Below are 91,063 nucleotides of genomic sequence, written 5' to 3'. Positions count from 1 at the left end.
GCCCCGCCCCGTCCGACCCGACAAGCCCCGCCCCGTTCCGACCCGACAAGCCCCGCCCCGTTCCGACCCGACAAGCCCCGCCCCGTTCCGACCCGACAAGCCCCGCCCCGTCCGACCCGACAAGCCCGGCCGGTCCCGACCCGACAAGCCCCGCCCCGTCCGACCCGACAAGCCCGGCCGGTCCCGACCCGGCAAGCCGCCCCGTTCCGACCCGACAAGCCCGGCCGGTCCCGACCCGGCAAGCCCCGCCCCGTCTCGCCGCCTCTCGCGCGGCCCGGCACCCGAGTCAGCCGCCGGTGCGGATCCTCGCGCGGATCCGCACCGGCGCGCCGGCGTCCGAACGGGGCGCCCCGCTGGCATCACGACGCGGCTGAGCCCGGCAGCGATCACGCCCTCGCCGTCTCCGCCCCGGGGAGACCGACCTACGGCGCGTGTCCACACGGCCCGGCCCGGGCTCCCGACTGCCTTTCATTCCGCTGACCTGCGAGCTTGCCGTCGATAGTTCGCCGATATATCGTGGGTATGTCGGCGATAGCACACGAAGGGATTCTCATGACCAGGACAGCGGGCACCCACCACATGTTCAACGGCTTCGGCGGCGCACAAGACCCCGGCGACTTCACCAGCCACCACGGCTTCCCCCACCACGACGGCGAGCACCACGCCTTCGACCCCCACGGCCCCGAGCACTTCGCCGGCCACCACGGCGGACCGCCCCGGGGCGGCGGCTTCGGCTTCGCCCACCACGGCCCAGGCCATCCGGGACCCGACCACCCCGGCGCGCACGGAAAGCGCCACCCAGGCATCGGCGGCCCGGGCGAATTCACGCGATCCGGCCTCGGCGCGAGGTTCGGCTTCGGCCATCACGGCCCTGGCGCCCCCGAGCACTTCGGCGGTCACCACGGGCCCGGCCACGACGGCCCCGGCATCCCCGCGCACTTCGGCGGTCACCACGGGCCCGGTCACCACGATCCAGGTCACCACGATCCAGGCCACTTCGGCGGCCCCGGCGAGCCCTTCGGCTTCGCGCCCGACGCGGCGCGCGGGCCGGGCGGGTTCCCGCCGCCTCCGCCGATGCCGCCGGTTCCACCGGGGCCCGGGTTTCCCGGCGGCCCGGGCTTCGGCGGCTTCCCGGGTGGCCCCGGCGGTCCCGGTGGTCCCCGCGCGTGGTTCGGCGACGGTCGCCAGTGGGGTGGCCGCGGCTCCCGCGGCCCGGCGCGGCCCGTGCGCCCGGCGGTGCTCGCCTTGCTGGCCGAGGGCCCGATGCACGGCTACCAGCTCATGCAGGAAATCCGCCGCCGCTCGAACGAGGAGTGGCGTCCGAGCCCCGGCTCGATCTACCCGATCCTGCAGCAGCTGGAGGACGAAGGCCTCGTCCGCTCGGCCGAGGAAGGCGGCCGCCGCGTCGCGCACCTGACCGAGGCGGGGCGCGAGCACGTCGCGGGCCGCGAGGAGGAGTTCGCGGCGCTGTGGGCCTCCCACGCTCCCGAGGACGACCCGGCCGCCGACCGCTTCGCCGCCCTGCACAAGCAACTCGGTGACCTCTGGGCCGCCGCGGGCCAGGTCGCGTACACCGGCACCGACTCCCAGGCCGCCGAAATGCGCAAGATCCTGGCCGACGCGCGCCGCCGCCTCTACGCCCTCCTCGCCGAAGACCAGGACGACCCCGAAGACTGACCAGCGCAACACGGGCGCCGAGTCCACAGTGGACCCGGTGCCCGTCCGTCACGTCGGCACCAGGACCGGGTCACGCTCGACCCGGTCCTGGTCGCCCGCCGCTCGTGGTGACGCCTCGACACCCTTCCACCGACCTGCCCAGTGCCCGAATCCCGGTTCGTTCCGTTGCGCCGAAGCAAATGCCCGGCATCGAAGCACCTCCCGAACCACCCGGGATTCGATGCCGCCGCCGAGACTCCGGCGCCCGTCAGGTCATCCGCCCCGGCGGTGGCTCCGGCTCCCACCCCAGATTCGCCGACACCACATCCGCCGCCGCAACCGTCCGGCGCCCCGCTTCCTCAAGCCGGGAACGGATCCGCGCGTGCGGCGCCGAGATGTTCAGCGCCGCCGTCACCCGTCCCCGGAAGTCCCGCACCGGAGCCGACACACCCGACAGCCCCGGTTCGAACTCCTCCACCACCCGGGCGAACCCCTCCTCCCGGGCGGCCCGGATCGTCGTCCACAACGTGGGCAGCGCCGGATGGCCCGGGAACCGCACGTAGAGCTCGTCAGGCGTGGCGTCGAACAGCAGCACGCGCCCGGCGGACGTGCGGTCGGCCGGCACGCCGCGGCCCTCCCACTCGTGCACGCGGAACGAGTGCCCCGACACCGAAAGCAGCGTCAGCACCTCGCGGTCGCGCAGCACGCACAGGTGGCTCGTCTCCTCGAGGTCCGCCGACAGCGCGTGCATCACGGGCTCCGCGGCGCGCACCAGCCGATCCTCCGCACTGCGCGCGACCAGCGAAAACAGCCGCCGGCCCATGCGGTAGCGGAGAGTGTCGGGATCTCGCTCGATCACGCCCTCCAGCGCCAGCGCCTTGAGCGCGCGCGAGACCTGGCTCTTCTCGCGCCCGGTCAACGCGGCCAGCCGCACCACGCCGAGGCCGCCCGCGCGCTGGGCCTCGGCCGAGGCCAGGGCCTCGAGCAGGTCGAGGTCGCGGCGCAGGCCGTGCCCGGACACCGTCATGGCCGAACCCTAAACCGAGTTGGCCTGAGCGCAACACACGTTGCGATGTCCCGCGCACCCTTGTCGGCCCGCCCGGCGCGCTCGTAGCGTCGAAGCCGATGAAGATCACCGCGATCACCCTCGACCACCTGCGCCTGCCGCTCGACCCCCCGCTGCACGCGGCGTGGGACCCCGAGCCGCGGCGGCACTTCGACGCCACGATCGTGCGCGTCCACACCGACGAAGGCATCACCGGCATCGGCTCCGGCGACACGATGGCGGGCTTCGAGGTCGTGGAGCACCTGTTCGTCGGCACCGATCCGCTGGACATCGTCCGCCACGTCAAAGCCATCGAGACGGCCAACTTCCACGGCGGCCGCTACTGGCCACTCGAAGCCGCGCTCTGGGACGTCATCGGCCAGGTCGCGGGCCTCCCCGTCGCCACGCTCTTCGGGAACTCCGCGCGGTCGCTGCCCGTCTACGCTTCTTCGGCCGAGCTCAAACCGCCGGCCGAACGCGTCGAGGCAGCGCAGCAGGCCCGCGAAGAAGGCTTCCGCGCACTGAAAATCCGCATCGACCGCGACCGCGCCGACGAGGGTGTCGAGACCGTGGCCGCCGTGCGTGGTGCTCTCGGTTCGAATTTTCACATCATGGTGGATCTCAACCAGTCCTGGCGCATGGCCGGCGACACCGCGCCCGCCACCGACCTCGCCGCGACCCGCCGCCTCGTGCGGCGCCTGGCCGAGCTCGAGGTGTTCTGGGTCGAAGAACCCTTGCCCTACGCCGATGTCGAAGGTTTTCGCACCCTGCGTTCGGAAAACCCCGGGCTTCGCATCGCCGCGGGAGAAATGCACCACTCCGTACCCGACCTGCTGTGCTATCTCGAACAGGACGTGCTCGATGTCTACCAAATGGACGCCGTGCTCGCGGTGGGAATGCACCGCGCCCGCACACTCGCCGAGGTGGCGCAGCTGAAGCACCGCGCGTTCACCCCGCACAGCTGGACCAACGGCATCGGCCTGCTCGCGAACCTCGCGCTCGCGGCGGGCGTCGGCGCCGGCCCGTACCTGGAGTTCCCGCACGACCCACCGGGCTGGACTCCGCAGCGACGCGACTTCATGCTGGCCGAACCCCTGACGATCACCCCGGACGGCGAGCTCGCCGTGCCGCAACGGCCGGGGCTCGGCGTCGACCTCGACGAGGAGGCGGTGGACCGGTGGCGTATCTGATCCACGAAGACCGGCCGGCCGCGGCCGGGAAGCTGACCCCCGAGACCGGGCCGTTCGTCGACGGCCGGTCCGGCGGGTTCACGGCGACCGGCGCGGGGCACGACAAGCCGCTGCACTCGCTCGACGCGCACACCGCGGTGAAGACCACCTGGCTCGACCTCTCCTGAGTTGTCGACTTGTCCACCTCTCCCGGGAAAGGGGTACGCGTGGTGCGGACCGAGTTCGGGCCCGGCTTCGTCGAACGGCTGCCGGAGTTCGCCGCCGAGCTGGGCGGGTCGCGGGTCTTCGTGGTGACCGACCGCGGCCTGCGCGCGACCGACATCGTCGGGCGGGTCGAGAAGATCTTCGCCGCGGCCGGCGTGGCGTGTGCCGTACACGAGGACATCGGCCCCAACCCCGCGACGACGGAGCTCGACCGCGGCGCCGCCCGCCTGCGTGAGGACGGGGCCGCGGTCGTGATCGCCCTCGGTGGCGGGTCCGCTCTCGACGCGGCCAAGGGCATCTCGCTGCTGGCCGGCAACCCCGGCTCGCTCGCCGCCGACGCCGACACGCTGTGGTCCGCTTCGGACGGGCTGCCGATCGTCGCCGTGCCGACGACCTCGGGCACCGGCGCGGAGACCAACGGTTTCGGTGTGGTGGAAGACGTCCGCGCCCGCCGGAAGGTCTACATCGGACACGACTCGGTCCGGCCGCGGATCGCCGTGCTCGACCCGGAGCTCACGCTCGGCCTCCCCGCCTCGATCACCGCCGCCACCGGCCTCGACGCCCTCGTCCACGGCGTCGAGTCCCTCGCCTCCCTCGGCGCCGACGCGGTGTCGGCCGCCGACGCCGCCCGCGCCGTCGCCCTCGTCGGCGCCTGGCTCCCGATCGCCTACCGCGACGGCGCCGACCTGGAGGCCCGCTCCCAGCTCATGCTCGGCGCGCACCTCGCGGGCCAGGCCCTGACGCGTTCGGGCCTCGGCCTGGTCCACGGCCTCGGCCACGCCATCACCGCCCGCACCGGCACCCCGCACGGCGTCGCGCTGGCCGCGGTGCTGGAGGAGGTCATGACCTACACGGCCCCCTTCGCGACGACGGCCTACACCACCGTCGCCGACGCCCTCCGCGCCCCCGACGCCATCGACGCCGTCCGCGCGATCTCCGTGGCCCTCGACCTCAAACGCCCGCTGCGCACCTTCGGCCTCACCCGCGCCGACCTGCCCGCGCTGGCCACGGCCGCCCTGGCGGACGCGGTGACGAAAAACGCACCCCGTGCCCCACACCAGGACGAGGTCGAGGCCCTGCTCGCCTCTGTCTACTGAGGACACGCCGGCTGAGACTGCCGATTGCACTGGGTTTCTGCTCGGCGCGTGCCTCGGTCATCCCGCGGCGTGGCCTCACGCGTGCGCGGCCGGGGCGGCTGCGCTGGGCTCTGCCCGGCGACGTGCGCCTCGGGCTCGGCGAGACGCCATGTCTCGCATGTACCGCCAGGCTCCGGCCCAGATTCGCAGCTCTGCGGTGCCGCGCCCAGCTGGTGAGAGCAAGCTCGAATGAGGCCGCGGACTCGCCTGGCCCGAGTCGCCCGGCGACTTGCGTCTCGGTCCTCCTGAGATCGCAGCCTCTCGCGTACGCGGCCGTCCCCTCGGCGGGGCGGGCTGCGCGTCTTGGGTCCCCGCCAAGCAGCCACTGTCTACTGAGGACAAAGCAAACGCCGGACCCCACCCGGAGCCCGGCGTTTCCCCCACACCAACCTCAGTGCTTCAACCCGTGCTCGATCGCCTCCACGATCCGCGGCCGGAGGTCCGCCACGCTGATGATCGCGTCCACGGAGCCGACCTCCACGGCGCGCTGGATGCTGTGCACGCGGTCGAACTCTGCGGCCACCTCGCCCAGCTTCTCGGCGCGCACGGACGACTGCACCTCCGCCAGCTCGGCCGCGCAGGCCGCGCGCTCGGCGCCGCTCAGTTCACTCAGCCGCGCCTGCAGCGAGGAGACCCGCGGGTCGTTCGCCGTACGCGTGGTGACCTCGCCCGAGAAGACCACCGCGGCGGCCGGCGCGCCGCCCAGGACCGAGGCGAAGGAGCCTTCCAGGGCGAGCACCGTCATGTTCGGGTTGAGCGCCTTGGAGAACACCACGAACGCCCCGCCGTGGTAGCGGGAGATGACGGTGAAGACGATCGGGCCGTCGAAGTTGACGACCGCGCGGCCGATCTCGGCGCCGTACTCCAGCTGCAGCTTGCGCATGGACTCCGGGGAGCCGTCGAAGCCCGACAGGTTCGCCAGCACCACCAGCGGGCGGTTGCCGCTGGCCGAGTTGATGGCGCGGGCGACCTTTTTGGACGAACGCGGGAACAGGGTGCCCGCGGTGTAGGTGTCCGGGCCGTCGGTGGGCGGGAAGCCGCGGCGCGGCACCGAGCGCGACTCGATGCCGAGCAGGCACACGGGATGCCCGCCGACGTGGACGTCCTGCACCGCCGCCGTGTCCGCGTCGGCCATGCCAGCCCAGCGCTCCAGCACCGGGTGGTCCTGGTCGGACAGAGCGCGCATCACCGTGCGGATGTCGAACGGCTTCTTCCGGTCCGGGTTGTGCTCGGCCGAGAAGATCTGACCCACCGTGGTGAAGTCGCTGCCGACGATCGCGTGCGGGAAGTCCGACACGTCGCGGCTGACCGGGTCCGACGTCGCCGCGGTGCGCGGGCCGGGTTCACCCGGCACGACGTAGGTGTGGTCGTAGTGCGCCATCAGCACGTCGCGCGCGCCCGCCAGGTTCGGCGCCCAGTACTGCGCCTGGCCGTTCGGGCCCATCACGCGGTCGTAGCCGCCGATGCCGAAGTTGTCCTCGGCCGACACGCCACCGGAGAAGTCGAGCGACTGCTTGCCCGTCAGCACCATCGCGGAGTCGGGCGTCATGACCAGGATGCCCTTGGTGTGCATGAGCATCGTCGCTTCGGCGTTCCAGTACGGCTGGCCGCCGACGGTGATGCCGGAGACGACGATGTTGATCTCCCCGCCGTCCTGCGTGAACTCGACGATCCGCTTGAGCGCCGCCGCGATCCAGTCCATGTTCTCCACCCCGGAGTCCATGGAGATCTTGGCGCCGGACGACAGCGCGAACCACTCGACGGGGACCTGCATCCGCTCGGCCAGGTCGAGCGCGCCGATCACCCGCGCGCACTCCGGCTCCGCCAGCGCGCCGAGCGACTTCGTCGGGTCGCCCAGCAGCACCACCCGCGTGACGCCCTCGGGCACCCGCTCGGTCGGCGTGGAGACGACCCCCGCGACGATCCCGGCCTTGTTGCGCCCCTTCGGCCGCTCGACCGGCACGAGCACCCCGGAGTCGTCGAGGTCGTGTTCGGTGAACGTGCCGCCGCCGGCGAGCAGGTCGGTCAGCTCGTACGGGTACACGGTGTCGCGCCGCGCCGCGCGCAGCACCTTCTGGCGGTAGTCGTCCAGCGGCTGCACCGGATCCTGCGACGGCTCCCCGACGGACAGGCGCACGCCCGAGCCGGCCACGGTGCGGATCGTCACGGCCAGCTCGGTCAGCTCGCCCGTCTCCGGGTTGCGCCGCCGCGCCAGGAACTGGATCTCCTCCAGGCCCGCGCCCGCCGTCGAGGGCAGCACGCGCTGGGCGAGCAGGTTCAGCTCGTCCATGGTGAGGTCGCTCGGCGGCCACACGTAGATGACGATGCGGTTGGTGTCGAAGCGTTTCCGGGCCGGGCGCTGCGCCTGCACGTTGCGGATCGCGTCGAGGCACGCGGCCAGGGTGTCCTCGGCCGCGGGCAGCGACACGAGCCGGCCGTCGGCCTCGCGCAGCGGCGTCAGGTCACGCACCTGCGCCATCGCGACGAGCCGTTCGTCGGCCGGGTTGGCCTTCGCGACGGACTTGAACAGGTACACCTCTTCGTCGGCCGAAGGCAGGCGCGTCAGGTCGAACTCCTGCAGCCGCTCCAGCTGCATGCGCTCAGCGACGCGCGGGTGCAGGCCGCGGATCAGCCGGTCCTCCGCGAAGCCGTCAGCGCCGCGGCGGAAGGTGAAGTGGTGGTGCATCACGGCTCCGCCGCCCCCGGCGACGGTGGTGGTGATGCGCGTGATCGCCTCCGGCAGCGGCTGAGCGGCGATGACCTCGCCGAGCCGCGCGGCCATCGAGTCGGATTCGGGCTGGTCGGCCCACGTCACGTAGATGTCGGCCACGGCGTACGTGCCGGCGTCGCTCGCCAGCTCACCCGCGGCGCGGACGGCGGCGGGCAGCCGCGCGAAGTCGACGGCCGTGGTGACCACCCGCGCGGGCTCGGCGTGCTCCGCGGTGACGAACACACACTCGGCGACCTCGCGCCGTTCGACTTCGGACAGGGTCTTGTTGCCGTAGTAACGCCGGGTGAGAACTTCCAGCAGCGGCGCGGGATCCGTGCCCGGCCGGCCGATGCGCTGGCCGAGCAGCCGCACCAGCGGCTCGGAGCTCGACACCATGCCGGCGATGAGCTCCGCGCGGTCCGCCGCGTCCGGGTTGCGGTCGAGGTACTTGAGGCTCTGGCGGACTTCGGCGTAGACCTCGGCGCGGGCCCGGCGCAGCAGCGGCTGGGCGAACCAGCGGAACACCACACCGCGCGCGAAGTCGCTCACCGCCGGGTGGCGCACCTGCGTCGCGGCGACGAGGTGTTCCAGCGCCAGGCCGGCCTCCTCCCGCAGGTCGCCGGTGGGCGGCGCCTCCGTGAGCCACTGCCGCAGCAGCGCCGTGACGATCGCGACGTCCGACGAAGACCGTTGCTGGGCCAGGAAAATGCGGAAGACCGCTTCCTCCAGCTCCGGCGTGCGCTCCAGGTCGGTCACGCCGTAGTGGCCGAGCACGCGGCGCAGGCGGGCCTGGAACGTCTCGGGCAGCCCGGCGCGCTCCACGTCGAGGCTCTGCAGGTACGCGTGGAAGTACTCGCGGGCGCTGTGCACCGGGCTCGCCGGGCTGACGTCTTCGCCGGCCGGCTTGTTGCGCGTGAGCTCCGACAGGTCGGCGAACACACCCAGCAGCTCCACCTCGTCCGCCAGCGGCCGGGCCGCACCCAGCTCGGCCCGTGCGGCGAGGTAGCCGGCGAGCGTGCGGCGCTGGTCGTGCGGGTCGACGTCGAACCCGAGGAGCAGGCCGCGCAGGTCCTGCAGCCCGCGGGCCGCGCGGTCGGCGGCGGAGGTGGCCGTGGGCTCGGCGGGCAGCTCGATCTCCACGGTCTCGCCGGCGTCGGCGGTTTCCGCCGCCTCATCGTCGTCGGCCAGCGGTTCGAGGCGCATCAGCGCGGCGCCGGTCTCGACCTGGCTGCCGACCGACACGGGCAGCTCCCGCACCCGGGCGCGGAACGGCGCACGCAGCACCGTCTCCATCTTCATGCTCTCCAGCACGAGGATCGGCGCGTTCGCGTCGACCTCGTCACCGACGGCCAGCGGCGTCGCGACGACCAGCGCGGGCGCGGGGGAGCGGACGACACCGCCCTCGTCGCGGCTCACACGGTGGGTGATGCCGTCGACCTCGACCAGGTGGATCGGGCCGTGGGTGGCGGCGACGAGGCGGAACCGCGTGCCGTTCACGGTGATCTGGCCGCTGTGGGAGTCGAAGCGCTCGATCTCGACGTCGGCCGGGTACACGTCGCCGCCGCCGCTGATGCCGACACGGAAACGCTTCGGCCCGATGCGCGCGACGCTCACGCGGTACGCGACGCCGCGCAGCTTCAGGTCGAGCGGACGGCCGCTCTCGAACTGCACCTGCGGGCGCCCGCCGTGCGCGGTCGACAGCAGCCGTACGCGGGCGATCTCTTCCTCGTCCTCGTAGGCCTCGATGGCCGCGGCGGCGAGCGCGATCGCGGAGTGCTTGCTGGTGACCAGGCGGCCTTCGGCGCGGACGCGGTCGATCCAGCCGGTGTCGGCGCTGGCGTCGATCACCTCGGGCTGGTCGAGCAGGTCGAGCACGAAGCTCTTGTTGGTGGCGCCGCCTTCGATGATCACGGTGGTCTCGGACATGGCGCGGCGCAGCCGGGCGAGCGCCTGGTCGCGGTCGCGGCCGTAGGCGATGATCTTGGCGATCATCGAGTCGAAGTCGGCGGGGATCGTGTCGCCTTCGCTCACGCCGGTGTCGACGCGGATGCCGGGGCCGGCCGGCAGCTGCAGCCGCGCGATGTGGCCGGGCGAGGGGGCGAAGTCGCGGTCGGGGTCCTCGGCGTTGAGCCGCGCCTCCACGGCGTGGCCGAGCTCGGCGGGCTGCTCGCCCTCGAGCTTGCCGCCCGACGCGACGTGCAGCTGCAGCCGGACCAGGTCCGTGCCGGTGGTGATCTCCGTGATCGGGTGTTCCACCTGCAGGCGGGTGTTCACCTCGAGGAAGGCGAACAGCTTCTCGCCCGGATGGTAGAGGAACTCGACGGTGCACGCACCGCGGTAGCCGACCTTGACCGCGAGCCGCTCGGCCGAGGACTTCAGCTCGGCCGTCTGCTCCGGAGAGAGGACCGGCGACGCCGACTCCTCGATGATCTTCTGGTTGCGCCGCTGCACCGAGCAGTCGCGCACGCCCAGTGCCCACGCCGTGTCGCCGTCGGAGATCACCTGGACCTCGACGTGACGGGCGCCCGTGACCAGGCGCTCCAGGAACACGATGCCGCTGCCGAACGCGCGCAGCGCTTCCTGGCTGGTGCGCTCGTAGGCGTCGGTGAGCTCGTCGGCCGAGGACACCTTGCGGATGCCGCGCCCGCCGCCGCCCGCGGTGGCCTTGAGCATGAGCGGGTAGCCGATCTTGTCGCCGGCCGCCAGCGCGTCTTCGAGCGTCGCGACCTCGCCGCGGCTCCACGGCGCCACGGGGACGCCGACCTCCTCGGCGATCAGCTTCGCGCCGATCTTGTCACCGAGCCGGCGCATGGCGTCGGCGCTCGGCCCGATGAAGGTGACCCCCACCTTCTCGCACAGCTGGGCGAACGCCGGGTCCTCGGCGACGAAGCCCCACCCGACCCACGCGGCGTCGGCCTTCGTCTCGACCAGCGCCTGCTCCAGCTTGGTGAGATCGAGGTACGGGCGAGCCGAGGCCGGCCCGAGCGAGTAGGCCACGTCGGCCTCCCGCACGAACGTCGCGGACCGGTCCGCGTCCGTGTAGAGGGCGACCGTCTCGATCCGGGTACCGGTCTCCGCGGAAAGATCTCGGACAGCGTGGATCAACCGCATTGCGGCTTCCCCGCGGTTCACGATGGCGACACGACTGAACACCGGACTGAGCCTCCCAAGTACCCACGCGCAGCAGGCGACGTCCGTGTCCGGATCGTCGCCTGTCTTCGCTTACACCCTGCTCCCTTACCGGCGGGTACACCAATGTCGTGCATGGCGCATGCCGGAGCCGCTGCATTGTGGGAACCCGCCAAAAAGTTGCCCAGGCCACACCGCCGGGGACACGTTTCGCGCGAGGTCTGCCACAAACCACCCAGAAACCGTACGGCGTGAGCACTGGGGAAACGGCGAGAGTGCGGAGCGTGGCCGCGGTTGTCGCCGGGACGGTGCGTGATCGTCACCCGGTGTTCAACTTCCGATGTGATTTGACTCCGAATAGTTCGACGCCGTACTATCTTCCGATCGGCGGTCGCATGAGGAGGTCGGGATGAATCAACCGGTGCTGGTCCGGCGTGCCGAGGCCGAGGTGCTGGGCGCCGCGCCCAATCGGACGTGGCTGCTCGCGGACGCCGCCGACACCGGCGGCGTGATGAACGTGGTGCGGACGACGCTGGGGCCGGGTGTGGACGGTCCGCCGCCGCACTTCCACCGCCTGGCGCCGGAGATGTTCTATCTGCTCGAGGGCCGCCTGCGGGTTCTCGTCGGCGAGGACGTGGTGGTCCTGACCGCCGGCGACTACCTGCTGGTGCCTCCGGGTGTCGTGCACGCGTGGGGCACTCCGGCCGGGTCCGGCGCCGACGTGCTGATCGTCAAGGCGCCGGGGGAGAACCGCTTCGGCTACTTCCGCCTGGGCGACCGCATCCGGCGGGGTGCGGCGGATCCCGCGGAGGTCCTGGCCACGCAGGAGGAGTTCGACAACCACTTCACGACGAGTCCCGTGTGGACGCGGTTGCTGGCGGGGGAGCCGGAGCGTGCCGCGGTGGTGGATTTCCCCGGTGGCGTGGCGGAGTGAAGGGCGCCCGCCGGGTGCGTGGTGCGGGCCGGCTCGGTGGTGGCGCCGGCCGGTTTCGACGTGGCCGTGGGCGCTCGTTTCGAGCGACGGGCACCGCTGATCAATCGGCCCGGGTCGTGGACTGCGCGGAGTAGCGCGTTGGCCCGCTCGGGCGAGGCTTTCCGCACATTCGCGTGTCCGGTGGTCCGGTTTCCCTCGTTTTCCACCGGTTGTCCAGTGACTCTTGACACACCTGGCCGCCCCCCTTACCTTCGCTGGTAATCGATTTCTCGAACGGTGGGATCGAGGGGGATGGGCGACGACGGCGTCGCGCTGGTCGAGCTGGCCGGCGTCAGCAAGACCTACGGCGGAGTGCGTGCGGTTCGTTCGGTGGATTTCACCGTGTGGGCGGGGGAGGTGCACGCACTCCTCGGGGAGAACGGGGCGGGCAAGTCCACCCTGATGTTCTTTCCGGAGAGGTGGCCGCCGAGGAGGGGGTGATCCGGATCGGCGGGGTGCCGGTCCGGTTCGCCCGCCCCGCCGACGCGCAGCGGGCCGGCGTCGCGATGATCCACCAGGAGCTCGACCTCGTGCCGGCGCTTTCCGTGGCGGAGAACGTGTTCCTCGGCCGCGAGCCGCACACCCGCTACGGCGTGCCCGATCCCAAGCGGATGGTCCGCGCCACCCGGGCCCTGCTCGAACAGTCCGGTGTGGACCTCGACGCCACCGCGCCCGTCGAACGGTTGCGCACCGGCGAACAGCAATTGGTGACCATCGCGAAAGCGCTGTCGCTGAACGCACGGATCCTGATCATGGACGAACCGACCTCGGCGCTTTCCCCTCGCGAAGTCGAGCGGTTGTTCGCAGTGATCGACCAGTTGCGCACAGCCGGGGTCGCCCTGGTGTACATCTCCCACCGCATGGAAGAAATCGGACGCGTCGCGGATCGGGCGACGGTGCTGCGCAACGGCGAGGTCGTGGCCGAGTTCGCCGCGCGCGAGCTGACGGCGTCGCAGGTCGCCGAGGCGATGGTGGGCCGGCCGGTGCAGCAGATGTTCACGACCGAAACCCGACCGTCCGAAGACGAACACGTTCTGATGGTGGACGAACTCGTGGTCACCCCGAAAGCCGGCCGCCGTGAACCCGCGGGGATCAGCCTGAGTGTCGGCGCCGGAGAGATCGTCGGGGTCGCCGGGCTGCTCGGCTCGGGACGCACCGAGCTTCTCGAGGCCCTCTACGGCGCGTCCCCCGGAACGATCACCGGCGGCCGGATTCAGCTCAACGGCAAGGAATACCGGCCGAGATCCCCGCGAGACGCGCTCCGCAACGGCGTGGCCTTCGTCCCCGAGGACCGGCGGATCTCCGGCCTCTCGCTGGACCATTCGGTCCTCGCCAACACCGTCCTGTCCGTCGTCGATGCCCTCGCCCGCTTCGGCGTGGTCGCCGCCGGCCGAGAGCGCGAAGCCGCGCACAACGCGGCCGCCCAGCTCGGTGTCAAACTCCGCACACTGGCGGACCCGGTCGGCGCGTTGTCCGGAGGCAATCAGCAAAAGGTGGTTCTCGGACGCGCTTTGCTCACAAAACCACAACTGCTGTTACTCGACGAACCAACCCGAGGAGTCGACGTCGGCGCGAAGGCCGAGATCTACCGGATCTTGGGAGAAGTCGCGCAAACGGGGGTGGGGATCCTTCTCGCGTCGTCCGAACCCGCCGAGCTCGTCGGGGTTTGCGACCGCGTCGTGGTGCTGCGCGGCGGCAAGACCGCGCACGAGTTCGACACCGCGCTCGCCGGTGAGGGCGAGCTGCTCGCCGCGTCGATGGGGGACGTCAGGTGACCGGCCGCAGGGTGCTCGTCACGCTGTTCCGGTTCCAGAGCGTCTTCGGGCTCGTCGTGGTGTTCGCCGCCGCGATCGTGTTCTCCCCCTCGAACGACGGCGCCCTCGTTTTCCTGGGCGCGGACAACCTGCTCAACGTCGTGCGCGCCATCTCCGAGATCGGCATCCTCGCCGTCGGCATGACGCTGGTGATCCTCGTCGGCGGCATCGACCTGTCCGTGGGGTCGGTGGTGGGCCTGGCGAGCGTCGGCGTCGCCGAGCTGCTCACCACGAACGACTGGGCACTCCTGCCCGCCGTGTTCGCGATCCTCGCGCTGGGCCTGGGTTTCGGCCTGGTGCAAGGGGTCGCGAGCGCGCGCTTCCGCATCCAGTCGTTCATCGTCACCCTGGCCGGCATGCAGATCGCGCGCGGCCTCGCGCGCATGTGGTCCGGCGGCGAAGGCGTGTCGATCACCTACGGCGACGGTCCCGGCCAGGCGCCGGTCGCGTTCTCGCTGCTGGGGGAGCGGACCTTCAACGGCACCGTGCCGATCCCCGCGCTCATCTTCGTGGTGGTCGCCGCCCTCGCCATGGTGCTGCTGAGGGTGAGCGCCTTCTCCCGGCACATCTACGCGATCGGCGGCAACGAAAAGGCCGCGCGGCTCTCCGGTGTGCCCGTGGTGCGCGTGAAGGTGCTCGTGTTCGGCATCTGCGGGCTGCTCGCCGCGCTCGCCGGCATCGTCCACGCGGGACAGCTCAACTTCGGCGGCCCCAACGACGGCAGCGGCTACGAGCTCAACGCGATCGCTGCCGTGGTCATCGGCGGCACCAGCCTTTCGGGCGGGCGCGGGACCGTGCTCGGCACCGTGGCGGGCGCGCTGCTCGTCGGCGTGCTCGACAACATCCTGCAGCTCAACAACATCGACTCCAACGTGCAGCTGATCGTGGTCGGCGTGGTGATCGTGTTCGCCGCCGGGCTGCAACGGCTGCGCCCGGGCCGCGCGCAGGCCGGGCCGTAGGCACGGTCGCCAGGGAAGGGGAGCTCACATGTCCACCACCACTCGCCGCGGGCTGGCGCTCGCGGTCGCCGGGGTCGCCTCGTGGCCACGGCCTGCGGCACCACGCACGAGAACGCGCCGGGGGCGTCGGCCGGCGCCGGGCCCGCCACGCAGGCGTGCAAGGGGCCGGGCGCCGCGAAGTTCACCATCTGCATGAGCCAGGCGAACCTCGGCGAGCCCTACCGCGTGCGGATGGACGACGACATCCGCAAGGCGGCCGCGTCGATCCCGCAGTTCACGGTCAACTTCGCCGACGCCGCGCAGGACAACTCGAAGCAGGTGGAGCAGGTCAGCACGTTCCTCACGCAGAAGATCGACCTGCTGATCATCAGCCCGAACGAGGCGACGCCGCTCACCAGCGTCGTGAAGAAGGCCTACGACCAGGGCATTCCGGTGCTGGTGCTCGACCGCAAAGTGGACGGTGACGCGTACACGTCGTTCATCGGAGCGGACAATGTGGACATCGGGCGCCAGGCCGGCAGGTACTTCAAGGAGCACCTGCTGCCGCAGGGCGGGAAGATCGTGGAGCTGAAGGGCCTCGCGGGTTCGACGCCGGCGAAGGAACGCGCGGACGGCTTCGACGAGGGCATCGCGGGCTCGGGCATCACGATCGTCGGGACCGCCGACGCCGACTGGCTGCGCGACAAGGGCCAGCAGCAGGCCGACGCGCTGCTCAAGGCCCACCCCGACGCGCAGGCGATCTTCTCCGAGAACGACCCATGGCCGAAGGTGCCCGGCTCGCCGCGCAGAACGCGGGCAAGGCGACGTTGCCGATCGTCGGGATCGACGGGCTGCCCGTGCCCGAGGGCGGCGTCAAGGCGGTGGAGGCCGGGCGGCTCTCGGCCACGTTCATCTACCCGACCGGCGGGGCGGAAGCCGTTGCCGCGGCGAAGAAACTGCTCGTCGACTGCGGGCAGGTCCAGAAGACGCAGACCCTGCAGACGCGGCTGATCACCCAGGACAACGCCGCGCAGGTCTACGCCGAGCTCAACCAAGGCTCATGACGCGCATCGGGGTGATCGCGATCTCCGACGGTCGCGATCACGTGCACCGGCGCAACACCGGGTTCATCCGATCCAAAGTTGACACTTTCGTCGCCGCCCTCACGGCCGCCGGTCACGACGTGATCAGCGGCGGGCTCGTGGCCACCAACACCACGGCGACCGCGGCCGCCCGGTCCGTCGCCGCGGCCGCGGTGGACGTGACGGTGTTCTACTACGCCGTCTGGAGCTTCCCGCACTTCACGATGCTGGCGGCCGACGCGACGCCGACGCCGTTGCTGCTCGTCGCGTCCACCGATCCGGCGGAACCGGGGCTCGTCGGGATGCTCGCGGCGGGCGGCGCCCTGGACCAGATCGGCCGACCGCACATGCGCCTGTGGGGCGCGCCGGACGACCCGGCGCTGATCGACGACGTCGGCGTGCGGGCGCGGGCGGCCGGCGCCGTCGCGTCGCTGCGCGGCTCGACGTTCGGGCGGTTCGGCGGGCGGCCGATGGGGATGCACACGGCCGTCGCGAACACGGACCAGTGGATGCGGCAGTTCGGAGTGGACGTCGAGGAGATCGACCAGTACGAGCTCGTGCTGCGCGCGGAGAAGGCCGACGCCGCCGAGGCCGCGCGCGGGCGCGAGTGGCTGGAGCGGCTCGCGACTGTCCACTACGACGGGGAGAAGCTCACGCCTGCGTTGCTGGAGCGGCAGATCCGCGCGTACCTGGCCGTGCGGGACCTCGCGGTGGAGCGGCACCTGGACTTCTCGGGCATCAAGGCCCAGCCCGAGCTGACGGAGAACTTCGCGACGATGGACGTGGCGGAGGCGCTGCTCAACGACCCGTACGACTGGAACGGGCCCAAGGCCGTCCACATCACCGCGACGGAGTCCGATATGGACGGTGCGCTGACGATGCAGCTGATGCACCGCATCACGGGCACCCCGGTGCTGTTCGCGGACGTCCGGCACCACCACCCCGATCGCGACGTGTGGGATTTGTGCAATTCCGGACAGCACGCGACGTGGTTCGCCGCCCGCAGCGACGATCCGGCGGAGAACCTCGGCCGGGTGCACCTGTACCCGTCGGTGTTCTTCTTCCCCGCAGGGGGCGCCTCCGTGGCGCACTTCGCCGCGCCGGGGCCGATGACCCTCGCGCGCCTCACCCGGCTCGACGGCGCCTACCGGCTCCAGCTCGTCCTGGGCGACTTCGAGTGCTACGACGACGCCACCAACACGGCTCTGGCCGCTCGATCCACACCGGAATGGCCGCACGCGTTCGCCCGCCTCGATGTCGAGGCCCCACTGTTTCTCCGGCGTTTCGGCGCCAACCACATCCACGTCGTCCCGGGTGACCGGCGCCGCGAGCTGCGCGCGGCGGCGGACCTGCTCGGGGTACGCGTGGAGGAATGGACGCGCTGACCGCTTGCGGCCGTGACGTTCGACAGCCAGGGGTGACCACCCGCGGGTGAGACTCCTGCGGGCGGTGCCGGCGGTGGGGTTCGTGCCGGCACCTGCGCCGGAGTTGGCCGAGGCCGTGCCACCGCCGGCGGGCGCGTGCGGACCCTCGGGCGGCGCACGCGCCGTGCCGGCGGTGCCGTGGGCGCAGCGGATGCCGGACCCGGCGGCGGTGTGGCCGCGGCGCGCCGCCGGCGACCCCGCCCGCCGCGAGCCACACTGCGGCTTCGCCGAGCACGCCAGCCGTGCGCCCATCCACGACCACCGCCGCCCTGTAGGCCAGCGCCGTGTCTGTAGTGGGTCGGGGTGCGGTGCGGTGACTGGTGTCAGTGGCATGGCCGCGCCGGCGGTCGATGTGGCCGTGTCCCGTGGCTGGCCGCAGTGCGGCGCGGTGACCAGCATCAGCCGCACGGCCTCGCAGGCAGCCGCCGGGCCTAGCGCCCGCGGGTGCCGGGGAGGCCACAGCGCGGCCGGTGCGCGCTGCGCCGGCCGTGACCGTGGCGGAGAAGTCGTCGTACTCGGGTTTCGGCTGGTCTGTGCCCCTCGGCACAGGGTGAAGCGCACCACCGTCGCGCATGCGCGGGGCGTCCGGCGTGCTCGCCTCCGTCGCGGGGCTGCCGTCGGGGCGGCGCAGCATCCAGCTGCCGTCGTGGGTGTGCTCGTCGGCGAGCGTGTCGTCGGCGCGGCGCACCGGGCCGGGCGGCGGTTCCGCGGCCGGCGAGCGGGCCGGCGGCAGTGTCCGGTCATCGATTGGGGAGGCGCTTCATACCGATGAGTGAGCACATGAGACGTCCGTCTCCACCAAAGGGGTGAAAGATCGGTTGTCGGGCAGCTCGTACTCTTACGGGGCGTTACTCATAGAGGAACATTCACGTTGAGCCGTGAGTTGATTCCACCCAAGAACGAGATGAAGGAGGTACCGCCATGGGCACCGAGCCCCCCGTCGTCCACGCGACGATCGTCTTCGGGCTGCGCACGTTCGGGAGCGTTCCGCTGCCGGTGCGCGCTGACCTCGAGTACGACCCGTCGGACCCGTACGCCATTTCCGTCGGCTACCACGCCGGCCCCGGTGTCGTCCGCTGGCTCTTCGGCCGCGACCTGCTCGCCGACGGCCTCATCGCCCCCGCCGGAGACGGCGACGTGCGAGTGCGCCCGGCCGCCGACGACGCCCGGGTGGTCGTCGAGCTCAACGCCCCCGACGGCTCCGCCGTGCTGGAAGCCCCGGCCGACGAGCTGGCCGACTTCCTCGACCGCACCTACGACGAGGTGCCGGCCGGCGACGAGGCCCTGTGGTTCGACTTCGACCAGGAGCTCGCGAAGCTGGCCCTGCGGGACTGAGGTCCCCGGCGCCATCGGGGACTCAGCTGCGCCGAGGCTCAGGGCAACCGGGTGGTTCGCACCACCGAGCCCACGCACCGGCGGCATCACCGAGACTTCCGCGCCGCCGGGTTCTCAGCCCCGCTGCCCGGCCCACCGGACGGCGGGACCCATCGCCCACCCGGCGGCCACGAACACCGCACCCACCAGCAGCCAGCCGGGCGTGCCCCACCGCACCACCACCGTGCTGAGCAGCGCCGGGCCCGCCATGCGGGCCACGGACGTGCCGGTCCCGAAAAACCCCTGGTACTGGCCCTGCCGTGCGGCGGGCGCCAGGTCGAACCCGATTTCCCAGGTACCGGCCGACTGCAGCATCTCCCCGAGCACCTGCAGCAGCGCCCCGGCCACGAGGACCGCGACGGCCACCGTCGCCGACGAGCCCGATGCCGACAGCGCGAACGCGACGCAGGACGCGGCCAGCAGCACTCCGGAGTGCCGCACCAGCCGCGTCGCCGAGCGCAGGCCAGTCACCCGCGTCGCCACTCGCACCTGTCCCAGCACCACCACGATCGTGTTCAGCACGAACAGGGCCGACACCGTCCACTCGGGAGCGGCGGTCCGCGAGACGATCCACAGTGGAATCGCGACGCTCAGCAACGGCATGCGCAGCAACAGGATCGCGTTCAGCAGCGTGACGAGCGCGTAGGGCCGGTCGCGCAGCACGGCCAGGGCCGGCTTGCCCTTGGGGTGCGGCACCGGCGCGACGGCCGGCATCAGGCGCAGCAGCACCGCGGACACCACGAACGCGGCCGCGTCGAGGGAGAACGCGGCGACGTAAGCCTCGGACGTGTCGGCCAGCAGTGCGAGGCCGCCGAGTCCCGCGCCGACGGCCAGCCCCGCGTTGCCCGCCGACTGCAGGTGTGCGCGGATCCGCGTGCGCTGGTGAGGTTCCGCCACCGCGGCGAGAAGGGCCTGGCGCACGGCGCTGACCCCACACTGGCCGGTGGCGTAACAACATGCCGCGATCGTGAACGACCACGCCGAGCCCGCGACGAGGAACGCCGTGATCGCCAGGCCGGTCGCGAGCGACAACAGCACGGCCGCGCCCCGCGCACCCCGGCGGTCGGCCGCGTGCCCCAGCGGCACGCCGGCGACCGTGCCGACCGCCCAGCCCAGCGTGAGACCGAGCCCCACCTGGCCTGGTGTCAATCCGACAACGCGCGTGAAATACAGCACCGAGCACGTGAGAAAAGCACCATCGCCCAGTGAGGCGGCGAGCTGCGCGCCCGCGAGCAGGCGGCCGGGCCGCGAACCGGTCACGGGAGCGGGGCGCTCGATCGTCGTCATGCGAGAAACGGTAAAAGGACGTTTGGCCCTGCGCCAGATCCAATTCCATTAATCCGGACCGGGCCAATGTAGGGTGCCGGAGGTGGACTTCCACGTGACGCTCGCCGGGCGCGGCGACCTCGGCACGCGCATCTACCGCGAGCTGCGCGACGCGATCCTCGACGGCAGGCTGCGCTCCGGCGAACGCCTCCCACCCACGCGTGAGCTGGCGAAACGCCTTTCGGTCTCCCGCAACACCGTCGCCGTGGCCTACGACCGGCTCACCGCCGACGGGTTCCTCGCCGGCCGCGTCGGCTCCGGCACCTACGTGTCCGCCGAGCTGCCCGCCGGCCGGACGAGACACGCACCCGCCGGTTCGGCCCTGCGGCCCCGAGAGGTGTGGCGGATCCTGCCCCCGCTCGAGCCGGCGGGCGCCGACCCGGAGTACGACTTCCGCGTCGGCATTCCCGACGCGCGGCTGTTCCCCCTGCAGACCTGGCGCCGGCTGGTGTCCGCGGAGCTGCGGGGAACCGGTTTCGCGCACTACGGCGACCCCGCGGGCCACGCCGGGCTGCGGGCGGCGATCGCGCGCCACGTCGGCGTTTCGCGGTCCGTGCGCGCCGACGCCGACGACGTCCTCGTGACACAAGGCGCTCAGCAGGCGCTCGACCTGCTGTGCCGAGTGCTGCTCGAACCCGGCGACCGCGTCGCGATGGAACAACCCGGCTACCGCACGGCGCGGCTGCTGTTCCGTTCGCACGGCGCCGAAATCGTCGGCGTGCCCGTGGACAGCGAGGGGTTGCGGGTCTCGGAGGTGCCCGCGCGTACGCGCCTGGTGTACGTGACACCTTCGCACCAGTTCCCGCTGGGCACGCCGATGTCCCTCGCGCGCCGCACCGCGCTGCTCGACTGGGCCGAGCGCGCCGGCGCGCTCGTGATCGAGGACGACTACGACAGCGAATTCCGCTTCTCCGACCGGCCACTCGAACCGCTGCAGAGCCTCGACCGCGCCGGGTGCGTCGCCTACGTCGGCTCGTTCTCCAAGACGCTGCTTCCCGTGCTGCGCCTGGGTTTCCTGATCGCGCCGCGCTCGTTGCGCGACGCGCTCCGCCACGCCCGCCAGCTGGCCGACTGGCACGGCGACCACCACGCGCAGGCCGCGCTCGCCCGGTTCCTCGACGAGGGCCTGTTCGCGCGCCACATCCGCAAGGCGACCCGGGAATACGCCGCGCGCCACGAGCACATCACGACGCTGCTGCACGAGGAGTTCGCGGGAATGCTGACGCCGGTGCCCTCGGCCGCCGGGCTGCACCTGTGTGCACTGTCCGATGTGGACGTGGTATCCGCGGTGGCGCGGGCGAACGAGGCCGGTGTCGGTGTGCAGACCCTGGCGGGGCTCTGCGGGGACCCCGCGCCGTCCGGGCTGGTCCTCGGGTACGGCGCCGTGGCCCCGGAGAAGATCGCAGCCGGGCTCGCCGTGCTGAGACGCGTGTTCGACGAGGGTTGACCTCACAGCACACCGGCGTACGGTCGGACGTGTTGGCTGTTGTTCAGACACGTGCTCCGGTCAGCGCCCCTGCAGGTTCCTGCGAAGAGGAGCGCTCCATGAACATCCCGTTTTCCGCGGTCTCGGTACCGGCGGAACTCACCGTCACGACCACCGACCACGAGGGCGCCCGAGTACTCACCCCGGTGGGCGACCTCGACGCCGCCACCGCCCACGTTTTCGCCGAAGCACTCGCGGACGCCGCGCAGCTCGGCGGGCCCGTGGTGGCGGATCTCTCCCGCGTCGAATTCCTCGGCTGCGCCGGCATCCGCGCGTTGTTCACCGCGCACGATCGGGCCGCTTCGTTCACCGTGGTGTGTGACGGCGCGCGCAGCGTGCGCCGCTGCCTCGACGTGACCGGCGCGTCCGACACGCTGGCCGTGCACACGACGCTCGCCGAAGCGCTGGCAGCCGCGGTCGCGCCCTGATCGAGTTTCGGGGTCCGGCACCTCGGGTAGGCCGAGATCATGAGTGCTCACACGACGAACGTCCCGGACCTCGAACTGAACAACGGTGTGCGCATCCCGCAGTTCGGGTTCGGTGTGTTCCAGATTCCGGAGGACGACACCGCCGACGCCGTGCGGACTGCGCTCGAGGCGGGTTACCGCCACATCGACACCGCGCAGATGTACCGCAACGAGGCCGGGGTCGGCGAGGGCATCGAGAAGTCGGGCGTGCCTCGTGAAGAAGTCTTCGTCACCACGAAGCTCGCCAACGACGCCCAGGGCCACGACAACGCGATCAACGCGCTCGAAGGCAGCCTGCGCCGGCTCGGCCTCGAATACGTGGACCTGTACCTGATCCACTGGCCGTTGCCGCACCAGGACAAGTACGTGCGCACCTGGGAAGGTTTCGAAGAGCTGCTACGCGCCGGGAAGGCGCGCTCCATCGGCGTGTCGAACTTCCAGGTGGAGCACCTCGAAGAGCTCGCCCGCCGGACCGGCACGGTGCCGGCGGTGAACCAGATCGAGCTGCACCCCGCGTTGCAGCAGACCGAACTGCGCGCCTACCACCGCGCGCACGGCATCGCGACCGAAGCGTGGAGCCCCCTCGCGCAGGCGGCCGTGCTGTCCGACCCGGTGCTGACCGGGCTGGCGGACAAGCACGGCAAGACCACGGCCCAGGTGGTGCTGCGCTGGCACCTGCAGCTGGGCAACATCGTGTTCCCGAAGTCGGCCACGCCCTCGCGCATCCGGGAGAACATCGACGTGTTCGATTTCGAACTCGCCGACGAGGACTTGGAGGCGATCGGCAAGCTCGACGCCGACCACCGCACGGGCCCGCACCCCGACACCTTCCGCGGCTGAACCGCTGCCGCGAGGGTTTTCCTCCGCTGGTCGAGGGGTATTTCTTCGGGAGAGGCCGGAAGGAGTGTGCCGGGATGAGCACAGAAGCGTACGTCTCGTTCCTCGCCATCGGTGTGGTGCTCGTGCTGATCGACGGGCAGGTCATCTACCGCAGCGGACGCGGGTACCTGGAGAGTTCCTACGGTGACCCCGCCGCGGGCGCGTCGATGACCAGGCTGGTGACCGTGCTGTTCCACCTGGTGACGCTGGGGCTGCTGGCGTTGCTGTCCACGATCCCGTTGGGTGACAGCGATCTGCCCGGCGTGGTGGGCCGCGTCGGCGTGCTGCTGCTGGTGCTGGCGATCGTGCACGCCATCACGCTCGCCGTGCTGGGCCGCATCCGCGGCGAGCAGGTGGGCGAGGCCGTGGTGAACCGCAGGATCTCGCGCCGGGAAGCCGAGCAGCGGGGCACGGCGGTGACCACGGCGGTGTCCAGCCAGGAGGCGAGCTACCCGGACGTGAGCCCGCCGCTGGAACATCGTGCGCCGTGAGCGTTCTTCATGCCTCAGACTTTCGTGAACGAACCTGAGGAGTGACCGGATGAACAGACCCGTGGTCGAAATCGAACGCGAGCGCAAGTACGAGGTCGCGCAGGACGCGGTGGTCCCCGAGTTCGTCGGCGGCGGGACGGTGCAGGGCCAGGACGCTCCGGCGGAGGAGCGGCTCGACGCGACGTACTACGACACGGCCGCCTTTTCCCTCGTGCGCGCCGGGATCACCCTGCGCCGGCGGGTGGGCGGGCACGACGCCGGGTGGCATCTGAAGCTGCCCGTCGGACCCGACGAGCGCGAGGAGCTGCAGGTTCCGCTCGGCGCCGACGACGGCAAGGTGCCCGGCGAGCTGAACCGGCTGCTGCGCGCCCACACGCTGGGAAGCAAGCTGTTGCCGATCGCGCACCTGAAGACCGACCGGTTCTCCCACCGGCTCACCGACTCGTCGGGCCAGGTCGTCGCGACGGTGACGGACGACCACGTGACCGGTGAGGTCGGCGGGAAGACGGCGCGGCTGGACCGGTGGCGTGAAATCGAGGTCGAGCTCGCGGGTGACGCCGCGCCGGAGCTGCTCGACGAGCTCGAGAGCACCCTGGTCGACGCGGGTGCCCGGACGTCGCGCTGGCCCTCGAAGCTGCGGCGGCTGATCGGCGACCGCGTGCCCGCCGGGCAGGCGGTGGGCACGCGGCCGGACGCCGGCGAGGTCGTCGGGGCCTACCTGCGCGAGCAGTTCGCGGCGCTGCAACGCGCCGATGTCGGGGTGCGGCGCGACGTCGAGGACTCCGTGCACCAGCTGCGCGTGGCGTCGCGGAAGCTGCGGAGCGCGCTGCGGACGTTTTCGTCCATTGTGGACGACGACCGCATTCCGGGTGTGACGAGCGAGCTGAAGTGGCTGGGCGGCGAGTTGGCCCCGGCGCGCGACGGCGAGGTCGTCGAGGCGCTCGTGCGCGAGTGGGTGGACGGCGCGTCGGCCGAGCTCGTGGTCGGGCCGGTGGACCAGTTCCTGACGCGGCGGTTCTCCCGCGACGCCGTGGACGCGCGCGGGAAGGTGCTGGAGGCACTGCGCGGCAAGCGGTACCTGGCTCTGGTGCAGGAGCTCGACGCGGTGGTGTCGGGTGTGCCGGCCGACGCCGGCCCCGCTAAGAAGGCGCTGCGCAAGCCGGTGCGCAAGGCCGCGCGGAAGCTGCGGAAGGCCGAGAAGGCGGCGCACGGGCTGTCCGGCCGGGAGCTGGAGCACGCGCTGCACGGCGTGCGCAAGAAGGCCAAGGGCGCCCGCTACGCGGCGGACGTGGTGCGGCCGGTCTTCGGCGGCAAGGTGGACGGGTGGCGCAAGAACGTGAAGAACGTGCAGCAGCTGCTGGGCGAACACCAGGACTGGGTGGTGGCGGGCCCGGTCGTGTACCGCCTCGGTATCGACGGCCACGACGAAGGCGTCGGGTTCACGTTCGGCGTGCTGTACGGGACCGGTGGGGCAGTGCGCGCGGAGATGCGGCGGGAGTTCGTGAGCCGGTGGAAGCGGCTCGAAAAGGGGGACGCGCCGAAGTGGCTGTAGATCGCGCTTCGCAGGTGCCGAATGCGGCGGGACCGCACGGCGAAGCTCGAGTGTGACCACGGGCGGTGGCCGGGTGCCGGGGTGACTCGGTACCCGGCCACCACCCGTTCGTGGGTGGGAAATTCCGGGCGTGATTGAACCGCCGGCCCGTGTCGTCCGTGTTGCTGGGTGAGAGCGGCGTGAGGAGGCAACGTGCGGAGTCAGCGGGCAGGCAGTGGGGCCGCGGTGGTCGCGTTCGTGCTGCCGGGCAACGTGGACGACGTCACGGAGCCCAGTGGGGGCAACACCTACGACCGGCGGATGTGCGAGAGCCTGCCGGGCGCGGGGATGCCCGTGCTGCAGGTCGCCGTGCCCGGGTCGTGGCCCGAGCCGGGGCCGACGGGGCGCGCGCGGCTGGCGCGGGCGCTCGCGGCGCTGCCGGACCACACGACCGTGCTGATCGACGGCCTGGTGGCGTGCGGGGTGCCCGACGTGGTGGTGCCGCACGCGCGGCGGCTGCGCCTGGGTGTGCTCGTGCACCTGCCGCTGGCCGACGAGACCGGCCTCGACCCCGTGCACGCCGCCGAGCTCGACGCGTGCGAGCGCGAGACGCTGCGGGTGGTGCGCCAGGTCGTGGCCACCAGCCCGACGGCCGCGCGCACGCTGATCCGCCGCCACGGTCTCGGGCCGTCGACGGTCGCCGTGGTGGAGCCGGGCGTGGACCTGGCGCCGCTGGCGTCGGGGACCGACGGGGTGTCGCGGCTGCTGTGCGTGGCGGCGGTGACCCCGCGCAAGGGCCAGGACGTGCTGGTCGAAGCGCTGGCCCAGGTACCCGACCTCGATCTCGAAGTGGACTTCGTCGGCTCGCTGACGCGCGCGCCGGAGTACGTCGACGAGCTGCGCTGGTCCGTCGACCGCCTCGGGCTCGCCGACCGCGTCACCTTCAGCGGCCCGAAGGCCGGAGCCGAGCTAGACGCGGCATACGACCGCGCCGACCTGGTGCTGCTGCCCTCGCACGCGGAGACCTACGGCATGGTCATCACCGAAGCTCTGGCGCGCGGCATCCCCGTGGTGGCCAGCGACGTCGGCGGGGTGCCCGACGCGCTCGGCCGCTCGTCGGACGGCGCCGTGCCCGGCCTGCTCGTGCCGCCCGGAGCTCCGGACGCCCTCGCTTCCGCATTGCGCAGCTGGGTCACCGACGCCGAGCTGCGCCGCGATCTGCGCACGGCGGCGCTCGGCCGCGGCAGCGCTCTCGAAGAGTGGGACGGCGCGGCCCGCCGGCTCACCGAAGTCCTTTCCCGCTGGCGTTCCATCCCGATCAAGGTGGCTTGATGCGTACGTTCTGGTCGTGGTTCCGAATCCTCGCCGGGTTCGCGATCATCGGGGTGCTGGCGTGGCGCCTCGGCACCGACGCCTTCCTCGACGGCTTGCGCGTGATCGGCCTGGGGCCGGTGCTGGCCGCGCTGGCGATCGGGCTGCTGACCACCGTCGTGAGCGCCTGGCGCTGGCGCGTGGTCGCTTTGCGGCTGGGCCTGCGGCTGCCGCTGCGTCAGGCCGTGGCCGACTACTACCGCGCGCAGTTCCTCAACGGTGTGCTGCCCGCCGGGATCCTCGGCGACGTGCACCGCGCGGTCGAGCACGGCCGGCAGGCCGGCGATGTGGCGCGGGGTGTGCGGGCCGTCGTGCTCGAACGCACAGCCGGACAGGTCGTGGTGGTGGCGGCCGGACTCGCCGTGTTGATTTTCCGACCTGCCGTGTTGCCGGCGTTCGCACACGATGTGCTGACTGTCGCAGGTGCTGGTGTTCTTCTGGTCGCGATCGTGGTGCTCACCGTCGCGTGCAGCACGGGTGACCGCTGGCTGCACAGCGCGTCGAAGTGGCGGCGGGGGTTCGCGCAGTCGATGGCGGACGTTCGCGCCGGGCTGCTCGGGCTGCGCACCTGGCCGCGGGTCACGGCGTTGTCGCTGGTGGCGCTCGCCGGGCACCTCACGCTGTTCGTGGTCGCCGCGCACGCGGCCGGTGCCACCGCCTCGCTGATGACGCTGCTGCCGCTGCTGGTGCTCGCGCTGCTGGCGATGGGGCTGCCCATCAACGTCGGCGGGTTCGGGCCGCGCGAAGGCGTCGCCGCGCTGGCGTTCGCCGCCGCGGGCCTGGGCGCGCAACAGGGGGTGACGGTCGCCGTCGTGTACGGGCTGCTGGGCCTGCTGTCCACGGCCCCCGGCGGGGCGGTCCTGCTGGTCCAGTGGCTCCGCTCGCTGCGGCGCCGGCGGGTCGCACCGACCGCGTTGCCGGCGCGCCCTCCGGCCGCCGCATCGCCCGCACGTACTCCGGCCCCGGCGCCGGCTCGAGTGCCCGCGCAGTCCGCCGCCTGACGCTCACCGGTTCTTCGTGCGGCACCACTGTCCGCTCGCAAGGAAGTGCTCGGCCGGGCGATCTCGGTCAGTCATGGCGATGACCAGTCGAGCCCGGGGCACCTGCCGCAGCTGTGCCGCGACACCTACGCCCGGCTGAACCGCGCGCCCCACTCGTGCACCCGCTCCCGCAGTTCCGGTGGGGTCACCACGTGGAAGTCGGCTCCCACGACGCCGAGGGCGAGGGCGGCCCAGTCCAGCGAGTCGGCGGTCATGAGCACCCGGCAGCGGCCGGGGTCGAGCTCCTCGACCGTCGTCCACTGGCCGATGCGTTCGCGCACGGTGGCCGCCGGGGCCGCCACGACGACCTCCACGCGGTGCGGCCGCGCGATGGTGTCGAGGCCGGCGCGGACGAACTCGGCGGCGTCGGCCGCGGGCAGCTCGCGCGGGCGGAACGGGGCGCCGGTGCCGTGCGGTTCGTCGAGGCGGTCGACGCGGAAGCTGCGCCAGTCGTGCCGGGTGAGGTCGTAGGCGACGAGGTACCAGCGCCGGCCCACCGGCACGAGGCGCAGCGGCTCGACGTGCCGCTCGGTCCGGCGGCCGTCGGCGGCGGTGTAGGAGAAGCGCAGCCGCTCGCTGTCGCGGCAGGCGAGCGCGATGGCCGTGAGCACGCCGGGGTCGACGCTGGGCCCGGGCGTGCCGTTCCAGCCGAGGGGCACGGTCATCGCGCGCAACGCGTCGACGCGCCGCCGCAGCCGAGCCGGCATCACCTGCACCACCTTCGCCAGCACGCGCAGCGACGACTCCGCGATGCCCTCGACCGAACCCTGCGCGGCCGCCTGCAGGCCCACCGCCAGCGCCACAGCCTCCTCGTCGTCGACGACCAGCGGCGGCAGCGTCGCACCCGGCGCGAGCTGGTAACCACCGTCGACGCCGCGCTGCGCCTCGACGGGATACCCCAGCTCACGCAGCCGGTCGACGTCGCGGCGCAGCGTGCGGATCGACACCTCCAGGCGCCCGGCCAGCTCCTGGCCGGGCCAGTACCGGTGCGTCTGCAGCAAGGACAGCAACCGCAGGGTTCGCGAGCTCGTGTTGGCCATGAATCCAGATTCTCTCCTATTGAGGTCACAAAGTGGCCGGAATGGGATTTACCTTAGGTTTAGACGAAGACACCGACGAGAGGACGAAGCCGTGAACGAGACCGTGACGACCGACGTGACCACGGGCGAGCGCGCCGACCTGCTGGCGATGCTGGCGAAGCACCGCCACTTCCTGCGGTTCACGACGCGCGACCTCACCGACGAGCAGGCCCGCATGCGGCCCACGGTCAGCGAGCTGTGTCTGGGCGGCCTCATCAAGCACGTGGCGTCGGTGGAACGCGGCTGGGTGGAGTTCATCGGGCAGGGCCCGGCGGCCATGCCGGACTTCTCGGAGCTGACCGAAGCCGACTTCGCCGAGCGCGCCAACGAGTTCAGCCTGCTGCCCGACGAGACCTTGGAGGGCGTGCTGGCCGCCTACGCCGACGTGGCCGCGCAGACCGACGAGCTCGTCGCCACGCTGCCCGACCTGAGCGCGGCCCAGCCGCTGCCGAAGGCGCCGTGGTTCGAGGAGAACGCGAGCTGGTCGGCGCGGCGCGTGTTCATGCACATCATCGCCGAGACCGCGCAGCACGCCGGCCACGCCGACATCATCCGCGAGGCGCTGGACGGCGCGAAGAGCATGGGCTGAGGCTCAGACGCGCCGATAGTGCACAGCGAAGTCGTGCTTCCAGTCTTCGCCCGGCATCGCCATCTCCCACGCGCCGTCGATGCGGGTGCGGTCCGCGCTGAAGGTGCCGGTGAAGCGCTGGCGGAAGTGCAGGGGTGAGAAGTCGGCGGCTTCGCGCAGCAGCGTCCACACGCCGTCGCGGAAGGTCATCGCGTAGAGGCGGCTGACGCCGCGGGCGTCGTGGTAGTGCTGGGTGAACGTGCCGTCTTCGTGAGCGGCGACGACCGAGAAGCTGTCCGGGGCCTCGGCCAGCGGCACTTCGGTGCGCTGCGTGAGGTAGCGGCCGTCGAGGATCCGCTCGAAGACGGCGCGGGCGACGGGCGGGGGCTGGTCGGCGGGCGCGTGGGGGAACACGACGCCGACCGCCCACTCGCCGAGGAACGGGTCCAGGTCGTCGGTGCTCAAGCGGTGCCTCCAGGGTCAGCCGGTGCGGTCGCCGAAGGATTCCAGGAGCACGCGCAGGGCGTCGGCGAGGGCGGCCTGCGCGGGCGGGTCGAGGGCGTCGAGCACGCGGTGCTCCGTGTCGAGGTGATCGGGCAGCGCGCGGTCGATCAGCGCCCGGCCTTCGACGGTGAGGGCGACGAGAATGCCGCGGCCGTCGGTTTCGCTGCGGCTGCGGGCGATCAGGCCGCGGTCTTCGAGGCGGTCGAGCCGTTGCGTCACGGCACCGGAGGTGACCATGGCCGTGCGCATGAGCTCGGTCGGGGTCAGGCGGTGGGGCGGGTCGCTGCGGCGCAGCGTGGCGAGCACGTCGAACGACGCCGCGTCGAGGCCGTGCTTGGCGAACGTGCGCGCCAGTTCGGTGTCGATCAGGCGCGACACCCGCTTCAGCCGGCCGATCACGGCCATCGGGGACACGTCGAGGTCCGGGCGCTGCGCAGCCCACTGCGCGAGCACGGAGTCCACGTGGTCGGCCATGACGTCAGCCTAATGGGTGACTTAGTCGTGAGGTACGTCAGCGATCTGTCGAAGTTGCTTAGTGGTGAGCTACTTTGGCCGGGTGGCCGACGCCCGGACCAGCGCCGACACCTTTCGCGGCTCTGGTGAGGGGATCCCGGACCGTGAAAAAATCTTGGTGCCCGGTATCGTCCGCGCGGTGGCGGAGGCAGTGGTGCGGCGGCGCGGGTTCGCGGTGGTGCTCCTCGTGCTCGCAGTGGCCGCGACGGCGTGCGCGGCTTCGGACGCGGCGATCGGCCGGCTGGGCGAGGTCGTGCGCACGGCGTCGGGCCCGGTCCGCGGCACGGTGACGCCGGATCACCGCGTGTTCCAAGGGATTCCGTACGCGGCGCCGCCCGTCGGCGAACGCCGCTGGCAGCCGCCGGCCCCGCCCGCGTCCTGGACCGCCGAGCGCGACGCCACGGCGCCCGGCCCGCGCTGCCCGCAGGGCACCACGGCCGGCGCGAGCGAGGACTGCCTGTACCTCAACGTGTGGACGCCGCCCGTTTCCACGGCGAAACGCCCCGTGCTCGTCTGGATCCACGGCGGCGCCTTCCTCGACGGCGGCGGCGACCGCTACGGCGCCACCCGGCTGGCGGTGCGCGGCGGCTCGGTCGTCGTCACGATCAACTACCGCTTGGGAGCACTGGGTTTTCTCGCCGACCCGGCCCTGGGCGCGCAGCCCGGCAACTACGGTTTCCTCGACCAGCAACAGGCCCTGCACTGGGTCCACGACAACATCGCGGCCTTCGGCGGCGACCCCGACGCCGTGACCATCGCCGGCGAGTCCGCGGGCGGCATGTCGGTGTGCGACCACCTCGTCGCTCCGGGCTCTCGCGGCCTCTTCCGCGCGGCGATCGTCCAAAGTGCCCCGTGCCAGGCACAGGCGACCCTGGCGACGGCGGAAAAGTCCAGTGTGGACTATTCGGCGGCCCACGGCTGCGCGGACCGCGCCACGGCCGCCGCCTGCCTGCGCGCGCTGCCGGTGGCGAAGCTGGCCACCGCCCCCGTCTACTACTCGCTGGCCGGCATCGGGATCCCCGGCCCGGTCACCGGCGGCATCGTCCTGCCGGCCGATCCGGTCACGGCCGTCCAGCACGGTTCGGCCGCCCCCGTGCCGGTGCTCATGGGCACGACCCACGACGAGTTCACCTACTTCCTGGCCCAGCAGCTCGCGGCGGGCGCGCCGCCCATCACCCCGGCCGGCTACCCGGCCGCCCTCGCCCGCTACTTCCCCGACGCCGCGGCCGTCGCGGCCGAATACCCGCCGTCCTCCTTCGGTGGCAACGCTTCCCGCGCCTACGCGGCGGCCGTCACGGACTCGTCCTTCTCCTGCGTGGCCGACCAGCTCTCGCGCTCCCTGCCGTCGGTCTGGCGCTACGACTTCACCGACGCCACCTCGCCGGCCGCCACCGGCGTCCCGGCACCGTTCCCGCTCGGCGCGGCGCACACGTCCGAACTGCCGTACCTCTTCGACCTCGACGGCCGCCCGGCCGCCCTGACCCCGGCGCAGAAGTCCCTGTCCGACCAGATGGTCGACGCCTGGGCGGCCTTCGTCCACGGCACCCCGCTGCCGACCTGGCCGGCCGGCTCGGTCGTCTCCCTCGCGGCCGACGGCCTCCACCCGGACCCGGGTTTCGCCGCCGACCACCGCTGCACGTTCTGGCACGCGAACACCCCGTGACCCCCTGACGCACCTGCCCTGCGACGCGCGGATGTTTTCCCGCGTCGTTGCACGTTCGGCCCCGCGCCGCGCTCCTCCTGTCGAACGGCTTGCACAGGGGAGCGAGAGCGATGCCGGGTGAGCGACCGCGCCGCGCTGAGCCGGCTCCCGCCGAGGCAGCGCGAAGTGCTGGCCTGGTACATCGACGGCTACTCGACCGAGGAGATCGCCGTGCTGCTGTCCACGCGGGTGAGCACGGTCCGGTCCAACCTGCGCCACGCGCGCAAGCAGCTCGACGACCTCCACTCGCAACTGCGGGAAACGGAAGGGGGAGACCACAATGGCCGACCAGAGGTACCTGCCCGGCCAGCGCGTCGGCGACCGGTCGTTTCTCGCCCTCGTGTACGGAATCGCGCAGCAGATGGGTGCCGATGTACATCGCGGCGCCCGGCTGGTCGTCGAGCGGCAGGCGCTGGACGAGCGCATGACCGACCTCATGCGGGTCTTGCCCGACCGGCAGCGGGAGATCGTCGTCCTGCGGGTGATCATCGGCCTGTCCGCCGAGGAGACCGCCGAGGCGCTGGGCCTCACCGCGGGCGCGGTCCGCGTGCAGCAGCACCGCGCGCTCACCCGGTTGCGCAAGGTGCTCGACCCCGGCTGAGGCACCATGGCCCCATGACCGTCACCGCCGTGGATCTCGGCCGGGCCCTGGAAAGCGTGGAGAACACCCTCCGGCCCACCGTCGCCCGAGACTGGACCCGCAACGCGGGCGAGCTCGACTGGGACTGCCGCCAGACCGCGGAGCACGTCGGCGACGTCCTCCTGTCCTACGCCGCCCAGGTGGTCAGCCGGCCGCAGGACCACTACGTGCGCTTCCTCGCCAAGGCCGACGAAGGCGCCACACCCGAGGAACTCCTGGAACTCGCCCTCACCGGCGGCCGCCTCCTGCAGGCGGCCGTCAGCGCGAGCAGGCCGGACACCAGGGCTTACCACCCCACCGGCCGGGCCGACCCGGCCGGCTTCGCCGCCATGGGCTGCGCCGAACTCCTGCTGCACGGTGAAGACCTGGCCACCGGACTCGGCACCGAGCTCGACCCGCCCCGCGAAGTCTGCGCGAACGTCGTCGCACGGCTGTTCCCCGACGAGGCGCCGGCGTCCGATCCGTGGGACGGCCTTCGCTGGTGCGCGGGCCGGATCGCGTTGCCGGGCAGGTCACGGCGGGTGGAGTGGAAGTGGCGGGGCGCGCCGCTCGGTGACTGACCGTCCCGGAGTGTGAACGGTGGCTGCCTGTAACAGTGGGATCCGGTAGTCTCGACTACCGAGGTCGAGAGGCGCTGCAACGGACCACGTGAGTCCGCCACGCTCGGCCGGCTCCACCGTGAACCGAAGGGCGCCTCCGTGACTACGACGGAGGTGGCATGACCCAGCAGCGCAGGATTCACGACGTGCGGGACCTGCTCGACCAGCGCATCGCCGTGCTCGACGGCGCATGGGGCACGATGCTGCAGGGCGCCGGTCTGACCCCTGAGGACTACCGTGACGAGTGGCTCGAGGGACACGCCAAGGACGTCACCGGCGACCCGGACCTGCTGAACCTCACCCGGCCCGACGTGATCCTCGACGTCCACCGCCAGTACCTGGCCGCGGGCGCGGACATCACGACCACGAACACCTTCACCGCCACCAGCATCGGTCAGGCCGACTACGGCCTCCAGGACCACGTGCGCGAGATGAACCTGCGCGCGGCCGCCCTGGCGCGCCAGGCCGCCGACGAGTTCGGCGGGCGCTTCGTGGCGGGCTCCATCGGCCCGCTCAACGTCACGCTGTCCCTCTCGCCGCGCGTCGAGGACCCGGCGTTCCGCGCGGTGACCTTCGAGGAGGTCAAGGCGTCCTACGCCGAGCAGATCCAGGCGCTCGCCGACGGCGGCGTCGACCTGCTGCTCATCGAGACGATCTTCGACACCCTCAACGCCAAGGCCGCCATCACGGCCGCACGCGAGGTCGCGCCGCACCTGCCGCTGTGGATCTCCGTGACGATCGTGGACCTGTCGGGCCGCACGTTGTCCGGGCAGACGGTGGAGGCGTTCTGGAACTCCATCGCCCACGCGGAACCGCTGGTCGTGGGCGTGAACTGCTCGCTGGGTGCCGCCGAGATGCGCCCGCACGTGGAGGAGCTGGCGAAGCTCGCGGGCACCTACACCGCGTGCCACCCCAACGCCGGCCTGCCCAACGCGTTCGGCGGCTACGACCAGACACCCGACGAGACCGGCGGCATGCTCGGCGAGTTCGCGGGCGAGGGCATGGTCAACATCGTCGGCGGGTGCTGCGGCACCACGCCCGCGCACATCGCGAAGATCGCCGAAGCCGTGCGGGGCCTGGCGCCGCGCGAGGTGCCCGAGCCGGCGCACCGCTCGCGCTTCAGCGGGCTGGAGCCGTTCACGATCGGCGAGGACACCGGCTTCGTGATGATCGGCGAGCGCACCAACGTCACGGGGTCCGCGAAGTTCCGCCGCCTCATCGAGGGCGACAACCACCAGGCGGCCGTCGACGTCGCGCTGGAGCAGGTGCGCGGCGGCGCCAACCTGCTCGACGTGAACATGGACGCCGACCTGCTCGACTCCGAGCAGGCGATGACCACGTTCCTCAACCTCATCGCCACCGAGCCCGAGGTCGCGCGCATTCCGGTGATGATCGACAGCTCGCGCTGGAGCGTGCTCGAAGCCGGCCTGCGGTGCGTGCAGGGCAAGGGCGTGGTCAACTCCATCAGTCTCAAGGAGGGCGAGGGCCCGTTCCTGGAGCAGGCCCGCCGCATCCGCGACTACGGCGCCGGTGTCGTCGTGATGGCCTTCGACGAGAAGGGCCAGGCCGACACCGCGCAGCGCAAGGTGGACATCTGCGCCCGCGCCTACGACCTGCTCACGCAGCAGGCCGGGTTCGCGGGCGAGGACATCATCTTCGACCCGAACGTGCTGGCCGTCGCCACCGGCATCAGTGAGCACAACGGCTACGCCAAGGCTTTCATCGAGGCCCTGCCGCAGATCAAGGAGCGCTGCCCCGGCGCGCACACGTCCGGCGGCATCTCGAACCTGTCGTTCTCCTTCCGCGGCAACGACGTGGTGCGCGAGGCGATGCACTCGGCGTTCCTGTTCCATGCCGTGCGCGCGGGGCTCGACATGGGCATCGTCAACGCGGGCCAGCTCGCCGTCTACGAGGACATCCCGAAGGACCTGCTGGAGCTCGTCGAGGACGTGCTCTTCGACCGCCGCGAGGACGCGACCGACCGGCTAGTGGAGTTCGCCGAGACGGTGAAGGGCAGCGGTACCAAGCGAACCGTCGACCTGTCGTGGCGCGAAGGGCCGGTCACGGAACGGCTTTCGCACGCGCTCGTGCACGGCATCGTCGACTTCATCGAGGCCGACACCGAAGAGGCGCGTCAGCAGTTCGACCGGCCGCTCGAGGTGATCGAGGGCCCGCTGATGGACGGCATGAAGATCGTCGGCGACCTGTTCGGCTCCGGCAAGATGTTCCTGCCGCAGGTCGTGAAGAGCGCCCGCGTGATGAAGCGGTCGGTGGCCTACCTGGAGCCGTACATGGAGGCGGAGAAGGAGAAGATGCGCCTCGAAGGCCGCATCGACACCTCCCGCGGCCAGGGCAAGGTCGTGCTCGCCACGGTGAAGGGCGACGTGCACGACATCGGCAAGAACATCGTCGGCGTGGTGCTGGGCTGCAACAACTACGAGGTCATCGACCTCGGCGTGATGGTCCCCGCCGCGCAGATCCTCGACACGGCGGTGGCCGAGAGCGCCGACGTGATCGGGCTGTCCGGGCTGATCACGCCCTCGCTCGACGAGATGGTCGGCGTGGCCACGGAAATGCAGCGGCGGGGGCTGAAGCTGCCGCTGCTCATCGGCGGCGCCACTACGTCGAAGCAGCACACGGCCGTGAAGATCGCGCCGGTCTACGACCACACCACGGTGCACGTGCTCGACGCGTCGCGCGTGGTCGGGGTGGTGTCCGACCTGCTCGACACCGATCGCTCCGACGTGCTCGACACGGCCAACCGCGCCGAGCAGCAGCGCCTGCGCGAACAGCACGAGAATCGCCACGCGACGCCGTTGCTCACGGTCGAGCAGGCCCGTGCCAACCGCGAGCAGGTGTCGTTCGACGACGTGCCCGTGCCGGAGTTCACCGGCGTGCGCGTGGTCGAGCCGACGATCGCCGAGCTGCGCGAGATGATCGACTGGCAGTTCCTGTTCCTGGCCTGGGAGCTCAAGGGCAAGTACCCGGCGATCCTCGAGCAGCCCGTCGCGCGCGAGCTCTTCGACGACGCCACGGCGCTGCTCGACGAGATCATCGCCGACGGCTCCTTCACCGCCCGCGGCTCGTACGGCTACTGGCCCGCCCACGCCGAGGGCGACGACATCCTGCTCGACGGCGAGTACGCCGGCCGCGGCTTCCCCATGCTGCGCCAGCAGACCAAGAAGCCCGAAGGCCGCGCCAACCGCTGCCTGGCCGACTACGTCGCACCGTCGGGCGACCACCTCGGCGGTTTCGCCGTGGCCATCCACGGAGCCGAGGAGCTGGCGCACCACTACGAAGCCCAGCACGACGACTACCGCGCCATCATGGTCAAGGCCCTGGCCGACCGCCTGGCCGAGGCGTTCGCCGAGTACATCCACCTGGAGGCCCGCCGCCGCTGGTTCGAGCCCGACGCGCAGCCCGCGCTGGAGGACCTGCACGCCGAACGCTTCCGCGGCATCCGCCCGGCCCTCGGTTACCCGGCGAGCCCCGACCACAGCGAGAAGAAGGACCTCTTCGACCTGCTCGGCGCCCGGGAGCTCGGGATCGGCCTGACCGAGTCGTACGCGATGACCCCGGCCGCCGCCGTGAGCGGCCTGATCTTCGCGCACCCGGAGTCCCGATACTTCACCGTCGGGCGCCTGGGCCGCGACCAGGTCGAGGACTACGCCCGCCGGCGCGGCCTGGACCTGGACGAGGTCGAGCGCTGGCTGCGGCCGAACCTGGCGTACTGAGCCGCCGGACCGGCCGGCGTGGGCTGTACCACGCCGGCCGGGTCCGTTTCCGGTGGACGATCGGGCACAAACCGGGACACATCCACCGTTCCCGCCGGGTCGAAAGGCAGCCCGGACCTGCGCAAAGCCGCTGCGGGAGCTAGGTTCTCCCCGTGCGTGGATTCAGTGCGGTCAGGGTCGGCGCGGTCGCGCTGCTCGTCGTGGTCGCGGCGGGTGCGGTGGTGTTGGCGGCCGGCAACGCGTGGTGGTGGTTCCTCGCCGGGCCGCTGCTGGTCCCGGCGCTGGTCGGGGTGTACGACCTGCTGCAGACGAAGCATTCCGTGCTGCGCAACTACCCCGTGCTCGGCCACGCGCGGTTCCTGCTGGAGGCCATCCGCCCGGAGCTGCAGCAGTACTTCATCGAACGCAACTTCGACGGGCGCCCGTACGACCGCAGCGTGCGCAGCATCGTCTACCAGCGCGCGAAGGGCACCGACGCGGAGGAGCCGTTCGGCACCGAGCGCGACGTGTACGCCGACGGCTACGAGTTCCTCGTGCCCTCCATGGCGCCGGTGAAGCAGGTGGAGACGCCGCCGCGCGTGCGGATCGGCGGGCCGGACTGCACGAAGCCCTATGACATGGCGCTGCTCAACGTCTCCGCGATGAGCTTCGGCAGCCTGTCCGCCAACGCGATCCTGGCGCTCAACAAGGGCGCCGCGCTCGGCGGCTTCGCGCACGACACGGGTGAGGGCGGGCTGTCGGAGTACCACCTGCGCGGCGGGGGAGACCTGATCTGGGAGATCGGCACCGGCTACTTCGGCTGCCGCACCTCCGACGGCGACTTCGACGCCGCCGAGTTCGCCGAGAAGGCGCAGCACGACGCCGTGAAGTGCGTGTCACTCAAGCTTTCCCAGGGCGCGAAGCCCGGGATCGGCGGGGTGCTGCCCGGCTCGAAGGTCAACGCCGAGATCGCCCGGGTGCGCGACGTGCCGATCGGGCAGACCGTGATTTCCCCGCCGTACCACCGTGTTTTCTCCACCCCGCGCGAGCTGGTGCACTTCGTCGCGCGCATGCGCGAGCTCGCCGACGGCAAGCCCACCGGCTTCAAGCTGTGCGTCGGTTCGCGGCGGCAGGTACTGGCTCTGTGCAAGGCGATGGCGGACGAGGAGGTCACGCCGGACTTCATCGTCGTCGACGGTTCCGAGGGCGGCACCGGTGCCGCGCCGCTGGAGTTCGCCGACCACCTCGGCACTCCGCTCACCGAAGGTCTCATCACCGTCCACAACGCACTCGTCGGCACCGGCCTGCGCGACCGCATCCGCCTGGGCGCCAGCGGAAAGGTGGCCACGGGGGCCGATCTGGTGAAGCGCCTGGTGCAGGGAGCCGACTACACCAACGCGGCGCGGGCGATGATGTTCGCCGTCGGGTGCATCCAGTCGCAGCGCTGCCACACCAACAAGTGCCCGGTCGGCGTCGCCACGCAGGACCCGCGGCGCGGGCGCGCGCTCGACGTCGGGGACAAGTCGCAGCGGGTGCAGCGCTACCAGCACTCGACCGTGGCCGGGGCGCTCCAGATCATGGCCGCGATGGGCGTGTCCGACCCGGCCGACCTCGCGCCGCACCAGCTGCGCCGGCGCCTCGACCCGCACGTGGTGCGCTCCTACGCCGAGCTGTACGACTGGCTCGAGCCCGGACAGCTGCTCGCCGAGCCGCCCGAGGAGTGGGCCGTCGACTGGAAGGCCGCGGACCCCGACCGGTTCACCGTGTAGCGAGCCACTCCGGCATGTCCGGCATAGGCCGCGCGCCGCGGCCGGGCTAGGGTGAGCGCAGGTTGAAAAGACAGCCTTCGAGCCCCGGTGTGGATTCGTCCGCGCCAGGGCTCTCCTTCGTGTCGCCGAGACCCCGCGCGCGGGGCGGTGTCGGAGACGGCACGTTTCCCGAAAGGCTGATTGTTCTGTCGAACAGGGATCTGTCGGACCGGTTGTCCGACACCGTGGAGCGGGCCGCTTCTCCGGTGTTCCCCCGGACCGATCCGGCCGCGCCGGGTTCGCGGTTGCGCGTGCTCCTCATCGAGGACGACGACGGCGACGCCCTGATCGTGGAAGAGATGCTGGCCGACGCGTCGGTGCCGGCCACGCTCGCCCGCGCGCGGACGCTCGCCGAGGCGCTCGAAGGCCCCGTCGTGGCCGACTGCATCCTGCTCGACCTGCAGCTGCCCGACGCGATGGGGCTCACCGGCCTCACGCGGCTGCGCCAGCACGCACCCGGCACCGCCGTGGTGGTGCTGACCGGGCAGAACGACGAGACCACCGGGGTCGCCGCCGTCGCCGCGGGTGCCCAGGACTATCTCGGCAAGAACCAGGTCGACGGCCCGCTGCTGGGCAAGGCGCTGCGCTACGCGTGGGAACGCAAACGCACCGAGCAGGTGGAGCAGCAGCTGCTGCAGCAACAGCTGCTGGCCAGCGAGAACTCGCGCCTGGAACGCGGCCTGCTGCCCACCCCGCTGCTCGCCGACCCGCACCTGGAGCTGGCGTCGAAGTACCGCCCGGGCCGCAACGGCTCACTGCTGGGCGGTGACTTCTACGACGCCGTGGAACTCACCGACGGCACCGTGCACCTGGTGATCGGCGACGTCTGCGGACACGGTCCGGACGAGGCCGCCCTCGGCGTCGCGCTGCGCATCGCGTGGCGCGCGCTGGTGCTGGCGGGCATGCCGATGGCCGACGTGCTCGCGACGGTGGAGCGCGTCCTCGTGCACGAGCGGATCCGTCCGCTGTTCGCGACGCTGTGCACCGTCGTCGTCGCTCCCGACCGCCGGTCGGCGCGGATGAGCCTCGCCGGCCACCCGCCCCCGCTGCTGATCGGCCGCGACGGCACCGGCCGCCTGCTGCCCGGCGAGAAGCTGGGCGTGCCGCTCGGGGTCGTCCCGGACGCGCGGTGGGACCCGCTGGACGTCGACCTCGAGCCCGGATGGTCGCTCGTGCTCTACACCGACGGCATCTTCGAGGGCCGCGTCGGCGGCGGAGCGGAGCGCCTCGGCCACGAGGAGATGGCGCGCCTGCTCGTCGAGCTCCTGCGCGAGGCCGGGCCGGACACCGGCCACGGCGTGGTGCTCGACCGGCTCATCACCCGCGTCGAGGAGCTCAACGCCGGCCCGCTCGACGACGACGTCGCCCTCACCATGCTCACGCACCTCGAAGATCGTGAGGGGGCCGCGTAATGAGCCGCTACGTCCGAGCGCAGCCGCACTGGCCGATCCGGCGCTGGGTCTCCGTGGTCGGCCTCGTCGAGGCGGTGCTCCTGCTGGCGGCGGTCGCCGGCGGGGTCCTCGCGGTGGGCAACCTCAACGACGCCCGCACGCGGCTGCTCGACCAGAGCGGCCCGCAGCTGCTGCAGGCCAATGCGCTGTCGCAGGCGCTGCTGAACCAGGAGACCGGCATCCGCGGGTTCCTGCTCACCGGCCAGCGCGACTTCCTCGACCCCTACCTTGCGGGCCGCACGCAACAGGACGCCGCCACGGCCGAGCTGCGCCGCCTCGGCGCCCTGCCCGGAACCCAGGTCGGCGATGACCTCGAGACCGTGCTGCGTGCCGCCGGCGCCTGGCAGGACGCGGTCACGAAGCCGGCGTCGCCCGGCGCCTCGCCCGGAGTCGGTGCGGCCGACGCCGGCAAGGCGCTGTTCGACCGGGTCCGGACCACCCTCGACACGCTCACGGCGGACCTGTCCGCCGCGCGCGACTCCGGCCGGGCCGACCTCAACGGCGCCGCCACCTCGCTCACCGTGCTGCTGCTCGTGATCGCCGGGCTCGTGGTGATCCTGTTCGTCCTGCTGTGGGTCTGGCTGCGCCGCGTGATCACCGTGCCGATCATGCGGCTGGCCGCCGAGGTCCGCGAGGTGTCCGCCACCGGCGACATCCACCGGCCCGTGCGCGGCACCGGCCCGCGCGAGCTCGTGGAGCTGGGCGCCGACGTCGACGCGATGCGCCTGCGGATCGTGAGCGAGGTCAGCGAGCTGGAGCACGCGCACGAGCTGCTCGACACCCGCACCCAGGAGCTCGAACGGTCCAATTCGGACCTCGAGCAGTTCGCCTACGTGGCCTCGCACGACCTGCAGGAGCCGCTGCGCAAGGTGGCGAGCTTCTGCCAGCTGCTCGAACGCCGCTACAAGGGTCAGCTCGACGAACGCGGTGAGCAGTACATCGCCTTCGCCGTCGACGGTGCGAAGCGCATGCAGAACCTCATCAACGACCTGCTCTCCTTCTCCCGCGTGGGCCGTCGCGCGGGAGAGATGACCGTGGTGGACACCGGGAAGCTGCTCGACGAGGCGCTCGGCAACCTCGAGTCCGTGATCGAGGAGACCGGCGCGCGCGTCGAGCGCGGCGAGCTGCCCGAGGTGCGGGGTGAAGGGCCGCTGCTCACCGCCGTGCTGCAGAACCTGGTCAACAACGCGCTGAAGTTCCACGGCGAGGTCCCGCCCGTCGTCCGCGTGAGCGCCGAGCGCCAAGGCGACGAGTGGCAGTTCTCCGTGTCCGACAACGGGATCGGCATCGAGGAGCAGTACGCCGAGCGGATCTTCGTGATCTTCCAGCGGTTGCACAGCAAGTCGGCCTACAGCGGGACCGGGATCGGGCTCGCGATGTGCCGCAAGATCGTGGAGTTCCACGGCGGCCGCATCTGGCTCGACACCGACGTGACCGAAGGCAGCCGCTTCCGCTTCACCCTGCCCGCGCTCGATCCGGCGCCCGAGCCGGAACCGGAGCGGGCCGAGCAGACCGAGCCCCTGATCGAGACCCGAACCGGGAACGAGGACGCATGACCGAAACCATGGCCCCCATCGACATCCTGCTCGTCGAGGACGACCCGGGCGACGTGCTGATGACGCAGGAGGCGTTCGAGCACCACAAGATCCGCAACGCGCTCTACGTGGTGGCCGACGGGGTCGAGGCCCTGCAGTTCCTGCGCCGCGAGGACCAGTACGCCGACGCGCCGCGCCCGGGCCTGATCCTGCTGGACCTCAACCTGCCCCGGAAAGACGGGCGCGAGGTGCTCGCCGAGGTCAAGGCGACGCCGGAGCTGCGCAGCATCCCGGTCGTGGTGCTGACGACGTCGGAGGCGGAGGAGGACATCCTGCGCAGCTACGACCTGCACGCCAACGCGTACGTGACCAAGCCCGTGGACTTCGACCGGTTCGTGGAGGTCGTGCGCCAGATCGACGACTTCTTCGTCACCGTCGTGAAGCTGCCGCGCTGAGCACCGGCAGTGGCGCGCGCGGCGGCGATCCTGCACGATGGGATCTCGTGACGTCTTCTCCCCGGGATGTGCCCGAGACCGGCGACCTGCTGGTCACGGTGCGGTGGCATGAGCGGGCCGCCGTGGTGACCGTCGCGGGCGAGATCGACCTCGTCACCGCGCCCGAACTCGACGAGATCGTGACCGGCGTGGTCGACGAGCGCCCCGAGGCGCTCGTGGTCGACCTGCGCAAGGTCACCTTCCTCAGCTCGGCCGGGCTCCAGGTGCTGGCCGCGGCGCACCAGCGGCTGGGCGAGCGGGGGCTGCGCGTGGTCAGCACGTCGCACGTCACGACGCGGCCGCTCACCAGCACCGGTCTCGACACGTGGATCGGCCTGTTCACCACCGTCGACGAGGCGCTCGCTTCGGGAACGGAGGTCTGAGCGTGGCCCTGCCCGAAGACAACCTGCCCGAGGACACCCAGCCGGGCGGGACGCCGCTGAGCTGTCACGACGTCGTGGCCGAGCCGGGTGCTCTGCGCGCGCTGCGCCACCGGCTCACGGCGTGGGTGCGCGCGGCGGGCGTGCCGGAGGAACGGGCGCAAGACATCGTGCTGGCCAGCTACGAAGCGCTGGCCAACGTCGCCGACCACGCGTACGGCGGCGACGGGAAGGGCCTGCTCGACCTCGAAGCCGTGGTGCGGCCGGACCGCGTGGAGATCGTGATCACCGACCACGGGCACTGGCGCGCGCCGGTCGACGACCCCAACCCCGTGTCGCTGCGCGGCCGCGGGCTCCTGCTGCTGCGGGCCAGCGCCGACCACGCCGACATCACACCCGGCGTGGACGGCACCGTGGTCACCCTCGGATGGAATCTGAGCCCGGTCCGGTCGCACTGACGGGCTCGGCCACGCTCAGGGGTTGACGGGCTGCGGTTCCGCGGGCTGCCCGGCCGCCCGGCGGCGCAGGAGGAACCGTTGCACCTTGCCGCTGGGGTTGCGGGGCAGCTCGGTCACGAACTCGACCCGCCGCGGGTACTTGTACGGCGCCGCAACGGATTTCGCGAAGTCCTGCAGTTGCTTGACCATCGCGGCGTCGCTGTCCGCGCCTTCGCGCAGCACCACGTACGCGGCCACGATCGACCCGCGTGCCTCGTCCGGTGCGGCGACCACCGCGCACTCCAGCACGTCGGGGTGGGCCATGAGGACTTCCTCGACCTCGGGGCCCGCGATGTTGTAGCCCGAGGACACGATCATGTCGTCGCTGCGGGCGCGGTAGTGGAAGTAGCCGTCGGCGTCGCGCACATACGTGTCGCCGGTGAGGTTCCAGCCGTCCTCCACGAACACGGTCTGGCGGTCGTCGGCGAGGTAGCGGCAACCCGTGGGGCCCTGCACGGCGAGCCGGCCGGGCGTGCCGTCGGGCACCGGGTGGCCCTCGGCGTCCACGATCCGCGCGCGGAACCCCGGCACGGCGCGGCCGGTGGAGCCCGGGCGGGTGTCCTCGTCGGCGGCGGAGATGAACACGTGCAGCATCTCCGTACTGCCGATGCCGTCGATGAGCCGGCGGCCGGTGGCCTCGTGGAAGTCGACGGCCACGCTCTCGGGCAGCGCCTCGCCCGCCGAGACCGCGCGGCGCAGGCGGGACAGCGAGGCTCTTCGGTCGGAGGCGAGGATCGCGCGATAGGCCGTAGGGGCGGTGAACAGCACCGTGACACCGTGGGCCGCCGCGAGGTCGGCGAGTTCGAGCGGGGTCGCGCGCTCGACCAGCAGCGTGGCCGCGCCCGCGTGCAGCGGGAACACGAGCAGCCCGCCGAGGCCGAACGTGAAGGCGAGCGGCGGCGTGCCCGTGAACAGGTCGGTCGGCTCGGGCTTCACGAGGTGGCGCGAGAACGTGTCCGCGATGGCGATGAGGTCGCGGTGGAAGTGCATGGTGGCCTTGGGCCGCCCGGTGGTGCCGGAGGTGAAGGCCAGGATCGCCACGTCGTCGGCGGCCGTCTCGACGTCGGCGAACGTCGGGGGCTGCGTCGCGCAGCGGGCCGCGAGGTCGTCGGAGGAGTCGCCGCCGAAGGCGAGCAGCGGCAGAGCGAACGGCAGCAGGTCCTCGGTGTAGCGGTGGTCGGCGAGCGCGAGGGTGGGGGAGGACGCGTCGACGATCTTCGTCAGCTCGTGGGTGCGCAGCATCGGCATCGTGGTCACGGCGACCGCGCCGGCCTTGAGCACACCGAGCCAGCACGCGGCGAGCCACGGCGTGTTCGGCCCGCGCAGCAGCACGCGGTTGCCCGGCACCACGCCGAGGCTCACCAGCGTGCCCGCGATCTGGTTCGCGCGCGCGAGCAGTTCGCCGTAGGTCCACGTGCTCGTCGGCGAAAGCACCGCGGGCCGGTCGGGACCCCATTGCGCGACGGCTCCGTCGAGCAGGCGGGTTGCGGCGTTGAGCCGATCGGGGTAGTGCAGTTCGGGAAGCTCGAAGAGCAGGTGCGGCCACTGGTCGAAGGGAGGCAAGTTGTCCCGGCAGAACGTATCCGAGTGGGCACTGGGCGTGAGCTGCACGGCTGACCTCATTTCCCGTGGCGGCCGTCAGGAGAACGCCACTGTAATACAATTTACGATCGTCAGGAAGGCGCTAGAGCGGCCGAAGGGGGCCGGGCCATGGCTGCGGTCGTGAAACCCGAGGTCGACACGCGCGATCCGGACGAGGCGCGCTCGCGGCTGAGCGACGTCTACTGCCCGCACCGGCTCGACCTCGTCGGCGGCGCGCGCGGGTTCGTCTGCCGGCAGAGCTCGCGCGGATTCGCCAAGGTGCGGCTGTTCGACCTCGTGTACGGCGGGGCCGAGGTGCGAGTGGACCCCGTGCCCTTCGACGACTTCGTGCTCGTCACGCGTCCGCTCAAGGGCCGGTTCGCCGTCCGCTCGACCGCCGAAGGGCTGGTCGGCGCCGGGCCGGGCGCGCTGGTGATGGACGCCTACGGCTCGTACCAGCTGCGGTGGTACGACAGCGCCGAGGTGCTCAACACCGTGCTGGACCGCGACGGGCTCGAACGGATCGCCGCCGAGCTGCGCGGGTGGGACGAGCCGCGGCCGGTCCGGTTCGCGCTCGGCGCCCCCGCGTCGGCCGCGGCCGCGCGCCGGTGGGACACCGCGACCCGGTTGCTGCTGGAGGAAACGCGGTCGGCCGACGGGATGGCCGGCAGCCCGCTGCTCGCCGCCCAGCTCTTCCGGCTCGCGGCGACCGCGCTGCTGGAGGCGTACCCGAGCACGTCCGGCGACCCGGAGGGCGAGCCGGCGGGCCAGGCGTCGCCGGCGGCCGTGCGGCGCGCCGAGGCGTTCATCGAGCTGAACGCTGCCGAGGACATCGGGCTGCTGGAGATCGCGGCCGCCGCGCGGCTGAGCGTGCGCGGGCTGCAGGCCGCGTTCAGCCGAGCGGGGCGCCCGTCGCCGGTGGCGTACCTGCGGGAGACGCGGCTGCGCCGGGCGCACGCCGAACTGCGCGAGCGGTCCCCGGCGGAAACGACGGTGGCGTCCGTCGCGGCGCGGTGGGGCTTCGGCAACGCCGGGCGGTTCAGCGCCGAGCACCGCCGGTTGTTCGGCTGCGGCCCGTCGGAGGCCTTGCGCGGCAACGGATAGCAGCGCCGCGCCTCCACGGGCGGCCGGTTCGCGCACGGCGGGGGACAGTGAACGCACACCGCGTTGACTCCGCGGCGCGTTCCCGAATACTCCGCTGGGAGGTAACCCAGATCACTGCCGGAGGAGGACGCCCGTGCGCGCCGAATCGCTCGCTGCCCACTACGAACCCCTGATCAACGGTGAGTTCCGCTCGATCTCGACCGAGACCTTCCCGGCGGTGGACGCCGCGACCGGCGCGCGGCTCGCGACGATCACCCGCGGCGGCGCGGCCGACGTCGACGCCGCCGTGGCCGCCGCCCGCGCGGCTTTCCCGAAGTGGGCCGCCACCCGGCCCGAGGAGCGGTCGCTGCTGCTGCACCGTCTCGCCGACTGGATCGAGGCCAACGCCGAGCGCCTGGCCGCCATCGACACGATGGACATCGGCCGCACGATCTTCGAAACGCCACTGGACCACCGGATCGCCGTGGGGCAGTACCGGTTCTTCGCCTCGGCCGCCGTCACGCACGACGGGTGGAACCACCCCGTCGCCGGCGGCTGGGCCATCGCGAAGCGCGAGCCGATCGGGGTCGTCGGGCAGATCATCCCGTGGAACGTGCCCGCGATCATGACGGCGTTCAAGCTCGCCCCGGCGCTCGCGGCCGGCAACGCGGTGGTGCTCAAGCCGGACGAGAACGCGTCACTGTCCACTTTGGAGCTGTGCACGAAGCTCGCCGAGCTCTTCCCGCCCGGTGTGGTCAACGTCGTGCCAGGCTACGGCGACGAGGCCGGCGCGGCGCTCACGGCGCACCCGGACGTGGACAAGCTCGCCTTCACCGGCTCCGCGGAGGTCGGCCGGCTCGTCGCGCACGCCGGCGCCGAGCGGCTCGTGCCGGTGTCGCTGGAGCTGGGCGGCAAGAGCCCCAACATCGTGTTCCCCGACATCGAGGACCTCGACCGGGTCATCGACAACGCGACGTTCGCCGCCACCTACTGCAACGGCCAGTCCTGCCTCGCCGGCACCCGGCTGTTCGTGCACGACGACCTGTACGACGACTTCCTCGGCAAGCTCTCCGCGAGCTTCCAGGGTGTGCGCGTCGGCTCCCCGCTCGACCCCGCGACGCGGCTCGGCTGTCTCGTGTCGGAGAAGCAGGGCCGGCGCGTGATGGACTACATCGAGTCCGGCCGCTCCGACTCGTCGCTCGTCACCGGCGGCGGCCGCGCGACGGTGGCCGGCAGCGAGCACGGCTGGTTCATCGAGCCGACCGTGTTCGAGACGGAGAACTCCAGCCGCATCGCGCAGGAGGAGATCTTCGGCCCGGTGCTGTCGGTGATCCGCTGGAAGGACTACGACGCGCTCATCGACCAGGCCAACGACGTCGAGTACGGTCTCGCCGCCGGCGTCTACACCACCAACCTGAAGAACGCGATGCGCACGGCCGACCGCCTCCACGCAGGCTCCGTGTGGGTCAACCAGTACTTCAACCTCGTCGACGGCTCGCCCTTCGGCGGCTACAAGGGCAGCGGCCTGGGCCGGGAGTACTGCAAGGAAACGCTGGACATGTACACGCAGCTCAAGTCGATCGTGCTGGCGGAGGAACTGCCGCCGCCCCTGTTCGGCTGAGGGGTTCCGGCTCAGCCGCGGACGACGGGCCGCCACACGTCGTCGTCCGCGGTGAGGGCCGCTGCGGTTTCGGGCTCGCCGTAGTGCCCCGGCGGCAACTTCCGCCGCGACAGCGCGATCGGGCCCGCGCTTTGCAGCGCCAGGCACAGCACCACGTAACCGATCAGCAGACCGGTGAACGCGGGCGGCTGGCGGCCTTCGCCGAAGACCTCGAACAACACCGGCAGCGTGTACATCGCCGGCGCGGTGGCCTGAACCGCCTCGCGGCGCAGCAGCTCCCCGGCGGCGAGCGAAGCGTCGTCCTCGGCGAGCACGGGCTCGCGCGAGGTGGCGACCACGATCACCCCGGTGCAGATCGCACCCACGGCGAGCAGGCCGAGCCAGCTCCACGCCCACGTCCGAGCTTCGGGCACGGCGGCGAACACGGCCAGCGCCAGGAACGCGCCGCCGGCGAAGGTGGTGGCCGCCGTGGCGCCGAACCAGCCGTCGACCACGCCCTTCGGCCGCGCGACTCCGATGAGCCGGTGGGGCACCGAAGCGGCGAGGTTGCGCTCACGGAGGCGCCGGGCACGCCACCAGCCGACCTGGAGACCGGCGATCACGAAGAAGAGGGTGACGGCCGAGGTCATCTCCCGGCCGTGCACGCCCGGGAGCTCCTGCAGGCTCTGGTATCCCACGGCGCCGCCGACGGCGAGCACGGCGTAGATCGCGACCGTGCGAAGCCACGCGGAGGGCGCCACGGAGTGGGCGCCGATCCGGATGCACAGCAACCGCGTCGGCAGGGACACCGCGACCCCGCGGCGCGCCAGCCACCTGCGGGCGAAATCGATCTCCCGCGCCGACGGTTCGGCGGGCGGTCTTCGGCGGTACGCGAGGAATCCGTTCATGGCCTCACTCCCCCTGAAATCGGCCACCGGAGCCGGAATCGTGACACGACGTGCGAAACGGTGTCAACGACCGGCCCTGGCCGAAGACAGGGGGGGTGCGGCGCGGGGTTCAGTGCGGCAGTTCAGTTCCGCGCGTCGAGGTACTGCGGGTCCGGCGCCGGGACCGGGGTGTCGGGGACACCCGCCAGCAGCGTGCTCATCGCGTGGAAGTACGGCGGGGCCGCGACCGTGCCACCGAACGCGCCGTGGCCGCAGCGGCCGAGGTGCACCGGGGTGCCCGGGCAGATCTCCTCCGGGTGCGGGCCGTCGGCGAACACCATGGACGACACGGCGAAGTTGTCCACCCCGCCGACGAACGCGACGGACTCCGACAGCTGCGTGGTCCCCGTCTTGCCGATGTCCGGACGCGTCCAGCCGGCCGAGTGCGCGGCGGCCGCCGACGTGCCCACCGTGGTGTCCTGCGAAAGCCCGGCCTCCAGGGTGTTGGCGACGCCCGTCGGGATCACCTGCTCGCACCCCTGCTGCTTCACCGGCACAGCCTGGCCGTTGCGGTCGGTCACCGACAGGATCGGGTTGGGCGGGCACCACGTGCCGCCGCTCATCAGCGTCGCCGAGACGTTCGCCATCTCCAGCGGGCTCACCGGGCTGTTGCCGAGGGTGAACGAGAGCAGGTTCTGGAAGTACTGCGACTGCGGCTCGTCGTACTGCGGGTTCTTCGAGCGTGCGTCCGACGGGTCGGTGATCGGCGGGTTGCCCGCGTCGTTGGTCGCGAGCGTGTTGCGCAGCCCCAGCTTGCGCGCCATGTCCAGCACGGCGGGCATGCCGACCTGCGACTCCAGCCCAACGAACGCGACGTTCGGCGACGTCGCCAGGCCGCTGGCGAGCGAGATCGGGTCGGGGTAGCTGGTGCCGTCGTTGCTCACCGAGTAGCACGGCGTGTACTTGTTCGCGTTCGGCGGCGTGAAGCAGTTGCTGAACGGGTTGGGCAGCGGCGTGTTGAGCCCCGCCTTGCCCGCCACCATCGCCGCGGCCGAGGTGAAGATCTTGAACGACGATCCGGCGCCGAACTTGTTGCTCGCGTCGGCCACGATGTTCGTGGACGTCTCACCCTGGGCGGGATCCGTGCCGTAGTTGCGGTTGGCGACCATCGCGAGCACCTGGTGCCCGCTCGCGCCCGGCTGCACCACGGCGAACGTGTTGGCCACGCCGTCCTGCGTCGTCGGCACGTTGGCGTCCACCGCGTCCTTCACGACCTGGCTCACGTGCGGGTCCATCGTGGTCTTCACGACGTAGCCGCCGGTGTCGAGCTGGTCGACCGTGAACCCCGCCTGCTTGAGGTAGTTCACCGCGTACGCGCAGAAGAATCCGGCGTCGGGCGCCGCGCCCAGGCACGTGCTCGACGGCGCGGCCGGGCGCGTGCCGACCACGCCGAGCGGGGTCGCTTTGGCGGTGGCGGCGAAGGAAGCCGGGATGGACTTCGCCGTGACCATGGAGTCGATGACGGTGTTGCGCCGCTTGAGCGCGTTGTCCGGATGCGTATACGGGTTGTAGACGCTCGGGTTGTTCACCATGCCCGCCAGCAAGGCGGCCTGTGGCACGGTCAATTTGTCCGCTGTGGTCCCGAAATACGCTTCCGCGGCCGCGCCGATGCCGTAGACGGTGCCGGTGTACTCGACCACGTTCAGGTAGTCGGCCAGCACATCGTCCTTGGACACCGTCTGGCTGATCTGCACGGCCATCTTGGCCTCGCGCAGCTTGCGCGCCAGCGAGTCTTCGCGGTCCTTCTCCTGCGCCGTCTTGTCGTTGCGGTCGACGACGTTGATGAGGTAGTTCTTCACGTACTGCTGCGTGATCGTCGACGCGCCCTGCAGGTCGCCGCCCGAGCTGTCGTTCACCGCCGCGCGCAGCATGCCCTGCGGGTCCACCCCGCCTTCGGTGTAGAAGCGGCGGTCCTCGATGTCGACGATCGCGGCCTTCATCGCGGGCGAGATCTGCGCCGCGGTGACCGGAATGCGGTACTGCGCGTACAAAGTCGCGATCGTACTGCCATTCCGGTCCGTCACCGTCGTCACGAGTGGCGGGTCCGCGTGTTCCAGATCCGCGGAGATCGCGTCGACGGAGTCACTGACCTGATTGGACAAAACACCCGCGCCGATGGCGACCGGTGCCATCGTGCCCGCGACGAGAACGCCTGCCAGCACGCACAATCCGAGGAACGGGGCTACCCCCTTGCCTTTTCCCACGGTCCCCAACCTACGACCGGGCTCGTGTGAATACGGTGGGTAAAGCGGAACTTGTCATCGAGCCAACCTCCCGAGCAGAGCCGATGCGACGCCGATCGCCAGGGCGGTCGCACCCACTAGGACGCCGAAGTCCAGCCCGAGGTTGGCCGGAGTGCCGATGAGAAGTCCGCGAAGGGCGTCGACCTGGTAGCTCAACGGGTTGATGTGGCTCAGCACCTTCAGCCAGCCGGGCATGAGGTCCACCGGGTAGAGGGCGTTGGACCCGAAGAACAACGGCATCGTGATGGCCTGCCCGATCCCCATCAGCCGGTCGCGTGACAGCACGATGCCGGCGATCACGATCGAGAAGCAGCAGAAGAACGCGGACCCCAGGATCACGATCACGACCATGCCCAGCAGGCGCAGCGGGTTCGTGGTGAGGCCCACACCGAGGATCGCCGAGAGCACCAGAACCATGAGCGCCTGCACGAGCGCGCGCAGCCCGGCCGCGAACGCCTTGCCCGCCACGAGCGCGGCCCGCGGGGTCGGCGTGACGAGCAGCTTCGCGAGCACGCCCGCGTCGCGTTCCCAGATGATCTGGATGCCGTAGAAGATGGAGATGAACAGCGCCGATTGCGCGAGGATGCCGGGCGCGAGGTAGTCGAGGTAGGGGATCGAGCCGGTCGGGATCGCGTGGATCCGCGTGAACGTCTCGCCGAAGATCAGCAGCCACAGCGCGGGCTGGATCGCCCGCGTGATCAGCTCCGACTGGTCGCGGCGCAGCTTCTGCAGCTCCACCAGGCACATCGCGCCGATGCGCGAGAGCAGGATGCGGAGTTGCTCCACCGGTCCCGGGTCAGCCGAGACGGCGGGCGGTGCGGCGAGTGGCGCGGACATTGCGCATCCCTCCTGTTTCGCTCTGCAGCGCGTCGCCGGTCATCGACCGGAACACGTCGTCCAAAGTGGAATCGGGGCCGAGCTCGGCTTCGAGTTCGGCGGGTGTGCCGAGCGCGCGGATCCGGCCGCTGTGCATCAGCGCGACGCGGTCGCAGTACTGCTCGGCCTCGTCCATGTAGTGGGTGGTGACGAGCACGGTCATGCCGGTGCGCGCGCGGATCTCGGTGATGCGGTCCCACACCGCCGAGCGCGCCACCGGGTCGAGGCCCACGGTCGGCTCGTCGAGCACCAGGAGCCGGGGCGAGCTCACCAGCGCCTGCGCGAGCTCGAGGCGGCGGATCATGCCGCCGGAGTAGCCGCCGACGGGCCGTTCGGCCTCGCCGGTCAGGCCCACCAGGTCGAGCGCGCGGTGGACCTCGTCGGCACGGCGGGAGCGGGGGACGTCGAACAGCCGCGCGAACAGCGACACGTTCTCGCGCCCGGTGAGCGCGCCGTCGGCCGAGAGCTGCTGGGGCACGTAGCCGATCAGGCGGCGCACGGCCATGCGGCGGCGCGTGACGTCGACGCCGAACACGGTGATGGCGCCGGCCTCGAGCGGCAGCAGGGTGGTGATCATGCGGATGGTGGTGGTCTTGCCGGCGCCGTTCGGACCGAGCAGGCCGAAGATCTCGCCCGGCACGATCTCCAGGTCGACGCCGTCGACGGCCTTCGTGGTGCCGAACGAGTGGTGCAGGCCGGTGCACCTGACGGCGGGCTCGGGCCCGGCTTCGCGGTCGGTTTCCGTGGCGCTCATGCCTCCTCCTTCAAGACGTCCATCAGCTTCTCCAGCGCGGGCAGGGCCGCGGTGATCGACGCGGTGTCCTCTTCGGACAGCTGCGCGAGCGCGGCCAAGACCAGCCCGGTCCGCGCCTTGCGCCAGATCGCCATGCGCTCGCGCGCGGCCCCGGTCACCTCCAGCTGCGCGGCGCGCCGGTCGGCCGGGTCCACCTCGCGGCGCAGCAGCCCGGCTTCGACGAGGAGGTTCACGAGTGTGCTCACGGAGTTGCCGGCGAGGCTCAGCTCGCGCGCCGCCGCGGCGACGCCGATGCCGGGCAGGCGGTCGACCACCCGCAGCAGCTCGACCTGCGCGCCGGGCAGGGGAGGGCCGGGCACTTCCGCGCGCACTCGCCGCCGCACGACGCGGCGGATGCCCTGCACGGCGGACATCAGCCGCTCGGCGAGGTCGGGAGGTGGGGTCATGTCTTCGACATTAGCTCTGAGTCAGAGTTATTAGCAACGCTGATTGTCTTTTCCGTCTTATTCTTCACCATTTGCGCTCGTCGGTCTTCCTGGTGGTTTCAGGCCGGCCGGCCGAGCACCATCGAGACGCCGAGTGCGGTCATCGTCACGGCGATCAGCCCGTCGAGCACCCGCCAGGCGGCCGGTCGCGCGAACACCCCCGCGAGCCGGCGCGCGCCCAGCCCCAGCGCGCTGAACCAGACGGCGCTGGCCAGTGCCGCGCCGATGCCGAAGACCCAGCGACCGCCGCCCTGGGCGGCCGCGACGGAGCCCAGCAGCAGCACGGTGTCGAGGTAGACGTGGGGGTTGAGCCAGGTCAGCGCCAGGCCGGTGAGCACCGTGCGCCGCGGGGACGAGGGTTCGAGCCCGCTGGTCGTCAGCGCCCCGGGCCTCACCGCGCGCCTCGCGGCGAGGAACCCGTACGTGACCAGGAACGCTCCTCCGACGACCGCGATCGCCGTGATCGCCGCCGGCCAGCGCCGCAGCACCGCACCGATCCCGCTCACCCCCACGGCGATCAGCACGACATCCGACAGCGCGCACACCGCGATCAGCCGCTTGACCGCACCGCCACGCAACCCTTGCTGCAGCACGAACGTGTTCTGCGCCCCGATGGCGACGATGAGCGAAAGGCCGGTACCGAAGCCGGCGGCGAGTGCGGGAACCACGTCGTCGACCGTAAGACGGGGTCTCGAGATTAGGCCAGCTAAAGATTCTTACGTAACATTAGCTGCCGTGATGTCGGATCTCCCGCTCGACCAGGTCCGGACGCTCCTCGCCGTCGTCGACGAGCAGTCCTTCGACCGCGCGGCCGCCGTGCTGCACGTGACGCCGTCGGCGGTCAGCCAGCGCGTGAAGGCGCTCGAACAACGCCTGGGCCGCGTGCTCATCCTGCGCACGAAACCCGTGGGGCTCACCGACTCGGGCCAGGTCGTCGTGCGCTTCGCCCGCCAGCTCACGCGTCTGGAGGAGGACACTCGCGCGGAACTCGGCCTGGTCGGCGCGGCCGGTCCGACGACCCTCCCGATCGCCGTCAACGCCGACTCCCTGGCCACCTGGTTCCTCCCCGCGCTGGCCGCCGTGCCCGACGTGTCCTTCGACCTCCGCAGCGACGACCAGGACCACACCGCCACCCTCCTGCGTGAGGGCCTCGTGATGGCCGCCGTGACGTCGGCGCCCCACCCCGTGCAGGGCTGCACGTCAACGCGCCTGGGCCTCATGCGCTACCGCGCCATGGCTTCCCCCGCGTTCGCTGCCCGGTGGCTCACCGGCCGCCCGCTGGCTTCCGCGCTGGCCGAGGCGCCCGCCGTGCTCTTCGACCGCAAGGACGATCTCCAGGACCGTTTCCTGCGCACCCTCACCCGCCGCTCGTTGCCCTCCGGTGCCCGCCACTACGTCCCCTCCTCGCAGTCCTTCGCGGACGCCGTCGTCGCCGGCCTGGGCTGGGGGATGGTGCCGGAGCTGCAGACGCGGGGGTCCTCGGTGGACTCGCTGGTGGACCTGGCGCCGGACCGGCCGGCGGATGTGCCGTTGTACTGGCAGCAGTGGAAGCTGGACTCGCCCGCCCTGGCCGCGGTGGCGGAGGCGGTCGCCGAGGCAGCGGCCGCCGCGCTGCGGCAGTGACTGTCCTGAATGGACAGCATTGGCTCAGACAACCCCGCCCGAGCAACCCGCACACACCCCGAGGTGGTTGGATCACAACGTGGAGAGCAAGGGAACGAGGACGAGATCGCCCGAGCGGCTGGTCTTCTTCAGCGACGCCGTGGTGGCCATCGCGTTGACGTTGCTCGTGCTGCCGCTCACCGATCTGGTGCCCGAGCTGGCGGCGGAGCACAAGGCCGCCGTCGACGCCGTGCTGGAGCACTGGAACCAGATCTTCAGCTTCGTGCTGAGTTTCGTGGTGATCGCGCGGATGTGGTGGGGCCACCACCGCATCTTCGAGGAAGTCCGCGCCTACAGCGGGGCGCTCGCGCTCACCAACTTCTGCTGGCTCTTCACCATCGCCGTGCTGCCGTTTCCGACGGAGCTCACCGGCCAGTTCGGCACGGACCGCTTCACCACGCTCTTCTACATCGGCACGATCCTGGTCAGCAGTGCGTGCCAGATGGCGCTCGTGCTGATCGTCCGGCGGGACCCGAGCGTCGCGATCCGGGAGGGCGCGGTGTCGGACCGCTGGCTGGCCAACAACGTGCTGTCCGTCGTGGCCCTGGCGATCGCGTTCGTGGTCGGCGCGATCCGGCCGGCGCTGGGGTACTACGCCCTGCTGCTGCTCACCGTCCCGCCGATCATCGCCCGCCGGTTCAGCGGGCGCGACGACGACTGAACCCGCTCACGCCTGCGGCAACGGCCACAGGTCGTCGTTGAGCATCCGCTTGAGGATCTTGCCCGTGGCGTTGCGCGGGAGCTCCGGCACGAAGTACACGTCGCGCGGCACGGCGAAGCGTGCCAGCTTCTGGTGGATGTAGTGCCGCACGTCCTCGGCGTGCATGCGCGCGCCGCGGCGGAGCACGACGTAGGCGGCCAGGCGCTGGCCGAACTCCTCGTCCGGCACGCCCACCACGGCCGCCTCGTAGACGCCGGGCAACGCGACCAGCGCTTCTTCCACCGGGCGCGGGAACACGTTCTCGCCGCCGGACACGATCATCTCGTCGGCGCGGCCGGTCACGAACAGCCGGCCCGCGGCGTCCTGGTAGCCGACGTCCCCGGTGGCCATCAGGTCCTTCGAGCGCGGCACGCTGGAGCCGTTGGTGTAGCCGTCGAAGAGCATGTCGTTGCCGACGAAGATCTGGCCCTCGTCACCGGGCGGCACGGGGCGGCGCTCGTCGTCGAGGATGGCGATGCGGGTGCCCGGCGGGCAGCGGCCGGCGGTGGTCGGCGCGGCGCGCAGGTCGACCGGGTCGGCGATGCTGGCCCAGGAAACCTCGGTGGAGCCGTAGAAGTTGTAGAGGATGTCGCCGAAGGTGTCCATGAACGACGTCACGAACGAGCCGGACATCGCCGAACCGCTGCTGGCCACGATCCGCAGCGACGACAGGTCGTAGCGGCTGCGCACACGCTCGGGCAGCTCGTGGATGCGCTGCAACATGATCGGCACGGCGAACAGCGCGTCGCAGCGGTGCTCGGCGATCATCCGCAGCGTCTGCTCCGCGTCGAACCGGCGGATCAGCGACAGCTCCGCCCGCACGGACATCCCCACCTGCAGCGCGGCCAGGCCCCAGCTGTGGAACAGCGGCGCCGCGACGGCGATCTTGTCCCGCGCCCGCAAGGGAATCCGCGCGAGGATGCTCGCCGCCGTGCTCAGGCCCTTCGGCGTCGGCCGGCGCGCGCCCTTCGGAGTGCCGGTGGTGCCGGAGGTGAGCACCACGATCTGGCCCGGGCGCTTGGCCGGCTTCGGCCGCGCGGTGGAGGCGTCGTGGATGAGCTCGTCGACGGTCCGGTAACCCTGCTCGGCGTCGTCCCAGGTGCTCACGCGGGGGAAATCGCCCTGCACTCCCGCGATCGTCTGCGCGAACTCGTCGTCGGCCAGCACCGCCGCGGGCTGGTGCTCGGTGAGCACGTCCTCCACCGCGGAGGGCGACAGCCCGGTGTTGAGCAGCACCACGTCCACGCCGAGCTTGCTGCAGCCGACGAACGCCTCGACCATCGCCGCGTGGTTGCGGCACATCAGCGCCACGCGCCGGCCCGCCCGCACGTCCAGCTTCGCCAGGGAGTTGGCCAGCTGGTTGCTGCGCTCGTCGATGTCGCGGAACGAGCGGCTGTTGCGCTCGTCGTGCACCGCGATGTCGTCGGCACCGCGCGCGGTCGCCGCGAGGTAGCCGCCGGCGATCGTGGCGCCCCACTGCGACAGCGAGTTGAGCTGCTTCGCGACCTTGTCCGGCCGGCCCGCGACGAGCACGCCCGCGCGCACCAGCGTGTTGGCCGTGCGCAGCGCCGTCGCGCGGTCGTACTCGGGCGGCTCGGCGGCTTCGCCGGACAGCTGCAGCTCGATCCGCCGCGTCAGTTCCTTCAGCATGCCCTTGACGGCCGAGCGCGAGAGCAGGTCGTGGTGTTCGGGCGGCAGCGACGGGAGCATCAGGCGCAGCACGATCTCCGTCGCCCCGCCAGCGAGCGCGCGCAGCTCGAACGAGACCCAGTTGCGCTCGTCGGGCAGCCCGCACCACACCACATGCTCGCCGGGCCGGTACACCACCGCGTGGATGGTGCCTTCCACCAGCGTCTCCCGATCCGGAGCCAGCCTGATCAGGCAGCGCGGGCCGCGGCCACGCAACGGGGCCTCGGTCACCTCGCACCAGCTGATCGCCGGCAGGAATCTCGGGTAGAGCTCGGGGGAGCCGATGATCTGCCACACCGCGTCGGGCGGGTGCCCGACGGTCGAGGTCGCCTCGACCACATCGTCTCGCATTGCGATCCGCCTCACCGCCGCGCGCGTTGCGCTCCCCGGTACGTACCGGACGCGCGTTCAGGTGTCGGGCACGCTACCAGCAATCGGCTCAGCTTCGGTACTCCGAATGACCAGGAATCCGGCGGGACGGGAATTTTCAGACGAGCGCGGCGGGCACGGCAGGAACCGACGAGAGAGCCGAGCCGAGCTCGTGCCCGACCGCGAGCCGGACGTCGTCCCGCAGGCCGGCCAGCTTCGCGACGTCGATGCCGGTGGCGATGCCCTCGCGGTGCAGCAGGTGCACGAGGTCGTCGGTGGCGATGTTGCCCGAGGCCCCGGGCGCGAAGGGGCAGCCGCCGATCCCGCCGAGCGAGGCGTCGAACCGGCGGATGCCGAGCCGCAGGCCCTCCCACGCGTTGGCGGCGGCGAAGCCGTAGGTGTCGTGCAGGTGCAGGCCGAGGGGCACGTCGGGCACGGCGTCGCGCACGGCTTCGATCCCGCGGCGCAGCAGGCTCGGGTTGGCCGCGCCGATGGTGTCGGCGAGGTGCAGCACGCCGGCGCCGAGCTTGGCCAGGCGTTCCGCGGTGGCGGCGGTGCGCGCGGGGTCGGTGTCGCCGTCGAACGGGCAGACGAAGGCCGTCGCGATGGTCGCCTCGATGGCGACGTCGGCGGCGGTGAGGATCTCGGCGCAGTTCTCGAGCCGGGCCAGCGCGCCGTCGGTCGGCACGCCGGCGTTGGCGGTGCTGTGCCCGTCGCTCGCGGAGACCACGAGCCGCACGGAGCGCGCGCCGGCTTCGACGGCCTGCCGGGCGCCGCGCTCGGTGAACACGAGCGTGTGAAGGGTGGCGGGGCTGGTCGCCGGGTCGAGCGCGCGCAGGACCTCGCCGGTGTCGGCCATCTGCGGCACGCGCCGCTTCGAGACGAAGGAGCCGACCTCGAGCGCGCGGAATCCGGCATCGACGAGGCCGCGTGCGAGGCGGAGCTTGTCGGGGGTGGGCACGGTGCGGGCTTCGTCCTGCAGGCCGTCGCGCAGCACGACCTCGGTGATGAGGACCTCGTCCATGGTGGGTCTCCTTTTGTTCTCGGTCTGTGTCGGTCTCTGCGGGGGTCAGATCACGCCGTCGGCGCGCAGGCGGGCGCGGGTCTCGTCGTCGAAGCCGAGTTCGGCCAGCACGTCCTCGGTGTGCTCACCGAGCTCCGGCCCGAGCGTCCGCACGCTGCCCGGGTGCTCGCCGAGCGCGGGGACGACGCCGGGGAAGGTGACCTCGACGTCGTTGCCGTCGATGCGCACGGGTCGGCGCTGGTGCATGCCGCGGGCCTCGAAGTGCGGGTCCTTGGTGATGTCCTCGGCGGTGAGGATGGGGCCGCAGGGCACGTCGGCGGCGCGCAGCGTCGTCTCGGCGGCTTCTTGCGAACGGCCCTGCGCCCAGTCGCCGATGACCTCGTCGAGGCGGGCGGCGTTGGCGACGCGGCCGGCGTTGTCGGCCAGCGCCGGGTCGTCGGCGAGGTCGGGGCGGCCGATGGCGTGGGCGAGGCGGCGGAAGATGGCGTCGCCGTTGCCGCTCACGACGATGTACTTGCCGTCGCCGCAGCGGTAGGTGTTGGACGGCGCGATGCCGGGCAACGCGGAGCCGGCGGGTTCGCGGACCACGCCGAACGCGTCGAAGTCCGGGACCAGCGACTCCATCAGCGAGTAGACGGCTTCGTACAGCGCGACGTCGACGGTCTCGCCCCCGCCGCCCTCGCGTTCGCGGCGCAGCAGGCCCATCAGCGCGCCGATCACGGCGTAGAGACCGGCGACGGAGTCGGCCAGGCTCACGCCGACGCGCGTCGGCGGCCGGTCGGGGTAGCCGGTGAGCGCGCGCAGGCCGCCGACGGCCTCGGCGACGCCGCCGAAGCCGGGCCGGTCGCGGTACGGGCCGGTCTGGCCGTAGCCGGACACGCGCACGAGGACGAGGCCGGGGTTGAGCCGCTTGAGCTCGTCCGGGCCCAGGCCCCAGCGTTCGAGCGTGCCGGGGCGGAAGTTCTCGAGGACGACGTCGGCGTTCGCGATGAGCTTGCGCGCGACGTCCTGGCCGTCGGGGGAGCGCAGGTCGAGGGTGACCGACCGCTTGTTGCGGCCCAGCGCGCGGAAGAGGAGGGAGGTGTCGCCCGCGTGCAGGCGCCAGCGCCGCAGCTCGTCGCCGCTGCCCGGGCGCTCGACCTTCACGACGTCGGCGCCGAAGTCGGCCAGCAGCCTGCCGGCGGTGGGCGCGGCGATGAAGTTGCCCAGTTCGACCACCCGCACCCCGGTGAGAGGGCCTCGGTTGCTCATGATCACGCTCCAACCACATAGTGAGTTGCTAACTCAGAATACGGGTGCGTGTGATGCCGTCAAGACGATCGAGGCTGACTACACTCGGCGAAACAGTCGGGTGGGTCACAGAAGCGGGGCGGCGATGGCGGAAGAGCGGGGCGGCACCGCACCGGTGCTGGTGCTGCGGAAGTTCAAGCAGATCCTCGAGTCGTTCACGATCGAGGAGCCCGAGCTGACCCTGCAGCAGATCACCCGCGCCACCGGCCTGCCTGCGAGCACCTGCCAGCGGCTGGTGCACAACCTCGTGCGCGAAGGCTTCCTCGACCGCTACGACGACACCTACCGGGTCGGGCTCGGCCTCGTGCGCTGGGCCGCGCCGGGCACCTTCGGCCTCGACCTGGTGCGGCTCGTGCGTCCCGTGCTGCACAAGCTGCGCGACGACTCGGGCGAAACGGCCTGCCTGTACGTGCGCGACGGCGCCTTCCGCACGGTGGTGTCGCTGGCCGAGTCGCGCCACCCGGTGATCCGGCTCTTCGTGGTCGGCATGGTGATGCCGCTGCACGCCGGCTCGGCCGGGAAGGTCTTCCTGGCGTGGGACCGGCTGGCGCTGCGCGACGCCGTCGGCCACGGGCTGGCGCGCTTCACCGAGCACACGATCGTCGACATCGACCAGCTCAACCAGCAGCTCGCCCAGGTCCGCGCCGACGGCTACGCCAGCAGCTTCGAGGAACGCGACCTCGGCGCGGCCTCGCTGAGCGCCCCGGTGTTCGGCCTGACGGGCGAGCTCAGCGCCGTGATCGGCATCGGCGCGCCGACGCAGCGCATGACGGCGGTCGACGTGCCACGCCTGGCACCCCTGGTCCTCGCCGCGGCAGCCGCGGCGTCGGAACGGCTCGGCTACCGCGCGGGAATGGCTCGCGACGTCATCGGCTGATAGTCCGGGGCGGTTGCGCGGGGGAGGGCTGGTGGCGTGGTCGGCTGGCGCTGCTGGTGTTCGGGGCTGTGTGGGGGATGGTCGGCGGCGTGGTCGGCTGGTGCTGCTGGTGTTCGGGGCTGTGTGGGGGAGGGCTGGTGGCGTGGTCGGCTGGTGCTGCTGGTGTTCGGGGCTGTGTGGGGGAGGGCTGGTGGCGTGGTCGGCTGGCGCTGCTGGTGTTCGGGGCTGTGTGGGGGATGGTCGGCGGCGTGGTCGGCTGGTGCCGCTGGTGTTCGGGGCTGTGTGGGGGATGGTCGGCGGCGTGGTCAGCTGAAAGTGCCACTCCGCTCTTCCGGCTGAGGTGCATCGGCTGACCTGCGCGGCTTTCGTTCCACCTGGATGAGCTGGCCTGGTCGTGCCCGGTTCACCCTGGTCCGATCCGATCTTCGCTTGGTTCCGCCGTGGACTGGTTCGGCGTTGCCGGCGCCCGCCGTTGCCGGCCCGCCTTCACCTGGGTCCGCGTGGACGTGGTCGACCTCCCCGAAGCGGCCCGCGCCGGCCATGGCTCGTGCGGCCAGGGGCGGTCGTGGTGTCTGATATGGGTTGTTCACCGGGTTCGTTGCGAAGTGAAGATTTCTTGTCGTGCGATCCGCCCGCGCGGCTCGCCACTCTTCGCGCTGGTGAGCGGCCTGCCGGGGCCGGATCTGTCCCGATCAGTGGACCCCGCAGGCTGATCCGCAACGCTCCGCAACCCTTGACGCCCACGCGCACGTCGCCACATCATGGGAGCACGAATCACATAGTGGATCCTGCCTCACGCTTGATCCGCGCGGCCATGACTGTCAAAGGAGACGACGGATGGCGAACCCCCTCGACACGGCGGAGCCGGGGACGGCCGCGGTCGCGGCGCGGCTCGACCGGTTGCCGGTCACCCGCACTCACCGGCGCGCGACGGTCGCCGTCGGGCTCGGCCTGTTCTTCGAGTTCTACGAGGTGTTCCTGACCGGGACGATCAGCGCGGTGCTGGTCAGCGAGTTCAAGCTCAGCAAGGCGGCGCTCCCGCCGCTGCTGGCCTCGACGTTCCTCGGCATGTTCTTCGGCGCGTTGCTGCTCGGCCGGCTGGCCGACCGCTTCGGCCGGCGCGGGGCGTTCCTGCTCAATCTGGCGCTGTACTCGTTCTTCTCGCTGCTCGGCGCGTTCAGCGGCAACGCGATCATGCTGCTGATCACCCGGTTCTTCGCCGGCGTGGGCCTCGGCGCCGAACCGCCACTGGCCGACACCTACCTCACCGACCTGCTGCCCGCCCGCAAGCGCGGCAAGCTGATCGCGTGGGCATACACGCTCGCGTTCTGCGGGGTGCCGGTCGTCGGGTTCCTCGCGAAGGGGCTCACCGAGGGCTCGTTTCTGGGCATCGCCGGCTGGCGCTGGCTGTTCGTGATCGGCGCGCTCGGCGCCGGCGTGGTGTTCCTGCTGCGCCGCGGCCTGCCGGAGTCGCCGCGCTGGCTGCACTCGGTGGGGCGCACGCAGGAGGCGGAGACCGTGATCCGGGGGCTCGAGGCCGAGGCGGGCCAGGCCCCGGCCGCCGAGCCCGTGGCCGCGCCGGCCGAGAAGCCCGTGCGCAAGGCCGCGCCGGTGCGTGACCTGTTCGGGCCGACGTACCGCCGCCGCACGATCATGATGACGCTCTTCCACGTGCTCCAGACCATCGGCTACTACGGCTTCGGCACGATGGTCCCGCTCGTGCTCGCCGCGAAGGGCTACCCGGTTTCGCAGTCGCTGCTGTTCACCGCGCTCACGTTCCTCGGCTACCCGGTGGGCTCGGCGTTGTCGCTGCCGCTCGTGGAACGCTTGGAGCGCAAGCACTTGGTCATCGGCTCGGTGCTCGCGATGGCGGTGTTCGGCCTCGCGTTCGGGCTCGCGAGCTCCATCGCGCTCGCCATCGTCTTCGGGTTCATCTACACGGCGATCAGCAACGTGTTCTCCAACGCGTACCACATCTACCAGGCCGAGATCTTCCCGACGGGCCTGCGTTCCACGGCGTCCAGCGGCACGTACTCGATTTCGCGGCTGGCGAGCGGTGTGATGCCGTTCGTGTTGGTCCCGCTGCTCGACAGCTCGGGCGCGACCACACTGTTCGTGGTGATCGGCGCGGCGCTCGTGCTGGTGGCGCTGGACATCGCGATCCTCGGGCCGCGCACCACGGGCCGCTCGGTGGAGAACGTGGCCGGGGAAGGCTGACCGCTCCGGACATAATGGGCCCCGTGGAAGATCTGGTCGAGGAGTACGGCCCGCGGTGGAAATCCGGGCCGTACGAACGGGGAACCGACGGACCGCGCGTGATCCTGGTCGGCACGGACACATCGCCGACGGGGTTGCGCGCGGCTTCGTATGCGGCGGGTCTGGCCCGGCGCCAGCGGGCGCGGCTGGTGGTCGTGTACGTCGCGGCGCCGTCGATGTGGGCCGGGCTGGCCGCGGCCGCCGTGGTCGACGTCGAGCAGCAGACGTTCACCGAGGAGATCGCGCAGCTGCGGTCCGAGCTGCACGCACGCGCGGACGAGCTCGGGGTGCCCGTGACGTTCGTGGTGCGCCGCGGCGAGGCCTACCCGGAGCTGAAGGAAGCCGCGCTCGAGGTGAGCGCCGACATGGTCGTGGTCGGGGCGTCGGAGCAGGGCGGGCACCGGCTCGTCGGCTCGGTGGGCAACCGCCTGGTGCGCGCGGGGATCTGGCCCGTGGTCGTGGTGCCCTGACCAGCGGACGTTGACAGGTCACAGCGAGTCGGTAAGAATTCTGAACCGGTAAGTTTCCTGAACCGGTCGGAGGACGACAGTGGGCACTCGCGACGACCTGCTCCACAAGGCGCAACCGGTGGCCGCGGCGGCCGCGGAGCACGCCGGGGAAACCGAACGGCTTCGCGCGCTGGCGCCCGAGGTGGTCTCCGCGGCCAAGGCTTCGGGGCTGTTCCGCGCCGGGCTGCCGGCCGCGCTCGGCGGCGCGGAACCTTCGGCGGCGGCGATCCTGCGCGCCGCCGAGCGCGTGGCCGAGGCCGACGCGTCGGCGGGCTGGTGCGTGTCGATCGCGGCCACGAGCAGCCTGCTCGGCGCGTACCTGCCGGAGAAGGGCGGCCTGGAGGTTTTCGGTGACCCCGGCGCCGTGGCCGCCGGCGTCTGGGCGCCGCGAGGCAAGGCGGTGGCCGTGGACGGCGGGGTCACGGTGTCGGGGCGCTGGTCGTTCTGCAGTGGCGTGCCGCACGCGGACTGGATCTTCCTGGGCGTCGTGCTCGACGGGAAGCTCGTGGTCGCCGCGATCCCCACGGCTGAGCTGCACGTCCACGACACCTGGCACACGTCGGGCCTGCGCGGCACCGGCAGCCACGACACGAGCGCCGACGCGGTGTTCGTGCCGGACCACCGGCTCTTGTCCGTTGTGGACGGTCCGCCCGCCGGCGCCGGGCAGCTGCACCGGTTCCCGCTGTTCGGTTTCTTCGCCGCGTCGATCTCCGCCGCCGCCCTGGGCAACGCGCGGGGCGCGATCACGGAGTTCACCGAGCTGGCCACGGCGAAGCACCCCAGCGGTTCCCGCCGCACACTGGCCGAACGCCCGGCCGCGCAGAGCGCCGTCGCCGAGGCCGAAGCTTCGCTGCGCGCGGCCCGCGAGTTCTACTACCGCGCGATCGACGACGCCTGGCAGGCGGCTTCGGCTGATTCCACGGTGCCGGAAGACCTTCGCCTCGCTTTGCGCCTCGCGTGCACCCACGCGGTCCGCACCTCGGCCGACGTCGTCCGCTCCCTCTACGACCTCGGCGGCGGCTCGGCCATCTACGAGACTTCCCCGCTGCAGCGCCGATTCCGCGACGCGCACACGGCCACCGCACACTTCCAGGTCAACCCCGCCACCTACGAGCTGACCGGCCGCGTCCTGCTCGGCCTCTCGACCGACACGGCGCAGCTGTGAACGCGGTCGGGGTGGTGACGCCGTTCTGGCTGGATCGGCCGGCGGCGGAGGCGGTGGACATCGCCGTGGAGGCCGACCGGTGCGGGTTCGGGGAGTTGTGGGTCGGGGAGATGGCGACGTTCGACGCGTTCGCGCTCGCCACGGCCGTCAGCCTGCGGACGGAACGGATCGGGGTGAAGATCGGGCCGTTGCCGCTCGGGGTGCGTACGCCGGTGGCGCTCGGGTTGGGAGTGGCGTCGGTCGCGGCGCTGGCGCGCAGGCCCGTGGGGCTGGCGCTGGGCGGGTCGAGCCCGGCGATCGTGAGCGGCTGGCACGACCGGCCGTGGGACCACGCGGCTCTGCGGATGCGGGAGACCGTGGCCGCGGTCCGGACCGTCCTCGAGGGACAACGGCTGTCCGTCCACGGGAAACACGTGCGCAGCAACGGGTTTCGCCTGCGGGAGCCGGCGCCGGTGCCGATCACGGTGGCCGCGTTCGGGCCGGCGATGACGCGCGTGGCCGCGGAGATCGCGGACGAGGTCGTGCTGAATCTCGTGCCACCCTCGCACGTTTCGCGCGTGCGCAAGGAGATCGACGGCCAGGCGCACGCCGCGGGCCGCACGCCGCCACGGCTGGCCGCGTGGGTGCCGGTGGCGCTGAACCCGGGGGAGGCGACCCTGCGGCAGCTCGCGGCGCAGGCCGGCGTGTACCTGAGCCCGCCCGGCTATGGCGAGATGTTCGCCGAGCTGGGGTACGGCGAGCTCGTCGCCGCGGCGCGTTCCGGCGCCAAGCGCTCGGCACTGGTGGTGCCGCCTTCGCTGGTCGCCGACGTCGGGGCGATCGGGTCCGCCGCCCAGGTGCGCGAACGCATCGCGGCCTACCACGCGGCGGGCGCCGACCACGTGGGTCTGGTCCCGGCCACGGCGGAAGACCCGGCGGGCCGCACCCTGCTGCGCGAGCTGGCCCCGTGACGGCCGGGTCGCAGCGCTTCACCACCGAGTCCGTCGGCCGCGCCCTCGACGTCCTCGGCGAACGCTGGACGCTGCTCATCCTGCGCGAGGCGTTCTTCGGCGTCCGCCGCTACGCCCAGTTCGCCCGCAACCTCGGCATCCCCCGCCCGACACTGTCGGCGCGGCTCAAGCAGCTCGTGGAACAGGGCGTGCTCGACCGCGTGGTCTACGCCACCGACCCGGACCGCCACGAATACCGCCTCACCGCGACCGGCAAGGAGATCTTCCCGGCGCTGGTGATCCTCATGCGCTGGGGCGACGAGCACCTCCCCGTACCCGACGGCCCGCCGCTCGTGCTGCGCCACTCCTGCGGCGAACCCGTGGCCCCCCTGCTGACCTGCACCCACTGCGGCGACGAGATCACGACGGCGAACGTGACGCCGGAACCGGGCCCGGGGTATCGCTGACCCGGGCCCGGTTCCGGGCTAGCTGCGCGTGTAGATCTGGGACCACTCCCAGACGCAGCTCTGGCACGTTCCCGCCTGGACCTGGAAGCTGCCCGCGTAGGCCGGGACCCAGCCGTCGGCCACCTTCAGGTCGTAACGTCCGGCGGGCACCGATCCGAACGAGACGTGCCCGTCGGCGTCGGTGGTCCCCGTCGCCGCGGTCTGGCCGGAGAGGATGTCCACCAGGCTCGCGGCGGTGTCCGCGATGGCTTCGCCGGGATCTTGGGTGCTGTTTTTGTTGTCGTCGTGGTAGATCCAGCCGCTGGTGGTGCCCGGTGCACCCGGCACTCGCGCCCACAGCCGGACTTCCGGATTGCTGTCGGGGTTTCCGAGTTCGGGACCGAAGTCGCAGTCGACGGCGAACCCGCCGTACTGGTCCGCGAGGGGCGGAACGGTTCCGGTCTCGGTGAAGGTGCGGGTCTCACCGGGTGCGAACGTCAGCGAAGCCGGGTACACGAGGTCGGTCCACGACTGCCAACCCGTGAGCTGGTACTGGCTGCCGCCGATGCGGTCACAGTTCCCGCTGATCCCCGACAACGCCTGGGATCCGGTGTTGGTCAGCGTGAAGGTCACTTGTGCCTGGTCGCCCGGCGCGTAGCTTTCGCGATCCACCGACGCCGTCGCGTGGAGCTGGTCCGACAACGGCCGTACCGCGCGCACCTCGACGTTCTGGTCGCCACCGGTGACGCCGAAGCCGATATTGGTGTCGGGGAGGATCCAGCCGTCGGGCAGCTTCGCCGAGGACAGCTGATAGTACCGAGCAGGCAGGTCGGCGAAGGTGAAGCTGCCGTCCGCGCTGGTCACGGTGTCGAGCGTCCGGTCGCCGTAGATCGTCACGGGCGCCCCGGCGAGGCCCTCTCCGGGTTCGAACGTGCTGTCGCCGTCGCGGTCGCCGTACACGACCCCGTGCAGCGTGCCGGTGGTCGTGGTCGGGTCCACGAACGGCACGCTCAGGTGCGCCGGCTGCACGTCCCACGACGGGATGCTCGTGCTGGTGATGTCGAACTCGGGCGAGCCGCCGCCCCAAGTGTACACGGTCGCGTTGAGGGTGAGGTTTCGGGTCTCGTCCGGGGCGAGCGTGGCGCCGGGATAGCCGAACTCATCCCAGCCGTCGAAGGACAGGTACGAGCCGGAGTCCTGGTCGGTGTGCAGGCTGATGGCGGTCAACGTCTCGGTCGAGGCGTTGTGCACCGTCACCGTGACCGGGAACGGCTCTCCGACCAGGTGCACGCCGCTGTCGACGGAAGCCGTGATCACCAGCTTCGCCGGGTCGGCGGAGGCCGCGGGCGTCACGAGGGCGCCGAGAGTCAGCGCGGCGGTCAGTCCGGCGAGCAGCCGGAAGACCCCGCGCGGGGATCTGCGGGACAAGAGTTTCCCCCTGGAAACAGGCCGTCCGTGGGCGTCCCCCGACGCACGCTTGCCGGGCCGGCGTGGTTGCGCAGTTGCGACTGCGATCAGGGGAGAAAGTAGCGCCGCCGGGGAGGGCTGGGCCAGGGGATTTGCCCGGACGGAGCAGTGGCACCCCGCACGCTATGTTCTACATAAGCTTGACGAACATAGTGACTTATGTAGAGACTACGCCTGCCGACCCCGAGTGAGGAGGCGTTCGCCATGACGGTTGTCGCGCAGGGTGCCGAGGTGGCGGTCCCCATCGCAGCAGGGGTGTGAGCTTCGACCGGAGCCCTGAGGGGTACCGGCATTGGCGGCTGCGCGTGGACGGGCCGGTGGCCTGGCTGGAGCTCGACGTGGCCGAGGACGGCGGGCTGGTGCCCGGCTACGAGCTCAAGCTCAACTCCTACGACCTCGGCGTGGACATCGAGCTTTACGACGCCACGCAACGGCTTCGCTTCGGGCATCCGGGCGTCCGCACGGTCGTGGTGACGAGTGACAAGGACGGCGTCTTCTGCTCCGGCGCGAACATCCGGATGCTGGCGGCGTCGGAGCACGCGTGGAAGGTGAACTTCTGCAAGTTCACCAACGAGACGCGCAACGGCATGGAGGACGCGACCGGGAACTCCGGTCAGACGTACCTCGCGGCCGTGAACGGGGCGTGCGCGGGTGGCGGGTACGAGCGCGCGCTGGCGTGTGACAAAATAATCCTCATCGACGATAATTCGTCGACTGTCGCGTTGCCCGAGGTGCCGCTGCTCGGTGTGCTGCCCGGCACGGGCGGGCTCACGCGGGTGGTCGACAAGCGCGGCGTGCGCAAGGACCGCGCCGACGTGTTCGCCACGCGAAGTGACGGTGTGAAGGGGAAAACGGCCGTCGACTGGAAGCTCGTCGACGAGCTGGCTCCGCGCCGCGACTTCCGCCGGGCAGTCGAGAAGCGGGCGCTGGAGCTGGCCGAGAACAGCACCCGGCCCGCCGGTGCGCAAGGCATCGAGCTGACGCCGCTCGACCGCGGCGCGACGGAGTCGGGCCTGACCTACCCGCACGTCACCGCCGTGTTCGACCGCCCGGCCGGCATCGTCGAGATCACCGTGCACGGACCGGAAGAAGCAGCGCCGCGGACCACGCGGGAGATCCACCAGCAGGGCGCCGGAAACTGGCTGCTGGCCGTCACCCGAGAGCTCGACGACCTCATCCTCCGCCTGCGCACCAACGAATCGGGCCTCGGCACCTGGCTCCTGCGCACGAGCGGTGACGCCGAAAAGGTGCTGGCCCACGAGCGCGCCGTGCTCGGCCGAGCCGGCGAAGACTGGCTGTGCAACGAGATCCGCCACTACGCCAAGCGTGTCCTCAAGCGGCTCGACGTCACCAGCCGCAGCCTCATCGCGCTCATCGAACCGGGCAGCTGCTTCGCCGGCGTCCTGCTGGAGCTCGCCCTCGCCGCCGACCGGCAGTACATTCTGGACGGTCCGCCCCTCGACGACGAAGACCCCGAAGAACGCGCCACGATCACCTTGTCGGAAGCCAACTTCGGCCCGTTCCCGATGGGCAACGGCCTCTCCCGCCTGGAATCCCGGTTCTACGGTGAACACGACCACCTCGCCTGGCTCCGCCGCGAACAGGGCCGCGCGCTGACGCCCCAGGAGACCGTCGAGCTTGGCCTCGTCACCGGCGCCCCCGACGACATCGACTGGGAAGACGAGATCCGGATCGCGCTGGAGGGCCGTGCTTCGCTGAGCCCCGACGCCCTTACGGGCATGGAGGCCAACCACCGGTTCGTCGGCCCGGAAACGATCGAAACCAAGATCTTCGGCCGCCTCACCGCGTGGCAGAACTGGATCTTCACCCGCCCGAACGCCTCGGGCCCCGAAGGCGCGCTGCGCCGCTACGGCACGGGCCAGAAGGCGAGCTTCGGCCGGAAGCGAGTCTGACCGTGCCCGAGAAGATCGACTACTCCGGCAAGATCCCCAACAACGTCGGCCTCGCGGACGACCGCCGCCTGCAGCGCGCGCTCGAGGGCTGGCAGCCGAAGTTCCTGAACTGGTGGGGCGAGATGGGCCCGACTCTGGAGACGCAGGGCGTGTACCTGCGCACCGCCGTGAGCGTGGGCCGCGAAGGCTGGGCGCACTTCGGGCACGTGAACGTGCCCGACTACCGCTGGGGCGTCTTCCTCGCCGAGCGCGATCCCGATCGGCGCATCGCCTTCGGCGAGCACGCGGGAAACGAAGTGTGGCAACAGGTTCCGGGGGAGTACCGCGCGGATCTGCAGCGTCTGATCGTGATCCAGGGTGACACCGAACCGGTGTCCGTGGAGCAGCAGCGGCTGCTCGGTCTCACCGCGCCGAGCCTCTACGACCTGCGGAACCTCTTCCAGGTCAACGTCGAAGAAGGCCGCCACCTCTGGGCCCATGGTCTGCCTGCTGCACGCCTATTTCGGCAAAGAATGCCGCGAGGAAGCCGAGGGCCCGCTCTTCCGCAACTCCGGCAGCCCCGACACGCCACGCATCCTCGGCGCGTTCAACGAGGAAACGGCCGACTGGCTCGCCTTCTACATGTTCACCTACTTCACCGACCGCGACGGCAAGTACCAGCTCGGCACCCTCAAGGAATCCTCCTTCGACCCGCTCTCGCGCACCTGCGAGTTCATGCTGAAGGAGGAAGCGCACCACATGTTCGTCGGCACGACCGGCATCGACCGCGTGGTGACCCGCAGCGCCGAGCTGATCCGCGAGCACGACACGCTCGACATCGCCTCGCACGGCGGCATCCCGCTCGACATCATCCAGCGCTACCTCAACTTCCACTACACCGTCTCGCTGGACCTGTTCGGCAGCGAAACCTCCGCCAACGCCGCGAACTACTACACCGCCGGCCTCAAGGGCCGCTGGCACGAGACACGCCGCAAGGACGACCACCAGCTCACCGCCGACAGCACGTTCCTCGACCGCCCGCGCGCCGACGGCACGTGGGACACCGAAGAGGTGCAGACGCTGCTCGCGCTCAACCTCGACCTGCGCGGCGAGTACATCGCCGACTGCCGCAACGGCCTCAACCGCTGGAACAAGATCGTCGCCGACGCGGGCATCGACTTCCGCTTCGCCTTGCCGCACCCGGGGTTCAACCGCCAGGTCGGCCTCAACGCCGGCCACCACATCACGCCCGACGGCACCATCGTCGACGAGGCCACGCGGGAAGCCAACCGCCGCAACTGGCTGCCGACCTCCGAGGACCTCGCGTTCGTGCGCTCGCTGATGCACCCGGTGTACGAGCGCGGCAAGATCGCTGGCTGGGTCGCGCCGCCGGGCAACGGGATCAACGGTCAGCCGTTCGAGTACGAATACGTCCACCTTCCCTGAGGCACCCACCGAGGAGCGCAGAATGTCCACTCCGGACGCTCCGCCGGTCGTCCGCGCCGACGTGCTCGTGATCGGCGCCGGCCCCACCGGCCTCTACGCCGCCTACTACGCCGGCTTCCGCGGCCTGTCGGTCACCGTCGTCGACTCGCTGCCCGAACCGGGTGGGCAGATCACCGCGATGTACCCGGAGAACCAGATCTTCGACGTCGCCGGGTTCCCGTCCGTCCGCGGGCGCGATCTGGTCGAGCGCCTGCTTGAGCAGGCCGCGCCGTTCGGGCCGCGGTACCTGCTCGGCCACCGCGCCGACGTGCTGGAGCGCGGCCCGGGCACGTTCGCCGTGACCACGCACCTCGGCACGCGGATCGAGGCGCGCGCGGTGATCGTGACCGGCGGCATCGGCACGTTCACCCCGCGCCCGCTCGTCCCGGCGGCCGCGTTCGACGGCAACGGCCTGGCCTACTTCGTGCGCCACCTCGACGACTACGCCGGCTCCGACGTCGTGATCGTCGGCGGCGGTGACTCCGCGTTCGACTGGGCGCTCGCGCTGCACCCGGTCGCGAAGTCCGTGAAGCTCGTGCACCGGCGCGAAACCTTCCGCGCCCACCCGGCGACCGTCGCGGCCGTGCGAGAACTCGGTGTGGAACTGGTCGTCAACGCGGAAGTTTCGCGGGTCCTCGGCGGTTCGGAGGTCACCGGCGTCGAGCTGAAGAGCGGTGACGGCGCGCGGACGCTGCCGTGCGGGCGAATCATCGCCGCACTGGGGTTCACCGCCAACCTCGGGCCGCTGCTGCAGTGGGGCATCGACCTCGAGAACCGCCGCCACATCCCGGTCGACGCGGCCATGGCCACCTCGGTCCCCGGCATCTTCGCCGCGGGCGACATCAACGACTACCCCGGCAAGGTGCGGCTCATCGCCGTCGGCTTCGGCGAAGCCGCGACGGCCGTGAACAACGCCGCGCACCACCTCGACCCCGCCGCGCCGGTGTTCCCCGGCCACTCCACCGACGAGCCCGCCCTGCTCACATCTGAAAACCGTTGGGAGAGAAGAACATGCCGTACGTCATCGCCGAACCGTGCATCGACATCACCGACCGCTCCTGCATGGAGGAGTGCCCCGTCGACTGCATCTACGAAGGTGAGCGCAAGCTCTACATCAACCCGTTCGAGTGCATCGACTGCGGCAACTGCGAGCCCGCCTGCCCGGTCGAGGCGATCTCGCAGGACCGGCACGTGCCCGACGAGTACGCCGCCTTCGCCGAGGACAACCGCCGCTTCTTCACCGAGGCCCTGCCCGGCCGCGACGCGCCCATCGGCCAGCCCGGCGGCGCGATGTCGTTCGGCCCGGCCGGCGCGGACACGTCCTGGTCGCGGAGTACGCGCCGCGCGGCTGAACTAGTCGCCGCTCTCCACGAAGGAGTCCCAGTGCTGCTGGGCCTCGTCGCGCCACTCGGCGTGGCGGGCGTGGAACAGCTCGGCCGCCTGCGTGCCGCTCCAGCGGTCGGGCAGGAGGTTGCGTGGCAGATCCGGGTCGAGGAACGGGAAGCGGCGCCACTCGTGCACCAGGCGCGTCTGCGCGAGCAGCACGGCCTCGCCCGATCGGGGCGCGAGGCCGGTGAACTCGTCGATGAAACGCTCGTAGTGGTGTTCGAGCTCGCGCAGGTCCCAGGCGCGCGCGACCATCTGCTGCTCGTCGCCGATCTCGGCGTAGCTCGCGACGAACGACATGGCCTGCCCGCCGTCGGTGAGCTCCGCGACGAGCCGGGCGGCCTCGGGCTCCGCGCCGACGTTCGGGCTGATCCACACGCCCGGCGCGGGGGAGCCGAAGCCCGCCCAGCTGAGCCGGGTGCGCATGCGGTGGCGCAGGTCGCGCTGGGATTCGGGCACCGACACGAGCAGCACCAGCCACGTGCGGTCCCACTCGCCGGTCTGGCGGCCGAACCCGTAGATGCGCTCGGCGCCTTCGCTCAGCAGGCGGCGCCCCGGCGGGGTCAGCAGCCAGCGCACGCGCCGGCCCGCGCGTTCGGACTTCAGCCAGCCTTCGCCGGACGCGCGGGCGAGCGCCTGGCGGGCCGACTTCTCCTCGACCTTGAACAACGCGAGGGCGTCGACCAGCGACGACGTCCAGACCGGCTCCTGGCGAGGCAGCACGTACTCGCCGAGCACCGTCATGAGCAGCGACCGGGCGCTGGTGTGCGCCAGTTCGCGCCGCCGCGTGACGGTGGGCCGGGTGGCCGCCACCTGCGGATCACCGCCTTCCGGGAGAAAAACTGGTACAAGCGTCTGGTCAGATTACCCGGTTGGCGGTGTCCGAGCGCGTGACCCGGGGGAGAACGGTTGCTCTCCTCGCAAGGCCTCCGGCCTGAACTTCCCCGGACGTTTTCCTGGCCGCGGCCCGACGTTTCAGGGCACCGAGATTTCCAGTTCGGTCCTGCTTCGGGCGCGGTTTCGGAGGTGGGACGTGAAGAGGGGGACGGCGCCCCGAAGACGAGTGTCACTACGGTTCGGGGGCAGTTGCCAAGGCTGGAAAGAGTACCTTGACAACTGCCCCCGAACCGTGTGGCGGCTTCGGATCGGGGTGGGGGAGGGGCTGGGCGGATCCCCGGTGGGGTGTGTTCGTGGCGGCTGGTGAGCCGGCGGTCGCCGGCGGTCGTGCGGGCGGTCGGCCCCGTCGTCGGTTTGCCGAGGTTTCAGCGGTTTCTTCGTGTGTGGAAAGGCTTTTGGTTGCACGTGTCCTGGGATGTCGAGGCGGTGGTCGTGCGGTTGAGGGCGGCGGGGTGTGTGTTCGCCGAGGAGGAGGCGCGCGTGCTCGGCGAGGCGGCGGCGGGGGACGCCGCGGCATTGGAGACGTTGGTGCGGCGGCGCGTCGAGGGAGAGCCGCTGGAGTACGTGGTCGGCTGGGCGGAGTTCGCCGGGCGGCGGTTCGCGGTGGCCGAGGGCGTGTTCGTGCCGCGGCACCGCACGGAGCTGCTCGCGCGGCTGGCGGCGGGGTTCGCGCGGCCGGGCGCGGTGGTGCTCGACCTGTGCTGCGGGTCCGGGGCGCTCGGGGCGACGGTGGCCGCCGAGGTGCCCGGTGTGCAACTGCACGCGGCGGACGTCGATCCGGTGGCGGTGCGGTGTGCGCGTTCGAACATCGACGGTGAGGTTTACGAAGGCGACCTGTTCGAACCCGTGCCCGAGCGGTTGCGCGGCCGGGTCGAGGTGCTGATTTCGAACGTGCCGTACGTGCCGAGTGGCGAGGTCGAGCTGCTGCCGCCGGAGGCGCGGGAACACGAGCCGCTCGTGGCGCTGGACGGGGGAGCCGACGGGCTCGACGTGCTGCGGCGCGTGGTCGCCCAGGCGCCGCGGTGGCTGGCACCCGGCGGCCGCGTGCTGTTCGAGACGAGCGAGCGGCAGGCGGAGTCGGCCGTCGCAGCGTTGGAGCAGGTCGGGCTGCGCGCGTGGGTCGAGGAGTCGGAAGATCTCGGGGCGACGGTGGTCGTCGGGGAGCGGAAGCCGTTGCTGCACAAGGAGTAATCGTGGTTCGCCGAGCGACGGCCCGGGTAGTTGGCCGGGGCCGCGAGAGTGAGGGGCCCCGATGAAGGTCTACGCCGACCGCCCGGTCCGCCGCACCGCGCAGGTGCTCAGCGACGTGTTCGCGTTCGGGCTGCTCGCGTTCGCCGCGTGGCTGGCCGTGCGCGTGTACGACGAGGTCATGCGCCTGCGCGCGCCGGGCGACGGGCTCGTCGACGCGGGTTCCGGGCTGCGCGCCACGTTCGACGCGGCCGCCGACAAGGCCGGCCAGGTGCCGTTGATCGGCCACCCGCTCGCCGACGCGCTCCACTCGGGATCGGCGGCCGGCACCGACCTCGCCGACGCGGGCCGGTGGCAGATCACCGCCGTCGAGGACCTCGCGTGGTGGCTCGCGGTGCTGGTCGTCTCCGTGCCGCTGGTGTTCCTGCTGGTCTCGTGGCTGCCGCTGCGCTGGCACTTCACGCGCGGCGCGACGGCCGCGGCCCGGCTGCGCCGCCAGGGCGCCGACGGACTCGACCTGCTCGCCCTGCGCGCGCTCGTCACACGGCCCCTGCCGCGCAAGGTCCGCCCCGGCGACCTCACCACGGGCTGGCGTGAGCGCGATCCCGACGTCGTCGCCGACCTCGCCGCCCGCGAACTCGCCCACCACGGGCTGCGGCTGCCCGTCGTCGACCGCGTCGGCCCGGTCACCGGGACGCGAGCCCGGTGAGTCGATCACGACACGGATTGGTCGCTTCCCCGTACTGCACTTCCCAGCCCGTGCCGTTTAGGGTCGGGGCATGAAGGTCGGCCTGCTCACCCGGGAGTACCCGCCGGACGTCTATGGCGGAGCGGGGGTGCACGTCGAGTTCCTCGCCCGCGAACTGCGGTCGCTGGTCGACCTGGACGTGCACTGCTGGGGGCCGGACCGAGACGACGGTGCCCACGGCCACCGTGATCTCCACGGTTACTCCCAAACCGCGTTCGCGACCATGGACATCGCCGTGTCGATGGCCGACGCGCTGGCCGGGCACGACCTCGCCCACAGCCACACCTGGTACGCGAACCTCGGTGGGCACCTCGCGAAGCTCGCCCACGGCATCCCGCACGTGATCACCGCGCACTCGCTCGAACCGCTGCGCCCCTGGAAGGCCGAGCAGCTCGGCGGTGGTTACCGCGTGTCCTCGTGGATCGAGAAGGACGCGTACGAGGCGGCCGACGCGATCATCGCCGTGAGCGCGGGCATGCGCAAAGACGTGCTCACCGCGTACCCGGCCGTCGACCCCGCGCGGGTGCACGTGGTGCACAACGGGATCGACACCACGCTCTACCGCCCCGACCCCGGCCGCGACGTGCTGGCGAAGCACGGCATCGACCCGGACCGGCCGTACGCGCTGTTCGTCGGGCGCATCACGCGGCAGAAGGGCGTGCCGCACCTCGTCCGCGCCGGCGCCGAGCTCGCCGAGGACGTGCAGCTCGTGCTGTGCGCGGGCGGCGCCGACACCCCGGAGCTCGACGCCGAGTTCCGCGGTCTCGTCGCCGAGCTGCAGGAGAAGCGCACCGGTGTGCACTGGATCCCGGAGATGCTGCCGCGCCCCGAGGTCGTGCAGCTGCTGACCCACGCGACCGTGTTCGTCTGCCCGTCGGTGTACGAGCCGCTGGGCATCGTGAACCTCGAAGCGATGGCCTGCGGCACCGCGGTAGTGGCCAGTGACGTCGGCGGAATCCCCGAGGTCGTCGACGACGGCGCGACGGGACTGCTCGTGCACTACGACGAGAACGACACCGCGGCGTTCGAGTCGGGGCTCGCGCGGCGGATCAACGAGCTGGTCGCGGATCCCGGCCGGGCCGCGGCGCTGGGTCTGGCCGGGCGCGACCGGGCCGTGGGAGAGTTCGGCTGGGCGGCGATCGCCGCGAGGACGGTCGCGATCTACGAGGCGTGCGGGAGGGTTTCGTGATCGACGGATCGGATGTCCTGGGGATCGTGCTGGCCGGTGGCGAGGGCAAGCGGCTCATGCCGCTCACCGCCGACCGGGCCAAACCCGCGGTGCCCTTCGGCGGGGTGCACCGCCTTATCGACTTCGTGCTGTCGAACCTCGTCCACGGCGGGATCCGGCGGATCTGCGTGCTCACGCAGTACAAGTCGCACTCGCTCGACCGCCACATCTCCACCACGTGGCGGCTCTCGTCGCTGACCGGCGAGTACGTGACGCCGGTGCCCGCGCAGCAGCGGCTGGGCCCGCGGTGGTTCCAGGGCAGCGCCGACGCGATCCACCAGAGCCTCAACCTGGTCTACGACGAGTCGCCCGCCTACATCGCGGTGTTCGGCGCCGACAACATCTACCGCATGGACCCGCGACAGATGATCGACGAGCACATCGCGTCGGGTGCCGGGGTGACCGTGGCGGGCATCCGCGTGCCGCGCGCGGAGGCGAGCGCGTTCGGCGTGATCCAGACCGGCGACGGCACGAAGATCGACGCGTTCCTCGAGAAGCCCGCGGACCCGCCGGGTCTCCCGGACTCGCCCGACGAGGCGTACGTGTCGATGGGCAACTACGTGTTCACCACGCAGGTGATGCTCGACGCGCTGCACGCGGACTCGAAGAACGTCGGGTCCAAACACGACATGGGCCGCGACATCATCCCCGCGCTCGTGGACAAGGGCCAGGCGGCCGTCTACGACTTCAGCGGCAACGTCGTGCCGGGCGAGAGCGAACGCGACCACGGCTACTGGCGCGATGTCGGGACCATCGACAGCTACTACGACGCCCACACCGACCTGATCTCGACGTACCCGATCTTCAACCTCTACAACCGCAAGTGGCCGATCCTCGCCCACCCCGCCCAGCGCGCCGCGGCGAAGTTCGTGGAGGGCGGCAGCGCCGGGCAGTCGATCATCAGCAACGGCTGCATCATCTCCGGCGCCCAGGTCGTGGACTCCGTGCTCTCCCCGGACGTCGTCGTCGAAAACGGCGCGGTCGTGCAGGGGTCGGTGATCCTCGACGGCGCCCGCGTGGGCCGCGGCGCCGTGGTGCGCCGGGCGATCCTCGACAAGAACGTGGTCGTCCCGCCGGGCGCCCACATCGGCGTCGACCTGGCCCGCGACCGCGAGCACTACCACGTGAGCTCGGGCGGGATCGTGGTGCTGGGCAAGGGAGAATCGGCGATCTAGGCCCGCCGGGCCGCGGCCACCAGGGACGGGTGCGTGGGGGGCGTCCGGGACGTTCGCCGGGCGGTTCCCGGCGAACTCCGCGCGCAGCACGGGTACCACTTGCTCGCCGAGGATGTCGATCTGCTCCAGCACCGCCTTGTGGGGCAGGCCCATGCCGTCGACGGCGAACAGCTGGCGCTGGTAGTCGCCGGCGTAGTCGCGGAACGCGAGGGTGCGCTCGATGACCTGCTGCGGGCTGCCGACCGACAGCGGGGTCTGGTCCATCGTGTCCTCAAGCGACGGGCCGCCGCCGTCGATGGAGGGGTGGTCGAAGTACGGCCGGAACTCGCGGATCGCGTCCTGGGAGTTCGGGCGCATGAAGGTCTGCCCGCCGAGGCCGACGATGGCCTCGGCGGCCGTGCCGTGGTCGTAGTGCTCGAAGCGGGTGCGGTAGAGCTCGATCATCCGCCGCGTGTGGTCGGCGGGCCAGAAGATGTTGTTGTGGAAGAACCCGTCGCCGTAGTACGCGGCCTGTTCGGCGATCTGCGGGCTGCGGATGGAGCCGTGCCAGACGAACGGGGGCACGCCGTCGAGCGGGCGCGGAGTCGCGGTGAAGCCCTGCAGCGGGGTGCGGAACTTGCCTTCCCGGTCCACGAGCTCCTCACGCCAGAGCCGGCGCAGCAGGGCGTAGTTCTCCACCGCGAGCGCGATCCCGTCGCGGATGTCCTTGCCGAACCACGGGTAGACGGGCCCGGTGTTGCCGCGGCCCATCATGAGATCGACGCGGCCGTCGGCGAGGTGCTGCAGCATCGCGTAGTCCTCGGCGAGCTTCACCGGGTCGTTGGTGGTGATCAGCGTCGTGGAGGTCGAGAGCAGGATGCGGCTGGTCTGCCCGGCGATGAAGCCGAGCACGGTCGCGGGCGACGAGGGCACGAACGGCGGGTTGTGGTGCTCACCCATCGCGAACACGTCGAGCCCGGCCTGCTCCGCCCGCACGGCGGTCTCGACCACCCGCTTGAGCCGCTCGTGCTCGCTCGGAGTCCGCCCCGACACGGGGTCGCGCGCCACGTCGCCCACCGTGAAGATCCCGAACTGCAGGAAAGCCTCCCGCTCCCGAAGTTGATGCATCAACTGAACCGGGAGCGGGAGGCGGGTATTCCGTGCGTCAGTGCTTGCGCTTCCTGGCGTCGTCCTGCAGGTCGAACTGCTCCTTGCGGACCTCGCCCTTCACGGTCTGCTCCTCGGTGACCGTTTCGGTGGTGAGCCGCGCGCGCTCGACGGGCACGGTTTCCTTGCTGATCACCGGCTTTTCGGCGTGCAGCACCACGTCGTGCTCCTGCTCGCCGAGCTCGGCGCGACCGGTCCCGCCGCGTGCGTCGGTGATGGGCTCGCGCTCGAGGCGGACCTCCTCGTGGCTCACCGGGACGGTGACCTGCTGCTCCTCGGTCACGACGTACTTGCGCAGCCGCACGTGCCCGGTCTCGACCTGCTCGGTGCCGACGTGGAGGCGTTCCTCGGAACGGATCATCTCCTCGCCGCGGGTGCCCGAGCCGGCGTCGGCCATCGAGCGCTCGTCGCGGCCCTGCCGGCCCCGGCCGGCCGCAGTGTCCATTTTGTCCCGGCCGGCCGCCATGCCTTGTTTCCCGCGATCGGCGGTGTCCATTTTGTCCCGACCGGCCGCCGTGCCGTGCTTCCCACGGCCGGTGGTGGTGTCCGTGGTGCCCCGTCCGGCGTTCGCATCCGGTGCCGTGCGCGGCATCGGCAGGCCGTAGTGGCGGTATAGCTCGGCGCTCTCGGTGGACGACAGGTGCCCGTCGGCGTCGATGCGCGGCGCCTCCGAGACCTGGTCCTTCGCGACGTTCACGTGGATCCCGTCATTGTCGACGTTCGCGCCCGAGAGCGGCACGAAGCTCTCTTTGCTGCCGAACAACCCGGTTTTCACGGTGATCCACTCGGGTTCGCGGGTGGCGTCGGCGAGGTAGACGTTGCCGACCTTGCCGATCTTGTTGCCGTCCGGATCGACCACGGCGCTGTCCATCAGCTGCTGGGGTTGCAAGGTGCCGGCCACGGCACTCACGTCCTCTCTCCCTCGGCTTTTCGCTGGTGATCTCCACCGTCGGACGTGTCGTCGATCACGGCAACTCTCCGTTGCGCCGGTGGGTGACCCCGGAAAGAAAACGTTTGGTGCACTTCGTTCGGGGTAACGCGCGGGCATACCGGTGGTCCGGACGATCGCGGTTCACAGCCGAAGCGCACCCGACCGGGTAACAACCGTCCGGTGTGGAGCGATTCAGGCGCAGACGCTCCCGTTCCCCTGAAAGGTCCCCTCGAAGATGCGCAGAGCCACCTTCGCCAGATTCACCGCGGTGCTGACCCTGATCGTTCTCGGCATCGGCATGTCCACGGTGGTCACCTCCGCCGACGCCGCCCAGGAAAGAAGCTGGTGTGCCCGTAAGGCCAACGTCGCCATCATCGGCACCTCGGCCGACACGGGTTACGGCTCGACCGGCTACCAGTCCACCACGGACACGTGGTCTCCCACCACTTACGGCTGGACCACGAAGTTCGCCGACAGCCTCCGCGCCCAGTGGCAGACGAACGTGCAGAACTACTCGCACAACGGCGCCCTCGCCGCCGACTACCTGCCCGGCGGCCGCTGGGCGGGCACGACCGGCGCGATGGCCGACATGGCCGCCAAGCAGCCCGACCTGGTCCTCGTCGACCTCGGCGGCAACGACCTGTGGGCGCAGGTCGACCCGGCGAAGTTCCAGACCGACCTGAACAACGTCATCGACGGCATCCGCGCCTCCCGGCCGGGGGGCGTCGACATCCTCATGTCGATCTACGCCGAGCTCAAGTGGACGCCGAACCCGTACGGCGGCAACACCCAGAAGTACACCTGGGACCAGTACGCGTCGGTGATCTACCAGACGGCGGTCGCGAAGGGCACGGCACTTGTGGACATGCGCCAGTACATCCCGCCGGCCGGCTCGGCGAACCTGCCCAACCCCAGCCCGTGGACGTCGGACAACATCCACCTCAACGACGCGGGCAACCTCGCCGAGTACGGCATGTGGTGGGGCTGGACTTCGAGCCTGGGCAGCATCTGCGGCTGAGGTTCCGCTAGACGCTCGCGTGGGCGAGCACGAACAGCTCAGCGGGACTCAGGGCGTCGGAGCGCGGCCACACGTCGTGGTCGCGCTGGTGGACGTGCCGGACGGCGCCGAAGCCGTTGTCCCGCAGCAGGTCCGTGAGCTCGTCGGGTGAGAAGCAGCTGCGCCAGGGTTCGCCGGCCCGCTCGGCGACCTGGGAGACGGCGTCGGCGTAGTACGCGCCGACGTCGTCCCGCAGCCGCGCCGGGAGCACGTAGTCGGCGACGAGCTGCGTGCCCGGCGCGAGGCCGGCGACGGCGCGCAGTGTGCGGGTGATGGCGGCTTCGGTGAGGTACATCGTGACGCCGAGCCAGCTGACGAGCGCGGGGCGGGCGAGGTCGAAGCCGTGCTCGACGAGGGCTTCAGCGAGGTCGCCGGTCGCGAGGTCCAGCGGGACGAAGGTGCGGTTCGCGGGCTCGGCGAGACCGGCGTCCGCCAGCTGCGCGCGTTTCCACTCCTGCATCCGCGGGAGGTCCACTTCGAACACCGGGGTGTGTGGCGCGCGGTAGGCCGAGGTGTCGAGGCCGGCGCCGAGGACCACGCTCTGCGGTGTTTCCCGTGCTTCGGCATAACGGCTGCGGCAGAGGACCTGGGTGCGGCCGCCGGCGAGGATCGGGTCCTCGGGGTTGTCGCGGTGATAGGCGAGGAGCTGGTCGCGGTAGGCGCCGAGCAGGGGTTCGGCGAGCTCGTCGGTGAAGATCCGGGGCTCGGCGTCGACGATCAGGTGCGCGGCGCGAGCGGCGGCCGCGGTGAGGGCCGTGAAGCTGGGTTCGGTCATGGAGCCGACCCTAGCGAATATTTGTGTAAGGATAGCACAAATAGGTTTTTTCCACAAGCTCCGCCGGGTTGCGATCCGGTCGCGGTGGCGGAACTCGCCGGGCGTCGGGCTTGGGTGCTGGTCATCGGGTTTACGCAGGTCAAGGCGGGTGGCGTAACCCCGGCGTAATGCGCTTCCGGGTAGCGTCGCGCGGGTGGAACCTTCGTCTCCCCGGCCCCGGGCCGAGCGGGCCCGGCAGGTCGCCGACGTCCTGCGCCAGCGCATCACCGCGGGCGCCTTCGATGACGGCCCGCTGCCCGACGAGCACACCCTCGGCACCCAGTTCGGCGCGACGCGCAACGCCGTGCGCGAGGCCCTCGGCCTGCTCCGCGCCGAAGGCCTCGTGGAGCGGCGCCAAGGCGTCGGCACCCTCGTGGTGCACCCGAAGTACGGCCACGGCCTCGACCGGCTCGCCGGCTTGGCCGAAGCCCTCGACGGTTACGGCGACGTGGTGAACGAGGTCCGCTCGGCCGGCCTCGTCACGCCCCCGCCGGCGATCGCCGAACGGCTCGGCCTGGTTCCCGGTGCGCCCGCCGTCCACCTGGAACGCCTGCGCCGCCTCGGCGGAGTGCCGCTCTCGCTGGACACCACCTACCTGGCCGCCGACATCGGTGTCCCGCTGCTCGACCACGACCTCGCGGGCCGCGACCTGTTCGCTCTCATCGAGGAAACCAGTGGCCGCCGCCTCGGCCGGGCCGACGTCGTGGTCCACGCCGTGACCGCCGGCCCGGACACGGCCGCGTTGCTGGGCATCGCGCCCGGCACGGCCGTCTTCGCCCTCGACCGCCTCACCCACCTCGACGACGGCCGCCCCGTCGACGCCGAAACCCTCCACATCCGCGCGGACCGGCTCACCCTGCGCGCGACGCTGCACCGAAGTCCGGCATGACGAGCGTGACCACCGGCCGCCGCGCGCGGCTTCGTTTCGCGGCTCGGCCTGGCTCGCGGCGCCCGGCCGCGGTGGGCGGCAAGGTGCGAGGGGTGCCGTGGCTGCCGGCGCGGAGGGGCGCGGTCCTGGCCGGGGGTCCGGCATGACGAGCGTGACCACCGACGTTCTGCTCGCGTTGTTCGGGCTGGCCGGCGGGATCGGGATCACGGCGATCGGGCCCGGCGGTGTGCTGCCGACGATCGCGTTGTTCTTGCTGACGCCGCTCGCGCCGGCGCAGGTGGCGGGGACGGCGATCGTCACGCACGTGGCGACGGGGGTGGCCGGCAGCGCGGCGTATGTCCGGTCCGGGCAGTTGCGGGAGCGGCACACCAGGAGCGTCGCGGGGCTGCTGGCGGCGGCCGCCGTGGTGGGGACGCCGGTCGGGGTCCTGCTGAACTCGCTGGTGTCCGCGCGGTGGTTCGGCGTGGTGCTCGGGGCGTTCGCCGTGGTGGTGGCGGCGCTGGTGGTGCTGCGGCGGCCGGTGACGGGGCGGGAGCCGTCGACGGTCCTGATTCTCGGGATCGGCGCCGGGGTGGCGGTCGCGGCGGGGCTGGTGGGAGTGGGCGGGCCGATGCTGACCGTGCCGGTGCTCGTCGTAGTGGGGTTGCCGATGCTGGAGGCGCTCGCGGCGGCGCAGGTGCAGTCGGTGGTGATCGCGACGGCCGGGGCGGTCGGGTACCTCGCGAACGGGGCCGTCGACTGGCGGCTGGCGGCCGTCGTCGGGGTGCCTGAGCTGGCGGGGGTGGTCCTCGGCTGGAAGATCGCGCACGCGTTGCCGACGAAACGCCTGCGGATCGCGCTCGTGGTCGCGTTGGTGGCCGTCGCGCCCTATCTGGTGCTGAAGCGGTGAAGGGCACCTGGGGAGAAGTCCCCCAAGGTGCCCTTCACGGAAAACAGGCTCAGCGCACCCGGTCGAACGGCAGCTGCACCACCGGACCCGGCGACACGGTCCGCCCGGCCGCGACGGCGTCCACTTCGGACTCCGACAGCGCCCGGCGGTACAGCCGCGCGTCGTCGAGGGAGCCGGCGAAGTGGTTGGCGCCGTCGAGGCGTTCGCCCAGCTGGAGCTGGAACGAGACGGTCTCGCTGACCGAACCGGGCGAGTCCGGGCCGGACGCGGCGAGCACGCCGTCGACCCAGATCTCCAGCCGGCCCCCGGTGCGTTCGAGCGCGAGGTGGTGCCACTGCTGGTCGTCGTAGGCCTGCGTGGTGGTCACCGACTTGCTGCCCGCCGCGGTGGTCATCATGGCGATGATCCGGTGTGACGCGGGTTCACCGCGCAGCCACAGCTGCGGCGCCGTCGTGCCCATGCCGCCGAGCCACAGCAGTGCCTGCGGGTCCTTCGAAGCGCCGTAGCTGAACGACGTCGTGAAGGTGAAGTCGCCGGAACCCGGCAGCTGCGCTCGGTCGAACGGCACCCGCACGAAGTCGTCGACGCCGTCGGGCTGCAGGGCGCCGTGCGAAGCCGACGCGCCGCCGAGCACGTAGGCGACGGCGCCCGGCCGGGAGACGTCCGGGGTCGTCGCGCCGGCGGAACGTCGCCACCCCAGGTAGTTCTCGTCGAAGCGCGCGAAGCGGATCTCGTCACGGGCGTCGACGGCGCCGCCCTCGTACATCAGGCCGATCTTCGCGTCGCGGTCGAGCGGGCCGCTCAGCTGCACGAGGTCGGAGTAGCCGGACCAGTCGCCGGTCACGCGGGTGCCCTGCTCCGCGTCCTCCCACGTGCGGCCGTTGTCGTAGGACGAGCGGACCATCATCCAGCGCCGCCGGTCGGTGTCCGACGGCGAGGCGAACAGGATCCGCTCGCCGCCCGGCCGCTGCAGGCGCAGCAGGGAACCCTGGACCATCGGCGTCACCAGGTCGGGAATGGTGGTGAAGCGCTTGCTGAACGTCTGGCCACCGTCGCGGCTCAGGGCGTAGTCGCGGTTGCCGACGTCGGTGCCGCCTTGTTCGCGGCCGCCGGCGTAGATCGTGCCGTCCGGCAGCTCGACGACGCTGACCTCCGAAGGTTTCTGCGCATACGTGCCACCCACCGGGTGCGGGTAGCTGTCGACGGCGCCGACGTGCCAGCTGCGGCCGGAGTCGTCGCTGTAGATCAGGGCGGCGTAGTTCTCGACGGAGTTGGTGCCGTCACTGCGTTCCGCGTTCACGCCGAACACCAGCCGGCCCGCGTGACGGCCCTTCGTGAGCTGGATGCCGTGCACCGGGCCCGAGGCGTACCACGAGTCCCACGCCGGCAGCTTCGCCTGCGCGCTGATGTCCACCGGCGCCGACCACGTCAGGCCGTCGTCGTCGCTGTACTGCGAGTGCGGCGTCCGCGGACACGGCACGTCGCAGGCCTTGTCGTCGTCGCGGCCCTTGTTGTACGTGGTGATCAGCACGATCCGGCCGGTGCGGCTGTCCACCATGGGCACCGGGTTGCCGTGTGTGTCGCCGCCGCCGGGGTTGACGACCTGAAGCGGCGACCACGTCCGCCCGCCGTCGGTGGAGCGTTTGAGCACGAGGTCGATGTCGCCGGTGTCGCCGCAGTTGTCGCGCCGGCCCTCGGCGAAGGCGAGCAGGGTGCCGTGCGTGCTGCGGACGATGGCGGGGATGCGGAAACAGGCGTAGCCCGTCTCCTGGTGCGGGTTGAAGAGTACCTGCTGGTCGAACTGCGGAACCGGCGCCGGTGCGGCCGGTGCGGCCGCCGCTCCCGCGTTCACGCCGGACACCAGCACCGCGAACGCGAGTGCCCAGCGGATGATCGGTCTCATGTCCCGTTCTTCCCTTCGGCTAAGTGAAACTCCCCAGTAGAACGGCCACCCCACGCGGGGCGAGGAGCACCGCTTCCGTCGGGCGGCCGGGATCGGTGAGCAGATCGGGCGCGGGCGAGGGCAGCGTGACCGTGACCGCCTCGGCGCCGTGGTTGAGCAGGAACAGGTACTGGCCGCCGGCGCCGTGCCGGACCACGGCCTGGACCCCTTCGGGCAGGTCGGGCAGGACGGGCGAAACCCCGGCCTCGGCGGTGATCCGGTCGAGCAGCGCGCGCATCGCGGCCGCGTCGGGCCGGGTGGCGAGGTACCAGGCGACGCCGTCGCCGAAGTCGTTCCGAGTCACGGCCGGGCGGCCCGCGAGCTCCCCGGTGCCGAAGGTCGCGACCACGGCCGCGCCCTCGGTTTCCACCCATTCCGACCAGATGGTGGCGGAAGCCTTCTCGGCGGAAGCGCTGCCGAGCGAGAGCCCGATCGAGCCGCCCTCGGGCAGCGGCCGGAACTCGTCGACCTTCAGGCCCAGCACGTCCCGCAACGGTGCCGGGTACCCGCCGAGGTATGCGCGGTCGTTCTCGTCGACGATGCCGGAGAAGAACGACACCACCAGGTGCCCGCCACCGGCCACATAGGACCGCAGGTTCTCGGCGACGCCGGCGTCCATCAGGTACAGGTTGGGCACCACCACGAGCTTGTACCCGGACAGCTCGCGCGTCGGGCGCACGACGTCACACGTCACGTTGGCGTCGAAGAGCGGCGCGTAGTGCGCGAGGTGCGCGTCGAGCTGGCGCAGGTCGTCCGACGGGTGCGAGTCGAGCTCGAGGGCCCACCAGCTGTTCCAGTCGTGCAGGATCGCCACGTCGGCCTTCACGCGGCTGCCCGCGAGCTGCGGCACCGACGCCAGCTCGCGGCCGAGGCCGGCCACCTCGCGGTACGTGCGCGTGTCGCGCCCGCCGTGCGGCACCATCGCGGAGTGGAACTTCTCGGCGCCGCCGGCGGTCTGGCGCCACTGGAAGAACAGCACGGCGTCGGCGCCGCGCGCCACGGCCTGCCAGCTGCCCAGCCGCATCGAGCCCGGTGGCTTGGGGCCGTTGCGCGTGCGCCAGTTCACCGCGCTCGGCGCCTGCTCCAGCAGCAGCCACGGCTGTCCGTCCTTGGTGGACCGGACGAGGTCGTACGCGAACGCCGCTTCGACGTGCCCGCGCGGGTCGTGGGGATCGGGGTAGGAGTCGAGGCTCACCACGTCTTCGTGCGGTGTCCAGGAATGCCAGTCGAGCGCTTTCTGCACCAGGCCGACGAAGTTGGTCGTCACCGGCACGTCCGGCGTCACCCGCGAAAGCACGTCGCGCTCGGTCAGGTAGCAGCCGAGCGACGCGTCGGAGGAGAAGCGGTGGTAGTCCAGCTGCTGCGCGGGGTTCGGGAACGTCGGCGCCACGCGCGGCGGCTCGATCTCGGCCCAGTCGTCGTAGCGCTGCGACCAGAACGTGGTGCTCCAGGCCGCGTTGAGCGCCTCGACGCTCTGGTACCGCGCGCGCAGCCAGTCGCGGAAGGCGGCGGCCGAGACGTCGCAGTAGCACGCGCGGATGTGGCAGCCGAACTCGTTGCCGATGTGCCACATCTTCAGCGCCGGGTGCCCGGCGTACCTCGTGGCCACCTGCTCCACCAGCCGTGCCGCGTGCTCGCGGTACACGGGACTCGACGGGCAGAACTGCTGGCGCGCCCCCGCCGACAGCCGGGTGCCGTCCACGCGCACGGGCAGGATTTCGGGGTGGCGGTGGGAAAGCCACGGCGGGGGTGACGCCGTCATGGTGGCCAGGCACGCGTCGACGCCACCGGCTGCGAGCTTGTCCATGACCGTGTCGAACCAGCCGAAGTCGTATTCGCCGGGCCGCGGTTCCACCCGCGCCCACGAGAAGATCCCGACCGTGACCATCGAGACGGAAGCCTCGGCCATGAGCTTCAGGTCCTCGTCCCACACCTCGGGGGACCAATGCTCCGGGTTGTAGTCGCCGCCGTAGTGGACGCGGTCCATCTAGAGCAGCCCCGCTTCCGCCAGCTTCTCCTTGATGCGCAGCAGCTCGTCGCCGTTGAGCGGCAGCTGCGGCGGCGCCATCACGGCGTTGTCGATGAACCCGCGCATCCTCATCGCCGCCTTGAACGCGCCGAGCGCCGCCGACCCGCGCCCCATCCGGCTCGGCGGCGCGACGTCGGTGATGGTGAACAGCGACAGCAGGCGGTCCTGTTCGCGGCGCGCGGCGTGGGGGTTGCCGGAGCGGACGTGGTCGTGGATCAGCACGTAGCCGACCGGGTCGACGTTGCCGAGCCCGGGGACCGCGCCGTCCGCGCCCAGCGCGAGCGCGGAGTCCACGAGCAGCTCCGAACCGGTGAACACGGCGAAGGTGTCGAGGCCGCGTTCGCGCCGTTCCTTGAGCACGAAACGGAAGCCGGCCTCGTCGCCGCTGGAGTCCTTGAGCCCGGCGATCACGCCGTCGGCCGCGAGGCTCAGCACGAGCTCGCGGTCGAGCTTCGTGTGCACGGCCACGGGGATGTCGTAAGCGAAGATCGGCAGCGCCGTCTTCTCGTGCAGCAGCCGGAAGTGGCGGTCGATCTCGGCCACGTGCGTGCGCGTGTAGTACGGCGCGGTGACGACGATGGCGTCGGCGCCCGCCTCTTCGGCGGTCTTCACGTGCTCGGCCACGCGCAGGGTCGTCATGTCGATACAGCCGGCCAGCACCGGCACGCGGCCGGCGACCTGGTCCACGGCCGTCTCGATCGTCACGCGGCGCTGCGCGTCGGGCAGGAAGGCGACCTCGCTGGACGAGCCGAGCACGAAGATGCCGTGGACGCCGGCGTCGAGCTGGAACTCGATGTGGCGCCGCAGCGACTCGGTGTCGACGGTGAAGTCGTCGTTGAACGGCGTGCACAGCGGGGGGATGATGCCGGCGAACTTCGTCGCGGTCATGAGGCGTTCACTCCGGTGGTGATCTCTGGGTGGATGCAGCGGTAGCTGTGCCCGGCGGCCTCGGTGAGCGGCGGCAGGGCGAGCGCGCACTCGTCGGTGGCCTTCGGGCAGCGGGTGTGGAACGCGCAGCCGCTCGGCGGCGCGGTCGCCGAGGGCACGGGTCCACTGAGGACGATCGGCTCGACCGGGTGCAGCAGGCTCGGCGTGGCCGAGAACAGCGCCCGGGTGTACGGGTGCCGCGCGTCGCCCGGCAGATCCTCGGCGGCGGCCTCTTCGACGATCCGGCCGAGGTACATCGTCACGATCCGGTCGCTCATGCGCCGCACGGTCTGGATGTCGTGCGACACGAACACCATCGCGAGCCCGAGCCGCTCGCGCAGGTCGATGAGCAGGTTGAGGATCTGCGCGCGCACCGACACGTCGAGCGCCGACGTCGGTTCGTCGGCCACGAGCAGCGCCGGTCGCAGGGCCAGCGCCCGCGCGATGGCGACCCGCTGGCGCTGGCCGCCCGACAGCTGCGCCGGTAACGCGTCGGCGACGCTGCCCGGCAGCCCGACCAGGCCCATCAGCTCCTTCACGCGCTCGGCGCGTTCGGCGGGCGTGCCCACGTGGTGCACGTCGAGCGGGTCGCGCAGGATCTTCGCGACGGGCAGGCGGCGGTTGAGGGCCGTGGCCGGGTCCTGGAAGACCAAACCGACCTGCCGGCCCAGCTCGGCCGGGCGCATCCCCGACAGCGGCTTGCCGCCGTAGCGGACGGTGCCGCGGGTCGGTTTCTGCAGCCCGACGAGCACCTTGGCGAGCGTCGACTTGCCGCAGCCGGACTCGCCGACCACGCCCACCGTCTCGCCCGCGGCGATCTCCAGGGTCGCGTCGGTGAGCGCCTGGACGTTGTCGCGCCCGAACAGGCTCGCCGCGCGGACGCTGTGCACCACGTGCACGCCGTCGACTTCGACGAGGGTCATACCTGCGCTCCTTCCACGACGGCCGGGGTCGTGCGTTCGGCGGGGTAGTGGCAGGCGACGAGGTGACCGTTCCCTTCGGGTTCGGGCGCCACCTCGAAGCAGTGGCCGCGCGCGGCCGGGCAGCGGTCGGCGAACCGGCACCCGGGCGGGAAGTCCGCCGGCGCGGGCACGACACCCTTGATCTGGGTGAGCGTGGCCTCGTTCTCCTCCAGCGACAGCACCGCGGACAGCAACCCGCGCGTGTAGTGGTGGCGCGGCGAACCCACGACTTCGGCCGTGGCGCCCGTCTCGGCCACCTGCCCGCCGTACATCACGACCACGCGGTCGGCGACGTCGGAGACCAGGGCCAGGTCGTGCGACACCAGGATGAGCGCGAAACCGAGCTCTTCCTGCAAGCGCAGCAGCAGCTTGATGATCTGCGCCTGCACGGTGACGTCGAGCGCCGTGGTCGGCTCGTCGGCCACGATCAGCTTCGGGCTGCGCGAGAGGGCCATGGCGATCAGCACGCGCTGGCGCTGCCCGCCGGACAGCTCGTGCGGGTAGGACCGCAGCGTCCGCCCGGGATCCAGGTTCACCAGCTCCAGCAGCTCCTGCGGCGTGCGCGTGCCGCCGCGGCGAATGAACTGCTTGAGCTGCGCGCGGATCGTCATCGCCGGGTTCAGGGAGCTCAGCGCGTCCTGGTAGATCATCGAGATGTCGTGCCCGAGGTGGCGCCGGCGCGTGCCCGCCTTCATCGTGAGCAGGTCCTCGCCCTCGAACAGGACCTCGCCCGAGAGCTGCGCGGCGCCCGGCTGCAGCCCCATGATCGACAACGCGGTGAGCGACTTGCCGCAGCCCGACTCGCCGATCAGCCCCAGCACCTCGCCGGAACGGACGGTGAAGGACACGCCGTCGACCACGTTCACGCCGTTGTGGCGGTCGGGAAAACTGATCGCGAGATCCTTCACCTCCAGCACGGCCCTGCGCCCGGTGAGGTCCCGCGCCTTCGCGGCGAGCCGTTCCCCGGCCTCGAGCAGGCCCGCGAGCGGCAGCACCGGCGCGGTGTTCTCGGCCGCCTTCTCCGCCTCGATCTTCTTGGCGACCTCGCCGGCCTTCGCGTTGCGGGCCGAAGGCGCGGCCCACGCGTCGGAGATGCCTTCGGACAGGATGTTGAGCGCCAGCACCGTGACCAGGATCAGCAGGCCGGGGAACAGCGTGGCCCACCAGCCGCCGGTCAGCACGAGGTCCTTGCCGTCGGAGAGCACCGAGCCCCACGACGGGTTCGGTGGCTGGATGCCCGCGCCGATGAACGACAGCGACGCCTCGAACACGATCGCGTCGGCCACCGTCACCGTGCAGTACACGAGGATCGGCGCCGCGCAGTTGACCGCGACGTGGCGGGCGAGGATGAACAGCCGTTTCGCGCCGAGCACGCGCTCGGCGGCCACGTAGTCCTCGCCGTACTGCGCGAGCACGTTGGCCCGCACCACCCGCGCGACGGGGGCCATGTTGAGGAATCCGATCGCGAGGATCAGCACGAGGATCCCGCGGCCGAACACGGCCACCAGCACCGCGGCGAGCGCGATGCCGGGGAACGCCATGATCACGTCCATCACGCGCATCACCACGGCATCGGTCCTGCGCCCGGACGTCGCGGCGAACGAGCCGATCACCACACCCGCGATCAGCGCCAGCACCGTGGCGCCGAGCCCGATCGCGAGTGACCAGCGCGTGCCGGCCACCAGGCGCGAGAAGATGTCGCGGCCCGACTGGTCGGTGCCGAACCAGTGCTCGGCGCTCGGGCCGCCGGTGTCGGTGCTGAGCGCGTCGGGGTTGTGCGTGGCGAGCAGCGTGCCGAGGATCGCGACGAGCGCGAGCACCACGAGCAGGCCGAGCGCAAGCCACGACGTGGGCGGGAGTTTCCGGAACCGGACACCGGGCCGTGAGAGCCGGTCGGTGAGGTTCGCGTGCAGGACGGGGCGCATCAGGAGTGGCTCCGCAGTCTCGGGTTGGCGATGAGGTAGAGCACGTCGACGATGAGGTTCACGAGCACGAAGCCCACGGCGATGGTGATCACGAAGCCCTGGACCTTCGCCGTGTCGCCGTCCTGCACGGCCTGGATCATGTTCTGGCCCATGCCGGGCAGCGCGAACATCGTCTCGATCACCACCGCGCCGCCGAGCAGGTAGCCGACGCGCAGGCCGAGCACGGTGAGCGGGTTGACCAGCGCGTTGCGCAGCACGTTGCGGCCCACCACGACCACGGGCGGCAGGCCGCCGCCGCGGGCCGTGCGCACGTAGTCCTTGTCCAGCTCCTCGACCATCGACGTGCGGATCACGCGCGTGAGCTGTGCGGCCACGGGCAGCGAAAGCGAGATCGCCGGCAGCGTCAGCGAGTTGAGCCAGCCCGACACCGAGTCGGCCGGGCTGACGTAACCGCTGGTGGGGAACAGGCCCTTGCCCACGGCGAGCCACTGCACGAGCAGCAGCGCGATCCAGAACGCCGGCGCCGCGACACCGGCCAGCGTGACCACCCGGATCAGGTGGTCGGGCCAGCGGCCGCGGAACAGCGCCGACGTCACCCCGAGCACGACCGAGAGCACGAGCGCGATCAGCAGGCCGAGCAGCGTGAGCTGCACGGTGAGCGGGAGCGCGGTGGCGATGGTCTGGCCCACCGGCTCCTTGGTGATCACGCTGGTGCCGAAGTCGCCTTGCAGCAGGTGCCACACGAAGTGCACGTACTGCAGCGGCAGGGGATCGAGCAGCCCGTTGGCCTGGCGGAACTGCTCCAGCTGCGACTCGGTCGCGTTCGCCCCGTTGAACGCCGCGAGCGCGGGG

Annotated in this window: 71 protein-coding genes and 7 pseudogenes (1 of these 78 cut by a window edge); 51 read left to right on the top strand and 27 right to left on the bottom strand. The window is 71.6% G+C overall.

The features are described 5' to 3' along the window. Positions 1-552 precede the first annotated feature (552 nt). Entirely contained in the window at positions 553-1,677 is a 1,125-nt protein-coding gene (locus tag AB0K15_RS07345) for a PadR family transcriptional regulator (RefSeq protein ID WP_364046549.1), read from the top strand. A gap of 247 nt (positions 1,678-1,924) precedes the next feature. Here the strand turns inward: AB0K15_RS07345 and AB0K15_RS07340 are convergent, their stop codons facing one another. Then, positions 1,925-2,683: an IclR family transcriptional regulator gene (locus AB0K15_RS07340; RefSeq protein ID WP_364046546.1), complete on the bottom strand. Its 759-nt coding sequence runs from the start codon at positions 2,681-2,683 to the stop codon at positions 1,925-1,927. A 98-nt stretch (positions 2,684-2,781) separates the two neighbouring features. On the opposite strand from AB0K15_RS07340, the gene AB0K15_RS07335 reads away from it, so the two are divergent. The 3 genes from AB0K15_RS07335 to AB0K15_RS07325 are packed head-to-tail and all read left to right on the top strand — an operon-like array spanning position 2,782 to position 5,192. Continuing rightward, complete coding sequence (locus AB0K15_RS07335) at positions 2,782-3,891, top strand: mandelate racemase/muconate lactonizing enzyme family protein (protein WP_364046543.1); 1,110 nt, start codon at positions 2,782-2,784, stop codon at positions 3,889-3,891. Continuing rightward, positions 3,879-4,058: a hypothetical protein gene (locus AB0K15_RS07330; protein WP_364046540.1), complete on the top strand. Its 180-nt coding sequence runs from the start codon at positions 3,879-3,881 to the stop codon at positions 4,056-4,058. Before AB0K15_RS07335 ends, AB0K15_RS07330 begins: the two co-directional genes overlap by 13 nt. A gap of 39 nt (positions 4,059-4,097) precedes the next feature. Beyond that, a complete protein-coding gene (locus AB0K15_RS07325; protein WP_364046537.1) occupies positions 4,098-5,192 on the top strand; it encodes an iron-containing alcohol dehydrogenase in 1,095 nt (364 codons plus the stop codon). A 430-nt stretch (positions 5,193-5,622) separates the two neighbouring features. Here the strand turns inward: AB0K15_RS07325 and AB0K15_RS07320 are convergent, their stop codons facing one another. After that, on the bottom strand, positions 5,623-11,094 hold the full coding sequence (locus tag AB0K15_RS07320; RefSeq protein ID WP_364046534.1) for a biotin carboxylase N-terminal domain-containing protein: 5,472 nt from the start codon (positions 11,092-11,094) through the stop codon (positions 5,623-5,625). Between the two features lie 385 nt (positions 11,095-11,479). Between AB0K15_RS07320 and AB0K15_RS07315 the strand changes: the two genes are divergently transcribed. The 7 genes and pseudogenes from AB0K15_RS07315 (at position 11,480) to AB0K15_RS07285 (ending at position 18,636) form a co-directional block, all read left to right on the top strand. Continuing rightward, entirely contained in the window at positions 11,480-12,004 is a 525-nt protein-coding gene (locus AB0K15_RS07315; protein ID WP_364046532.1) for a cupin domain-containing protein, read from the top strand. Between the two features lie 291 nt (positions 12,005-12,295). Next, a pseudogene (locus AB0K15_RS07310) lies at positions 12,296-12,753 on the top strand (ATP-binding cassette domain-containing protein); the annotation flags it as partial. 42 nt (positions 12,754-12,795) lie between these two features. After that, on the top strand, positions 12,796-13,818 hold the full coding sequence (locus tag AB0K15_RS07305; RefSeq protein ID WP_364046705.1) for a sugar ABC transporter ATP-binding protein: 1,023 nt from the start codon (positions 12,796-12,798) through the stop codon (positions 13,816-13,818). Further along, positions 13,815-14,816: an ABC transporter permease gene (locus AB0K15_RS07300; protein WP_364046530.1), complete on the top strand. Its 1,002-nt coding sequence runs from the start codon at positions 13,815-13,817 to the stop codon at positions 14,814-14,816. The genes AB0K15_RS07305 and AB0K15_RS07300 overlap by 4 nt, the downstream gene beginning before the upstream one ends. Before the next feature lie 81 nt (positions 14,817-14,897). Beyond that, entirely contained in the window at positions 14,898-15,806 is a 909-nt protein-coding gene (locus tag AB0K15_RS07295) for a substrate-binding domain-containing protein (RefSeq protein WP_364046528.1), read from the top strand. Positions 15,807-15,855: 49 nt separating this feature from the next. Further along, complete coding sequence (locus AB0K15_RS07290; RefSeq protein WP_364046526.1) at positions 15,856-17,262, top strand: fucose isomerase; 1,407 nt, start codon at positions 15,856-15,858, stop codon at positions 17,260-17,262. Positions 17,263-18,222: 960 nt separating this feature from the next. Next, on the top strand, positions 18,223-18,636 hold the full coding sequence (locus AB0K15_RS07285; protein ID WP_220238926.1) for an SsgA family sporulation/cell division regulator: 414 nt from the start codon (positions 18,223-18,225) through the stop codon (positions 18,634-18,636). Between the two features lie 114 nt (positions 18,637-18,750). On the opposite strand, the gene AB0K15_RS07280 is transcribed toward AB0K15_RS07285, so the two are convergent. After that, positions 18,751-19,962, bottom strand: coding sequence for an MFS transporter (locus tag AB0K15_RS07280; RefSeq protein ID WP_364046524.1), 1,212 nt, complete (start codon positions 19,960-19,962; stop codon positions 18,751-18,753). Between the two features lie 82 nt (positions 19,963-20,044). Here AB0K15_RS07280 and AB0K15_RS07275 point away from each other — a divergent pair, with 82 nt between their 5' ends. The 7 genes from AB0K15_RS07275 (at position 20,045) to AB0K15_RS07245 (ending at position 27,227) form a co-directional block, all read left to right on the top strand. Beyond that, positions 20,045-21,448 carry a PLP-dependent aminotransferase family protein gene (locus tag AB0K15_RS07275; protein ID WP_364046522.1) on the top strand — a complete coding sequence of 468 codons (1,404 nt, stop codon included), beginning with the start codon at positions 20,045-20,047 and terminating at the stop codon, positions 21,446-21,448. A gap of 98 nt (positions 21,449-21,546) precedes the next feature. Continuing rightward, on the top strand, positions 21,547-21,915 hold the full coding sequence (locus AB0K15_RS07270) for an STAS domain-containing protein (protein WP_364046520.1): 369 nt from the start codon (positions 21,547-21,549) through the stop codon (positions 21,913-21,915). A 39-nt stretch (positions 21,916-21,954) separates the two neighbouring features. Further along, a complete protein-coding gene (locus AB0K15_RS07265) occupies positions 21,955-22,794 on the top strand; it encodes an aldo/keto reductase (RefSeq protein ID WP_364046518.1) in 840 nt (279 codons plus the stop codon). A gap of 74 nt (positions 22,795-22,868) precedes the next feature. After that, positions 22,869-23,324 (top strand): hypothetical protein, encoded by a 456-nt coding sequence (locus AB0K15_RS07260; protein WP_364046516.1) that lies wholly within the window; start codon positions 22,869-22,871, stop codon positions 23,322-23,324. 49 nt (positions 23,325-23,373) lie between these two features. Continuing rightward, a complete protein-coding gene (locus AB0K15_RS07255) occupies positions 23,374-24,876 on the top strand; it encodes a CYTH and CHAD domain-containing protein (RefSeq protein ID WP_364046514.1) in 1,503 nt (500 codons plus the stop codon). A 192-nt stretch (positions 24,877-25,068) separates the two neighbouring features. Then, entirely contained in the window at positions 25,069-26,187 is a 1,119-nt protein-coding gene (locus tag AB0K15_RS07250) for a glycosyltransferase family 4 protein (RefSeq protein WP_364046512.1), read from the top strand. Next, positions 26,187-27,227 carry a lysylphosphatidylglycerol synthase transmembrane domain-containing protein gene (locus AB0K15_RS07245; RefSeq protein ID WP_364046510.1) on the top strand — a complete coding sequence of 347 codons (1,041 nt, stop codon included), beginning with the start codon at positions 26,187-26,189 and terminating at the stop codon, positions 27,225-27,227. The genes AB0K15_RS07250 and AB0K15_RS07245 overlap by 1 nt, the downstream gene beginning before the upstream one ends. A gap of 125 nt (positions 27,228-27,352) precedes the next feature. Here the strand turns inward: AB0K15_RS07245 and AB0K15_RS07240 are convergent, their stop codons facing one another. Next, positions 27,353-28,306 carry a YafY family protein gene (locus AB0K15_RS07240; RefSeq protein WP_364046508.1) on the bottom strand — a complete coding sequence of 318 codons (954 nt, stop codon included), beginning with the start codon at positions 28,304-28,306 and terminating at the stop codon, positions 27,353-27,355. A gap of 148 nt (positions 28,307-28,454) precedes the next feature. On the opposite strand from AB0K15_RS07240, the gene AB0K15_RS07235 reads away from it, so the two are divergent. Next, the gene (locus AB0K15_RS07235; protein WP_364046702.1) at positions 28,455-28,934 is read left to right on the top strand and encodes a DinB family protein; all 480 of its coding nucleotides are present in this window, start codon (positions 28,455-28,457) and stop codon (positions 28,932-28,934) included. Positions 28,935-28,937: 3 nt separating this feature from the next. Here AB0K15_RS07235 and AB0K15_RS07230 read toward each other — a convergent pair whose 3' ends face one another. Next, a complete protein-coding gene (locus AB0K15_RS07230; RefSeq protein WP_364046506.1) occupies positions 28,938-29,378 on the bottom strand; it encodes a hypothetical protein in 441 nt (146 codons plus the stop codon). A gap of 15 nt (positions 29,379-29,393) precedes the next feature. Beyond that, positions 29,394-29,891, bottom strand: a complete 498-nt coding sequence (locus tag AB0K15_RS07225; RefSeq protein ID WP_364046504.1) for a MarR family transcriptional regulator — start codon at positions 29,889-29,891, stop codon at positions 29,394-29,396. A 178-nt stretch (positions 29,892-30,069) separates the two neighbouring features. On the opposite strand from AB0K15_RS07225, the gene AB0K15_RS07220 reads away from it, so the two are divergent. The 11 genes and pseudogenes from AB0K15_RS07220 to AB0K15_RS07170 all read left to right on the top strand — a co-directional run bounded on the left by AB0K15_RS07220 (position 30,070) and on the right by AB0K15_RS07170 (position 42,710). Continuing rightward, positions 30,070-31,593 (top strand): carboxylesterase family protein, encoded by a 1,524-nt coding sequence (locus AB0K15_RS07220; protein ID WP_364046502.1) that lies wholly within the window; start codon positions 30,070-30,072, stop codon positions 31,591-31,593. Between the two features lie 117 nt (positions 31,594-31,710). Continuing rightward, a pseudogene (locus tag AB0K15_RS07215) lies at positions 31,711-31,854 on the top strand (sigma-70 region 4 domain-containing protein); the annotation flags it as partial. A 100-nt stretch (positions 31,855-31,954) separates the two neighbouring features. Next, positions 31,955-32,233 (top strand): annotated as a pseudogene (locus AB0K15_RS07210) (sigma-70 family RNA polymerase sigma factor); the annotation flags it as partial. A gap of 14 nt (positions 32,234-32,247) precedes the next feature. Further along, the gene (locus AB0K15_RS07205; RefSeq protein ID WP_364046699.1) at positions 32,248-32,832 is read left to right on the top strand and encodes a hypothetical protein; all 585 of its coding nucleotides are present in this window, start codon (positions 32,248-32,250) and stop codon (positions 32,830-32,832) included. A gap of 158 nt (positions 32,833-32,990) precedes the next feature. After that, positions 32,991-36,605 carry a methionine synthase gene (gene metH, locus AB0K15_RS07200; protein ID WP_364046500.1) on the top strand — a complete coding sequence of 1,205 codons (3,615 nt, stop codon included), beginning with the start codon at positions 32,991-32,993 and terminating at the stop codon, positions 36,603-36,605. Positions 36,606-36,757: 152 nt separating this feature from the next. Then, a complete protein-coding gene (locus AB0K15_RS07195) occupies positions 36,758-38,353 on the top strand; it encodes an FMN-binding glutamate synthase family protein (RefSeq protein WP_364046498.1) in 1,596 nt (531 codons plus the stop codon). A 245-nt stretch (positions 38,354-38,598) separates the two neighbouring features. Further along, positions 38,599-39,804 carry a SpoIIE family protein phosphatase gene (locus AB0K15_RS07190; RefSeq protein ID WP_364046696.1) on the top strand — a complete coding sequence of 402 codons (1,206 nt, stop codon included), beginning with the start codon at positions 38,599-38,601 and terminating at the stop codon, positions 39,802-39,804. After that, the gene (locus tag AB0K15_RS07185) at positions 39,804-41,399 is read left to right on the top strand and encodes an ATP-binding protein (RefSeq protein WP_364046496.1); all 1,596 of its coding nucleotides are present in this window, start codon (positions 39,804-39,806) and stop codon (positions 41,397-41,399) included. The genes AB0K15_RS07190 and AB0K15_RS07185 overlap by 1 nt, the downstream gene beginning before the upstream one ends. Then, positions 41,396-41,833: a response regulator gene (locus AB0K15_RS07180; RefSeq protein ID WP_285968600.1), complete on the top strand. Its 438-nt coding sequence runs from the start codon at positions 41,396-41,398 to the stop codon at positions 41,831-41,833. The genes AB0K15_RS07185 and AB0K15_RS07180 overlap by 4 nt, the downstream gene beginning before the upstream one ends. 47 nt (positions 41,834-41,880) lie before the next feature. Beyond that, positions 41,881-42,255 (top strand): STAS domain-containing protein, encoded by a 375-nt coding sequence (locus AB0K15_RS07175; RefSeq protein WP_364046494.1) that lies wholly within the window; start codon positions 41,881-41,883, stop codon positions 42,253-42,255. A 2-nt stretch (positions 42,256-42,257) separates the two neighbouring features. After that, positions 42,258-42,710 (top strand): ATP-binding protein, encoded by a 453-nt coding sequence (locus AB0K15_RS07170; protein ID WP_364046492.1) that lies wholly within the window; start codon positions 42,258-42,260, stop codon positions 42,708-42,710. Between the two features lie 15 nt (positions 42,711-42,725). Here the strand turns inward: AB0K15_RS07170 and AB0K15_RS07165 are convergent, their stop codons facing one another. Next, positions 42,726-44,360 (bottom strand): AMP-binding protein, encoded by a 1,635-nt coding sequence (locus tag AB0K15_RS07165; RefSeq protein WP_364046490.1) that lies wholly within the window; start codon positions 44,358-44,360, stop codon positions 42,726-42,728. 99 nt (positions 44,361-44,459) lie between these two features. Between AB0K15_RS07165 and AB0K15_RS07160 the strand changes: the two genes are divergently transcribed. Both AB0K15_RS07160 and AB0K15_RS07155 read left to right on the top strand, forming a co-directional pair. Continuing rightward, positions 44,460-45,434 carry an AraC family transcriptional regulator gene (locus tag AB0K15_RS07160; RefSeq protein WP_364046489.1) on the top strand — a complete coding sequence of 325 codons (975 nt, stop codon included), beginning with the start codon at positions 44,460-44,462 and terminating at the stop codon, positions 45,432-45,434. Positions 45,435-45,567: 133 nt separating this feature from the next. After that, a complete protein-coding gene (locus AB0K15_RS07155; protein WP_364046487.1) occupies positions 45,568-47,034 on the top strand; it encodes an aldehyde dehydrogenase family protein in 1,467 nt (488 codons plus the stop codon). Between the two features lie 11 nt (positions 47,035-47,045). On the opposite strand, the gene AB0K15_RS07150 is transcribed toward AB0K15_RS07155, so the two are convergent. From AB0K15_RS07150 to AB0K15_RS07125, 6 genes are all read right to left on the bottom strand, one after another. Next, the gene (locus tag AB0K15_RS07150; protein ID WP_364046485.1) at positions 47,046-47,921 is read right to left on the bottom strand and encodes a hypothetical protein; all 876 of its coding nucleotides are present in this window, start codon (positions 47,919-47,921) and stop codon (positions 47,046-47,048) included. 122 nt (positions 47,922-48,043) lie between these two features. After that, positions 48,044-50,092 (bottom strand): transglycosylase domain-containing protein, encoded by a 2,049-nt coding sequence (locus AB0K15_RS07145; RefSeq protein WP_364046693.1) that lies wholly within the window; start codon positions 50,090-50,092, stop codon positions 48,044-48,046. Positions 50,093-50,218: 126 nt separating this feature from the next. Next, complete coding sequence (locus tag AB0K15_RS07140; RefSeq protein WP_364046483.1) at positions 50,219-51,040, bottom strand: ABC transporter permease; 822 nt, start codon at positions 51,038-51,040, stop codon at positions 50,219-50,221. Beyond that, a complete protein-coding gene (locus tag AB0K15_RS07135) occupies positions 51,000-51,833 on the bottom strand; it encodes an ATP-binding cassette domain-containing protein (protein WP_364046481.1) in 834 nt (277 codons plus the stop codon). The genes AB0K15_RS07140 and AB0K15_RS07135 overlap by 41 nt, the downstream gene beginning before the upstream one ends. Further along, positions 51,830-52,279: a MarR family winged helix-turn-helix transcriptional regulator gene (locus AB0K15_RS07130; protein WP_364046479.1), complete on the bottom strand. Its 450-nt coding sequence runs from the start codon at positions 52,277-52,279 to the stop codon at positions 51,830-51,832. The genes AB0K15_RS07135 and AB0K15_RS07130 overlap by 4 nt, the downstream gene beginning before the upstream one ends. A 98-nt stretch (positions 52,280-52,377) precedes the next feature. Further along, complete coding sequence (locus AB0K15_RS07125) at positions 52,378-52,986, bottom strand: LysE/ArgO family amino acid transporter (protein WP_364046477.1); 609 nt, start codon at positions 52,984-52,986, stop codon at positions 52,378-52,380. Positions 52,987-53,056: 70 nt separating this feature from the next. On the opposite strand from AB0K15_RS07125, the gene AB0K15_RS07120 reads away from it, so the two are divergent. Then, on the top strand, positions 53,057-53,941 hold the full coding sequence (locus AB0K15_RS07120) for a LysR family transcriptional regulator ArgP (RefSeq protein ID WP_364046475.1): 885 nt from the start codon (positions 53,057-53,059) through the stop codon (positions 53,939-53,941). 79 nt (positions 53,942-54,020) lie between these two features. Beyond that, entirely contained in the window at positions 54,021-54,641 is a 621-nt protein-coding gene (locus AB0K15_RS07115; RefSeq protein WP_364046473.1) for a TMEM175 family protein, read from the top strand. Positions 54,642-54,647: 6 nt separating this feature from the next. Here AB0K15_RS07115 and AB0K15_RS07110 read toward each other — a convergent pair whose 3' ends face one another. The 3 genes from AB0K15_RS07110 to AB0K15_RS07100 all read right to left on the bottom strand — a co-directional run bounded on the left by AB0K15_RS07110 (position 54,648) and on the right by AB0K15_RS07100 (position 59,013). Further along, on the bottom strand, positions 54,648-56,720 hold the full coding sequence (locus AB0K15_RS07110; RefSeq protein WP_364046471.1) for an AMP-binding protein: 2,073 nt from the start codon (positions 56,718-56,720) through the stop codon (positions 54,648-54,650). Between the two features lie 136 nt (positions 56,721-56,856). Further along, positions 56,857-57,762, bottom strand: coding sequence for a hydroxymethylglutaryl-CoA lyase (locus tag AB0K15_RS07105; protein WP_364046469.1), 906 nt, complete (start codon positions 57,760-57,762; stop codon positions 56,857-56,859). Positions 57,763-57,807: 45 nt separating this feature from the next. Then, positions 57,808-59,013 (bottom strand): CaiB/BaiF CoA-transferase family protein, encoded by a 1,206-nt coding sequence (locus AB0K15_RS07100; protein ID WP_364046467.1) that lies wholly within the window; start codon positions 59,011-59,013, stop codon positions 57,808-57,810. A gap of 124 nt (positions 59,014-59,137) precedes the next feature. Between AB0K15_RS07100 and AB0K15_RS07095 the strand changes: the two genes are divergently transcribed. The 6 genes from AB0K15_RS07095 (at position 59,138) to AB0K15_RS07070 (ending at position 65,255) form a co-directional block, all read left to right on the top strand. Further along, a complete protein-coding gene (locus AB0K15_RS07095; protein ID WP_364046465.1) occupies positions 59,138-59,929 on the top strand; it encodes an IclR family transcriptional regulator in 792 nt (263 codons plus the stop codon). Between the two features lie 837 nt (positions 59,930-60,766). Then, positions 60,767-62,146 (top strand): MFS transporter, encoded by a 1,380-nt coding sequence (locus tag AB0K15_RS07090; RefSeq protein ID WP_364046463.1) that lies wholly within the window; start codon positions 60,767-60,769, stop codon positions 62,144-62,146. Between the two features lie 23 nt (positions 62,147-62,169). Further along, on the top strand, positions 62,170-62,655 hold the full coding sequence (locus tag AB0K15_RS07085) for a universal stress protein (protein ID WP_364046461.1): 486 nt from the start codon (positions 62,170-62,172) through the stop codon (positions 62,653-62,655). Positions 62,656-62,734: 79 nt separating this feature from the next. Further along, complete coding sequence (locus AB0K15_RS07080; protein ID WP_364046459.1) at positions 62,735-63,859, top strand: acyl-CoA dehydrogenase family protein; 1,125 nt, start codon at positions 62,735-62,737, stop codon at positions 63,857-63,859. Then, complete coding sequence (locus AB0K15_RS07075; RefSeq protein ID WP_364046457.1) at positions 63,856-64,809, top strand: LLM class F420-dependent oxidoreductase; 954 nt, start codon at positions 63,856-63,858, stop codon at positions 64,807-64,809. The genes AB0K15_RS07080 and AB0K15_RS07075 overlap by 4 nt, the downstream gene beginning before the upstream one ends. Then, positions 64,806-65,255: a helix-turn-helix domain-containing protein gene (locus AB0K15_RS07070; RefSeq protein ID WP_364046455.1), complete on the top strand. Its 450-nt coding sequence runs from the start codon at positions 64,806-64,808 to the stop codon at positions 65,253-65,255. Before AB0K15_RS07075 ends, AB0K15_RS07070 begins: the two co-directional genes overlap by 4 nt. 18 nt (positions 65,256-65,273) lie before the next feature. Here the strand turns inward: AB0K15_RS07070 and AB0K15_RS07065 are convergent, their stop codons facing one another. Continuing rightward, positions 65,274-66,662 carry a SpaA isopeptide-forming pilin-related protein gene (locus AB0K15_RS07065; protein WP_364046453.1) on the bottom strand — a complete coding sequence of 463 codons (1,389 nt, stop codon included), beginning with the start codon at positions 66,660-66,662 and terminating at the stop codon, positions 65,274-65,276. Positions 66,663-66,958: 296 nt separating this feature from the next. On the opposite strand from AB0K15_RS07065, the gene boxC reads away from it, so the two are divergent. The 4 genes and pseudogenes from boxC to fdxA form a co-directional block, all read left to right on the top strand. Continuing rightward, the gene (gene boxC, locus AB0K15_RS07060) at positions 66,959-68,614 is read left to right on the top strand and encodes a 2,3-epoxybenzoyl-CoA dihydrolase (RefSeq protein WP_364046451.1); all 1,656 of its coding nucleotides are present in this window, start codon (positions 66,959-66,961) and stop codon (positions 68,612-68,614) included. 2 nt (positions 68,615-68,616) lie between these two features. Next, positions 68,617-70,039 (top strand): annotated as a pseudogene (gene boxB / locus AB0K15_RS07055) (benzoyl-CoA 2,3-epoxidase subunit BoxB). A gap of 22 nt (positions 70,040-70,061) precedes the next feature. After that, positions 70,062-71,045, top strand: a pseudogene (locus AB0K15_RS07050) (NAD(P)/FAD-dependent oxidoreductase); the annotation flags it as partial. Positions 71,046-71,089: 44 nt separating this feature from the next. Then, a pseudogene (gene fdxA, locus AB0K15_RS07045) lies at positions 71,090-71,344 on the top strand (ferredoxin); the annotation flags it as partial. Positions 71,345-71,431: 87 nt separating this feature from the next. On the opposite strand, the gene AB0K15_RS07040 reads toward fdxA, so the two are convergent. Beyond that, the gene (locus tag AB0K15_RS07040; protein WP_364046690.1) at positions 71,432-72,238 is read right to left on the bottom strand and encodes a PaaX family transcriptional regulator C-terminal domain-containing protein; all 807 of its coding nucleotides are present in this window, start codon (positions 72,236-72,238) and stop codon (positions 71,432-71,434) included. Positions 72,239-72,766: 528 nt separating this feature from the next. Between AB0K15_RS07040 and AB0K15_RS07035 the strand changes: the two genes are divergently transcribed. The 4 genes from AB0K15_RS07035 (at position 72,767) to glgC (ending at position 76,700) form a co-directional block, all read left to right on the top strand. Beyond that, positions 72,767-73,552 (top strand): putative protein N(5)-glutamine methyltransferase, encoded by a 786-nt coding sequence (locus AB0K15_RS07035; RefSeq protein WP_364046449.1) that lies wholly within the window; start codon positions 72,767-72,769, stop codon positions 73,550-73,552. Positions 73,553-73,613: 61 nt separating this feature from the next. Further along, complete coding sequence (locus tag AB0K15_RS07030) at positions 73,614-74,258, top strand: hypothetical protein (protein WP_364046447.1); 645 nt, start codon at positions 73,614-73,616, stop codon at positions 74,256-74,258. 70 nt (positions 74,259-74,328) lie between these two features. Next, positions 74,329-75,486 carry a glycogen synthase gene (glgA, locus tag AB0K15_RS07025; RefSeq protein ID WP_364046445.1) on the top strand — a complete coding sequence of 386 codons (1,158 nt, stop codon included), beginning with the start codon at positions 74,329-74,331 and terminating at the stop codon, positions 75,484-75,486. Further along, positions 75,483-76,700: a glucose-1-phosphate adenylyltransferase gene (glgC, locus tag AB0K15_RS07020; protein WP_364046443.1), complete on the top strand. Its 1,218-nt coding sequence runs from the start codon at positions 75,483-75,485 to the stop codon at positions 76,698-76,700. Before glgA ends, glgC begins: the two co-directional genes overlap by 4 nt. Positions 76,701-76,793: 93 nt before the next feature. Here the strand turns inward: glgC and AB0K15_RS07015 are convergent. Together AB0K15_RS07015 and AB0K15_RS07010 are read right to left on the bottom strand one after the other, a co-directional pair. After that, positions 76,794-77,807 (bottom strand): annotated as a pseudogene (locus AB0K15_RS07015) (CE1758 family FMN-dependent luciferase-like monooxygenase); the annotation flags it as partial. Positions 77,808-77,844: 37 nt separating this feature from the next. Continuing rightward, positions 77,845-78,747: a PRC and DUF2382 domain-containing protein gene (locus AB0K15_RS07010; RefSeq protein ID WP_364046687.1), complete on the bottom strand. Its 903-nt coding sequence runs from the start codon at positions 78,745-78,747 to the stop codon at positions 77,845-77,847. A gap of 265 nt (positions 78,748-79,012) precedes the next feature. Between AB0K15_RS07010 and AB0K15_RS07005 the strand changes: the two genes are divergently transcribed. Then, complete coding sequence (locus tag AB0K15_RS07005) at positions 79,013-79,795, top strand: SGNH/GDSL hydrolase family protein (protein WP_364046441.1); 783 nt, start codon at positions 79,013-79,015, stop codon at positions 79,793-79,795. A 7-nt stretch (positions 79,796-79,802) separates the two neighbouring features. Here the strand turns inward: AB0K15_RS07005 and AB0K15_RS07000 are convergent, their stop codons facing one another. Then, positions 79,803-80,609 (bottom strand): class I SAM-dependent methyltransferase, encoded by an 807-nt coding sequence (locus tag AB0K15_RS07000; RefSeq protein ID WP_364046439.1) that lies wholly within the window; start codon positions 80,607-80,609, stop codon positions 79,803-79,805. Positions 80,610-80,802: 193 nt separating this feature from the next. Between AB0K15_RS07000 and AB0K15_RS06995 the strand changes: the two genes are divergently transcribed. Both AB0K15_RS06995 and AB0K15_RS06990 read left to right on the top strand, forming a co-directional pair. Continuing rightward, positions 80,803-81,537, top strand: a complete 735-nt coding sequence (locus AB0K15_RS06995) for a GntR family transcriptional regulator (RefSeq protein WP_364046437.1) — start codon at positions 80,803-80,805, stop codon at positions 81,535-81,537. A gap of 142 nt (positions 81,538-81,679) precedes the next feature. Next, a complete protein-coding gene (locus AB0K15_RS06990; protein ID WP_364046435.1) occupies positions 81,680-82,426 on the top strand; it encodes a sulfite exporter TauE/SafE family protein in 747 nt (248 codons plus the stop codon). A gap of 49 nt (positions 82,427-82,475) precedes the next feature. Here AB0K15_RS06990 and AB0K15_RS06985 read toward each other — a convergent pair whose 3' ends face one another. The 6 genes in view from AB0K15_RS06985 to AB0K15_RS06960 are tightly spaced (at most 19 nt apart) and all read right to left on the bottom strand, a layout consistent with a single transcriptional unit that may run on beyond the window. Next, entirely contained in the window at positions 82,476-84,329 is a 1,854-nt protein-coding gene (locus tag AB0K15_RS06985; protein ID WP_364046433.1) for a sialidase family protein, read from the bottom strand. 19 nt (positions 84,330-84,348) lie between these two features. Further along, positions 84,349-86,355 (bottom strand): beta-galactosidase, encoded by a 2,007-nt coding sequence (locus AB0K15_RS06980; protein WP_364046431.1) that lies wholly within the window; start codon positions 86,353-86,355, stop codon positions 84,349-84,351. Further along, positions 86,356-87,285 (bottom strand): dihydrodipicolinate synthase family protein, encoded by a 930-nt coding sequence (locus AB0K15_RS06975; RefSeq protein ID WP_364046429.1) that lies wholly within the window; start codon positions 87,283-87,285, stop codon positions 86,356-86,358. Next, on the bottom strand, positions 87,282-88,247 hold the full coding sequence (locus AB0K15_RS06970; protein ID WP_364046427.1) for an ABC transporter ATP-binding protein: 966 nt from the start codon (positions 88,245-88,247) through the stop codon (positions 87,282-87,284). The genes AB0K15_RS06975 and AB0K15_RS06970 overlap by 4 nt, the downstream gene beginning before the upstream one ends. Continuing rightward, a complete protein-coding gene (locus AB0K15_RS06965; protein ID WP_364046425.1) occupies positions 88,244-90,211 on the bottom strand; it encodes a dipeptide/oligopeptide/nickel ABC transporter permease/ATP-binding protein in 1,968 nt (655 codons plus the stop codon). The genes AB0K15_RS06970 and AB0K15_RS06965 overlap by 4 nt, the downstream gene beginning before the upstream one ends. After that, positions 90,211-91,063 carry the 3' portion of an ABC transporter permease gene (locus tag AB0K15_RS06960; protein WP_364046423.1) on the bottom strand. Its footprint extends 107 nt past the window's final position, so only the last 853 of its 960 coding nucleotides appear in the window; its start codon lies off the right edge, out of view; it ends in the stop codon at positions 90,211-90,213. Before AB0K15_RS06960 ends, AB0K15_RS06965 begins: the two co-directional genes overlap by 1 nt.

This window comes from Amycolatopsis sp. NPDC049253 (assembly GCF_040678995.1).
Classification (GTDB): Bacteria; Actinomycetota; Actinomycetes; order Mycobacteriales; family Pseudonocardiaceae; genus Amycolatopsis.
The sequence above is the reverse complement of the archived record's forward strand: the minus strand, read 5'-3'. Positions and strand labels throughout refer to the sequence as shown.

Bases quoted from the DNA above. Each gene is read 5' to 3' on its own strand.
- AB0K15_RS07345 (WP_364046549.1), top strand. From the start codon at position 553: ATGACCAGGACAGCGGGCACCCACCACATGTTCAACGGCTTCGGCGGC.
- AB0K15_RS07340 (WP_364046546.1), bottom strand. From the start codon at position 2,683: ATGACGGTGTCCGGGCACGGCCTGCGCCGCGACCTCGACCTGCTCGAG.
- AB0K15_RS07335 (WP_364046543.1), top strand. From the start codon at position 2,782: ATGAAGATCACCGCGATCACCCTCGACCACCTGCGCCTGCCGCTCGAC.
- AB0K15_RS07315 (WP_364046532.1), top strand. From the start codon at position 11,480: ATGAATCAACCGGTGCTGGTCCGGCGTGCCGAGGCCGAGGTGCTGGGC.
- AB0K15_RS07305 (WP_364046705.1), top strand. From the start codon at position 12,796: ATGGACGAACCGACCTCGGCGCTTTCCCCTCGCGAAGTCGAGCGGTTG.
- AB0K15_RS07290 (WP_364046526.1), top strand. From the start codon at position 15,856: ATGACGCGCATCGGGGTGATCGCGATCTCCGACGGTCGCGATCACGTG.
- AB0K15_RS07285 (WP_220238926.1), top strand. From the start codon at position 18,223: ATGGGCACCGAGCCCCCCGTCGTCCACGCGACGATCGTCTTCGGGCTG.
- AB0K15_RS07280 (WP_364046524.1), bottom strand. From the start codon at position 19,962: ATGACGACGATCGAGCGCCCCGCTCCCGTGACCGGTTCGCGGCCCGGC.
- AB0K15_RS07270 (WP_364046520.1), top strand. From the start codon at position 21,547: ATGAACATCCCGTTTTCCGCGGTCTCGGTACCGGCGGAACTCACCGTC.
- AB0K15_RS07265 (WP_364046518.1), top strand. From the start codon at position 21,955: ATGAGTGCTCACACGACGAACGTCCCGGACCTCGAACTGAACAACGGT.
- AB0K15_RS07260 (WP_364046516.1), top strand. From the start codon at position 22,869: ATGAGCACAGAAGCGTACGTCTCGTTCCTCGCCATCGGTGTGGTGCTC.
- AB0K15_RS07255 (WP_364046514.1), top strand. From the start codon at position 23,374: ATGAACAGACCCGTGGTCGAAATCGAACGCGAGCGCAAGTACGAGGTC.
- AB0K15_RS07245 (WP_364046510.1), top strand. From the start codon at position 26,187: ATGCGTACGTTCTGGTCGTGGTTCCGAATCCTCGCCGGGTTCGCGATC.
- AB0K15_RS07240 (WP_364046508.1), bottom strand. From the start codon at position 28,306: ATGGCCAACACGAGCTCGCGAACCCTGCGGTTGCTGTCCTTGCTGCAG.
- AB0K15_RS07235 (WP_364046702.1), top strand. From the start codon at position 28,455: ATGCTGGCGAAGCACCGCCACTTCCTGCGGTTCACGACGCGCGACCTC.
- AB0K15_RS07225 (WP_364046504.1), bottom strand. From the start codon at position 29,891: ATGGCCGACCACGTGGACTCCGTGCTCGCGCAGTGGGCTGCGCAGCGC.
- AB0K15_RS07205 (WP_364046699.1), top strand. From the start codon at position 32,248: ATGACCGTCACCGCCGTGGATCTCGGCCGGGCCCTGGAAAGCGTGGAG.
- metH (WP_364046500.1), top strand. From the start codon at position 32,991: ATGACCCAGCAGCGCAGGATTCACGACGTGCGGGACCTGCTCGACCAG.
- AB0K15_RS07185 (WP_364046496.1), top strand. From the start codon at position 39,804: ATGAGCCGCTACGTCCGAGCGCAGCCGCACTGGCCGATCCGGCGCTGG.
- AB0K15_RS07180 (WP_285968600.1), top strand. From the start codon at position 41,396: ATGACCGAAACCATGGCCCCCATCGACATCCTGCTCGTCGAGGACGAC.
- AB0K15_RS07160 (WP_364046489.1), top strand. From the start codon at position 44,460: ATGGCTGCGGTCGTGAAACCCGAGGTCGACACGCGCGATCCGGACGAG.
- AB0K15_RS07150 (WP_364046485.1), bottom strand. From the start codon at position 47,921: ATGAACGGATTCCTCGCGTACCGCCGAAGACCGCCCGCCGAACCGTCG.
- AB0K15_RS07145 (WP_364046693.1), bottom strand. From the start codon at position 50,092: ATGGCACCGGTCGCCATCGGCGCGGGTGTTTTGTCCAATCAGGTCAGT.
- AB0K15_RS07140 (WP_364046483.1), bottom strand. From the start codon at position 51,040: ATGTCCGCGCCACTCGCCGCACCGCCCGCCGTCTCGGCTGACCCGGGA.
- AB0K15_RS07135 (WP_364046481.1), bottom strand. From the start codon at position 51,833: ATGAGCGCCACGGAAACCGACCGCGAAGCCGGGCCCGAGCCCGCCGTC.
- AB0K15_RS07130 (WP_364046479.1), bottom strand. From the start codon at position 52,279: ATGACCCCACCTCCCGACCTCGCCGAGCGGCTGATGTCCGCCGTGCAG.
- AB0K15_RS07120 (WP_364046475.1), top strand. From the start codon at position 53,057: ATGTCGGATCTCCCGCTCGACCAGGTCCGGACGCTCCTCGCCGTCGTC.
- AB0K15_RS07110 (WP_364046471.1), bottom strand. From the start codon at position 56,720: ATGCGAGACGATGTGGTCGAGGCGACCTCGACCGTCGGGCACCCGCCC.
- AB0K15_RS07105 (WP_364046469.1), bottom strand. From the start codon at position 57,762: ATGGACGAGGTCCTCATCACCGAGGTCGTGCTGCGCGACGGCCTGCAG.
- AB0K15_RS07100 (WP_364046467.1), bottom strand. From the start codon at position 59,013: ATGAGCAACCGAGGCCCTCTCACCGGGGTGCGGGTGGTCGAACTGGGC.
- AB0K15_RS07095 (WP_364046465.1), top strand. From the start codon at position 59,138: ATGGCGGAAGAGCGGGGCGGCACCGCACCGGTGCTGGTGCTGCGGAAG.
- AB0K15_RS07090 (WP_364046463.1), top strand. From the start codon at position 60,767: ATGGCGAACCCCCTCGACACGGCGGAGCCGGGGACGGCCGCGGTCGCG.
- AB0K15_RS07030 (WP_364046447.1), top strand. From the start codon at position 73,614: ATGAAGGTCTACGCCGACCGCCCGGTCCGCCGCACCGCGCAGGTGCTC.
- glgA (WP_364046445.1), top strand. From the start codon at position 74,329: ATGAAGGTCGGCCTGCTCACCCGGGAGTACCCGCCGGACGTCTATGGC.
- AB0K15_RS07005 (WP_364046441.1), top strand. From the start codon at position 79,013: ATGCGCAGAGCCACCTTCGCCAGATTCACCGCGGTGCTGACCCTGATC.
- AB0K15_RS07000 (WP_364046439.1), bottom strand. From the start codon at position 80,609: ATGACCGAACCCAGCTTCACGGCCCTCACCGCGGCCGCCGCTCGCGCC.
- AB0K15_RS06990 (WP_364046435.1), top strand. From the start codon at position 81,680: ATGACGAGCGTGACCACCGACGTTCTGCTCGCGTTGTTCGGGCTGGCC.
- AB0K15_RS06985 (WP_364046433.1), bottom strand. From the start codon at position 84,329: ATGAGACCGATCATCCGCTGGGCACTCGCGTTCGCGGTGCTGGTGTCC.
- AB0K15_RS06980 (WP_364046431.1), bottom strand. From the start codon at position 86,355: ATGGACCGCGTCCACTACGGCGGCGACTACAACCCGGAGCATTGGTCC.
- AB0K15_RS06975 (WP_364046429.1), bottom strand. From the start codon at position 87,285: ATGACCGCGACGAAGTTCGCCGGCATCATCCCCCCGCTGTGCACGCCG.
- AB0K15_RS06970 (WP_364046427.1), bottom strand. From the start codon at position 88,247: ATGACCCTCGTCGAAGTCGACGGCGTGCACGTGGTGCACAGCGTCCGC.
- AB0K15_RS06965 (WP_364046425.1), bottom strand. From the start codon at position 90,211: ATGCGCCCCGTCCTGCACGCGAACCTCACCGACCGGCTCTCACGGCCC.